This is a genomic window from Cupriavidus sp. CER-90 (genome assembly GCF_057652055.1).
On record NZ_JBYGYM010000001.1, the window covers coordinates 1,645,721 to 1,760,111 of the forward strand.

At 67.2% G+C, this 114,391-nt stretch carries 94 protein-coding genes and 1 pseudogene (2 of these 95 cut by a window edge); 63 read left to right on the forward strand and 32 right to left on the reverse strand.

Annotation, left to right across the window (positions count from 1 at the left end; translation table 11 throughout):
* The 11 genes from sctC to AC24R4_RS07450 form a co-directional block, all read left to right on the forward strand.
* Window positions 1–1,164, forward strand: partial view of a type III secretion system outer membrane ring subunit SctC gene (gene sctC, locus AC24R4_RS07400; protein WP_487522625.1) — the 3' portion only. The gene continues 555 nt to the left of window position 1, outside the view; only the last 1,164 of its 1,719 coding nucleotides appear in the window; its start codon lies beyond the left edge, outside the window; the stop codon is at window positions 1,162–1,164.
* On the forward strand, window positions 1,161–2,297 hold the full coding sequence (locus tag AC24R4_RS07405; RefSeq protein ID WP_487522626.1) for a type III secretion system protein SctD: 1,137 nt from the start codon (window positions 1,161–1,163) through the stop codon (window positions 2,295–2,297). Before sctC ends, AC24R4_RS07405 begins: the two co-directional genes overlap by 4 nt.
* Window positions 2,298–2,363: 66 nt before the next feature.
* On the forward strand, window positions 2,364–2,567 hold the full coding sequence (locus AC24R4_RS07410) for a hypothetical protein (RefSeq protein ID WP_092297932.1): 204 nt from the start codon (window positions 2,364–2,366) through the stop codon (window positions 2,565–2,567).
* A 53-nt stretch (window positions 2,568–2,620) separates the two neighbouring features.
* Window positions 2,621–3,127: a hypothetical protein gene (locus tag AC24R4_RS07415; protein ID WP_487522627.1), complete on the forward strand. Its 507-nt coding sequence runs from the start codon at window positions 2,621–2,623 to the stop codon at window positions 3,125–3,127.
* The gene (sctJ, locus tag AC24R4_RS07420; protein WP_487522628.1) at window positions 3,124–3,909 is read left to right on the forward strand and encodes a type III secretion system inner membrane ring lipoprotein SctJ; all 786 of its coding nucleotides are present in this window, start codon (window positions 3,124–3,126) and stop codon (window positions 3,907–3,909) included. Before AC24R4_RS07415 ends, sctJ begins: the two co-directional genes overlap by 4 nt.
* A complete protein-coding gene (locus AC24R4_RS07425; RefSeq protein WP_487522629.1) occupies window positions 3,906–4,685 on the forward strand; it encodes a type III secretion system protein SctK in 780 nt (259 codons plus the stop codon). The genes sctJ and AC24R4_RS07425 overlap by 4 nt, the downstream gene beginning before the upstream one ends.
* Window positions 4,667–5,275: a type III secretion system stator protein SctL gene (sctL, locus tag AC24R4_RS07430; RefSeq protein WP_487522630.1), complete on the forward strand. Its 609-nt coding sequence runs from the start codon at window positions 4,667–4,669 to the stop codon at window positions 5,273–5,275. The genes AC24R4_RS07425 and sctL overlap by 19 nt, the downstream gene beginning before the upstream one ends.
* A gap of 12 nt (window positions 5,276–5,287) precedes the next feature.
* Window positions 5,288–6,661, forward strand: a complete 1,374-nt coding sequence (locus AC24R4_RS07435; RefSeq protein ID WP_487522631.1) for a FliI/YscN family ATPase — start codon at window positions 5,288–5,290, stop codon at window positions 6,659–6,661.
* Window positions 6,658–7,146 (forward strand): type III secretion protein HrpD, encoded by a 489-nt coding sequence (locus AC24R4_RS07440; RefSeq protein ID WP_487522632.1) that lies wholly within the window; start codon window positions 6,658–6,660, stop codon window positions 7,144–7,146. Before AC24R4_RS07435 ends, AC24R4_RS07440 begins: the two co-directional genes overlap by 4 nt.
* Window positions 7,147–7,160: 14 nt before the next feature.
* Window positions 7,161–7,964, forward strand: a complete 804-nt coding sequence (gene sctT, locus AC24R4_RS07445) for a type III secretion system export apparatus subunit SctT (protein WP_487522633.1) — start codon at window positions 7,161–7,163, stop codon at window positions 7,962–7,964.
* Window positions 7,961–9,001, forward strand: coding sequence for an EscU/YscU/HrcU family type III secretion system export apparatus switch protein (locus AC24R4_RS07450; protein WP_487522634.1), 1,041 nt, complete (start codon window positions 7,961–7,963; stop codon window positions 8,999–9,001). Before sctT ends, AC24R4_RS07450 begins: the two co-directional genes overlap by 4 nt.
* Before the next feature lie 27 nt (window positions 9,002–9,028).
* Here AC24R4_RS07450 and AC24R4_RS07455 read toward each other — a convergent pair whose 3' ends face one another.
* Both AC24R4_RS07455 and AC24R4_RS07460 read right to left on the reverse strand, forming a co-directional pair.
* A complete protein-coding gene (locus AC24R4_RS07455; RefSeq protein WP_487522635.1) occupies window positions 9,029–9,991 on the reverse strand; it encodes a helix-turn-helix transcriptional regulator in 963 nt (320 codons plus the stop codon).
* A gap of 565 nt (window positions 9,992–10,556) precedes the next feature.
* Complete coding sequence (locus tag AC24R4_RS07460) at window positions 10,557–11,891, reverse strand: MFS transporter (RefSeq protein WP_487522636.1); 1,335 nt, start codon at window positions 11,889–11,891, stop codon at window positions 10,557–10,559.
* Between the two features lie 417 nt (window positions 11,892–12,308).
* On the opposite strand from AC24R4_RS07460, the gene AC24R4_RS07465 reads away from it, so the two are divergent.
* The 4 genes from AC24R4_RS07465 (at window position 12,309) to AC24R4_RS07480 (ending at window position 25,467) form a co-directional block, all read left to right on the forward strand.
* Window positions 12,309–12,842 carry an SRPBCC family protein gene (locus AC24R4_RS07465; RefSeq protein ID WP_487522637.1) on the forward strand — a complete coding sequence of 178 codons (534 nt, stop codon included), beginning with the start codon at window positions 12,309–12,311 and terminating at the stop codon, window positions 12,840–12,842.
* 63 nt (window positions 12,843–12,905) lie between these two features.
* Window positions 12,906–13,835 (forward strand): LysR family transcriptional regulator, encoded by a 930-nt coding sequence (locus AC24R4_RS07470; RefSeq protein ID WP_487522638.1) that lies wholly within the window; start codon window positions 12,906–12,908, stop codon window positions 13,833–13,835.
* Window positions 13,836–13,945: 110 nt separating this feature from the next.
* The gene (locus AC24R4_RS07475; protein WP_487522639.1) at window positions 13,946–14,749 is read left to right on the forward strand and encodes a putative hydro-lyase; all 804 of its coding nucleotides are present in this window, start codon (window positions 13,946–13,948) and stop codon (window positions 14,747–14,749) included.
* 134 nt (window positions 14,750–14,883) lie between these two features.
* Window positions 14,884–25,467: an LWXIA domain-containing protein gene (locus AC24R4_RS07480; protein WP_487522640.1), complete on the forward strand. Its 10,584-nt coding sequence runs from the start codon at window positions 14,884–14,886 to the stop codon at window positions 25,465–25,467.
* Between the two features lie 100 nt (window positions 25,468–25,567).
* Here AC24R4_RS07480 and AC24R4_RS07485 read toward each other — a convergent pair whose 3' ends face one another.
* Both AC24R4_RS07485 and AC24R4_RS07490 read right to left on the reverse strand, forming a co-directional pair.
* Entirely contained in the window at window positions 25,568–25,891 is a 324-nt protein-coding gene (locus tag AC24R4_RS07485; RefSeq protein ID WP_487522641.1) for a hypothetical protein, read from the reverse strand.
* A 128-nt stretch (window positions 25,892–26,019) separates the two neighbouring features.
* Window positions 26,020–26,241 (reverse strand): hypothetical protein, encoded by a 222-nt coding sequence (locus AC24R4_RS07490; protein WP_487522642.1) that lies wholly within the window; start codon window positions 26,239–26,241, stop codon window positions 26,020–26,022.
* Window positions 26,242–26,547: 306 nt separating this feature from the next.
* On the opposite strand from AC24R4_RS07490, the gene AC24R4_RS07495 reads away from it, so the two are divergent.
* The 7 genes from AC24R4_RS07495 (at window position 26,548) to AC24R4_RS07525 (ending at window position 35,845) form a co-directional block, all read left to right on the forward strand.
* Window positions 26,548–28,521 (forward strand): arylsulfatase, encoded by a 1,974-nt coding sequence (locus tag AC24R4_RS07495; RefSeq protein WP_487522643.1) that lies wholly within the window; start codon window positions 26,548–26,550, stop codon window positions 28,519–28,521.
* Window positions 28,522–28,528: 7 nt separating this feature from the next.
* Window positions 28,529–29,554 carry a formylglycine-generating enzyme family protein gene (locus AC24R4_RS07500; RefSeq protein WP_400396046.1) on the forward strand — a complete coding sequence of 342 codons (1,026 nt, stop codon included), beginning with the start codon at window positions 28,529–28,531 and terminating at the stop codon, window positions 29,552–29,554.
* The gene (locus AC24R4_RS07505) at window positions 29,547–30,338 is read left to right on the forward strand and encodes a MetQ/NlpA family ABC transporter substrate-binding protein (RefSeq protein WP_487522644.1); all 792 of its coding nucleotides are present in this window, start codon (window positions 29,547–29,549) and stop codon (window positions 30,336–30,338) included. The genes AC24R4_RS07500 and AC24R4_RS07505 overlap by 8 nt, the downstream gene beginning before the upstream one ends.
* A complete protein-coding gene (locus AC24R4_RS07510; protein WP_487522645.1) occupies window positions 30,332–31,246 on the forward strand; it encodes a YkgJ family cysteine cluster protein in 915 nt (304 codons plus the stop codon). Before AC24R4_RS07505 ends, AC24R4_RS07510 begins: the two co-directional genes overlap by 7 nt.
* 186 nt (window positions 31,247–31,432) lie before the next feature.
* Window positions 31,433–32,890, forward strand: coding sequence for a flagellar filament capping protein FliD (fliD, locus tag AC24R4_RS07515; protein ID WP_153946925.1), 1,458 nt, complete (start codon window positions 31,433–31,435; stop codon window positions 32,888–32,890).
* A 274-nt stretch (window positions 32,891–33,164) separates the two neighbouring features.
* Window positions 33,165–35,108, forward strand: coding sequence for a T6SS effector phospholipase Tle3 domain-containing protein (locus AC24R4_RS07520; protein WP_487522646.1), 1,944 nt, complete (start codon window positions 33,165–33,167; stop codon window positions 35,106–35,108).
* 14 nt (window positions 35,109–35,122) lie between these two features.
* A complete protein-coding gene (locus AC24R4_RS07525) occupies window positions 35,123–35,845 on the forward strand; it encodes a T6SS immunity protein Tli3 family protein (RefSeq protein ID WP_487522647.1) in 723 nt (240 codons plus the stop codon).
* A 113-nt stretch (window positions 35,846–35,958) separates the two neighbouring features.
* Here the strand turns inward: AC24R4_RS07525 and AC24R4_RS07530 are convergent, their stop codons facing one another.
* Window positions 35,959–37,518 carry a methyl-accepting chemotaxis protein gene (locus tag AC24R4_RS07530; protein WP_400397129.1) on the reverse strand — a complete coding sequence of 520 codons (1,560 nt, stop codon included), beginning with the start codon at window positions 37,516–37,518 and terminating at the stop codon, window positions 35,959–35,961.
* A 274-nt stretch (window positions 37,519–37,792) separates the two neighbouring features.
* Here AC24R4_RS07530 and AC24R4_RS07535 point away from each other — a divergent pair, with 274 nt between their 5' ends.
* On the forward strand, window positions 37,793–38,386 hold the full coding sequence (locus AC24R4_RS07535) for a PAS domain S-box protein (protein WP_487522648.1): 594 nt from the start codon (window positions 37,793–37,795) through the stop codon (window positions 38,384–38,386).
* A gap of 13 nt (window positions 38,387–38,399) precedes the next feature.
* Window positions 38,400–38,936 carry a dihydrofolate reductase family protein gene (locus AC24R4_RS07540; RefSeq protein ID WP_487522649.1) on the forward strand — a complete coding sequence of 179 codons (537 nt, stop codon included), beginning with the start codon at window positions 38,400–38,402 and terminating at the stop codon, window positions 38,934–38,936.
* A 19-nt stretch (window positions 38,937–38,955) separates the two neighbouring features.
* Here the strand turns inward: AC24R4_RS07540 and pdxR are convergent, their stop codons facing one another.
* Window positions 38,956–40,383, reverse strand: a complete 1,428-nt coding sequence (gene pdxR / locus AC24R4_RS07545; protein WP_487522650.1) for a MocR-like pyridoxine biosynthesis transcription factor PdxR — start codon at window positions 40,381–40,383, stop codon at window positions 38,956–38,958.
* A 90-nt stretch (window positions 40,384–40,473) separates the two neighbouring features.
* Between pdxR and AC24R4_RS07550 the strand changes: the two genes are divergently transcribed.
* Window positions 40,474–40,905, forward strand: coding sequence for a cupin domain-containing protein (locus tag AC24R4_RS07550; RefSeq protein ID WP_487522651.1), 432 nt, complete (start codon window positions 40,474–40,476; stop codon window positions 40,903–40,905).
* Window positions 40,906–40,933: 28 nt separating this feature from the next.
* Entirely contained in the window at window positions 40,934–41,389 is a 456-nt protein-coding gene (locus AC24R4_RS07555) for a carboxymuconolactone decarboxylase family protein (protein WP_487522652.1), read from the forward strand.
* Window positions 41,390–41,478: 89 nt separating this feature from the next.
* On the opposite strand, the gene AC24R4_RS07560 is transcribed toward AC24R4_RS07555, so the two are convergent.
* On the reverse strand, window positions 41,479–42,033 hold the full coding sequence (locus AC24R4_RS07560) for a host attachment protein (protein ID WP_487522653.1): 555 nt from the start codon (window positions 42,031–42,033) through the stop codon (window positions 41,479–41,481).
* A 388-nt stretch (window positions 42,034–42,421) separates the two neighbouring features.
* On the opposite strand from AC24R4_RS07560, the gene AC24R4_RS07565 reads away from it, so the two are divergent.
* The 6 genes from AC24R4_RS07565 to AC24R4_RS07590 all read left to right on the forward strand — a co-directional run bounded on the left by AC24R4_RS07565 (window position 42,422) and on the right by AC24R4_RS07590 (window position 49,680).
* Window positions 42,422–43,075 (forward strand): PepSY-associated TM helix domain-containing protein, encoded by a 654-nt coding sequence (locus AC24R4_RS07565; RefSeq protein WP_400396596.1) that lies wholly within the window; start codon window positions 42,422–42,424, stop codon window positions 43,073–43,075.
* Window positions 43,076–43,117: 42 nt separating this feature from the next.
* Entirely contained in the window at window positions 43,118–43,639 is a 522-nt protein-coding gene (locus AC24R4_RS07570) for a DUF2271 domain-containing protein (RefSeq protein WP_400396593.1), read from the forward strand.
* 23 nt (window positions 43,640–43,662) lie between these two features.
* Entirely contained in the window at window positions 43,663–44,523 is an 861-nt protein-coding gene (locus tag AC24R4_RS07575) for a DUF4198 domain-containing protein (RefSeq protein ID WP_400396590.1), read from the forward strand.
* Between the two features lie 19 nt (window positions 44,524–44,542).
* On the forward strand, window positions 44,543–45,556 hold the full coding sequence (locus tag AC24R4_RS07580; RefSeq protein WP_487522654.1) for an FAD:protein FMN transferase: 1,014 nt from the start codon (window positions 44,543–44,545) through the stop codon (window positions 45,554–45,556).
* The gene (locus AC24R4_RS07585; protein WP_400392336.1) at window positions 45,553–47,142 is read left to right on the forward strand and encodes a sulfite reductase subunit alpha; all 1,590 of its coding nucleotides are present in this window, start codon (window positions 45,553–45,555) and stop codon (window positions 47,140–47,142) included. Before AC24R4_RS07580 ends, AC24R4_RS07585 begins: the two co-directional genes overlap by 4 nt.
* A gap of 99 nt (window positions 47,143–47,241) precedes the next feature.
* Window positions 47,242–49,680 (forward strand): penicillin acylase family protein, encoded by a 2,439-nt coding sequence (locus AC24R4_RS07590; RefSeq protein ID WP_400392339.1) that lies wholly within the window; start codon window positions 47,242–47,244, stop codon window positions 49,678–49,680.
* Window positions 49,681–49,910: 230 nt separating this feature from the next.
* Here the strand turns inward: AC24R4_RS07590 and AC24R4_RS07595 are convergent, their stop codons facing one another.
* On the reverse strand, window positions 49,911–52,931 hold the full coding sequence (locus AC24R4_RS07595; protein WP_400392341.1) for an FAD-binding and (Fe-S)-binding domain-containing protein: 3,021 nt from the start codon (window positions 52,929–52,931) through the stop codon (window positions 49,911–49,913).
* 75 nt (window positions 52,932–53,006) lie between these two features.
* On the reverse strand, window positions 53,007–53,699 hold the full coding sequence (locus tag AC24R4_RS07600) for a GntR family transcriptional regulator (protein WP_400392343.1): 693 nt from the start codon (window positions 53,697–53,699) through the stop codon (window positions 53,007–53,009).
* A 250-nt stretch (window positions 53,700–53,949) separates the two neighbouring features.
* On the opposite strand from AC24R4_RS07600, the gene AC24R4_RS07605 reads away from it, so the two are divergent.
* The 6 genes from AC24R4_RS07605 to AC24R4_RS07630 all read left to right on the forward strand — a co-directional run bounded on the left by AC24R4_RS07605 (window position 53,950) and on the right by AC24R4_RS07630 (window position 60,442).
* A complete protein-coding gene (locus AC24R4_RS07605; RefSeq protein WP_400392345.1) occupies window positions 53,950–55,158 on the forward strand; it encodes a pyridoxal-phosphate-dependent aminotransferase family protein in 1,209 nt (402 codons plus the stop codon).
* A 114-nt stretch (window positions 55,159–55,272) separates the two neighbouring features.
* Window positions 55,273–56,277, forward strand: coding sequence for a Bug family tripartite tricarboxylate transporter substrate binding protein (locus AC24R4_RS07610; protein WP_400392348.1), 1,005 nt, complete (start codon window positions 55,273–55,275; stop codon window positions 56,275–56,277).
* A gap of 66 nt (window positions 56,278–56,343) precedes the next feature.
* Window positions 56,344–56,847, forward strand: a complete 504-nt coding sequence (locus tag AC24R4_RS07615; RefSeq protein WP_400392350.1) for a tripartite tricarboxylate transporter TctB family protein — start codon at window positions 56,344–56,346, stop codon at window positions 56,845–56,847.
* 11 nt (window positions 56,848–56,858) lie between these two features.
* Window positions 56,859–58,385, forward strand: coding sequence for a tripartite tricarboxylate transporter permease (locus AC24R4_RS07620; protein WP_400392353.1), 1,527 nt, complete (start codon window positions 56,859–56,861; stop codon window positions 58,383–58,385).
* Complete coding sequence (locus AC24R4_RS07625) at window positions 58,382–59,179, forward strand: enoyl-CoA hydratase/isomerase family protein (RefSeq protein ID WP_400392356.1); 798 nt, start codon at window positions 58,382–58,384, stop codon at window positions 59,177–59,179. The genes AC24R4_RS07620 and AC24R4_RS07625 overlap by 4 nt, the downstream gene beginning before the upstream one ends.
* 15 nt (window positions 59,180–59,194) lie before the next feature.
* The gene (locus tag AC24R4_RS07630) at window positions 59,195–60,442 is read left to right on the forward strand and encodes a CaiB/BaiF CoA transferase family protein (protein ID WP_400392359.1); all 1,248 of its coding nucleotides are present in this window, start codon (window positions 59,195–59,197) and stop codon (window positions 60,440–60,442) included.
* A gap of 12 nt (window positions 60,443–60,454) precedes the next feature.
* Here AC24R4_RS07630 and trhA read toward each other — a convergent pair whose 3' ends face one another.
* Window positions 60,455–61,072: a PAQR family membrane homeostasis protein TrhA gene (trhA, locus tag AC24R4_RS07635; protein WP_153946946.1), complete on the reverse strand. Its 618-nt coding sequence runs from the start codon at window positions 61,070–61,072 to the stop codon at window positions 60,455–60,457.
* Between the two features lie 336 nt (window positions 61,073–61,408).
* On the opposite strand from trhA, the gene AC24R4_RS07640 reads away from it, so the two are divergent.
* The 6 genes from AC24R4_RS07640 (at window position 61,409) to AC24R4_RS07665 (ending at window position 66,013) form a co-directional block, all read left to right on the forward strand.
* Window positions 61,409–61,618, forward strand: coding sequence for a hypothetical protein (locus tag AC24R4_RS07640; RefSeq protein WP_153946947.1), 210 nt, complete (start codon window positions 61,409–61,411; stop codon window positions 61,616–61,618).
* Between the two features lie 55 nt (window positions 61,619–61,673).
* Entirely contained in the window at window positions 61,674–63,869 is a 2,196-nt protein-coding gene (locus AC24R4_RS07645; RefSeq protein WP_400395733.1) for a phosphocholine-specific phospholipase C, read from the forward strand.
* Between the two features lie 150 nt (window positions 63,870–64,019).
* Window positions 64,020–64,418: an FKBP-type peptidyl-prolyl cis-trans isomerase gene (locus tag AC24R4_RS07650; protein ID WP_066740848.1), complete on the forward strand. Its 399-nt coding sequence runs from the start codon at window positions 64,020–64,022 to the stop codon at window positions 64,416–64,418.
* Between the two features lie 78 nt (window positions 64,419–64,496).
* A complete protein-coding gene (locus tag AC24R4_RS07655) occupies window positions 64,497–65,243 on the forward strand; it encodes a sulfite exporter TauE/SafE family protein (RefSeq protein ID WP_400395735.1) in 747 nt (248 codons plus the stop codon).
* Between the two features lie 132 nt (window positions 65,244–65,375).
* Complete coding sequence (locus AC24R4_RS07660; protein ID WP_194946484.1) at window positions 65,376–65,513, forward strand: hypothetical protein; 138 nt, start codon at window positions 65,376–65,378, stop codon at window positions 65,511–65,513.
* A gap of 182 nt (window positions 65,514–65,695) precedes the next feature.
* Window positions 65,696–66,013, forward strand: a complete 318-nt coding sequence (locus tag AC24R4_RS07665) for a hypothetical protein (RefSeq protein WP_400392236.1) — start codon at window positions 65,696–65,698, stop codon at window positions 66,011–66,013.
* A gap of 63 nt (window positions 66,014–66,076) precedes the next feature.
* Here the strand turns inward: AC24R4_RS07665 and AC24R4_RS07670 are convergent, their stop codons facing one another.
* The 4 genes from AC24R4_RS07670 to AC24R4_RS07685 form a co-directional block, all read right to left on the reverse strand.
* Window positions 66,077–67,756 (reverse strand): amidohydrolase, encoded by a 1,680-nt coding sequence (locus AC24R4_RS07670; protein ID WP_400392234.1) that lies wholly within the window; start codon window positions 67,754–67,756, stop codon window positions 66,077–66,079.
* Between the two features lie 77 nt (window positions 67,757–67,833).
* Window positions 67,834–69,363: an amino acid permease gene (locus AC24R4_RS07675; protein WP_400392230.1), complete on the reverse strand. Its 1,530-nt coding sequence runs from the start codon at window positions 69,361–69,363 to the stop codon at window positions 67,834–67,836.
* A 143-nt stretch (window positions 69,364–69,506) separates the two neighbouring features.
* Window positions 69,507–70,556: a phytoene/squalene synthase family protein gene (locus AC24R4_RS07680; protein WP_400392228.1), complete on the reverse strand. Its 1,050-nt coding sequence runs from the start codon at window positions 70,554–70,556 to the stop codon at window positions 69,507–69,509.
* An 84-nt stretch (window positions 70,557–70,640) separates the two neighbouring features.
* Window positions 70,641–71,342 (reverse strand): DUF899 family protein, encoded by a 702-nt coding sequence (locus tag AC24R4_RS07685; protein WP_400392225.1) that lies wholly within the window; start codon window positions 71,340–71,342, stop codon window positions 70,641–70,643.
* Window positions 71,343–71,550: 208 nt separating this feature from the next.
* Between AC24R4_RS07685 and AC24R4_RS07690 the strand changes: the two genes are divergently transcribed.
* The 3 genes from AC24R4_RS07690 (at window position 71,551) to AC24R4_RS07700 (ending at window position 75,049) form a co-directional block, all read left to right on the forward strand.
* The gene (locus tag AC24R4_RS07690; RefSeq protein ID WP_082926616.1) at window positions 71,551–71,784 is read left to right on the forward strand and encodes a CDP-diacylglycerol pyrophosphatase; all 234 of its coding nucleotides are present in this window, start codon (window positions 71,551–71,553) and stop codon (window positions 71,782–71,784) included.
* A 243-nt stretch (window positions 71,785–72,027) separates the two neighbouring features.
* On the forward strand, window positions 72,028–73,299 hold the full coding sequence (locus AC24R4_RS07695) for an MFS transporter (RefSeq protein WP_400392222.1): 1,272 nt from the start codon (window positions 72,028–72,030) through the stop codon (window positions 73,297–73,299).
* A 208-nt stretch (window positions 73,300–73,507) separates the two neighbouring features.
* The gene (locus AC24R4_RS07700) at window positions 73,508–75,049 is read left to right on the forward strand and encodes a methyl-accepting chemotaxis protein (protein ID WP_400392219.1); all 1,542 of its coding nucleotides are present in this window, start codon (window positions 73,508–73,510) and stop codon (window positions 75,047–75,049) included.
* A gap of 51 nt (window positions 75,050–75,100) precedes the next feature.
* Here AC24R4_RS07700 and cyoD read toward each other — a convergent pair whose 3' ends face one another.
* The 4 genes from cyoD to cyoA all read right to left on the reverse strand — a co-directional run bounded on the left by cyoD (window position 75,101) and on the right by cyoA (window position 79,327).
* Window positions 75,101–75,532: a cytochrome o ubiquinol oxidase subunit IV gene (cyoD, locus tag AC24R4_RS07705; RefSeq protein WP_153946957.1), complete on the reverse strand. Its 432-nt coding sequence runs from the start codon at window positions 75,530–75,532 to the stop codon at window positions 75,101–75,103.
* Complete coding sequence (gene cyoC, locus AC24R4_RS07710) at window positions 75,529–76,185, reverse strand: cytochrome o ubiquinol oxidase subunit III (RefSeq protein WP_153946958.1); 657 nt, start codon at window positions 76,183–76,185, stop codon at window positions 75,529–75,531. The genes cyoD and cyoC overlap by 4 nt, the downstream gene beginning before the upstream one ends.
* Window positions 76,178–78,181: a cytochrome o ubiquinol oxidase subunit I gene (gene cyoB / locus AC24R4_RS07715; protein ID WP_400392216.1), complete on the reverse strand. Its 2,004-nt coding sequence runs from the start codon at window positions 78,179–78,181 to the stop codon at window positions 76,178–76,180. Before cyoB ends, cyoC begins: the two co-directional genes overlap by 8 nt.
* Window positions 78,182–78,268: 87 nt before the next feature.
* The gene (gene cyoA, locus AC24R4_RS07720) at window positions 78,269–79,327 is read right to left on the reverse strand and encodes a ubiquinol oxidase subunit II (RefSeq protein ID WP_400392213.1); all 1,059 of its coding nucleotides are present in this window, start codon (window positions 79,325–79,327) and stop codon (window positions 78,269–78,271) included.
* Between the two features lie 147 nt (window positions 79,328–79,474).
* Between cyoA and AC24R4_RS07725 the strand changes: the two genes are divergently transcribed.
* Complete coding sequence (locus AC24R4_RS07725) at window positions 79,475–80,797, forward strand: MFS transporter (protein ID WP_400392210.1); 1,323 nt, start codon at window positions 79,475–79,477, stop codon at window positions 80,795–80,797.
* Here AC24R4_RS07725 and cynR read toward each other — a convergent pair.
* The gene (gene cynR / locus AC24R4_RS07730; RefSeq protein ID WP_153946962.1) at window positions 80,763–81,668 is read right to left on the reverse strand and encodes a transcriptional regulator CynR; all 906 of its coding nucleotides are present in this window, start codon (window positions 81,666–81,668) and stop codon (window positions 80,763–80,765) included. The genes AC24R4_RS07725 and cynR overlap by 35 nt on opposite strands.
* A gap of 104 nt (window positions 81,669–81,772) precedes the next feature.
* Here cynR and AC24R4_RS07735 point away from each other — a divergent pair, with 104 nt between their 5' ends.
* The 3 genes from AC24R4_RS07735 (at window position 81,773) to AC24R4_RS07745 (ending at window position 83,848) form a co-directional block, all read left to right on the forward strand.
* The gene (locus AC24R4_RS07735; RefSeq protein WP_400392207.1) at window positions 81,773–82,420 is read left to right on the forward strand and encodes a carbonic anhydrase; all 648 of its coding nucleotides are present in this window, start codon (window positions 81,773–81,775) and stop codon (window positions 82,418–82,420) included.
* Window positions 82,417–82,767, forward strand: coding sequence for a VOC family protein (locus AC24R4_RS07740; protein WP_400392204.1), 351 nt, complete (start codon window positions 82,417–82,419; stop codon window positions 82,765–82,767). The genes AC24R4_RS07735 and AC24R4_RS07740 overlap by 4 nt, the downstream gene beginning before the upstream one ends.
* A 109-nt stretch (window positions 82,768–82,876) precedes the next feature.
* Window positions 82,877–83,848: a GGDEF domain-containing protein gene (locus AC24R4_RS07745; protein WP_487522655.1), complete on the forward strand. Its 972-nt coding sequence runs from the start codon at window positions 82,877–82,879 to the stop codon at window positions 83,846–83,848.
* A gap of 24 nt (window positions 83,849–83,872) precedes the next feature.
* On the opposite strand, the gene AC24R4_RS07750 is transcribed toward AC24R4_RS07745, so the two are convergent.
* Together AC24R4_RS07750 and AC24R4_RS07755 are read right to left on the reverse strand one after the other, a co-directional pair.
* Complete coding sequence (locus tag AC24R4_RS07750) at window positions 83,873–85,321, reverse strand: HDOD domain-containing protein (protein WP_487522656.1); 1,449 nt, start codon at window positions 85,319–85,321, stop codon at window positions 83,873–83,875.
* Window positions 85,321–87,090, reverse strand: coding sequence for a putative bifunctional diguanylate cyclase/phosphodiesterase (locus tag AC24R4_RS07755; RefSeq protein WP_400393573.1), 1,770 nt, complete (start codon window positions 87,088–87,090; stop codon window positions 85,321–85,323). The genes AC24R4_RS07750 and AC24R4_RS07755 overlap by 1 nt, the downstream gene beginning before the upstream one ends.
* Before the next feature lie 468 nt (window positions 87,091–87,558).
* Between AC24R4_RS07755 and ilvA the strand changes: the two are divergent.
* Window positions 87,559–88,644, forward strand: a pseudogene (ilvA, locus tag AC24R4_RS07760) (threonine ammonia-lyase, biosynthetic); the annotation flags it as partial.
* A 65-nt stretch (window positions 88,645–88,709) separates the two neighbouring features.
* Here the strand turns inward: ilvA and AC24R4_RS07765 are convergent.
* Window positions 88,710–90,179, reverse strand: coding sequence for an MFS transporter (locus tag AC24R4_RS07765; protein WP_400393575.1), 1,470 nt, complete (start codon window positions 90,177–90,179; stop codon window positions 88,710–88,712).
* Between the two features lie 241 nt (window positions 90,180–90,420).
* Here AC24R4_RS07765 and AC24R4_RS07770 point away from each other — a divergent pair, with 241 nt between their 5' ends.
* Window positions 90,421–91,179, forward strand: a complete 759-nt coding sequence (locus tag AC24R4_RS07770) for an SDR family oxidoreductase (protein WP_400393577.1) — start codon at window positions 90,421–90,423, stop codon at window positions 91,177–91,179.
* A 15-nt stretch (window positions 91,180–91,194) separates the two neighbouring features.
* Here the strand turns inward: AC24R4_RS07770 and AC24R4_RS07775 are convergent, their stop codons facing one another.
* Both AC24R4_RS07775 and AC24R4_RS07780 read right to left on the reverse strand, forming a co-directional pair.
* Window positions 91,195–91,686: an ankyrin repeat domain-containing protein gene (locus AC24R4_RS07775; protein WP_400393579.1), complete on the reverse strand. Its 492-nt coding sequence runs from the start codon at window positions 91,684–91,686 to the stop codon at window positions 91,195–91,197.
* 120 nt (window positions 91,687–91,806) lie between these two features.
* On the reverse strand, window positions 91,807–93,252 hold the full coding sequence (locus AC24R4_RS07780) for a catalase (protein ID WP_400393581.1): 1,446 nt from the start codon (window positions 93,250–93,252) through the stop codon (window positions 91,807–91,809).
* 338 nt (window positions 93,253–93,590) lie between these two features.
* Between AC24R4_RS07780 and AC24R4_RS07785 the strand changes: the two genes are divergently transcribed.
* A complete protein-coding gene (locus AC24R4_RS07785) occupies window positions 93,591–93,764 on the forward strand; it encodes a hypothetical protein (protein ID WP_400393582.1) in 174 nt (57 codons plus the stop codon).
* Here the strand turns inward: AC24R4_RS07785 and AC24R4_RS07790 are convergent.
* Window positions 93,734–94,906: a diguanylate cyclase domain-containing protein gene (locus AC24R4_RS07790; protein ID WP_487522657.1), complete on the reverse strand. Its 1,173-nt coding sequence runs from the start codon at window positions 94,904–94,906 to the stop codon at window positions 93,734–93,736. The two genes, AC24R4_RS07785 and AC24R4_RS07790, sit on opposite strands and share 31 nt — an antisense overlap.
* Window positions 94,907–95,180: 274 nt before the next feature.
* Here AC24R4_RS07790 and AC24R4_RS07795 point away from each other — a divergent pair, with 274 nt between their 5' ends.
* Both AC24R4_RS07795 and AC24R4_RS07800 read left to right on the forward strand, forming a co-directional pair.
* Window positions 95,181–95,492, forward strand: coding sequence for a hypothetical protein (locus AC24R4_RS07795; protein WP_153946971.1), 312 nt, complete (start codon window positions 95,181–95,183; stop codon window positions 95,490–95,492).
* 135 nt (window positions 95,493–95,627) lie between these two features.
* Window positions 95,628–96,293 carry an alpha/beta hydrolase gene (locus AC24R4_RS07800; RefSeq protein ID WP_400396246.1) on the forward strand — a complete coding sequence of 222 codons (666 nt, stop codon included), beginning with the start codon at window positions 95,628–95,630 and terminating at the stop codon, window positions 96,291–96,293.
* 17 nt (window positions 96,294–96,310) lie between these two features.
* On the opposite strand, the gene AC24R4_RS07805 is transcribed toward AC24R4_RS07800, so the two are convergent.
* Together AC24R4_RS07805 and AC24R4_RS07810 are read right to left on the reverse strand one after the other, a co-directional pair.
* Complete coding sequence (locus AC24R4_RS07805) at window positions 96,311–97,171, reverse strand: MipA/OmpV family protein (protein WP_400396245.1); 861 nt, start codon at window positions 97,169–97,171, stop codon at window positions 96,311–96,313.
* Between the two features lie 264 nt (window positions 97,172–97,435).
* Window positions 97,436–97,897, reverse strand: coding sequence for an ion channel (locus AC24R4_RS07810; RefSeq protein WP_487522997.1), 462 nt, complete (start codon window positions 97,895–97,897; stop codon window positions 97,436–97,438).
* Between the two features lie 179 nt (window positions 97,898–98,076).
* Between AC24R4_RS07810 and AC24R4_RS07815 the strand changes: the two genes are divergently transcribed.
* Entirely contained in the window at window positions 98,077–102,393 is a 4,317-nt protein-coding gene (locus AC24R4_RS07815) for a response regulator (RefSeq protein ID WP_487522658.1), read from the forward strand.
* 190 nt (window positions 102,394–102,583) lie between these two features.
* Here AC24R4_RS07815 and AC24R4_RS07820 read toward each other — a convergent pair whose 3' ends face one another.
* A complete protein-coding gene (locus tag AC24R4_RS07820; protein ID WP_400396217.1) occupies window positions 102,584–103,003 on the reverse strand; it encodes a copper resistance protein CopQ in 420 nt (139 codons plus the stop codon).
* Between the two features lie 395 nt (window positions 103,004–103,398).
* Window positions 103,399–104,115 carry a CerR family C-terminal domain-containing protein gene (locus tag AC24R4_RS07825; RefSeq protein WP_487522659.1) on the reverse strand — a complete coding sequence of 239 codons (717 nt, stop codon included), beginning with the start codon at window positions 104,113–104,115 and terminating at the stop codon, window positions 103,399–103,401.
* Window positions 104,116–104,229: 114 nt separating this feature from the next.
* Between AC24R4_RS07825 and AC24R4_RS07830 the strand changes: the two genes are divergently transcribed.
* From AC24R4_RS07830 to AC24R4_RS07840, 3 genes are read left to right on the forward strand one after another with little or no spacing between them, the layout of a single operon-like run.
* On the forward strand, window positions 104,230–105,378 hold the full coding sequence (locus tag AC24R4_RS07830) for an HlyD family secretion protein (protein WP_400395343.1): 1,149 nt from the start codon (window positions 104,230–104,232) through the stop codon (window positions 105,376–105,378).
* Window positions 105,371–106,972: an MDR family MFS transporter gene (locus AC24R4_RS07835; RefSeq protein ID WP_400395345.1), complete on the forward strand. Its 1,602-nt coding sequence runs from the start codon at window positions 105,371–105,373 to the stop codon at window positions 106,970–106,972. The genes AC24R4_RS07830 and AC24R4_RS07835 overlap by 8 nt, the downstream gene beginning before the upstream one ends.
* 2 nt (window positions 106,973–106,974) lie before the next feature.
* Window positions 106,975–108,549, forward strand: a complete 1,575-nt coding sequence (locus AC24R4_RS07840; protein ID WP_487522660.1) for an efflux transporter outer membrane subunit — start codon at window positions 106,975–106,977, stop codon at window positions 108,547–108,549.
* A gap of 13 nt (window positions 108,550–108,562) precedes the next feature.
* Here the strand turns inward: AC24R4_RS07840 and AC24R4_RS07845 are convergent, their stop codons facing one another.
* Entirely contained in the window at window positions 108,563–109,987 is a 1,425-nt protein-coding gene (locus AC24R4_RS07845; RefSeq protein ID WP_487522661.1) for a DUF1254 domain-containing protein, read from the reverse strand.
* A gap of 298 nt (window positions 109,988–110,285) precedes the next feature.
* Here AC24R4_RS07845 and AC24R4_RS07850 point away from each other — a divergent pair, with 298 nt between their 5' ends.
* Window positions 110,286–111,152, forward strand: coding sequence for a mechanosensitive ion channel domain-containing protein (locus AC24R4_RS07850; protein ID WP_400397639.1), 867 nt, complete (start codon window positions 110,286–110,288; stop codon window positions 111,150–111,152).
* 73 nt (window positions 111,153–111,225) lie between these two features.
* The gene (locus AC24R4_RS07855; RefSeq protein WP_487522662.1) at window positions 111,226–112,872 is read left to right on the forward strand and encodes a phospholipase D family protein; all 1,647 of its coding nucleotides are present in this window, start codon (window positions 111,226–111,228) and stop codon (window positions 112,870–112,872) included.
* Window positions 112,873–112,902: 30 nt separating this feature from the next.
* Here the strand turns inward: AC24R4_RS07855 and AC24R4_RS07860 are convergent, their stop codons facing one another.
* On the reverse strand, window positions 112,903–113,298 hold the full coding sequence (locus AC24R4_RS07860; protein ID WP_400396708.1) for a hypothetical protein: 396 nt from the start codon (window positions 113,296–113,298) through the stop codon (window positions 112,903–112,905).
* 221 nt (window positions 113,299–113,519) lie between these two features.
* On the opposite strand from AC24R4_RS07860, the gene AC24R4_RS07865 reads away from it, so the two are divergent.
* Window positions 113,520–113,786 (forward strand): DUF2917 domain-containing protein, encoded by a 267-nt coding sequence (locus AC24R4_RS07865; RefSeq protein WP_153946981.1) that lies wholly within the window; start codon window positions 113,520–113,522, stop codon window positions 113,784–113,786.
* Here the strand turns inward: AC24R4_RS07865 and AC24R4_RS07870 are convergent.
* Window positions 113,743–114,391 carry the 3' portion of a LysR substrate-binding domain-containing protein gene (locus AC24R4_RS07870; RefSeq protein WP_487522663.1) on the reverse strand. It continues 293 nt past the right edge of the window, so only the last 649 of its 942 coding nucleotides appear in the window; its start codon lies beyond the right edge, outside the window — the gene reads right to left on this strand; it ends in the stop codon at window positions 113,743–113,745. The two genes, AC24R4_RS07865 and AC24R4_RS07870, sit on opposite strands and share 44 nt — an antisense overlap.

Below are 114,391 nucleotides of genomic sequence, written 5' to 3' on the forward strand. Positions count from 1 at the left end.
GCCGAAGTCCAGCTGTTCCCGCTCAAGTATTCGTGGGCCAATGACTTCCGCATCAATCGCTCCGGCAAGGAGATCACCGTGCCGGGCGTGGTCAGCGTGCTGCGCAGCCTGTATGGCCGCAATCGCCTGCCGCCGCTGGGTGCGCCGAACGCCGGTTCCAGCCGGGGCGCCACGCGCATGGCCAAGCTGCGCACCGGCGATGGCGGCGGCATGGGCATGCCCAGTGCCGATCCGGGGCAGGTGCTCGACAGCATGGGCGGCAACGGGGTGATCAACACCGACGTGCAGGCCAACCCATGGGGTAGCAACCAGTTGCCGCAATTCCAGGCCGACACGCGGCTCAACGCCGTGCTGGTGCGGGATACGCCGGATCGCATGGCGCAGTACCGACGCCTGATCGAATCGCTCGACATCAAGCCGCGGCTGGTGGAAATCGAGGTGACGATCATGGACATCAGCCAGGAGGACCTGGACAGCCTTGGCGTGGACTGGCGCCTGCATACGCGCCATGTCGACCTGCAGATCGGGGGCGGCAACAACAATCCCGCGCTGACGTTCGGCAATCTCACGTCCGAAGCCGGCACCACGGCCGCGGCTGCGTCCAGCGGCCTGCAGTTCACGGGTGCCATCGGCAATGACATCACCCGCTTCCTGCTGACGCGCGTGAAGGCACTGGCCGATCGCGGGCAGGCCAACTTCGTGGCGCGCCCCAAGGTGCTGACACTGGACAACACCGAGGCGGCGCTGGAGAACCTGCAGGAGTTCTACGTGCGCGTGGACGGCTTCCAGGACGCGGGCCTGTTCAACGTGACGGCCGGCACCGCCGTGCGGGTCACGCCGCTGGTGGTGGACGAAAAGCAGAGCCGCGCCGTGATGCTCAGCATCGATATCGCCGACGGCAACCTGTCCGGCGAGACGGTGGACCGCATTCCCGTGGTGCGCAGGCGTTCCATCACCACGCAAGCCATGGTGGAAGAGGGCAAGAGCCTGCTGATCGCCGGCTATACGACCGAGGAGCGCATCAACGCCACGTCGGGCGTGCCCCTGCTGCAGGACGTGCCGATCATCGGCAACCTGTTCAAGTACCAGGAAAAGCGACAGAACAACATGGAACGCTTTTACCTGCTGACGCCACGGCTGGTGGTACCGGGGATGAGCGGATGAGCGACCTCGCGCAGGAACGGACATCGACCTGGTCGCTGCGCTTTCTCGGCGGCGATGTCTACGGCCGGCAGGTCACGCTGCGGCGCGGCGAAAACGTGATCGGCGCGTCGGGCGACGTCGATATCAGCGTGCCCGGCACCGATGTGCTGCCGCGCCATCTTGTGCTGAACGTTGGCGAGGTGGCGGTCTCGGCCGAGCGCGTGGGCGATGGCGCCGTGGCCCTGAATGGCCGGCCCACCACGCAGCGCGTGTTTGCGCTGGCGGGCGGTGACATCCTGAGCATCGGCGCGCTGGACGTCGAACTGTTGCGCGCGCAGCCTGCCGCCACCGAAGCCACCGACACGTTGTTCGCATGGGCCGAGTCGGGACGCCGCGCCGAGCGCCACGCCGATGGCGAGGGAGAAGCCGCGCGGCGCCACGGCCGCGCGATGGTGGCGGCTGTCGGGCTGGCCGCCACGGTGCTGCTGGTGGGCGCAGGCTGGGCGGCAGCCACGCTGACACAGCGCGGTACGCCGCTGCGCAACGCCGAGATCGATCCAGCGGCCGTACGCAAGACCGTGGCGAACTATCCCGAACTGGAGGTGGTGACCCAGCCCAATGGCACGGTGGCCGTGCGCGGCTTTGTCAACTCGCGGGTGGACCGCCAGCGCGTGGCGCAGGCGCTGGCGCCCTATGGCCGCGGCGTGCAGCAGCAGCTGCGCTCGGCCGACGACCTGATCGAGCACATCCAGCGTTACCTGGACGAGCCGGGCGTCGGTATCGCCTACCAGGGCCAGGGCCGCGTGCTGCTGTCGGGCACCGCCGATCCGCAGGGCGGCCGGGACAAGGTGCGCAGGCTGACAGAAGACCTGCACCCCGGCGTGCTGGTGACGGATCGCATCGACTATCGGGAGACGGCCGACAACCGCCGCCGGCCCCTGCGCAACGGCAACCTCGACAACTGGCAGGGTGTGTTTCCGGCGCGTGTGGTCAGCATTACCGAGGACGCCGAAGGCAACCGTTCGGTCCAGCTGGCCAACGGCAGCCGGTACTTCGAGGGCGCCGTGCTCAAGAACGGCGCCGAAATCGAAAGGATCGAAGCGGACGGCGTGGTGCTGAAGGACACCCCCGTGCCGGCCCAGGCGCGCCGCTAGCGCGGCCCGGGCAGCAGGAATTTGCATCGTTCGATGCAGATATCGCCAACCTACCAAGGAGCTGACATGGCAAATGAAGTCGACCTCAACGCCAAGATGAACGAGATCCAGCAGAAGGCGCAGGAGTTCTCGGTGAACATCCTCAATCTGCAGGACACGCTGACGCGCCAGAACGCGGTGGTCAGCAGCGAGATGGCCCACAACACGCAGAAGGCGAACCTGATCCAGGGCGCCATGCAGGACGTGAAGCAGACATCCCGTACCAACTGAGCACGGGCGGGCGGGGCGCCGCCCCGCCTTCCGTGGCCGAACCAGGGAGCACCATGATGGATCCCAACACGATTGCCGCCGTGGCGCCGGTGGCCGGCACCGGCGCCGCTAGCACCGGCTCGCAAGCCGCCGTCCAGGCGGCCGACAGCGCCGCGCTGGCCGCGCACCAGGCGCCACCCGCGCGGCATGCCGCAACGGCCGATGCCGCCGATGCCCAGTCCTTCGCCAGCATGGTCCGCGGCGGACAGGCCGCCGATGGCTCGCGCCAGGCCAGTGCCGTGCAGGCCGCCAGCGATCCGTCGTCGACGACGCTGGGCAACGCCATTCGCCAGGGCTATGTATCGGCTGGCGAGGAATCGGCGCGCCAGGCCGCGCGGCTGGAATCGCTGCGCCAGGACATGTTTGCCGCCATCCACACCGGCAACACCAGTGACGTCGTGTACCAGGCCATGCTGCTGCAGACGCAGTCGCTGGAGCTGTTCTCGTCGATCAATGTCACGTCCAGCATCGGCAGCGCCGGCACCAATCTGTTCAACAGCCTGCTCAAGAACCAGCAATGATCGCCACCGCCAACCGTTGCCTGCGTGTCCTGCCTGTCCTGCTGCTGCTGGCGCTGTCGGGCTGCAAGGTCGATCTCTATGCGTCGCTCAACGAGCCCGAGGCCAATCAGATACTGGCCGCGCTGACGGCGGACGGCATCGACGCGGAAAAAGTGCGCGCGTCGGACGGCGATTCGGCCGGCAGCGGCAATGGCGGCTGGAGCGTGCGCGTGGAGGAATCGCAGCTGCCCCAGGCGCTGGAGATCCTGCGCAGCGAAGGCCTGCCCGGCGAGCGGTTCGCATCGCTGGGCCAGGTGTTCCAGAAGCAGGGGCTGGTGGCCACGCCGACCGAAGAGCGCATGCGCTACATCTACGCGCTGTCGCAGGAGCTGTCGGAGACGCTGCGCAATATAGATGGTGTGGTCACGGCGCGCGTGCATGTGGTGGTGCCGGCCACCGATCCGCTGTCGGACAAGATCCGGCCGTCGTCGGCGGCGGTATTCATCAAGCATCGCCCCGACGTGGATCTGCGCCTGCTGGTGCCGACGGTCAAGGACATGGTGGCGCACAGCATTGAGGGCGTGACGCATGACAGCGTGTCGCTGTCGCTGGTGGAAGCACGCCCGTACACCCCGGTGCCGGTGGCGACCCATCCCGGCGCAGCCGCGTTTCCGGTGGCGCGCTTTGCCGCCATCGCATTGATGGCGGTGCTTGCACTGGCGCTGATGGGTGCGGGCGTGCTGGCCTGGTGGCGCGGCAACCTCCGCTGGCCGCCGCGGCGCGGTGTGCGGAGTGCCTCATGAGCGTGCCGGCAGGCGTCCTGCCCGCCGCGCTGACGCCGGCTGCGCCGGTGTTGCCCGACGCGGCGCTGGCGCACGCCATCGCCGACCTGTTGCAACGCCCGCTCGTGCATTTGCATCCGAGCTGGCTGCCGGCGGACTGGCCGTTGCGCCTGCGCCGCGCCGACGGTTTCGGCGATGCCGCCGCCGGCTTGCTGGCGGCGCCGCTGAACCTGGCCGGCGACGCGGCGGCGCAGGAGCGCCTGCTGGCCCTGCTGACCGGCGCCGACCCCGTGCCACGCGTGGTGCTGATCGAACGCAGCGCGCTGCGCCTGCTGGCGATCTGGATGGGACTGGCGGTCCACAAGGCCGGCTTTGCCATCGAACGCCGCATGGTGCCGGCGCAACTGGCCGAGAGCATCGAGCCGCTGGCCAGCCGGCTGGTGGGTGCCACGCCACGTGCGATGCGCCGCGCCGCGCGCCGCATCGATCCCCAGGCCGTGGCCTTTCTGCTGAAGCGCGTGCCCGATCTGGCCGACGTGCCGATGAATCTCGCCCCAATGCGCGCGCGGCCCGCGTGCGCCGCGCGGCTGATGGCGGAGCGTGGCTATCGGTTGCTGGGCGGCCTGCTCGACGCCTATGGCGCGCCGCTGCGGCGCGTGTGGATGCAGAAATCACCGCGCCGGCTGGCCATGTTGCCGCCGGCCCCGCTTTCACGCAGCCAGGTGGCGCAGTTGCGCGAACTGATGCTGCTTAACCTGATTCCCGAACGGTTTTCCGCATGGCACTGGCTTTTCTGATCACGAGCGAGAACCTGCAGTTGCTGTCGGAACGCAAGGTACTCAAGGAAGCCGAGTATGCGGCGCTGATGGATGCCTCGGAGGTCATCGAGGCCGCCCGGCGCGAGGCGCTGCACATTGGCACCGAGGCGCAGCGCGAAGCCGAACTGCGCCGCCAGAACGGCTACCGCGATGGCTGGGCGCGTGCCCAGGCCGACCACGCCGCCGCGCAGGTCAGCGCCGCCGCCGAGGCCGAGCGTCAGTTGGCCGGCATGCGGCGCACCATGGCAGAGATCGTCATGAAAGCCGTGCAGCAGATTGCGGGCGAGCTCGATCCGGATCTGATTCTCGAAGTGGCGCTGCAGCGCATCGAGGCCCTGGTGCGCGCCGAGCCGTTCATCACCATCCAGATTCCGCTGGGCCGCGAGCAGGCCGTGCGGTCGCTGCTGGATCAACTGGCCGAGACGCTGGACTGGCCACGCCGCGCCAACGTGGTGGTGGAGCCGGCCCTCGACCCCGATGCGTGCCGCATCCTGACGCCATCGGGTTCGATCGACGTGGGGCTGCAGGCGCAGCTTGAAGCGTTTGCCCGGCGCCTGCGCGCGGGCTGAGGGAGACCTGCCATGGCCACCGAACTGCAACCCGCCGATATCGAATCCGCGCTGGCCCATGCGGCGGCCGACCTGGGCCGTGCATTCGAGCACTTCACCCCGGTGTCGATGCGCGGCCGCGTCAGCAAGGCGGTGGGCATGCTGATCCATGCCACCGGTGTGCAGGCGCATATCGGCGAGATCTGCCAGCTGGTCACCCCGGGCGAGGCGCCGCTGCTGGCCGAGGTGGTTGGCTTCATGCAGCAGACGGCGGTGTTGACGCCGCTGGGACGCACCACCGGCATTTCCACGCTGACCGAAGTGCTGCCCGCCTTGCACGGGCCGCAGTGCCCGGCTGGCGCGGCGCTGCTGGGGCGCGTGCTCGATGCGCTGGGCGAGCCCATCGACGGCAAGGGCGAACTGGTGGGCGTCACACGCGTGCCGGTCGACAACGAGCCGCCCGATCCGCTGACGCGCCGGCTGATCCGCGAACCGCTGGCCACCGGCGTGCGCGCCATCGACGGCCTGCTGACACTGGGCGATGGGCAGCGCGTGGGCATCTTCGCGCCGCCCGGCGTGGGCAAGAGCACGCTGCTGGGGATGCTGGCACGCGGCGCCAGCGCCGATGTGAACGTGGTGGCGCTGGTGGGCGAACGCGGGCGCGAGGTGCGCGAGTTCATCGAATACAACCTCGGCCCGGAGGGCATGGCGCGTACCGTGCTGGTGGTGTCGACGTCCGACCGCTCGCCCATGGAGCGTGTGCGCTGCGCCTACACGGCCACGGCAATTGCCGAACACTTTCGGGACCAGGGCCGGCGCGTGCTGCTGCTGGTGGATTCGCTGACGCGCCTGGCGCGCGCGCAACGCGAGATCGGGCTGGCCGGTGGCGAGCCGCCGACGCGTCGCAGCTATCCGCCGTCGGTGTTCTCGATGTTGCCGCAATTGCTGGAACGCGCGGGCACCAGCGCGCGGGGATCGATCACAGCGGCCTATACCGTGCTGACCGAAGGCGAGGACGACGGCGATCCCATTGCCGAGGAAGTGCGCTCGATCCTGGACGGCCATATCGTGCTGTCGCGCAAGCTGGCCAGCGCGGGTCAGTATCCGCCCATCGACGTGCTGAAGTCGGTCAGCCGGGTCATGCCGCAGGTCACAGGCGGTGCGCACCGGCACGATGCCGCGCGGCTGCGTCAGCTGCTGGCGAAGTTCCACGACATGGAGCTGTTGCTGCAGATCGGCGAGTACCGCCCGGGCGCCGACGCCGAAGCCGACGCGGCCGTGGCAGCGATTGGCGCCATCCGTGCGTATGTCTCGCAGCCGGCCGAACGGCTGGACACTTTCGCGGCTGCGCTGGACAAGCTCGCAGCCGCTGTGCAGCCGCCGAAAATCATGGGAGCCCAGGCATGAGCGATCACCGGCTGGACGATCTGGAAGCGGTGCGCGAGCGCCGTCACGACGATGCCATGCGCGCCATGCAGCAGCAGCGCGCCCATGTGATGCAGGGCCTGCAGGCCGCCGAGGCCGCGCAGCGGGTGGTCAATGGCGCGCTGGCAGACCGTGCCGCATTCCTGACGCGGCTGCGCGAAGGCGCGGCGCAGGGCGGCGTATCGGTCGCCGGCCTGCTCGATGCCCAGGGCTGGCAGGCGGCGTTCGATACGCGCATCGCCCGCGCCAACGCGCAACTGGGCGAGGCACTGGACGAAGTGGAGCGGCGTCGCGCGGCGTTCGACGACAGCCGCCGGGAACTGCTGCGCGCGCATGCGCGGCTGTCCGGCGTGCGCGAGCTGGTGTCGCGCCTGCGTGACGAGGCGCGTCACGCGGGGGACCGGCAGGAGGAAGACGCGGTCGAGGAAGCGGCCGTGCGGGGCTGGCATCGCCAGTCGGAGGGCTAGGCATGCAGGGCGCGATGATCGACCCGGCTTGGCTGTTCCACTGGGGACGCGAGGTCATCATGCCCATCGTCATGGTGATGCCGCGGCTGCTGACGGCGTTCACGGTGCTGCCGTTCCTGTCGCAGCAGGCCATTCCCGGCGTGGCGCGCAACGGCGTGGTACTGGCCATCGCGCTGTTCGTGTCGCCGGGCGCGCGTATCGACCTCGACCACATGGCGGGTGGGCTCTGGCTGGCGCTGATCTTCAAGGAGGCGTTCATCGGCCTGCTGCTGGGCATGGCGTTCGGGCTGTTCTTCGTGGCCCTGCAGATGGTGGGCGAACTGATCGACTTCCAGACCGGCTCGGGCAACGCGACGTTCTTCGACCCGGTGACGCAACAGGAGGACGGGCCGATGGAAAACCTGCTGTCGCACCTGGGGATTGCACTGTTCGCCGCGTTTGGCGGCTTCTTTGCGATGACGGGCGTGATCGTCGAGTCGTTCGCGTTCTGGCCGGTGATGTCGTTCGGGCCGGAGATGTCGCTGGCGTCGCTGGGCTACGCCACCGCCTATGCCGGCACGATGTTCTCGTGGGTGGTCAAGCTTGCCGCGCCGATCCTGCTGTTGCTGGTGATCGTGGAACTCGGCTTCGCGCTGATTGCGCGGTTCGTGCCGCAGTTCGACGTGTTCCAGTTCGCCCAGCCGGTGAAGATCACCGTCGCCCTGCTGATGCTGGCTCTGATGCTGGCCGTGATGGTCGACACGCTGCAGGGCTTTCTGCGGCCTGACAACGTGCTGATCGAACTGCTGCGGCGCGGCGCGGCCGGAGGCTCGCCATGAGCGACAGCAGCGAAAAGAACCTGGAAGCCACCCACCGCAAGCTGGAGGATGCCCGCAAGCGCGGCGAGGTGCCGCGCAGCAGCGACGTCACGTCGGCGGTGGTGTTCCTGGGCGTGCTGGCGGTGCTGTGGGTGCTGGGCCGCTATTTCGTGCGCCTGTTCCAGGCACTGTGGCACAACGCCATGGGCGCGGTGCCGCAGCATCTGCAGGACCAGCAGATGCTGGTGCTGGGCGAGGCCAGCGCGCGGCTGCTGCTGATGGGCGTGCTGCCCGTGGCGGGGGTGGCGCTGCTATGCGGCATCGTCGGCGCGTTCGTGCAGGTGGGGCCACTGGTGGCGTTCGAGCAGATCAAGCCGAACCTGAGCCGGCTCAATCCCGCCGAAGGTTTGAAACGGATGTTCGCGGTACGCAACCTGCTGAACCTGGCCAAGATTCTGCTGAAGATCGCCTTGCTGGCCGGGCTGGTCTACGTGCTGGCGCGCGGCGCGATCGAGGACGGCGTGCGCACCGGCCATGCCCGGCCTGCCGAGATCCTGGTGCTGATGGCCTGGATCCTGCTGCGCATGTGCTGCTGGGCGGCGCTGATCTTCCTGGTCATGGCGGTCATCGACTATGTGCACGAGCGCCACGAGTTCATGAAGCAGCAGCGCATGAGCGTGGAGGAGTACCGCCGCGAGCACCGCGAGACGCAAGGCGATCCGATCGTGGCCGGCCGACGGCGGGCCGCGTTCTTCGAGGCGGCGTTCTTCGGGGTGGGCGAACGCGTGCGCGTATCGACGGCGGTGGTCTATTCCACGCAGTACGCGGTGGCGCTGCGCTACGACGGGCCCGGCACATTGCCGCGCGTGCTGGCCAAGGGCGGCGCGCAGGTGGCGGCGCGCATCCGCCAGGCCGCCGCCGACTACCTGATTCCGTCGGCGTTCGATTCGGACCTGGCGATGCAGCTCTATCTGAAGGTGCCGCTGGACCGCCCGATCGACCGCGACCTGTTCGAACGGGTGGCCGAACTGATGCGCTGGGCGACGGGCGAGACGTGAGCCGGGCGGGCTGGCCAGACGGGCGGCTCAGACCTCCGCCAGCACTTCGCGCGGGCCGCCGATGCGTACGCCCGCGGGGCGCAGCAGCGTTGCCGCCGCCGCCAGCTGCACGCGGTTGCGAACGCCAAAGTGGCTGCGCAGGCGGCGCATGTGATAGTCGACGTTGAAGACCGACATCGCCATCTGGCGCGCGATCTGCTTGTCGGACAGCCCCTGCGCCAGGCAGGCCAGGATTTCGCGCTGCACATCCGACAAGCCCTCGCGCGGCTTTTCGGCCGTGGCAGGAATCTCGGCGTGGCAGGTCAGGAATTCATGCAGCCCCAGCCCCAGCGTCAGCGCCTGGCCCAGCACGGTGTCGCCAATCCAGCGCCGGCTCTCGATGCCGGACATGAAGCTGATGATGACGATATCGCTGGTGCTCGGCATCGGCAGGTTCAGGAACACCCCGCTGCGGATGCCGGCATCGCGCAGGTCGTCCAGAAAGCGCCGCAGTCGCAGCGGCGTGGCCTTGCCGTCGATGCCCTGTTCGAGATCGTCGGCATCCCACACCATCGGCAGGCCGAACATGCCGGGCTGCGGGTTGCGCGGATCGATCTCGAAATACCGCTCGCGGAAATAGCGGTCGCGCCAGCCGGGCGCCGTGTACGTGTCGAAGAACGTGCGCGGCTGGATCTGGCCCCCGACGTTGGCGGCGGTGCCATAGCCGAGATAGTCGAAGCCGATGGCGTGAATGGCGGCCTGCATCACGCCGCAGCGCCCCTCGTGGGTGCCTTCGGCGGCCAGAGCCGAAACCAGCCCGGGCGTGCCGCCCTGGCGCGGCCTGCCGCGCGTGGGAACGATATGCCGTTCGCCATAGAACCGCACACCATGATGCGTGACCGCCATCGATGGCGGCGTGTGTGCCGGCCGCGTGTTGCGCAGCGTGTTTGCGATATCCATGCCTGACGCCCCCGCGTCCTGGCCGGGCATGCCTGCCTCTACTCTGGTCATAAGGCCTCCGTGCGTATGCCTGCTGCGCGGTATGCCAGCCTTGTGAGCCTGCTGCCGCGCCTCCCGTTCGAGCTGCCGTCAGCGCGCCAGGATTCGCGCCACGGCGGCATGGTCGAATCGCTGCACCGGAACACTGGTACAGGTATCGCCACGCCTTGTCGAGGGGCGCCATCATGACGTCGAGCCGGCTGGCTCACATACTGCTGCTGACCCGGAATCCCGTCTGGATTGCCGATTGACCCGGCCAACCGTGGCCGTGCTGTCTTTTTTTGTGTTGACGCTGTTTTTCACCGCGACGCCGGCCGGTGTGCTGGCTGGCGTATTGCCCGACCGCAGGCGGGCTGGGCCTCTCGCGCGCCCCCGTCAGAGGGATAGGGCCGGGTGCCGCGCGGACGCTGCCGTGTCATTGTGTTTCTGGGCGGCAAGGTACCGGGCGACTGCGCGTCAGAAGCGTACGCCAGTCTGCGTCGTCGCCGCAAGCGCCGTGGCGCCGTTGCCACTTTCGGTTACTGGCCGGTTACACATGGCCATGTTGCATCGCTTCGTGATATGTCGCCGGGGACACCTACGCGTCCAGCGGCTTGCCGCGTGTTTCCGGCAGCGTCAGCGCGGCCAGGATCAGCACGCCGTAGGCTGCCGCCGCGAAGATGCCGATGGCATGGCCCAGCGACATCTGCTGGCTGACCTGGCCGATCAGGAACGGGAAGAACGCACCGATGGCCCGGCCCACGTTGTAGCAGAAGCCCTGGCCCGATCCGCGCACGCTGGTGGGGAACAGCTCGGTCAGCAGCGCCCCCATGCCCGAGAAAATGCCCGAGGCAAAGAAGCCCAGCGGAAAGCCCAGCAGCAGCATCAGCGTGTTGCTGACGGGAATGTGCGTGTACGCCAGCGCGATCGTCATCGACCCGATCGCGAACAGGATGAAGTTGCGCTTGCGGCCGATGCGGTCGGTCAGGTAGGCACTGATCACGTAGCCGATATAGGAGCCCACGATCACCATGGCCAGATACCCGCCCGTGCCCAGCACCGTCAGGTTGCGCTCGGTCTTCAGGAACGTCGGCAGCCAGGTGGTGATGGCGTAGTAGCCGCCCTGCGCGCCGGTGGTCAGCAGCGCGGCGCGCACCGTGATGGACAGCAGGCCCGGCGAGAAGATGGCGGCGAACGACTTGCGGTCGGCGGCGCCCTGGCCGGCCTTGGCCTTGTGCTCGACGTAGACCTCCGGCTCCTTGACCATCCGGCGCAGCAGGATCACGAACACCGCTGGCAGCAGCCCGATCAGGAACAGCGCACGCCAGGCGGTTTCGGCCGGCAGCAGCGAGAACACCAGCGCGTACAGCAGCGCGGACAGGCCCCACCCGATGGCCCAGCCGGCCTGCACCATGCCCACGGCCTTGCCGCGGTCCTTTGCGCGGATGGCTTCGCCGATCAGCACGGCGCCGGCTGTCCATTCGCCGCCAAAGCCGAAGCCCATCAGCGCACGCGCGATCAGTAACTGTTCGTAGTTCTGTGCGAGGCCGCACAGGAACGTGAAGAACGCGAACCAGAGGATGGTCAGCTGCAGGGTGCGCACGCGGCCGATGCGGTCCGACAGGATGCCGGCCACCCAGCCACCGGCCGCCGATGTCAGCAGCGTGGCAGTACCGATGAAGCCCGCGTCCGCGCGCGAGATGCCCCAGGTGGCGATCAGCGTCGGGATCACGAAGCTCAGGAACTGCGTGTCCATGGCGTCGAGCGCATACCCGACCTTGCAGCTCCAGAACGTGCGCCGCTCGTTGGGGGTGATGTCGCGATACCAGGAGAAGAAGCCGCGCTGCGGCTCGGCCTGCGCGTCGGGCTGTGCGCCGGCCGGGTGCGACGATGGCCTGTCCGGCCCCGGGATGCTGCCAATCTGCGTGTCCATGCAATCCTCTTCGTAGTGAGCGCGCTGGCTGGCCGTGGAACCCAGGCTGGCAGCGTCGTTGGTGCCTGCATTCTTGAAACCGGGACCGCTGCACGTCCAACTACTTTTTCGGGCAAGGTCCGATAAAAAAAATTGAATCCTGTGCTGCAAGCCAGTACGAAAGCGGGATGCCGGGTGATGCACCGGCGCGGGGCTTTCGGGTAATCCCTGAGCGTCGGGCCCGGGCCGTACCCGGGACAAGGCGGTAAGCATACGGCGCGCCAGCCGGCGCATTCGCTACGGAAATCCGTAGCGGGCGTGGCACTACGAGTGCTCGGTAATGGTCTTGCGCGCAGGTAGCCGCTACGCTTGTGCCCGTTCCCCATTCATGCCGCCAGCTGCCCCATCATGCGTCCATTGAAAGCGGTGTCCGCCGCCATGCTTCTTGCCCTTGCGTGTGCCGCCGCGCATGCGCAGATGACGCCGGTGGAGCGGTCGATCCTGGTGCAGGCATCACCCGATCGGGTGTGGCTGCTCGGCGGCGGCTATTGCGCCATCGCCCGATGGGATGCCGCACTGCGACGGTGCGATGTCGTGCTCGGCAACGGCGCGCCGGGAACGGTGCGGCGCATGGTCTATCGTGCGGGCGGGCTGCCGGCGGTGGATGTGCTGACCGATCGCGGCCCATGGTCGTACAGCTACCGCAAGCTGTCGGGCCACACGCGCGGCCGCTGGCAGGTGGCGGCCGGGCCGGATGCCGGCACCACGGTCGTCACGTGGCAAGTATGGCTGGACCCCTTCGCGCTGCCCAACGGCGCCGGATCGGAATACCCGCTGGCGCTCGGTGACGAGATGCTGGGCGCGATGGAACGGCTCCGGCAGCGCGCCGAGGCCGACGAGCGCGAGGCTGCCGCCGAGGCACGGGAAGCGGCGCTACGCACCACGCCGGCGTTTTCGATGGAGGGGAGTTGACAGCGGCGCGCGCGGGCCGCAAGGTCTGGTCTGCTTCGGCATCGTGCCGGTCCCTTCATCGCCATGAACCTGCGCTTTCTTGAAACCTTCGTCTGGGTGGCGCGGCTGCGCAGCTTCCGGCTGACAGCCGAAAAGCTGTTCAGCACGCAGGCCTCGATTTCCAGCCGCATTGCGGTGCTGGAAGAAGACCTCGGGGTCAGGCTGTTCCTGCGCGATTCGCGCGGCGTCACGCTCACGCCCGAGGGGCAGCGCGTGCTCGACTACGCCGAGAAGATGGTGCACACGATGCATCAGATGCGGCAGTCCCTGGACCGGTCGCGCATTATCGGCGGGCGGGTGCGCATCGGGGCGATGGATTCCGTCATCCATACCTGGCTGTCCACCGTGGTCAAGCGCGCCATGGCGACGTATCCCGAGCTGGAGATCGAACTGACCGCCGACGCGGCGATGAATCTCTGCGACCAGCTGCAGAAGGGGTATCTCGACGTGATCTTCCAGACCGACCTGATGCGGCTGGAGACGGTGCGCAATATCGAGCTGGCGCGCTACCCGATCCGCTGGATCGTGGCCACCGGCAGCGCCTTCGACCGCCCCTACGCGTCGCTGGAGGAACTGGGTGCCGAGCGCGTGATCACCTTCGTGAAGAATTCGCGGCCGCACCAGGACATCCTGAGCCTGTTCCATCTGAACGGCGTGGCGTCGCCGCGCATCAACTGCGTGAACTCCGTGGCCGCGATGACGCGACTGATCGGCGACGGCTTCGGCATCGGTGCCGTGCCGCCCGCCCTGGTGCGCAAGGAACTGGCCGAAGGCACGCTGTCGGTGGTGGAGATCGACAACCACCCGCCGCCGCTGGAAATCGTGGCGTCATGGCGCATCGGCGCGGGGCTGGAAGTGCACGAATCGGTGGTGGAGCTGGCCACCCAGGTGGTGGCGGACTTCTGCGCCGACGTGGGTGAGGAGATGGCCACACCGGCCCACGGACATTCGTAGTCATCGGAATTGTCTATCGCGCGAGGCGCGAAAGATTTGTTGGACGGCATGCGTGCGCGGCCACCAGAATCGGTGCCACAACCAGATTCCCGTGAGACACGCGCCGCACCATGAACCACCCGCTCCAGCACGCCGCATCGATCCTGCCCGACGACCCCGCCGCCCTGCGCCGCCTGATCCGCGAGGGCCGCTATCGCGGCCATACCAGCGGCCTGGCGCGCGGCCATGTGCAGGCCAATATCGTGATCCTCACGCGCGACTGGGCGTACGACTTCCTGCAGTTCTGCGCGCTGAACCGCAAGGCCTGCCCGCTGATCGACGTGACCGACCCCGGCGACCCGGTCTTCCGCAACCTGGGCGCCGATGTCGATATCCGCACCGATGTGCCGATGTATCGCGTCTACCGCCACGGCACCGAGTACCACGAGACCACCTCCATTGCCGAACTGTGGCGCGACGACTTCGTGGCGTTTGCCATCGGCTGCTCGTTCTCGTTCGAGCACGCGCTGCTGGCGGCCAATGTGCCGCTCAAGCACATCAACCTGGGTCGTAACGTGGCGATGTTCCGCACGGGCATCGAGACGCGGCCGGCCGGGCGCCTGTCGGGCAAGCTCGTGGTGTCGATGCGGCCCCTGTCGGCCGCCGATGCGATCCTGGCCACCGAGATCACGGCGCGCTATCCCGACGTGCATGGGGCGCCTGTGCATATCGGCGATCCGTCGCTGATCGGCATCGACGATATCGAGGCGCCCGACTATGGCGATGCCGTGCCGCTCGATGCGCACGAGATTCCGGTGTTCTGGGCCTGCGGTGTCACGCCGCAGGCGGTGATCCGCGAAGCCAGGCCGGAGATCTGCATCACGCACGCGCCGGGCTGCATGCTGGTCACCGACCTGGACAACAACCGGCTCTGACCGGGCGCGCAGCCGGCCGGGCCTACGAGTTTCCTTAGTGTCGCCACGCCCACCGGCGCGCGACAATCCGCCAGTCGGTCGGTAGCGGCCGGCCTGCCGGCAGCGACGCCGGCGTCCACGTGGAGACAAGCGACATGCTGGATTTCATGGATGCGATCCGCGCCGCCGCGGCTGCAGCGGCCCGCGCGGCGGCGGAGGCGGCCGAACGTGCCCGTCAGGCCGCCGAGGAGGCCCAGCGCCGCGCGCAGGAGCAGGCCCGCCAGGCCGCGCAGGCCCAGGCCCAGGCGCAGGCCAACAAGCCCAAGCCGCCCCCGCCGGAACCGCCCAAGGCTCCTCAGCAGGCCACGCCAGCGAAGACCGAACCCAGGGCGGATACCCCAACGGTCCAGAACGCGGTTTACACCGGCAACACCACGCTGGCGCTGCAGCAGACCCATGCCACGACCCAGGCCAGGCCGCACGAAGACGCGCCCCCGCCCGACCCCGAAAAAGCCCAGCAGGAAAAGGACGAGAAGGACGCGAAGGCCCTGACCGACAGCTGGCAGAAGGATGCGCAGGACGCGCTCGACAAGGCGGCGAAGCAGGCCGGCGGCCGAGAACTGACCGATGCCGAATGGAAGCCGCTCAGCCAGCAGTACGGCAACGTCATGGGTGGCGTGCAGAACGAACTGCGCGTGGCCGCCAACCATGCCGCGAAGACCGGCGGCGACGTGACGAAGGCCGTCAACGACAAGGCTTCGGAGATCAAGGGCCGTTACAAGGACGATCCGATCGTGCAGGGCAACCTGGACGAGACGAAAAAGGACTACCTGGCGAAGGAAACCACGCAGGACGCGCGCAATACCGAAGGCGCCCGCTTCAAGGTCATCGTCGCGCAGGAGAAGGCCGACAAGACCGCCGCGAAGCTTGCCCAGGAACAGGCGGACTACGTGAAGATCCCCGGCGGCATCCGCCGGGCCGAGCCCGGGCTCGATGACGACCTGCAGGCGGCACGTAGCGCCGACAACCAGGCGCAGGCCGAACTGGAACGTGCCGGCCAGGACTTCGGCAACGCGCTGCAGAAGGAAATCGACACGTTGGCGGTCAAGCAGTACAAGAGCGATGCCGATGCGTCGCTCGACAACGCCCGCAACGACACGACGCTGCATAACCGGTATCTGCGCGAGGAGAGCCTCGGCAGCGCGCGTCAGGCCGCGGCCGACGCGCAAACGCAGCTGAACGACCTGCAGGCCGGCAAGGGCGTGAAGGTGCCGGAGCGGTACCGGAGCGAGGCCGCCGACCAGGTCAAGCATCGGTACGACAACGACCCGCAGCTGGGCGCGCTGGTGGATCGCCTGAACCTGAAGGGCCGGTTGCAGGGCGAGCTCGACCACCTGGTGCCACGCACTGACTTCGAGAAGAAGCTTGCCGCCACAGATCCCACCACGCTGGCGATGGCGCGGACGCTGGACCTGACGCTCGATCCCGAGGCGAAGGACGATCCAAACTCGGCGGTGACGCGCGACATGCCGAATTCGGAACGGATGCTGATGAAGGAGCAGCCGGGCAGCTACGTGCTGTACAAGTACCTGCAGCAGGACCCGTCCGCGCAGGTGAAGGACGGCACGCAGGTTCACGACATGTCCGCGCTGCTGTCAACGCCGGTGCAGCAGTTGAGCACGAAGGCCGGGGGCGACCCCAAGGCGCCGGACACGCAGGTGGCCAGGCAGAGCCTGCAGCGCCTGTTCACATTCGCCGATGTGGCGACGCAGGTGCGCGTCGACAAGATGGGCACGATGATCGACCAGCAGCTTGGCCGCGGCGACGTGGCGGGTGCGCTGGCGACGCGCAAGGCCGGCGTGGATGCCGCGCTGACCGACGACGAACGCAGCCAGTACGTGGGCGTACGCGCGGACCGTTTCGATAGCGACCTGTTCAAGTCGCAGATCGACGCATCGATGCGCAAGGATCTGAAGAACAAGACCTACGACGACGACAACAAGTACATCCAGGGTCAGCAGACCATGTACGCCGACAAGGTCGGCAAGTACCTGCAGGATGTGGCGCCGAACCTGATACCCGAGGACGCCCAGACGCTGGCATCGACGGTGAAGGCCGAGTACCGCAACGACTGGACCGGCCGCAACGACGCCACCGGCGCGGGCTACAACGACTGGGACGCGTTCTACAGCGGGCTGTCGGCCGTGGTGGACAAGGCCGACCAGCCGTACTACCAGGCCAACCCCAAGGCTGCCCCCGGCAGCGGGCCCGCCGCGCAGGACACGGCGCGCTGGCTGGCCGACCGGGACAACGACGTGCACGTCCTGGTGATGCAGAACCAGGCGGGCGTGAAGCAGGGCACCGTGTACGGTGGCGCGCGCGACGCAGGCAGTCACGGCCATATCGGCCTGTCGGTGGCATTGGCGAAGGCACTCCGGAACAGCGCCGACGCCCCGCTGATGGCGGCGAGCGACCTGGAGCGCGCGTACAAGAAGGGCTTCAGCGAAGCGGCGCCCGACGACAAGGAAGTGGCGGAGCAGAACAAGCTGTTCGAGCTGGACAAGGACGAGATCCTGAACCAGGCCTTCGACGGGCTGGCCATGAAGAAGCAGGACCTGACCGCCGACGTCGGCGACGATGCCGCGCTGGACAAGGCGATCCGCACGGCGCTGCCGAATGCGGACCCCGCGGGCATCGATGCCATCAAGCAGGAGATCCGCGACAACGCGGGCGGCAAGAGCCAGGTGTCGGTGGTGCCGATCTACGTCACGCAGCCGGGCGGCGCGCCTTACCAGTCGGCCGTGTTCGAGTTCAAGGGCCGCGAAGGCAACACGATGTGGGTGGATGACGCGGGCGCGGTCTACGGCAAGGACGGCAAGGACCCCAAACGCGACTTCCAGGAGAACAACCAGCTGTCCGACAAGGGCACGATCTACATCGCCGACCGCAATCTCGACCGGAACCAGGACGGGCACGTCGGGTACGAGACGATGGACGCCCATATCACCACCGGCTGGGACCGGGCCATGGGCTGGGTCAACCTGGGCGCGGCCGCCTTGGGCGCGGCCGCCGGCGTGGTGCTGGCCGTGGGGTCCGGGGGCACACTGACGCCGCTGGTGGCGGTGGCCTGGGGCGGCATGATCACAAGCATGGGCTACGGCATCGGCACGTCGGCGTACGAACTGCACAACATGGCGGACCACGGCCGGTCGGTGAATCCGTTCAGCAGCCAGGAAGCCATGTCGCAATGGCTGAACGTGGCGGGGTCGGTGGCCGGCATGGGCGGCATGGGCCTGACCAAGTTCGCCACCATGGCGGCACGCGGTGGCGCACGGCTGGCCGCCAGCGGCAACACCGCGGCGGGCGAACTGATGATGCAGCAGGCTGCGCGGGCGGGCATGACCAGCAAGGTGATGAACGGTGTCGGGTTCGGCATCGGGGGCTACCAGTCCGGCCAGCAGGCCGTGGCGTTCGCGCGCTACGGCAAGGACATGAGCACCAGCGAGATCGTGCAGAACGCGGCATCGCTGCTGATGGGCGCGACGCAGATGATGCCGATGGCGATCCAGAAGCGCATCGGCGAATCGGTACGCGATACGTACCAGCGCACGCGCGGCCCCGGCGCCGATCCGCTGGGCCAGGCTGCCAATCGCGCCGGCGAAGGCCCGGACGCGGCACGGACGATGGCCGCCGGCGCGGACGCCGCCGCACAGGGTACGTCGCGCCAGCGCGTCGATGGTCCCGAACGCACCATGCGTCCGGGCGATGTGGAGAGTGGCCGGCGAGGTGGCGCACAGGATGGCGACGGGCAGGCCGGCACGGCGCGCTCCCGCGCGGGTGGCGAAGCCGATGGCGCGGCGCAGCCACGTACGCCGGCAACGGCCGCGGGACGCAGGGCGGGCGATACACCCCCCACCGCGCCTGCCGCCGCGCCGCGCGCCGCGACACGCACGCCGTCCACGGTGCGCGACGGCGCCGATGCGTCCGCCAGCCGTCCGTCGGCGGTCAAGCTGTCCACGTTCTTCAGCATGCGGGTGCGCGGCGCGATGGTGGAGAACCGTGTCATCGCCAACATGATGGATCGCGCGCTGGCCCGTGCGCAGGAGCGTTTTCTTGCGGGAGCCGCCGAGAGCCGCCGTTCGTCGCGCCAGTCGGCGGACGATCGCGCGGAATCGGCGGCCGCCCACCGGCGCCGCATCCATGCCGCGCCGGTGCATGCACGTCGCGGACGCGTGGACGCCGAGGGCACGCCATTGCAGCGCCGTACCATCGGCCACGACGCGCCGGTCAAGCAGGCCGAAGGCGCCGGAGCCGCCGGCGCGCGGCCCATGGCGCTGCGCCAGAACGCCCTGTCGCCGATCGACCAGGTGCTCTGGATCCCGGGCAGCATGGAAGTGATCGGCACGCCGTACGGCGCCGAAATGGCGGCGCACGCGCTGGCGGACCGCGATACCGTGATGATCGTGACGGGCGCGCTGACCGACCATGGCGGCGCCGAGACCAACGGCATTGTGGGCGCCGCCACGCTGGGCGCCTACCTGGCGTCGCTGGGCAAGGAAGTGATCTACGTCACCGATCCGGCCCACGCCAGGGTATTGCGCCGCATGCTGCGGCAGGACCTGCAGCAGGAGAACTTTCGCGTCGAAACGTTTGGCGCGCGCCATGCCGGGGATGCTGCCCGGCGGTCGGCGCAGTTGCTGGGCCAGCACCAGCCCGACGCCGTGATCTCGATCGAGGTCGGTGGGCGCAATGCCCACGGCGAATACCATCTGCAAAATGGGCAGCGCGTGCGCAACAACGTGCGGCTGGACCAGTTGCTGGTCGATGCCAACCACCGCGACGGCGTGCTGACCGTAGCGGTGGGCGATCACGGCAACGAGGCCGGCCTGCGCGCCATCCGCGACCGGGTGACCCCGCAGATGCCCGAGCGCGAGGCGATGTTCGAGATGTGGTCGGACGTCGGGGCCGACCGGGTGGTGACCGGCATGAACTCGAACCTGGCCGCGCAGGCCATTGGCTTTGCACTGCAACGCTACATGCGTGGCGCCGGCCACATGCCCGAGGCTGCGAAGGTGGGCGACATGCTCGAAACCCTGGCGCACGCGGGCGCGCGCGACGGCGTCACTCACGAAGTCGGCGCGAACACCGTGCATGGCATGAGCAAGACCGCCCAGAAGGGCGCGTACGAACTGCTGGCCGCCGCGGCCGAGCAGTTGCCCGAGGGGCTGACGCTGTCCAGCCTGTTCGAGGGCATTCAGCGGCGCAACCTGCCCGAGGGCGTCAGGGTGGGCGATGTCGGCATCCAGGTAGCCGACGATGTCATCGTCGTCACGGCATTCGATTCCAGCAACGGCGGCCTGCTGGCCGCGCAGAACATCGCACGCCATATCCACGCCATGACGGGCCGGGCGGTCCAGGTCATCGCGTTCACGGACCACGCGGCCGGCACCTACGGCGACCGCTCGCGGCCGGACCTGATCGCCAAGGTGCATGACGGCATGGTGGCGGTGCAAAAGGCCGATGGCACGGTGGACCTGATCGCGTGCAACACGGCCTGCACGGCGTTCCCCGAGGCGCTGGACGGCACGGTGGACGCCGCGCGGGTGGTCGACCTGATCCAGCAGACGGCGCCGTGGATCCTGAGCGAGGGCGGTGCCCATCCGGTGATCGTGGCCACGCCGCGCACGGTGGAGCTTCAGGCGTACGCCAAGGCCGTGTCGGCGCTGAGCGGCGGCAGCCGGACCGTGGGCGAGATCGCGGCGCCGAACTGGGCGCGTGGGGTCAACGAGTTGCGGCACCTGGCCGACGGCGAGCGGCTGGCCGAACTGAAACGCTGGATCGCCAACGACATCACGGCCGAGAGCATCCCGCCCGAGACCACGTCGCTGTGGTTCTGCTGCACACACTACCCGGCGCTGGCCGATCTGGTCCAGGCGCGGCTGGTGGAAATCGGCCGGCCCAACGTGAAGCTGGTGGACCCGATGCAGTACCAGGCCCGGAAAGGTGTGGAGGTGCTGGTGGAGAAGGGGTTGCTGCGGCCCGAAGATGTGCTGGCGAACCCGGTCGATATCGCACAGGTGTCCGACAGCCAGACGTTGCCGACCATGGTGTTCACATCGGGGCGGCCGGGGCGTGTGTCGCCGCTGGCGCATGCGATGGGCAACCGCACCGACATCCGCGTATTCCATACGCCGTTTGGCGACGCCGCCGACGTGTCGCCGGCCATGGCGCTGCTGCACGGCGGGCGCTACCTGAGCGCGGTGGACCGCGTGAGCTTCAACTATATCGGCCGTGGCCTGCGCGATTTCTACATGCCCGGCGGTGCCGGGCGTGCGGCGAACGTGCTGGAGTCCGGCAAGAACGTGATGCTGTTGACCGGGTTCTCCGTGGCGCCGGGCAAGCCCGAAACGGACGGCCCGCCGGGTACCGCCGAACTGGGCCGTGCGCTGCGGCTGCGGGGCAAGCAGGTGACGTACGTGGTGGATTCGGCCAACAAGCCCATCCTCGAAGCCGTGCTGCGCGAGATGGGCGAGCCGGTCGACAACATCGAGGTGTTCGATGCGCCGATGGGCGAGGCCACGGACGCCGCCAACGCGCTGCTGGACCGTGTGCGCCCCGACCGCGTGATGGCCATCGAGCTGCCGTCGCGCGCGCAGGACGGCTCGAAGAACAACATGCGCGGCATCGAGATCGACGGGTTCAATCCGGCCATCGACGAGATTCTGCTGCAGGCCAATGGCCGCGACGGCATGTTGACGCTGGGCATTGGCGACGGCGGCAACGAAGCCGGCATGGGCGGGCTGCGCGGGCTGATTCCGAAGGGCAAGGGCGAGGAAGATGGCACCGGCCGGGGCAAGGACATTGCCGCCGTGGTCACGGCGGATCATGTGGTCACGGCCAGCGTGTCCAACTGGGGCGCCTACGGGATCTCCGCGCTGCTGCTGCGCCACGCCGGCATGATCGACCGCTTCCAGACGCCTGCCGAACTGCGCCGCGTGCTGAAGGCGGCCGCCGAGGCCGGCGCGGTGGACGGCGTCTCGCGCGAATACCAGCCTACCGTGGATGGCATGTCCACCGATGTGCATGCTGCCGTCCTGGAGTTCTACCGTTATGCGGCGATGGGCGAGGGACCCTCGGGCCCGGGGGCGGCGCCGAAGTCCTGGCCGACCGGCCCCGATTCCGCGCGCAGCCTGATTGGCGCCGCCGCGCGGGCCGTGGTGCATGGCGACGCGATGCCGCAGGCGCGCACCCAGCGTGGCGCCGCCGGCGCGGCACACGCGCGCACGCCAGCGGTGCGTGAGGGCAGCTGGTCGCTGCTGGAAGCGACGCGGCATCCTGCCGCCGTGGCGGCAACGATCGATGCGGTCCATGCCAGCGGTGGCCGGCTCGATGGCGTGCGCTACGTGGTGACGCATGGCGGCGACGATACGCCGGTGACTTCGCACGATACGCTGGCGCAGGCCATGGCGTCGGCCGATGCCGCCGTGCAGGGCGGGCAGGACGTGACGGTGCAGGTGCTGACGCAGGGCTACCGGGGCCGCATCGACGATGGCAACCGCGTGGGCCACGTGCCGCTGACCTTGCACGGGCGGCGTGTGACCGCCGCGCCGTTTGTGTTGAATCGCGCGTATGGCGGCGACATCCGGGTGGCACTGCCCGAGGGCTTCCGGCCCGGTGTGGCCCTGACGCGCCGCGAAAACGGCCGGCGTATCGACCACCTGGATCAGCTCGCGCAGTTTCCGCGCGGTCCGGCGCACCTGGACCTTGCGCAGGAAGGCGGACAGCTCACGTTCGACGGCGAGGCGGTGGGGGTGACGGTGCCGCAGGTGCCGGGCTATTTCACGGTGCGGGCCACCGGGGTGGCCGATGGCATCGTGATGCACGGCGTCAAGCACGGCGCCGCCGCGCTGATCGCCCGTATCCAGGCCCACCCCGACTATGTGGAAGGCATGCCCGTGCTGCTCTACGACTGCTTCGGACAGGACGGCGTGGTGTCGCTGGCCCAGCAGGTGGCCGACGGGCTGAACGCCCCCGTCTATGGCGGCGATGGCCGGCTGGAAATCGATGCGATGCTGCCTGACGGCGCCGATATCGCGCACGGTGCCGGCCTGCGGGTGAACAGCGATGCAGACGCGATGGCGCGCTCGGGTGCCGATATCCACGTCACCAATGGCGGCCGCTTCTTCGGTTCGCGACCCGGGCTGCCCGTGGTCGGCGTGACCCACGGCGGCAGGCCGGCGGCCGGGCATGCCGTGCCGGCACAACGGACCAGCGCCGCACCGCGCCGTGCCGATCTGACGCTGGGTGACCGGCCGCACAGCGTGAACGCGCCGCGCGACCAGACGGTGGTCGTGGCATCGGTGCATCCGGACGGCGGCCTGCGCGGCCAGGACGGCGCGCCGGTCACGGCGCACGAACTGGCGTTGGCGCTGGCCGATTTCTGGGAGCCGGGCCAGCCGGTGGTGCTGGCGCTGGATGGCGCGCAGTCGCCGCAAGGCCGTGCGGCGGCCCAGCGGGTGGCCGACGTCATGCAGACCGAGGTGGTGGTGCCCGAATTCCCGTTGCAACGCGGCACGTTGCCGGATGGCCGGACCCCGGCGGTGGACCTGGCGCAGCCCGGCAACTGGCGGCGGCTGCAGCCCGCGCGGGACCCCTATGCATCGGCCCGCTTCGATATCGAAGCCGACGGCGGCGTCTACCTGCGGCTGCCGAACGGGGCGCGCGAGAAGGTGGAGCTGGCCGATTACCTCGGGCCGCGCCTGGGCAGCGGGGGCGCCAAGACGGTATTTGCGCTGGGCGCGGACAAGGCCATCGGCATCGCCAACGATGCCGAGATCAGCGGGATCATGGTGCGGAGCGAACGAGAGGCGCTGGACGCAGCCACGGCCGGCGGCGTGCCCACGATCCGCACGTTCGGCCCGGCGGACATGTCGCTATGGGGCATCCCGGCGATCGGGTATGAGCGTTATGCCGTCAGCAGCAAGGACCTGTTCGGCGCCCACGCCCGGGCTGACGAACCGAGGCTGGCGCTGCTCAACGGCAGGTCGGTGCGGGATCTGGACGCCCTGCAAGCCGTGTTGCGCGATACGGGCGCCTATCTTGGCGATGGCGAGTTCGCGGTATTTGCCGATGGATCGGTCAAGGTCGCCGACCTGACGCATGTGGAATGGCACAGCACCGAGTACCAGGGCGAGGCGTTCGCGCATACGCTGCAGCGGATGCGCAAGATCGCCGCGCGCAACGCCGGGGACGCCCCGGACGCCGGCCTGCAGCGCCGAACCATCGCGCACGATGCGCCGGCCGCGCCGACGCCGGCCGGCAGCAACGGCCCCCGGCCGTGGAAGATGGCCACGACGATGACGGTGGCGGCGGCCAGCAGCGCGGCGATGGCCGGTGCCACGTACGCCGTCACGTCGGGCACGGGCGTCAACCCGGTGCTGACCGGCGCGGCCTGCTTTATCTATCGGGGCAGCGTGGCGGCGGCGCGCACCATGCACACCGTGCGGCTGCAGGCGCGGCTGAAAGACCCGTCGCCCGCCGACGTGGCGTGGCTGACGACGCGGCTGAGCGGCAGGCGCGCCGATGCCTGGGGCATTCGTCCGACGGATCAGCAGCAAGCCCGGGATGCGCTGGCGAAACTCGACCACCACCTGCACGGCGAAGGCAGGGACGCGCCCGATGCGGGCCAGCAAGTCGCCGACGCGACGCAGACGCTGAAGGGCGTGATCGGCGCCATCCTGCACCCCGACACCGTGCCAGGCCGGATCAACGATGCGCTGCAGATCGGCACCCTGGCCGTCAACAACGGCAACAGCGTGCTCTGGTTTGCCCACAACGGGCTGGCCTTCGGCGATCCGCTGCTGTACAGCACGCTGGCGTTCGCGGCCGCCAACCCGGTGCTGAGTACGTTCAACGTGGCCAACCGGCTGGGGCATCACGTGGGCGGCAAGCCGTCGGCGGTGGTGGGCGCGCAGATGCGCAAGTTCGTGATGAACAGCTACGCGCTCGGATCGGTGCCGCTGGCCCTGGGCGATGTGATGCACCAGGGTGGCGTGGTGGGCGCGTTCGAGGCTGCCAGCCTGCTGGTGTTCGGCGCCGGCGCCCATCTGAACTCGCGCAATGACAAGAACGCGCTGCGCCTGGCACGCAACGAAGCGCCGGTGGACTACGCGGGCGCGGATAGCAAGTGGAAGTTCTACGGCAAGGCCATGCCGTACGGGCTGGTGCTGCTGGGCGGGGGCGTGATCGCGAACTTCGTCACAAAGATCGTGATGGAACTGACCAAAGACGAGAAGGACGGCACGGGCAGGCCCACGCCGACGTCCATGCCCGATCCGACATCGTCGCCGACGCCCGCACCATCGCCGTCGCCAACGCCGACGACGGCGCCCGGGTCCCCCTCGGCCACGCAGCCGCCGGAGATCGGGCCGAGGCCGACCGGGCCCGGACATCCGCCCACCTCCCGGCCAAAGCCGCGCCCACGGGACGAGACGGTCACGGTCAAGCCCTACTCGGCCGCCACCGTGAACGACGCCACGCTATGGGGCATTGCGCGCACGCATCTGGAAACGCTGCTGTCCGACGAACAGAAGCGCGCAGCAGACGCCGTTCCGATGAGGCCCGACGAGCAGGTCGGCAACTTCGCGCTGCGGGAACTGGTGAACCTGAACCCGCAGTACCGGCTGTCGGAAGACCCCGACCATCTCGAGCCGGGGTGGGTACTGGACGTGACGCGGTAGTGCGTTGCGGCGCCAGGGATGCGGCGCCGGGATGCGGCGCCGGGGACGGGGCGCCCGCGCTCAGGGAATCCGGCGTGGGCGCCCGACTGGCGCTGGAGCGTCAGTCGTCGTCACGCCAGCGCCGGTCGCGCCGCCATTCGTGTTCACGCCAGCGTTGCTCGCGGCGCCACTCGCGCTCGCGCCAGCGCTGTTCGCGCCAGCCGTCGTAGTAGCCAGGCGCCACCACCACAGGGCGGGGCGCGACCACCACGGGGCGCGGTGCCACGTACACGGGGGCGGGCTCGTAGTACACCGGCGCCGGCGGCGGCGCGGCGACGTAGGCCGGCACGCCGATGCCGATGTCGAAATTGACATGCGCCTCGGCGGCGGCAGAGACCATGAGGGCGGAAAGACCGATCAGACTGGCGATGAGGAACCTGGACATGGAGAGCACCTTTGCTCGGTTGCTGCGTGGATGCCGATACTAACGGCGCGCGGCGCGGTCCGTTGACCCTGTCCCAGGTGTCTTTGTAAGCTGTTGTATCGATTGTCTGCCCGCCCGGTGCGCCGCGTTTACTGGCTGGTCGCGTCCGCGTCGCCTTCGCCGGCGCGGCGCTCGTTCGCGGTCTTGCCCGGCGACGGGTGTTCCGGCCGCAGGGCATGACCCGACGTCTCGTCGTCCACGAGCCCATTGCCCTCGCCCGAGACCTTCACTTCGATCGTCTCGACGAAATGGTCGGGTTCGTCCTGCTCGGTCTGGTTGTTACGTATTGATGCATCTTCTCGGGCTGCCATGGTGCGCTCCTTTCTCGCGTCTTAATCGGAAATTAAGAGAGGGATAACGGAGAACGGTGCAAGGTCTGGGCCACGCCAGCATCGCCCGGGCTGCGCGCCCGGCCCGGCAACACGGGAGCGCAGCGCATGCGCCCGCTTGCAAAATCTACAAGCGCGGGGCATCGGCGGCGGCCGGCGCGGTCTGTCCTTCCCGGGGGTGCCCGCGCGGGGCACGAATATCGATAGGCAAAAACATTCGTTCGGCGCCACGTGCCGTGTTCTTAGCATGACCCCTTTCCAAAAACATCCGGTGCAGGAGAGAGGCGTATGACAAGAACGACAGCAGCGTCCCGTAGTCAGCGAAGCACCCCCGCCCGCCATGTGCTGGCGGGCCTGTGCGCCACGGCCGTGGCGTTGATGAGCGGCTGCGGCAGCGACGATGCGCCGACAACGTCATCCGGCAATTCCACCCCGACAACGGTGGCGACAAAGAAGCCCAACATCGTCTTCATCATGGCCGACGACCTCGGCTATTCGGACCTGGGCGCCTTCGGCAGCGAAATCCGCACGCCCAATCTGGATGCGCTGGTGAAGCAGGGCCGCATCCTGGCCAACCATCACACGGCGGCGGTCTGCGCGGTGACGCGCTCGATGATCATCTCCGGCACCGATCACCACCTGGTGGGCCAGGGCACCATGGCCACCACCGACGTGAACTACGTCGACGAGAACAATGCGCCGAAGCCCGGCTACGAGGGCTATCTGAACGACCGCGCGCTGTCGATCGCCCAACTGCTCAAGGATGGCGGCTACCACACGTACATGGCCGGCAAGTGGCACCTGGGCAGCGGGCTGCCCAATGCCACCAACCAGGGGGCGAATGTCGGCACGGCATCGCCGGGCCAGACGCCGGTGTCGTGGGGCTTCGAGAAGAGCTACGCCCTGCTGGGCGGCGGTGGCGATCATTTCGGCCGCAACGGCAGCACCGCGTATGTGGAAGACGACCACTACGTGACGCCGAACACGACGAATTTCTTCTCGTCGGACTTCTACACATCGACGATCCTCAAGTACATCGATTCGAGCACCGGCAAGAATGCGGACGGCAAGCCGTTCTTCGCCTACCTGACCTACCAGGCGCCGCACTCGCCGCTGCAGGCGCCGGCGGCGTACATCGATCGCTACAAGGGCGTCTACGATGCTGGCTACGCGCCCATCCGGGCGGCGCGGCTGGCGCGACAGAAGGCGCTGGGGCTGATTCCCGCCGATTTCACGCCGAACGCCGGACGCGACGAGACGCTGACGGTGACGCCGAAGTCCGCGAACTGGGGCACGGCGTCGGCCAACTACATCACGTCGACCCACAGCGCGGCGCAGGGCGGCGTCGATACCCGGGTGGCGAATGCCAACAAGAAGTGGGACAGCCTGACGGCCGACGAAAAGCGCGCACAGGCCCGCTACATGGAGATCTTCGCGGCGATGGTCGAGAACCTCGACGACAACGTCGGCCGTCTGGTGCAGCACCTGAAGGACATTGGCGAGTACGACAACACGCTGATCGTGTTCCAGAGCGACAACGGCCCGGAAGCCAGCTATTACGAGTTCAGCGGCAACTACGACCAGAGCTACGACGCGAAGAACGCGGACCCGGCCGTCTATCCGACGCTGGGCACCACGGCGTACAAGGGCTCCAGCAATCTGGACTACGGCCAACGCTGGGCCGAGGTCAGCGCCACGCCGTTCCGGCTCTGGAAGGCGTTCCCGGCGGAAGGCGGTCACTCGGTGCCGACCATCGTCAAGCTGCCCGGTGCGGCGCCCGCCGAGCAGGCCGCGCAACTGAACGCCTTCACGCATGTGGTGGACCTGGCGCCCACGTTCCTGGACATTGCCGGCGTGGCCGCACCCAGCACGCCGGCGGCGCCGCTCTATGACAGCAAGGGCGTCAACCGCAATGCCGGCAAGGTGGTCTACGACGGCCGCAACGTGTATCCGATCACCGGACTGTCGCTGCTGCCGACGCTGCAGGGCAAGGCCAGCGGCCCGGCACGCACCACGTTTGCGGAAGAGCTCTACGGCCGCACCTACGTCTACGCCGACAACTGGAAGGCCACGTGGATCGAGCCGCCGTTCGGGCCGGCCCATGGCGAATGGCAGCTGTTCGACATCCGGGCGGACCGTGGCGAGACCAACGACCTCGCGGTGCAGCGTCCGGACGTGGTGGCAGACCTCAAGGCGAAGTGGAACGACTATGCCAAGGCCGTCGGCGCGGTGCTGCCGAAGGTTCCCGGCATGATCTACTGAGGCGGCCGTGGCACTGCCTGGAATCCGCAAACTGGCGAAGATCGCCGGCGCCGCCTTTGGGGTGGGGCTGGCGGCAACGCTGGCGGTACGCGCCGTGCCGCTCCATGGCGCGGCGGCGCTCGGCACGCCGCGCCAGTGCGCTGCCTATACAGGCTTGCCCGATGACTGGCGCAAGCAGGGCAAGGCAGGCATGGCGCACGTGCGCGGCGGCGAATTCGTGCCGGGCACCACGCTCGGCTATCCCGATGAACGGCCTGCCGGCAAGACGCGCGTGGGCAGCTTCTGGATCGACCGTACCGAAGTCACCAATGCGCAATTTGCCGCCTTCGTGCAGGCCACCGGGTATCGCACCGACGCGGAGCGCGCCGGCGAGGCCGTGGTGTTCCACAAGCCGACCGGCGATGAACTGCAGCAACGGCCCTATGCCTGGTGGTCGATGGTGCGCGGCGCCGACTGGCGGCATCCGTCCGGCCCGGCGTCGACCATCGACGGCAAGGACAATCAGCCGGTCACGCTGGTGACGCAGGCCGACGCGCGCGCTTACGCGCAGTGGCTTGGCCACGACCTGCCGACCGAGGACGAATGGGAGTACGCGGCCAAGGCCGGCCAGCGTGGCGCGGCGCTGGAAACCGCGCCGGCCAACGCGGACGGCACGCCCACGGCCAACTACTGGCAAGGCGTGTTCCCGGTGCTGAACAGTGCCCGCGACGGCTTCGACGGCCTGGCGCCGGTGGGCTGCTTCACGGCGAATGCCTTCGGCCTGTACGACATGATCGCCAACGCGTGGGAATGGACCGCCGACCCGTACACCGGACCGCGCCAGTCGCACGCCAACGGCGATACCGCGTTCGTGGCGGCGCTGTCGGGCCGGTCCGGCCAGCCGCGTGACACACGCATGGCGGTCATCAAGGGCGGCTCGTTCCTGTGCGCGCCGGATTTCTGCGTGCGCTACCGGGCGTCGGCGCGCGAACCGGCCGAGCGCGACCTGCCGACGTCGCATATCGGCTTCCGGACGGTGCTTCGCGATGGTTAAGGCGCTGTTGCTGGGATTGGGCTGTGCCTGGGCACTGCAATCGCCGGTGTGGGGCGGGACGCAGGCTGACGTGCCCGTCAACGCGCGGCCTGTCGTGCGCATCGGGGTCGCCAGCCAGGCCGACCGCGAGCTTGTGGCGGCGGCCGCGAACGCGGGTGGCGCGGTGCCATTGCAGGCGGTGTCCTTCGCCGACGCCGCCGAAGTGCGCCGTGCGCTGCGCGCGCGCCGCATCGACGCCTCGATTGCGGAGGATGCCCAGGCACTGGCGGGCGATGCATCGGTCTGCACGGTGGCCCATACGGTGACCTATCCGATGGGTTTGTACGCGCAGAAGATCGCGGCGCTGCGGGAGGTGCCCGTGGGTGCCGTCATTGCCATCCCCGCGGACGGCGCCGGGCAGGGGCGCGCGCTGCTGCTGTTGCAGAACCACGGGCTGATCCGCATCGATGGCGAGGCCGGTCTGCGCCCTCAAATTGGCGACATCATCGACAATCCGCGCAAGCTGCGCTTCGAACGTCTGCCGTCGCAACGGCTGGCTGCCGCCTTGCGCCGCAACGCGCTGGTGGCGCTGCCTTACGCGGCCGCCGATGCCGCGGGACTGGCGCCGGCGCGCGACGCGCTCGGTATCGAGGATGCCCGTGTGCCGTGGGCGAATGCGCTGGCGGTACGGGCGGCGGACTGCCGGGCGGACTGGGTGGCGCAGACGGTCGGCGCGCTGCATTCCCCGGCGGTGAAGTCTTTCATCCTGACGCGCTTCAACGATTCGGTGCGTCGGCCATGGTAGACGGCGAGCGCGGCGGGGATCCGGTCGCCGTCGGCTTTCATTGCACGGCGTGCGGCAAGTGCTGCAATTCGCCGCCGCTGATGAGCATGGACGAGTTGTTCCGTCACGCCGACCGCTTTGTCGGCGCCCTGTCGTTGCGGCGCGTGCGGCCGCCACTGGCCGGCACGCGGCACAGGGTGGACGGGCACCTCGTGGAAGTGACTGCCGACGACGTGGCGGCGTTTGCCGCGCTGGCGCGGCGGCAGGGCCATCCGTTGCCGAATGGCGACGTGCTGATGATCGCCACGCAGGCCATCGACTATCCGTCGCGCGGACGCTGTCCCGCACTGGCCGACGACGGCCGCTGCACCATCCACGCGTCCCGCCCGTCCACCTGCGCGATGGTGCCGCTCGACGCCTGGGTGCCGGACCGGCTGCAGGCCGTGTCGCTGGCGGCCAAGCGACGCGGCGGCGAACACGATATCGGCGCCGACTGTGTATCCGTCCTGTCGTCGGGATCGTTGCCGGCGGATGTCATCCCGCTCGTGCGGGCGGGCGAGGTTGCGGAGCCCGGCTACGCCGCAGCACTGGCCCGGCGTCGCGACGACGAGGCACGGGACAAGGTCGCCTGGGGCGATGCCGTATGCCGCCTGCTGATGCCTGAACTGCTGGGCCCGGCGCGTGGCATCGCATCGATTCCGTTTGCCGGCTACCGCACGCTGCCGCTGGTGCCCGTACTGGCCGTGCTCGCCGATGGCGGCCCGGAAGCCCGGGCCCGCTGCCTCGATTACATCGCGGCCCAGCGCCGGCTGATCGCAGCATTGGTCGATGCCGCGCTGGCCCGGCGCCGCATCGATGACAAACCGATGACAGCCCAGCTGCGTCAATCCGATGCGGCCTTGTCCGCCCTGTGCCGACGTCTGACGTAATGCCTTGTTTGTGCAGCATAAGGCTCATGCACCAGGTTTAGCCCCGCTTCGTATCGTCTTTGTATCGTTTCTGTATCAAAAAGGCTAAAGATCCACTTTCGGTCGACGTAAACGTGGATGTCAGGACATTCAGGTGACGCAGAGCCTGAGTGACAAAGAAACGAACAAGAAGAAGGGCACACAACCATGGCATCGATTTCCTCCCTCGGGGTTGGGGCCAACCTCGAGCTGTCCACATTGCTGGACAAGCTGTCCACCGCCGAGCGCGCGCCGCTGACGGCCCTGGACAACCAGCACACGGCCTACCAGACCCGCCTGACCGCCTATGGCACGGTCAAGAGCATGCTGACCAGCTTCCAGGCCACGGCCAAGGCGCTGATGAACCGGGACACCTTCGGCGCGGTCAAGTCGGCGGTGGGCAATGCCGACATCATGACGGTGACGACCGCCGCCAACGCCGTACCCAGCGACCTCAGCGTCAATGTGACGCGGCTGGCGCAGGCCCAGTCGCTGGCCGGCACCGGGTACGCCAAGCAGGACGTGCAGATCGGTTCCGGCACGCTGACGTTCGAGTTCGGCACCACCACGGGCTGGGACGAAGCCAGCGGCACCTACGTGAACCCCGGGTTCACTCCCAATGCGGCCACCGCGGCCGTACCTAACCCCCGCACGGTCACGATCGACCCGGGCAAGGGGTCGCTGCAGGACATCCGCGATGCCATCAACAAGGCCGGCATCGGCGTCAAGGCCAGCATCATCAACGATGGCAGCGCCACGCCGTACCGCCTGATCCTGACGTCGGACAAGACCGGCGAGACGATGAGCATGCGCATCACGGGCTCGTCGCCCGAACTGCAGGGGGTGGCGGGCTACGACCCGACCACGCCGGGATCGAACGCGATGAAGGAAACGCTGCGCGCCACCAACGCGGCGCTGACGGTCAATGGCATTGCCATCACCAGCACCAGCAACACCGTGGTGGATGCCGCGCAGGGCGTGACCATGACGCTCAAGAAGACCGGCACGACGTCGCTGTCGCTGACGCAGGACACCGACAGCATCAAGAATTCCATCCAGGCGATGGTCACCGCCTACAACAACATCCAGTCTTCGATCAAGTCGCTGACCGCGTTCGACACCAAGGCGATGACCAAGGGCGCGCTGAACGGCGATACGTCGATCCGCGGCATCCAGACGACCATCCGCGCCGTGCTGAACACGCCCGAGGCAGGCATGCCGGACAAGGCCCCGACCATGCTGGCCGCCATCGGCGTGTCGATGCAGAAGGACGGCACGATGGCGATCGACAGCAAGAAGCTGGACGCCGCGCTGAAGGACAACCTGCCCACCGTGACGCAGCTGTTCGCGGGCGACGGCACCACGGGCGGCTTCGCCCGCCGGCTGTCCGATGCGGTGGACAAGATGACCGGCGAAAGCGGCCCGATCGGCGCGGTCACCACCGGCATCGAACGCAGCATGAAGGACCTCGAGAAGCGTTACGAGGACCTGAGCGTCCGCATCGACGCAAAGATCGAACGCTACCGCAAGCAGTTCACCGCGCTGGACCTGGCGGTGGCCCAGATGAACAACACCAAGAACTACCTGACGCAGCAGTTCCAGGCGTTGACGAACGCGAAGAAGTAAAACGCTTCAGGCGCGCGCTTGGGGTGGAAGGGCGATGGCTTCGGCTGTCGCCCTTTTTGTTTTGCCTGTGCGGAACGATGAAGGGGTGTTGCGTAAATCATCGTTCTCCGAATCTGCATAAGTAAAAGCACGTTGATTGTGATGCGTTAGGAAACGGCGAGACAGCGACTTCTTCCGCCTGAAAAGCCGCTAGTTTGCGAGCCGCAGCTTCCGTGGCGTCGGGCATCGGGCACGGTGACATGGAGGCCGGGATTCGCTAACCGCAATGGCTGAAATGACGCAAGCAACCAGGCCGGACGACGCCGGCCGGAACGATGAAACCCCCGGGGAGCCCAGGCCAAGTACCTCCACGCGCGTCGTGCCGATGCAACGCGACGCATTCGGCAGACCGTACTGGGAATCCTTTCTGACCCCTGCCAGCTACCAGGTGAGGGCCGAGGCCCGTGTGCCGCCGCATTTGCCTGGGATCATCATTTTCGTGCACGGGGTGAATTCGGAGGGGGAGTGGTATGACAAGGCCGAGCGGGCGTTGTGTGAGGGGTTGAACGACCGGCTAGGCCTGCACGACAGCGCCTACAAGTTGAAGCCAAATGAATATGTCGATACGGATGTCGGACTAGCCGGAAAAAAACATGCGCGCAGGATCAATGCCGACAACCCCGGCTACTCCCCCGTCATCCGCTTCTACTGGGGCTATCGAGAGCCCGACGAAAGCCCGGGCCGCTTCAAGATTCCACTACGCAATATCGCTGGCGCTGACTTCTGGAAACGAAAGAAAGCCGATCGCGGACCATGGTTCTGGGGCGGCGGTGCGTTTCAGAACGGTACGAACAGCCTCCAGCAAATGTGGAACGGTTTGGGTTTCAAACGCAACGTCATGGGCTTCGTCGATCTGGAGGCGATGAATTCGGAGCCCGAGCGGCAGTTGCAGGACGCACCGCCGCGCGACTATTACCCCCATGCCGCGCAGCGGCTGGCCAACCTGATCGACAAGATCCGTACAAAGCATCCGCACGACACGATTTCGGTGATGTCGCACAGTCAGGGCACGATGATTGCCCTGGCAGCCTCGGCGCTTTGCAAGACACGGGCGCCCGACGCGCTATTTCTGATGAACTCGCCCTACGCGCTCGACGACAAGTTCGCGGATGGCGCGACATGGAGCGATGCCCGCCCTTCCGAGGCAGCGCGCGTTCAGACGTTTCGTAATATCGCCAATCGGATCAAGGCGGAGCGGCGCTTGCTGGACGAGCGGCTGCTGGTACAGCAGCGGGTTGGCAGGGGCCGGAATGGCAAGCGTTGGCGCCCCTTCAGCGAGATCACGCCGGCGGTGAGCGAGCGCGACAACCACGGTCGGGTCTATGTCTACTTCAGCCCGCATGACCGCGTCATGGGCCTGACGACGCTGGAAAGCATCGGATGGCAGGGACTACCCGACGACCTGCTTGCCGAACTGGGCGATACGGTCAAGCAGCGCATGCTGGCTCGCCTGACGCCATGCGGCGACGCGCCCGGCATAAAGCGATTCGGCACCCTGCCGGACATGAAATACGGCAGCCACTGGGACCCCAAAAATACGAAGCCGTTCTGGGATGGAAATCGCGGGCCGCTCTTCAACGCCATGAAACTGTGGACGGTGCCCCATCCCGATCAAATGGTCACCGTCAATGCCGAGGCCGTGGCAAATCCGTTGAAGCCTGAAGAAACCGCCGGATTCGACGAATCGGTCACGGACGATAACGTGCGAGCCATGGGGGAAATCGATCCCGACACGGGGCGGTATTTCAAGCCCGAGTTTCCGTATTTCGAGTCGATTTATGAGCCCAAGCAGTACGTTGATCGTGGACCGGACATCTATAACGGGGACCGACGCGTCTTGACGAAGGAAACGGAAGACGAGGCAAAACGCCGTTTCAAAGAAACTAAGCCCGAACCACCCGACCACAGCACGCTGCCCGAGCACATGGAGTTCATGCGGCGGATCGTCGCTTACGACCTGCCCATTGGATTTTGCGAAGCCTTCGAAGACCGGGAGTTCTGGATCGGGCTCATGCATGACGCCGACTGGACGCACTTCACTGACCATTATTTCAATTCGGGCGTGTTGCTGAAACCGGAAATGCCAGCGGCCATCGACAGGGATACGGTCAAGGACGCGACGGCGCGTGCTGCGGCCGAGAATCAAACCAGAAAGCCGCATTGGAATTCGGGAAGCTGAAATCAGGAATCACCATGAAACAGGAAAATCGAGGATCGGTGTATTTGAGCATCTGTTTTGCTACAGCGGCGGTGCTCATGACGGGGTGCGTCAACAGGATCTCTCCCCCGGAGGCCTACCTGCCCGCGCCCATACCGCAATACGACGTCCCCCCACAAGCCATCTACTGGTTCGACGACCACCGCTATATCTCGCTGGAAAACTACAAGGACTGCCACCACGGCACGACGTATTACAACGATCCACGGCAGGGCATTCGCACCCGGCTTGGACGCTACGGCATTGAAAACTACCAAGGGCGCCTGATCAATGCGGACCCTACGGGACAGATAATCGTCATTCCTTCGTCGTACACGCCGGATGGCGTGTGTCCGGACAAGGGCTGCAATATCTCGTTCATTTATTCTACGGATGGTGGTCGTACTTTCGCTGGTGAATACTACATGCGGAACACACGGACACCGTATAAGGATTCCATGGAATATATCGTTGCGGCCACCTCGGATCGTATATATACCGCAAGAAAATGGACATGGGACGACTATTCGGTGACCCAATACCCGGTGGTCATTGGTATAGGAATTGCGATGGAATCGCCTTCGGGTCTTCGCTACGGGCATTTTTCCTCAACGAAACGCCCCGACTATCTAAAAGGCCTCCGCACACCTTCAGGCCAGGAATACATCGCCTGCGACGACTCGATCCGCCCCACCAACCTGCCGGCAACGTCGAAGTAACCCCCCGCCAGACACCAAACAAAACGGCCCGCATCGCTGCGGGCCGGCAAGTCCGGCTAAAACGCTATAACGCTATACAGCTTTCTCGCGTTTCTCTTTGGACTTCCTCCTTCCTACAACGCTCCCGCCAACCGGAACTGTCCTACTGCGCGGTGCAGGGCATCGGCCTGGTCTTCCAGCGAGGCGGCGGCCGCTGTGGCTTCTTCCACCAGTGCGGCGTTCTGCTGTGCCATCTGGTCCATCTGGGATACGGCCTGGTTGACCTGCTCGATGCCGCCGGTCTGTTCCTCGGTGGCCGCGCGCATTTCGCCCATCAGGTCGGTCACGCGCTTCACGGCGCCGACGATTTCCTCCATGGCCTTGCCGGCGCCTTCCACCAGCGTGGCGCCGTCTTCCACGCGCTGCGCGGAATTGTCGATCAGGCCCTTGATCTCCTTGGCGGCCGTGGCGGAGCGTTGCGCCAGACTGCGCACCTCGCCGGCCACCACTGCAAAGCCGCGCCCCTGCTCGCCGGCGCGGGCGGCTTCCACGGCTGCGTTCAGTGCCAGGATGTTGGTCTGGAAGGCGATGCCCTCGATCACGGCGATGATGTCCACCACCTTGCCCGACGCGGCCTTGATCTCGCCCATCGTTTCCACCACCTTGTGCACGATCTCGCCGCCCCGCACGGCGATGTCCGACGCGCCTTCGGCCAGGTGCGCGGCCTGGCGCGCGTTATCGGCGCTCTGGCGCACGGTGCTGGTCAGTTCCTCCATGCTCGCGGCGGTTTGTTCCAGCGAGGCGGCCTGTTCCTCGCTGCGGCGCGACAGGTCGACGTTGCCCGCTGCAATCTGGCGCGCGGCGCCGGCGATGGAATCGGCCGACCCACGGATCTGGCCGATGGCGCCGGTCAGGCGCGCCTGCATCTGCTGCATGTTGTACAGCACGCTGTCGCGGTCGTGCGGGGCGGTTTCCACGTGGGTGCCCAGGTCGCCGTCGGCAATGCGCGCGGCTATCCGCGACGTCAGGGCGGGCTCGCCGCCCAGTTGCCGCTGCAGGCTGATCGAGATGCGCACCATCACCACGCTCATCAACGCGCCCACGGCAATCAGCCAGCCCAGCGCCTTCCAGAGCGCGGTACGGAATTCGGCCTGGATGTCGTCCAGGTACAGGCCGGCAATGAAGTTCCAGTCCCACGGCCTGAAGTTCAGCGTGTAGCTGAGCTTGGGCTGCGGGGCGTCGGCGCCGGGCTTGGGCCACAGGTATTCGATGAATCCCTTGCCGGTGGTCTTGCCGATCTGCGCGATGTCGCGGAACAGGTAGACGCCGTTGGCGTCCTTCGTGTCGGCCATGTTCTTGCCGTTGAGTTCGGCCTTGATGGCATGCATCAGCACCACGGCGTCGGAGCGCATGATGGTGAAGTAGCCGTCGGCGCCAAAGCGCATGGCGCGCACGCGGTCGATGGCCTGCTTCTGGGCGTCCTCGGCGCTGAGCTTGCCGGCGCGGGCCATGGCCTCGTATTCGGCAACCACTGAATTGGCGGTGTCGGTCACCTGTTCCAGCGCGACCTTGCGATCCTGCAGCCGCTGCTCGCGCATCTGCCAGACGTTCCACAACGTAATGGCCAGCAGGCAGACCCAGCTCAGCACCAGCGGCAGCATGAGCTTCTTTCTCAGACTCAGTTCTTGCAACATCCCATCTCCTCCATTTCGCTTCGTTGATCGTCGGGGCGCTTTTCGAGACGTCCTCTCTATGAGCGGCGCTAACGGCCACCCAAAGCCGAAACTTGACTGAGGATTGATACCAATATGGGAATAGTGGAGCGGGCGCCGCTTTCTGATGCCTGTGCGGCCCGATGACTACCCGGGCGGTGTCGGGCTATGGCAGTATCTCCAGATTCGTCGAATCTGACGCAGGTACTACGGATCGGCACAACGCAGCGACAGCAAGCGGCGCACAGAGAGCGGCATGGAGCGATTGACCGAAGACGCTATCCTCGCCCTGGCGGATCACGCGCCGGACACCGTGTTTCTGGTGGACCGGGGCGGTATCGTCCGCTACGTCAATGCCCGGTGCGCGGACACGCTGGGCTTCGCCCGGTCCGATGTCATCGGACAACCCATCATCGAACTGGTGCTGCCTGGCGACCGGGACCGTACGCTGAAGGAAGCGGCGCAGGTGCTGGCGGGGCGGGATCGGGTGGGCTTCGAAAACCGCTATCAGCATCGCGATGGCCGGGCGATCTACCTGGCCTGGCAGGCTCGCTGGCTCGACGCGCACCAGCTGCGCATGGGCTTCGCGCGCGATGTCACGGCGTTGCGGCAACCGGCGTGCGAACACATGCTGGCGCCCGATCTGCTCGGCGTGCTGGAGCCCGTCGAGCGCGACGTGCTGGTGCTGCTGCTGACCGCCGCTTCCGAACGCCAGATCGCCAGCCGCCTGGGCCTTGGCGCGGCCAGAACCCAGGCGCTGGTACTCAGCGTGTTTCGCAAGCTGGGCGTGCCGGGCCGGCTGGGTTTGATGAGCCTGTGCCTGCGCGGGCTGGACGCACCCTTCGAATAACAACGGAACCGAGATGACGACTGGACACGTTTTCATTGCCACCAGCCTCGATGGCTATATCGCACGCCCCGACGGGGACATCGGCTGGCTGCTGGAGCGGGACGATCCCGCCGAAGACCATGGCTACACCGACTTCATTGCCGACAAGGACATGATCGTGATGGGGCGGGGCTGCTACGAGAAAGTACTGACGATGGGCGACTGGTTTTACGACCGGCCCGTGCTCGTCCTGTCCCGGCAACTGGCGGGCCAGCCGGTCCCTGCGCATCTGCACGGCAAGGTCCGGTTTTCGGATGCCACGCCCGCCCAGGCGTTTGCCGAGCTGGCGGCGCAGGGTGTGCGCCGCGTCTATGTCGATGGCGGCCAGCTGATCCAGTCGTGCCTGCGCGACGGACTGATCGCCGACATGGTGGTCACCACGGTGCCGGTGCTGATCGGGGCAGGCCGTCCGCTGTTCGGTGCCCTGCCGCGCGACATTGGGCTGGCGCTCGCATCGAGCCGGCACTTCCCGTCGGGGCTGGTGCAGTCAACCTGGCGCGTGCTGCGCTAAGGCCGGCGGGCGTCAGGCGTCAGGCGAATTTATCGATCAGCTGCCGCAGGCGATCGCAGGCATTGGGCACCTGATGCTCGATCGCGGTGGCCACGCCCAGCAGCAGCCCGGCGCGCTGCGTGTCTGGTGAGCAATAGCACCCCGACAGCGGTGCCGGGGCCATGCCATAGGCATAGGCCTCGCGGGCGATGCGACGGTCGTCGGCGCCATCGGGCAACTGCACGACCACGGCCAGGCCGGCCGGATAGGCACGAAATTGCCGCGCCGCCAGCGCGTCGAGCAGGGTCTGGCTCCGTGCCGCATAGATGCGCTTCATGCGCCGCAGGTGCCGCAGATAGTGCCCGTCGCGCATGAAGGCGGCGGTGGCCATCTGCACGGCGGGGCCCGGCGCGGACCCCAGGCAGGCCACGGCTTCCTCGAACTGCCCCACCAGACCGGGCGGCACGACGGCAAAGCCAAGCCGCAGGGTCGGGCTGATGGTCTTGCTGAATGAGCCGATATGGATCACGCGGCCCGCCCGATCGAGCGATGCCAGGGCCGGCGCGGCGCGGCGCCTGAGCTGGAGTTCGCCCAGATAGTCGTCCTCGATGATCCAGGCATTGGCGCGGCTGGCCCAGTCGAGCAGTTGCATCCGGCGCGCCAGTGACAGGGTAGGACCCAGCGGCGCCTGCTGGCCCGGCGTGACCATCGCCAGCGCGGCATCGGGCGCGTGGCGTTCGCCATGGCCGATGTCCATGCCGTCCGCGTCCACGGGCACCGGCACCGGTGTGAACCGGGCGATGGCGAGCGCGTTGCGGCTCAGCATGAAGCCGGGGTTTTCCACCCACGCCTGACGCCCCGGCGCCTGGATCACGCGCAAGGCCACGCCAAGCGCGCCGGTGAAGCCGGCCGCGATAAAGATCTGCGACGGCTGGCAGGCGATGCCGCGCGCCAGCGCCAGATGCGCGGCAATCTCGCGTCGCAGCGCCTGTTCGCCGCGCGGATCGGGATAGGACGCGGGCGCCTCGATCTCGTCACGCGCCGCACGGGCCCGCAGGCGTGCAAACAACGTGGCCGGAAAGCAGTCCGACGCCGGCACGCCCATCTGGAATACCGCGGGGCCCGGCAGGAAGTGCTGGTACAGCGCCGCTTGCAGATCGGTCTGGACCGGCCGTCCGGGATCTGCCGCGTTGCGCGTTTTCGGCGCCAGTTCGGCGACGCGTGTGCCCCCGGCGCGCGACGACACCAGCCACTGCGCATCCACCAGCCGTTCATAGGCGGCCTTGACCGTGCCGCGCGCGACGCCGAGCTGTGCCGCAAGATCCACCCAGGACGGCAGCCTGGCGCCCGGCACCAGCACCTGGCTTTCGATGGCGCTGGCGATGCCGAGCCGGATCTGCTCGGCCAGCGACGTCGGCGACTGGCGGTCGAGCTTCAGGTCAAGCTGTAGGGGGAGCGGGGGCAGCATCGGGTCTGGTACAGCGGAATTTGCGGTTTTTGGTTCTTTCGATTGCACTACCGGGCGTCCATGATTCTATCCATCAACCAGGAGAGACACATGCAACCCGGCAAGCTATTTGTACCGATCCTTGCTGCGGCGGGGCTCGCGTTCACCGGCGCGGCCATCGCCCACGGCACGACAGACCACGGCGCGGCCGAAAGCGTCAAGCCGAACTTTTCGCACGCGATTCCAAATATCCCGGGCAAGTCCGTGGTGGCTGTGGAAGTCGACTATGCCCCGGGCGGGGCGTCGAAGCCGCACGTGCATGCCAAATCGGCATTCATCTACGCTTATGTGGTGTCCGGCAGCATCGCCAGCAAGGTGAACGACGGGCCCGAGCGCGTCTACAAGGCCGGGGAATCGTTCTACGAGGCGCCCGGCGCGCGCCACCCGATCAGCCGCAACGCGAGCCAGACCCAGCCGGCCAGGCTGCTGGCCGTGTTTGTGGTCGACACCGACGACAAGAACCTGACCACCTACGAACAGTGATCCCGCACCAACGGACAAGGAGCCTGAAATGAGACTGGACTACACCAAGGCGGCGCCGAACGGCGTGAAGGCCTTCGGCGGCGTGTATGGCTACATCATGCAGTCGGGGCTGGAAGACGTGCTCGTCGACCTGGTCTACCTGCGCGTCAGCCAGATCAACAACTGCGCCTACTGCCTGGACATGCACACGCGCGACCTGATCAAGAAGGGCGTGTCGCCGCAGAAGCTGGCGCTGGTGCCGGCCTGGCACGAAGCGGGCGCGCTGTTCAGCGACCGCGAGAAGGCGGCTCTGCGCTGGGCCGAATCGGTGACGCGCGTGGCGGATACCCATGTGCCCGATGCCGATTTCGATGTGGCCGCAGCGGCCTTCAGCGAAAAGGAACTGGCTGACCTGACCATGGCCATCGGCCTGATGAACGCGTTCAACCGCCTGGCCATCAGCTTCCGGCGCGGGCCGGAGCCGGCACCGGCGGCAGCGGCCTGAGCGCTGAAGCCTTGCTGCCCCGAAGCAGGCTGCCCCGGGGCACATCGCCCGACACGCGCCCCGGAGTTCGTCAGGCAGTCAACAGGCGCCTACCGCATCGGCAGGTTGCCGATGGCATTGCCGCCGCCCTGGCCCGTGCCGATCCGCGGATCGCGGCGTGCCGGCATGATGCCGTCGTCGGCCATGCGCTGCTGCAGGTCCTGGTCGGGAAGCTGGCAATAATCCTTGCCCAGTTCCCGCGTCACTGCATCGCTGACCGACTGCGGCAAGGCCTTGCGCAGCAGCCCCAGAAAGCGGGGCGGCGCGATCACCACCAGTTCGTCGAATCGCTGCTTGCCGCGGGCGTCTTCCAGCATCTTCGCCACCCGGCGCGCAAACAACTGCGCTTCCTGGTGAATCTCGTCCTCGCCCGCCGATGACACCACCGTGGCCATGCGGCCGGCGTGGGCGCCGGGGTGGCCGGCGTCGCCCTGTACGGACGCCTGGGCCCGCCGGCCGTAGGCGTCGCGCCTCAGATCGGCATTGTCCGCGTGGGCGCCGGCATCGGTGATCTTCTCGACCTCTTCGAGCCGCGCATTGTCGCCGCGCGCGGCGACAATCCTCGCGACACCCTCGTCCGCAACAAGGATCCAGACTGTTTTCATGAGACGTCTCCGATTGCGGCCTAAGAATCAGGCCCGTGGAGGGAAGGCCTGCAAACGCCACGCCACCCGGCTGGCCCGCCAGCATCCGCGCGTACGCGCCCGCTATGCGGGCAAGGGCGCGGGCAAGGGCGCCACGGATTGCAGGTTCGACCGGCAGCGAAGCAAGATTTGCCAACAGGCCCGGCGCGGCGCCAGAGGGTTTGGCACCGGCGCAGCGTAATCAACCGTAACCAAAACACCCCCACCGCGCAGCCGGCCATGGTTGCCGCACCAAATGAGAACAATTATCATCCTTCCGGCTTGTGGCGACATTGTGATGTGATCGCCAGTTTTCCGCAGCGGATGACGCGCCGTCCGGCGCACCCCGCGCATCGTCTCCAGCATCCGAATGACCGACACCGCGCCAGTTTCCGGCCAGCAGCGCCGCGCGTTCTGGCTCAAGCATCTCCACCAGTGGCACTGGATCAGTTCCGCGATCTGCCTGATCGGGATGCTGATGTTCGCCATGACGGGATTCACGCTCAATCACGCCGGCCAGATCGAGGCCCGGCCCAAGGTTGTCACGCGTACCGAGACGGCGCCGCGCGATGTGGTCAGTGGGCTGCGCAGCGCCATGCCGGCCGGCGCCGACACGAAGACCCAGAAGGGGCCCGTGCCGCCGGTGCTGGCCGAATGGCTGGCCCGCACGCTCGATGTCGATGCGGCCGGGCGCGACGCCGAATGGTCGGCCGATGAAATCTACGTGGGCCTGCCGCGTCCCGGCGGCGATGCCTGGGTCAGCGTGGCGCTCGATTCCGGCGAGGTGCAGTTCGAATCCACCTCGCGCGGTGCCGTCTCGTACCTGAACGACCTGCACAAGGGCCGCAACACGGGCCGCGCGTGGAGCCTGTTCATCGACGTCTTTGCCGTCGCCTGCGTGGTGTTCAGCGTGACGGGCCTGTTCCTGCTGAAGCTGCACGCGTCGGGCCGCGTGGCCACGTGGCCGCTGGTGGGCGCGGGGCTGGTGATACCGCTGCTGCTGGCCATCCTGTACATCCACTGATCCGCTTCACTTCCCATTCCATCGAGAAAGGTAGTTTTGACAATGCGCCGACTCCTGACCGTCACCATGACCGGCCTTGCCGCCGCGCCGCTGGCGCCCGCCATGGCCGCCGACCTGAACGTCAAGGTGGAGATTCCCCGCCTGAACGTGGCCGAATACCACCGTCCGTACGTGGCGATGTGGATCGAGCGCGCCGACCAGAGCCCTGTGCAGACGCTGGCGGTCTGGTACGACGCCAAGAACAAGGAAGGCGAGGGCACGAAGTGGCTCAAGGACATGCGCCAGTGGTGGCGCAAGGCCGGCCGCGACATGCAGATGCCCGCCGACGGCGTGTCCGGCGCCACGCGCGCACCGGCCGAGCATGCGCTGACCTTCAAGGACGGCAAGGCGCCGCTGGGCAAGCTGCCGGCCGGCGACTACCAGCTGGTGGTCGAAGCCGCGCGCGAAGTGGGCGGCCGCGAACTGGTGCGCGTGCCGTTCTCGTGGCCGGCCAAGGCCGCGCAGACCGCCAGCGCCAAAGGCGAACACGAACTCGGCGGCGTGACCGTCGAAGTCAAACCTTGATGCGAACCGAACGGAGTCCGACCATGACCAAGCCTGCCCGCCTTCCTGCCCGCACTTCTGCCGGCTTCTCCAGCCGTCTTTCCACCCGCCTCGCCGTGCTTGCGCTGGCCGCGCTGGCCCCGCTGGCCGCGCACGCACACCGCCAGTGGCTGCTGCCGTCGGCCACCGTGCTGTCGGAGAAGGACGCCTGGGTGACCGTGGATGCCGCGGTGTCCAACGACCTGTTCTACTTCGAACACGTGCCGATGCGGCTGGACAACCTGGCCGTGACCGCGCCCGATGGCAAGACCGCCGTATCGGCGGAAAACGCATCGACCGGCAAGTACCGCAGCACGTTCGACCTGCACCTGACCCAGCCCGGCACCTATCGCGTGGCCGTGGTCAACCAGGGGGTGTTCGCGAGCTGGAAGGAAAACGGCCAGACCAAGCGCTGGCGCGGTGCCGCCGATACGTTCGCGACGAACGTGCCGGCCGGCGCGCAGGACCTGCAGGTCAACGAAATCGCCGGCCGCATCGAGACCTATGTCACGAATGGCCGTCCGACCAGGCAGGTGCTGAACACCACGGGCAAGGGCCTGGAACTGGCGCCGATCACCCATCCGAACGACCTGATTGCCGGTGAAACGGCCAGCTTCCGCCTGCTGCTCGACGGCAAGCCGGCCGCCAGCCAGAAGGTGTCGGTGGTGCCGGGCGGCATCCGCTACCGCGACCGCCTGAACGAGATCGAGGCCACGACCGACGCGGACGGCAAGTTCAGCGTCAAGTATCCGGCGCCGGGCATGTACTGGATGGAAGCCGAGACCCGCGACGACAAGACGTCGATCAAGGAAGCCAAGGCGCGCCGTGCCACGTACGCCGTGACCGTGGAAGTGCTGCCGCAATAAGAACGCCCCCGGACTGCCCATGCATCGCGTGCTGATCCCCGTCGCGCTGGCCGCGCCCCCGCCGTCGCCCGTTCGGGCGGGGCAGGTGCGGCAATGGGCGGGCGAGACCATGGGCACCACGTGGTCGGTCAGTGCCGTGCTGGCGCCGGGACAGGCCGGCGACCCGGGCGAGGCGGTCGAAGCCGGCATCCGCGCCGTGCTCGATGGCGTCATCGCGCAGATGAGCAACTGGTCGGATACGTCGGACCTGTCGCGCTTCAACCATGCCGCCGCCGGTCGCTGGGTCACGCTGCCCGACGATTGCTTCGGCGTGCTGCAGGCCGCGTTGCAGACGTCGCGCGACAGTGGCGGCGCCTATGACCCCACCGCTGGCCCGCTGGTGGACCTGTGGGGCTTCGGGCCGGCAGGGCGGCGTGCCGCCGCGCCGTCGGTGGACGACGTGCTGCGCGTGCGGGAACGTTGTGGCTGGCAGCGGCTGGACGTCGATGCCGAGCGGCGCCGTGTGCGCCAGCCCGGTGGGGTGTCGCTGGACTTCTGCGCCATCGCCAAGGGGTTTGCCGTCGATGCCGTGTCGCGCCATCTCGACGCACAAGGGTTGGCGCACCATCTGGTGGAAATCGGCGGCGAGCTGCGCGGCCAGGGGCTCAAGCCCGATGGCATGCCGTGGTGGGTCGAACTGGAATTGCCCCCGGCGGACGGCGCCGCGCCCACGCGTACGCTGGTTGCGCTGCTGGGTTTGTCGGTGGCCACGTCCGGTGACTATCGCCGCTACTTCGAGCAGGACGGGCAACGCATTGCCCATACGATCGATCCGCGCACCGGCTATCCGGCCGCGCACGCGCTGGCATCGGTCACCGTGATTCATCGCGATTGCATGCTGGCCGATGCGCTGTCCACCGCGCTGACCGTGCTCGGGCCCCAGGCTGGCATGGCATTCGCGCAGCGCCACGCGCTGGCGGCGCGGTTCCTGGTGCGCACGCCGGACGGCTTCGACGAACGCACCACGCCGGCCTTTGCGGCGATGCTGTCATGACGCGCTGGCTGTGGGGCATCGTTTTCGCGGCCGGTGTGGCGCTGGCCCTGCTGGCGCACGGCCGCACCTTGGTGGCGGCGGGCGTGGTCGTGGCTTATATCGCATTCTGCGCCGGCGTGATCGGCGCACACCGGCGGCGCCGCGCGGCACGCGCGATGCTGTCGGCACCCGACGATGGCCGGGGCAAGCCGACATTGGTGGCGTACGCCAGCCAGACCGGCTTTGCCGAACAACTGGCGACGCAAACCGCGCGGGCGCTCCAGGGCGCGGGCATGCCGGTGCAACTGCTGTCGTTTGCCGATCTCGATGGCAGGCATCTGGCCGCGTGCGGGCAGGCCCTGTTCCTGGTCAGCACCACGGGCGAGGGCGATGCGCCGGACATGGCGTCGGGCTTTGCGCGCAAGCTGCTGTCTGGCACCACGCCCGACGCGCTACGGCCACTGCGCTACGGCATTCTGGCGCTGGGCGACAGCAGCTATGCGCGCTTCTGCGCCTTCGGCCATACGCTGTCCGGCTGGCTGCAACGCCATCAGGCCGAGCCGCTGTTCGATATGGTCGAAGTCGACAACGGCGACCCCGGCGCGCTGCGGCACTGGCAGAACCACCTGTCCGCGCTGTGCGGAGGCGCCGAGATCGAAGATTGGGAGCGGCCGCGCTACGGGCGGTGGCAGCTTGTGGAGCGCCGCCTGCTGAACCCGGGCAGCCTCGGGCAGCCGGCCTGGCATCTGGCGCTGGTGCCGGAAGCCGCCGGCGATCTGGCGTGGCAGGCCGGCGATATCGCCGAGGTCGGCCCCTGCCAGCCGCCTGAGGCGGTGGCGCGGCTGCTGGACAAGCTGTCGCTCGATGGCGCGATCGAGGTTCGCTGCGACAGCCGTCCGATGACGCTGGCCGACGCACTGGCCACGCGCTTGCCGCTGCCCGATGCACATCTGGCGACAATGGCGGGCCTGGCGCCGCAGGCACTGGTCGATGCGCTGCCGGCGTTGCCGCATCGCGAGTATTCGATTGCGTCGCTGCCGGCCGATGGGCGGCTTGAACTGCTGGTGCGGCAGACCGTGCGTGCGGATGGCTCGCTCGGACTGGCTTCGGGCTGGCTGACCCGGTATGCCGCCGAGGGCGCCCATATCGCGCTGCGCGTGCGTAGCAATCGCGGCTTCCACGCGCCCGACGACGACCGGCCGCTGATCCTGATTGGCAACGGTACCGGGCTGGCCGGCCTGCGGGCGCTGATCAAGACCCGCGCCGCCCAGGGCTGGCATCGCAACTGGCTGCTGTTTGGCGAGCGCGCCGCCGCGCACGACGACTTCCACGGGGCAGAACTTGCGGCGTGGCGCGAACAGGGCGTGCTGCAGCGTATCGACCGCGCGTGGTCGCGCGACGGCGGTGTGCCGCACTACGTGCAGGACGCCGTGCGGGCGGCCGCGGCCGATATCGCGGCGTGGGTCGCACAAGGCGCATCCATCTACGTCTGCGGCAGCCTGCAGGGCATGGCCAGCGGCGTGCACGCGGTGCTGGCCGATATCCTGGGCGATGCGCGCCTGCAGCAGATGATCGACACCGGCCACTACCGGCGCGACGTCTACTAGCCGCGTCCGGCGCCAACAGGCGTTTTTTGCGGCGGCGCAGGATCGCCGTCGCGATCACATTCCGCTATCCTCGCTGTCAGTTTCCGTCGAGGAGTCCCGATGTCCCGTTCCATCCGCCCATGGCGCCGCGCAGCGGTTGCCGCCCTCTGGCTGGCCGCCGCCAGCTTGCCCGTCCAGGCTGCCGGCCCGGACAAGTTCGCAGTGCCCGGCCTGGAAAAGCCGGCCACGGTGCTGGTGGATCGCTGGGGCGTGCCCCATATCTACGCCAACACGCTCTATGACGCGTTCTACGTGCAGGGCTTCATGGCCGCGCGCGACCGGCTCTGGCAGATCGACCTCTGGCGCAAGCGCGGGCTCGGCGAAATGGCCCGGGACTTCGGCCCCGCCTATGTGGAAGGCGACCGCATGGCGCGTGCGGTGCTGTTCCGGGGCGACATGTATCGCGAATGGCTCGCCTACGGGTCCGATGCCAAGCGCGTGGCGGAGGCCTTCGTGGCCGGCGTGAACGCCTATGTGGCGCAGGTGGAGGCGCATCCGGAACTGCTGCCGCCCGAGTTCAAGATCCTCAACTACAAGCCTGCGCGCTGGCACGCCGAAGACATCGTGCGCATCCGCCACCATGGGCTGACGCTGAACTTCACGGGCGAGATCGACCGCGCGCAGATCTTCTGCTACGTGAAGCCCAACGCCGTACGCGCCGACTGGGTGCGCCGCGAGCTGGATCCCGCGGTCGAACCCAAGGTGCCCGAAGGGCTCGACACCTGCGCCGTGCCGGCCGCCGAGCTGCGGCGTGCCTACGACCTGGCAACCGCCGCGCCGCGCTTTCCGAAGGATTGGTGGTCGCAGGGCGCCAGCAAGGCCGAGAACATTCCGGTGGACCAGCTTTACGCCACCGTCGACGCCAACAGCGACACGGGCCGCAGCCTGGGCTCGAACAACTGGGTGATCGCCGGCAGCCGTACCACCACGGGCCGGCCCATCCTGGCCAACGACCCGCATCGGGCGCATGGCGCGCCGAGCCTGCGCTATATCAGCCATCTCAATGCGCCGGGATTGTCGGTCATCGGCGCGGGCGAGCCGTTCCTGCCCGGCATCTCGATTGGCCACAACGGCACCATTGCCTTCGGCCTGACCCGGTTCTACATGGACCAGGAAGACCTCTACGTCTACGAGACCAATCCGGCCCAGGCGCACGAATACCGCTACAAGGGCCGGTGGGAGCCGATGGAGACCGTCACCGAGCAGATCGCCGTGCGCGGCGAAGCCACGCCCCGCAAGGTGACGATCGACTACACCCGGCATGGCCCGGTGCTGTACGCCGATGCCAAGACCGGCCGCGCCTACGCGCTGCGGGCGGCGTGGCTGGATTACGGCATGGCGCCGTACTTCGGCTCGATGGACTATATGCGCGCCCAGAACTGGGACCAGTTCCGCGCGGCCATGAACCGCTGGGGCGCGCCGGGCGAGAACCAGGTCTATGCCGACCGGTCCGGCAACATTGGCTGGATTCCGGGCGGGCTGACCGTCAACCGTCCCAACTGGGATGGCCTGATGCCGGTGCCCGGCGATGGCCGTTACGAGTGGGCTGGCTATCGCAACATGGACGAGCTGCCGTGGGCGTTCAACCCGGCGCCCGGCTACGTGGTGACGGCCAACGAGAACAACATCCCGGCCAATCACCCGGCGGCGAAGATCGGCGTGGGCTACGAATGGAGCGACAGCGCGCGGGCCCGCCGGCTGAAGGCGCTGGTGGCGGCGAATCCGCGCAGCTCGCTGGAAGATTCGATGGCGTGGCAGAACGACACGGTATCGCTGCCGGCGCAGCGCGTGGTGGCGCTGGTCAAGCCGCTGAACAGCAGCGACGCCCAGGTGCAGCGCGGTCTGGACCTGCTGCGCGGCTGGGACGGCAACGAGCGGGCCGACAGCGCCGCCGCCGCGCTGTTCGAGGTCTGGTTCAGCAAGCACCTGCGCACGGCCGTGGTGCGGGCCGCGCTGTCGCCGGAAGGCGCGCGTCTGGTCGGCGCCGGCGATGCCAGCCGCGTGATCGCGGTGCTGGAGCGGCCCGACACCTGGATGACGGTGGACAAGCGCAACGAGATCATGACCAGCACGCTGAAGCTGGCGATGGCCGAGATCGAGAAGAAGCTCGGCAGCGACCCCCGCGCCTGGCAATGGGGCAAGCTGCACACGGCCGTGTTCAGCCACCCACTCGATCCGATCCTGGATGCGGCGCAGCGCCAGCAGTTCGATGTGAACGCCGGACCGATCGGCGGGTCGTCGTTCACGCCGATGAATACGAGCTACCGCAACAGCGACTTCCAGCTGACGGCCGGTGCTTCGTTCCGCATGGTGCTGGACGTGGGCAACTGGGACGCTTCGCGCGTGGTCAACACGCCCGGACAGTCGGGCAACCCGGCCAACCCGCACTATCGCGACCTGGCGCCGCTGTGGGCCAGGGGGGAATACTTCCCGCTCGTGTATTCGCGCAAGGCGGTGGAAAAGGAAAGCAAGGAGCGGGTGGAACTGGTGCCGCAGTGAGGGGGTGTTGTCCTGCCTTGGGTGGTGGGGGCGCCGGCCCTCTCCCCCGGCCCCTCTCCCGCATGGCGGGAGAGGGGAGCAAACCGGCAGGGCTTGTCATGCCGTGGGAGCAAACTGATAGAGCTTGAAATGCCGTGGGAGCAAACAGACGGTGCTCGAAATGCCGTGAGGGTTCTCCCCTCTCCCGCGCGCGGGAGAGGGGTTGGGGGAGAGGGCAGGCCTCACCAAAGCTACAGCGCCATCTCCAGCACCCGCGCCACGTGCAAGGCCTCGCGGCCGGCGCCGTCGTGTATCTGGTGGCGGCAGCTTGTGCCATCGGCCACGACCAGCGTATCGGCATCGGCCTTGCGCACCGCAGGCAGCAGCGACAGTTCTGCCATCCGCATCGACACCTCGTGGTGCTCGGCCTCGTAGCCGAAGCTGCCAGCCATGCCGCAGCATGACGATTCGATCAGCGCGGTCTTGAGTTCGGGAATCCAGCCCAGCACCTGCTCCACCGGCCGGACTGCGTCGAACGCCTTCTGGTGGCAATGGCCGTGCAGCAGCGCCTGCTGATGGCCGATCGGCTTCAGGGTCGGCGCGAAGCGGCCGGCCGCGTGTTCGCGCACCAGGAATTCCTCGAACAGGAACGCGTTGTCCGCCAGCGCACGGGCCGCGTCGCCGTAGCCGTACTGCAGGAATTCGTCGCGCATCGACAACAGGCACGACGGTTCGAGCCCCACCACCGCCACGCCGCGCGCGACAAACGGCAGCAGCATGTCGAGCGCGCGCTTCGCTTCGGCCTTGGCTTCCTCGACCAGACCCGCCGCCAGGAACGTGCGGCCGCAGCACAGCGGACGCTCGCCGGGCACGCCGGACAGGTGCACGGTGTAGCCGGCCGCTTCCAGTACCCGATGCGCCGCGCGTGCGTTGCCCGGTTCCATGTGATTGTTGAAGGTGTCGACGAACAGCACCACCTCCTTGCCGCCGGCGGGCCGTGCCCGGTAGTCGTCGCGCAGGAATGCCGGCTGCCAGCGTGGCAGCGAGCGTCCGGCCGACAGCCCCAGCAGCCGCTCGCCCAGTTGGGGCAGCCCCGGCACGCGGTCGCGCAGGTTGAACAGCCAGGGCAGCCTGCTGGCGGTGCCTGCATAGCGCGGCAGGAAAGCCACGAGCTTGTCGCGCAGGCGCAGGCGGCCGGCGCGGGCGTTGGCGGCGCGCACCTCGATCTTCATCTTGGCCATGTCGATGCCGGTGGGGCAATCGCGCTTGCAGCCCTTGCAGGACACGCACAGGTCCATGGTGTCCTTGACGGCGGGATCGAGCAGGCCCTCGCTGCCAAGCTGACCCGACAGCGCCAGCCGCAGCGTGTTGGCCCGCCCGCGCGTCAGGTGCTGCTCGTCGCGCGTGACGCGATAGCTGGGGCACATGGTGCCGGCGTCGAACTTGCGGCAGTGGCCGTTGTTGTTGCACATCTCCACGGCGGCCGCAAGGCCATTGGCGGGGTCGAGGCCGGTGCCCGGTGGGCTTTCCACCTCGGTGACAGGATCGCGCGTGACGTTCCAGGCCGACCAGTCCAGCGCCGGCTGCAGCGGCTTGACGGCATAGCCCGGCGGGAAGCGGAACAGCGACGTGTCGTCCATCTTCGGCGTGCGCACGATCTTGCCGGGGTTGCAGCGGTTGTCGGGATCGAACAGCGCCTTGATCTCGGCAAACGCATTCGCCAGCGACGGCCCGAACTGCCAGGCCACCCATTCGCCGCGGCACAGGCCGTCGCCATGCTCGCCCGAGTAAGCGCCCTTGTACTCGCGCACCATGGCCGCCGCTTCTTCGGCGATGGCGCGCATCCTGGCCGCGCCGTCGCGGCGCATGTCGAGGATGGGCCGCACATGCAGCGTGCCCACGCTGGCGTGCGCATACCAGGTGCCGCGCGTGCCGTGCTTGTGGAAGACCTCGGTCAGGCGCGATGTGTATTCGGCCAGGTGTTCAAGCGGCACCGCGCAGTCCTCGATGAACGACACCGGCTTGCCGTCGCCCTTCATGCTCATCATGATGTTCAGGCCGGCCTTGCGCACTTCCCACAGGGCCTTCTGCGGGCCGGCGTCGGGCATTTCCACGACCGAGCCGGGCAGGCCCAGGTCGGCCATCAGTTCCACCAGCTGGCGCAGGCCGCGCAGCGTGGCGTCGCGGTCTTCGCCGGCAAACTCCACCAGCAGGATGGCCTCGGGCTCCCCGATCAGCGCCTTGTCGATGACGGGGCGGAAGGCGGGGTTGCTGCGCGCCAGGTCGATCATGGTGCGGTCGACCAGTTCCACGGCCGCCGGCTTGAGCGCGACGATATGGCGCGTCAGGTCCATCGACTGGTAGAACGTCGGGAAATTGACCACGCCCAGCGTCTTGTGCGTGGGCAGCGGCGCAAGCTGCAGCGTGATCTGGCGGAAGTAGGCCAGCGTGCCCTCCGAGCCCACCAGCAGGTGCGCCAGGTTGACGCTGCCGTCGGCGGTGTAGGGCCGCTCGTTCCGGGGCTGGAAGATATCGAGGTTGTAGCCGCCCACGCGGCGCAGCACCGTCGGGTACATCTGCGCGATGGCCTCGCGTTCGCGCTCGGCGATGCGCCGCACGCCGTCGGCAATGGCGCGGTGCGGCGCATCCTCGGCCGGCCAGCGGGCATCGAAGCGGACATCGTCGCCGTTGGCCAGGATGGCCTGCACGCCCAGCACGTTGTGGACCATGTTGCCGTACTGGATCGAGCGCGAGCCGCACGAGTTGTTGCCGGTCATGCCGCCGATCGTGCATTGCGCGGCGGTGGAGACATCCACCGGGAACCACAGGCCATGGGGCTTGAGCCACGCGTTCAGGTGGTCGAGCACGATGCCGGGCTGCACGGTGACCGTGCGCGCCTGTGGGTCGAAGTCGATCACCTGGTTCAGGTACTTGCTGTTGTCGATGACCAGCGCCTCGCCCACGGTCTGGCCGCACTGGCTGGTGCCGCCACCGCGCGGCAGCAGCGGCGCCTTCAGGTCGCGGGCGATGTCCAGCGCGAGCCGCGCGTCGGCTTCATCGCGCGGCACCACCACGCCGAGCGGCATGATCTGGTAGATCGACGCGTCGGTGGCGTAGCGGCCGCGGCTGGCGGTATCGAACAGCACGTCGCCGCGCAGTTCGGCGGCCAGGCGCCGGTACAGCGGCGATTGCAGGGCCGGCGCGGCGGCCGCGCCGGGCATGAAGCGCAGCGGTTGCACGCCGGGTGGCGTGGGGGTGACAGGCAAGGCCATGAGCGGGGATGTCTCCGGTTGCGGACACTCGAAGACGCCGCCATGGCCGGGAGCGCCCGCTGCGGGCGCTTCGGTTCAGGCGGCGACGTTCTGTGCGCGTTCTAGTTCGGCGATCAGCGCGTTGTGCTTGTGTTCCAAGTGCGCGCGCAGGATGTCACGCAGGGCCGCGCCGTCGCGCCTGGCCAGGGCATCGAGCATGTCGCCGTGCTCGCGCACGGCCATGTCCCATTTGTCCTGGTCGAAGTTCGAGCGGAAACGCAGCGCCTGGATACGCAGGTTGATGCGTCGATAGGTCTCCTCAAGAATCGGATTGCGCGCCGCCGCGTTGATGGCGTCGTGGATGCGCCGGTTCAGCGCGTAGTAATTGGGCAGGTCGCGCCGGGCGTGGCACGCCAGCATCTCGAAGTGCAGCGCCCGGATCTCGTTGAGCTCGGCCTCGGTGATGCGCTGGCAGGCCAGTTCGCCGGACATGGCTTCGAGCGCGCCCATCATTTCAAAGAGGTGGTTGACGGTGTCGGTCGACAACACCACCACCTCGGCGCCGCGGTTCGGCAGCAGCGTCACCAGCCCGTCTGCGGCCAGCACCTTGAACGCCTCGCGCAACGGCGTGCGGGATACCTGCAGCAGGTCGCACAGCACGCGTTCATTGAGCCGCGTGCCTGGCGCGAGATCGCCCTCCATGATCATCGTGCGCAGGCGCTGGGCCACCGCCACATGCAGGATCTGGCGGTCGACGGCTTGCGGGGAAAGGGTGGGAGTCGTGCTCATCAGGGATCGTCTGGCTTGACAGTATTGTATTCAAAACCTACTCTGGGGCAAGCACGAATCACGTTCCGGTGCGATTTTCGGTGCCGGGAATCATGCAGCGACTGGCATAAAAGTCTTGTAGTCGTTGATTTACAAGGCTTTCAGGCGGAGCGGCAGGCGGATATGCCTGCCAACATTATCCCGCATGCTGGCGCGGCAGTGCATCCCCGTTTTTTGAATACAAAATTCAAACATAAGGACACGAGGCGACATGATCCGACTGAATTCCCATCCGAGCGGCCGGCACTTCCTGCAGATTCCGGGCCCCACCAACGTGCCGGATCGGGTGCTGCGCGCGATGGACTACCCGACCATCGACCACCGTGGCCCCGAATTCCAGCAACTCGGCAAGAAGGTGCTGGCCGATATCCGCAAAGTCTTCCAGACCGTACAGCCCGTGGTCATCTACCCGGCCTCGGGCACCGGCGCGTGGGAGGCGGCACTGGTCAACACGCTGTCGCCGGGCGACAAGGTGCTGATGTACGAGACCGGCCATTTCGCGTCGCTGTGGAAGAAGATGGCCGACAAGCTGGGCTTGAATCCGGAATTCATCGTGGGCGACTGGCGCCACGGCGTGGATGCGGCGGCCATTGGCGCGCGCCTGGCCGCCGACAGCAATCATGAGATCAAGGCGGTCTGCGTGGTGCACAACGAAACCTCGACTGGCGTCACGTCCGACGTGGCGGCCGTGCGTCGTGCCATCGACGCCGCCCATCACCCGGCCTTGCTGCTGGTGGACACGATCTCGTCGCTGGGCTCGGTCGACTATCGCCACGACGAGTGGGGCGTGGACGTCACCGTGTCGGGCTCGCAGAAGGGCCTGATGCTGCCGCCGGGCATCTCGTTCAACGCGGTCAGCCAGAAGGCGATTGCCGCGTCGGCCCAGGCGAAGCTGCCGAAGGCGTTCTGGGGCTGGGAAGAGATCCTCGAATCGAACAAGAACGGCTTCTGGCCATACACCCCGGCCACGAACCTGCTCTACGGGCTGTCCGAAGCGTGCGACATGCTGCTGGAGGAAGGCCTGCCGAACGTGTTCGCGCGTCACCAGCGCCATGCGGCCGCAACGCGTGCCTGCGTGACCGCCTGGGGCCTGGAAATCCTGTGCCAGAACCCGGCCGAATACAGCCCGGCGCTGACCGCCGTGGTCATGCCCGATGGCCACAGCGCCGATACGTTCCGCAAGGTCGTGCTGGAGAATTTCAACATGTCGCTGGGGCAGGGCCTGTCGAAGCTGTCGGGCAAGGTCTTCCGGATCGGCCACCTGGGCGATTTCAACGACCTGACGCTGATGGGCACCCTGGCCGGCGTGGAAATGGGGCTGGCGCTGGCGGGCGTGCCGCACCGTACCGGCGGCGTACTGGCCGCGATGGAAAGCCTGCGCAATGCCGCGGCGGCGCAGCCTGCGTTGCGCGCAGCCTGATCCCGATTCCGCCAACCCGACCGATGTAGCACAAAGAGGTGGCCCTTCAGAGGCCGCCACGACAAGGCCGATGCGCCGCCAGAGCGCACCGCCGCCACCCAAAGGAGACAGACCATGACGTTTCGTTATGCTGCGCGCGCGCTTGCGTGCGCCTCGCTGTTTGGTGTCGCGCTGGCCGCAGCGCCGGCTTTTGCATGGGAGCCCAGCAAGCCGGTGGAAGTGGTCGTGCCCTTCAGCGCCGGCGGCGCGTCGGACCAGATGGCGCGTTCGATCCAGGGCATCATCGCCAAGCACAAGCTGATGAACCAGCCGATGATCGTCGTGAACAAGGCCGGTGCCAGCGGCGCGGAAGGCCTGATGGATACCAAGGCCTCGAAGGGCGACGCGCACAAGCTGCTGGTCACCTCGTCGGCGCTCTACACCGTGCCGATGATCAGCCAGCTGCCGTTCAACTGGCGCGAGCTGACGCCGGTGGCGATGGTGGCCATGGACGAATTCGTGCTCTGGACCAACGCCGAGGCGCCGTACAAGACGCCATCCGAATACCTGGCCGAAGTGAAGAAGACGCCGGGGAAGTTCAAGATGGGCGGCACGAGCTCCAAGCGCGAAGACCAGATCATCACCGCGCAGACCGAACGCAAGGCCGGCGTGCGCTTCATCTACATTCCGTACAAGGGCGGCGGCGAGGCGGCCACGCAGCTGTCGGGCAAGCATATCGACTCCAACGTCAATAACCCGTCCGAATCGATCGGCCAGTGGCGTGCCGGCGAGCACCGCGCGCTGTGCGTCTACGCGCCCGAGCGCATGCAATACACCACCCGGATCACGGGCACGCAGAGCTGGCACGACATCCCCACCTGCAAGGAACAGGGCCTGGACGTGCAATACCAGATGCTGCGCGTCTTCATGCTGCCCGGCGGCGTCGCGCCGGACCAGCAGAAGTACTACGTGGACCTGATGCAGAAGGTGGTGGCCACGCCCGAGTGGAAGGAATACCTGGAGAAGAACGCGCTCAAGAACGACTTCATCGCCGGCCCGAAGCTCGTGGAGTTCCTGACGGCCGACGAGACACGCCACAAGGACATCATCAAGGAAGCGGGTTTCGTGGCGGCCAAATAAGGGCTGATTGTGTGCTCCCTTCTCCCGCACGCGGGAGAGCGGAGCGAAACACTCAAGGGGATACCAATGAGCGAACAACGACATGACGCCGCGCCGGCGGCGATCACGGTGCGCGCCGCCGAAATCGGCGTGGGCATCCTGATCGCCCTGGGCGCGGTGGTGGTGATGGTCAGCAACTACCGGATCGGTGCCGGCTGGGCGCCCGACGGCCCCGAGGCCGGCTATTTTCCGCTGCGCATCGGGGCGCTGATCTTCCTGGCCTGCCTGGTGGTGCTGTGGCAGGCGCTGCGCAAGCCCAACGACGCGGTGTTCGTGACGTGGCCCCAGCTCAGGCAGGTGGCGGTGATCCTGGTGCCGCTGACGGTGTACGTGGCGCTGATCGCCTTCCTGGGCATCTATGTGGCATCGGCCATCTTCATCGCCGGCTTCATGCTGACGATCGGCAAGTTCGCGTGGTGGCGCGCGGTGCTGACCGGCGTGGTCATCAACGCGGTGCTGTTCTGGATCTTTGAAATGCAGTTCCGCGTGCCGCTCCCCAAGGGGCCACTCGAAGCGGCCTTTGGATTCTGAAGGGGACGGGCATGGAAGAACTCAATGCACTGATGGGCGGCTTTGCGGTGGCGATGTCGTGGCACAACGTCGGGCTGATGCTGGTGGGCATCCTGCTCGGCATCGTGGTGGGCGTGCTGCCGGGCCTGGGCGGCCCGAATGGCGTGGCCATCCTGCTGCCGCTGACGTTCTCGATGGAACCCACGTCGGCCATCATCATGCTGTCGTGCATCTACTGGGGCGCGCTGTTTGGCGGGGCCATCACGTCGATCCTGTTCAACATCCCGGGCGAGGCCTGGTCGGTGGCCACCACGTTCGACGGCTATCCGCTGGCGCAGCAGGGCGAGGCGGGGCGCGCGCTGACATCGGCATTCACGGGGTCGTTCCTGGGCGCGCTGGCCGGCGTGCTGCTGATCACGTTCCTGGCGCCGATGGTGGCCAGGTTCGCGCTGCGCTTCGGGCCACCGGAATTCTTCGCGGTCTATTTCCTGACGTTCTGCAGCTTCATCGGCATGGGCAAGGAGGACAAGGCCAAGATCGTGATCGCGATGTGCATCGGCTTCGCGCTGGCTGCGGTGGGCATGGACACGGTGTCGGGCACGCTGCGCATGACCTTCGGCTCCACCGAACTGCTGCGCGGCTTCGACTTCCTGGTGGTGGTGATCGGCCTGTTCGGCATCAGCGAAATCCTGATGACGATGGAAGAGGGTGTCGCCTTCCGCGGCAAGCGCGCCAATATCGATCTCAAGGTGGTGCTGAAGACCTGGGCCGAACTGCCGCGCTACTGGATGACGCTGATCCGCTCGTCGATCATCGGCTGCTGGCTCGGCGTGACGCCGGGCGGCGCCACGGCCGCATCGTTCATGGGCTACGGCGTGGCCAAGCGGTTCTCGCGCAAGCGCGAGACGTTCGGCAAAGGCAATGTCGAAGGCGTGATCGCGCCCGAGTGCGCCGCCCATGCCGCGGGCACCAGCGCGCTGCTGCCGATGCTGGCGCTGGGCATTCCAGGGTCGGCCACCGCGGCGGTGCTGCTGGGCGGGCTGATGATCTGGGGCCTGCAGCCGGGGCCGCTGCTGTTCACCGAGCAGAAGACCTTTGTCTGGGGCCTGATCGCCAGCATGTACCTGGGGAACCTGGCCGGATTGATCGTGGTGCTGTCGACGGTGCCGCTGTTCGCCGCCATCCTGCGCATCCCGTTCGCGATCATCGCGCCGCTGATCCTGGTGGTCTGCGCGATCGGCGCGTTTACGGTGCACAACGCCATGTTCGATGTCTGGCTGATGCTGATCTTCGGCGTGGTCGGCTACGTGCTCAAGAAGCTCGACTACCCGCTGGCGCCGCTGGTGCTGGCGCTGGTGCTGGGTGACCGGGCCGAGGACGCGTTCCGGCAGACCATGCTGATGTCGCAGGGCGAGATGAACGTGTTCTGGTCCAACGGCCTGGTGGGCACGATCATGGCGCTGGCCGTGGTGATCCTGGTCTGGCCGGTGTTGGGTGGCCTGCTGGAAAAGACGAAGCGCCGCAAGATGATGTCGGCGCATGAAGGAGCCGCGGAATGAGCGAAGGACTGATCGAACAGGGCACGCTGCTGGTCACGCGCGACGACGCGGTGGCCACCATCGTGCTGAACCGGCCGGCCAAGCTGAATGCCTTCACGCTGGACATGTGGCGCCAGCTGGGCGAAGCGTTTCGGGCGCTGTCCGCCGACGATTCGGTGCGCTGCGTGATGGTGCGCGGCGCTGGCGAAAAGGCGTTCTCGCCGGGCAACGACATCGGCGAGTTCGAGACCACGCGATCCAACAAGCAGCAGGCCGTGGCCTATGGCGCGGTGATGCACGCCACGGCGCAGGCCATGCAGGACTGCCCGCATCCGGTGGTGGCGCAGATCCACGGCATCTGCGTGGGCGGCGGGCTCGAAGTGGCGGCGATGGCCGATATCCGCATCTGCGGGGTGAGCAGCCGCTTTGGCGCGCCGATCAAGAACCTGGGCCTGGTCATGGCGCACGCCGAGATGGCGCCGCTGATCCGGCTGATCGGCACCTCGCGCACGCTGGAGCTGCTGTTCGAGGGCCGCATCGTGGGCGCCGACGAGGCGCATGCGATGGGGCTGGTGTCGCGCGTGGTGCCTGATGACCAGGTGGCCGCCGAAGCGCGCGCCACGGCCGAGCGCATCGCGTCGGGCGCGCCGCTGGTGGCGCGCTGGCACAAGCGATTCGCGCGGCAGCTGGCGGACGGCAAGCCGTTGTCGGCGGCCGATCTGGATGCCGCTTTCGACTGTTTCGATACCGAGGATTTCCGCACCGGCTATCGCGCGTTCCTGGCCAAGCAGGCGCCGAAGTTCGCCGGCCGCTAGTTTCGGAGGAGACCGATGTCCGATTTCACTTCCATGCAGCCCGGCGCGCTGGCCGGCCTGCGTGTGCTGGAACTCGCCCAGATCATGGCCGGCCCCACCTGCGGCATGATGCTGGCCGACCTGGGCGCCGACGTGATCAAGATCGAGAAGATCGACGGCGGCGACGACGCGCGGGGCTACAAGGAGCCAGCCATCAATGGTGTGTCGGCGCCGTTCCTGATGCTGAACCGCAACAAGCGCGGCATTGCGCTGGACCTCAAGAAGCCTGAGGGCCGCGAGGTGTTCCTGCGCATGGTGCGCGACGCCGATGTCGTGATCGAGAACTTCCGCAAGGGCACGCTTGAAAAGCTGGGCCTGGGCTACGACACGCTGTCGCAGGAGAACTCGGGCTTGATCTATTGCGCGATCTCGGGCTATGGGCGCAGCGGCCCCTATGCCGACAAGGGCGGCTTCGACCTGATCGCCCAGGGCTTTACCGGGCTGATGAGCATCACCGGGGAAGAGGGTGGGCCGCCGCTGCGCACCGGCAATTCCATCGCCGATATCAATGCCGGGCTGCTGGCCGCGTTCGGCATCCTGGCCGCCTACCAGCACCGCCAGAAGACCGGGCGCGGGCAGGTGGTGGAGACTTCGCTGATCGAGGCCGGGCTGCAGCAGCTCTACTGGCATGCGGCCATCCACTTCGCCACCGGCGAGTCGCCGGGGCCCAGCGGTTCGGCACACGTGCTGGCCACGCCGTACCAGGCGTTTCCGACGCAGGACGGTCATATCATCGTCGGCGGTGCCAACGAGAAAAACTGGGCGCGCATTGCGCAGGTGCTGGGGCATCCCGAGTGGATCGACGATCCGCGCTTCCGGCTCAATGCGGACCGCATGCAGCACCGCGACACGCTGCTGCCCGAGATGGCCAATATCCTGATGACGCAACCGTCGGCGCACTGGCTCGATGCCTTCGATGCGGCCGGCGTGCCGGCCGGTCCCGTGCATTCGATCGCCGAGGCGCTGAACCATCCACAGACGCTGGCGCGCGGCATGGTGGTGCGCCAGCAGCATGCCGAAGCGGGCCCGATCCGTACGCTGGGCCTGCCGATCCAGCTATCGGAAACGCCTGCGCAGTATCACCGGCCCTCGCCCCGGCTGGGCGAGCATACGTGTGCGCTGCTGGCGGAATGTGGCTATGGCGAGGCGGAGATTGCCGCGCTGCTGCAGGCGGGGGTGGTGTCGGAAGCGACCGCGCCGGTGGCGGCCATCTCCGAGGTATAAGGCATCGATGCGTCAGTCGACGTAAAGCAGGATGCTGATGAACTGGCAGATGCTGCCGCCCAGCACGAACAGGTGCCAGATGCCGTGGAAGTGGCGCACGCGTTCGTCGAACAGGAAGAACCCGATGCCGGCGGTGTAGATCGCGCCGCCGGCCACCAGCCAGTACAGGCCTGCGGTGGGCAATGCCGCTGCAAGCGGCTGGAAGGCGATCAGCACCAGCCAGCCCATGATGACGTAGATCGACAGGGATATCACGCGGGTGCGATGGCCGATCCACAGTTCCTGGACGATGCCAATGGCGGCTAGGCCCCAGTTGATGCCGAACAGCGTCCATCCCCAGGGCCCGCGCAAGGTGACCAGCGCAAACGGCGTATAGCTGCCGGCGATCAGCAGGTAGATCGCGCAATAGTCGAGCCGGCGGAAGATGTCCTTGGCCGGCCCGCGCACGCTGTGATAGACGGTGGAAATGGTGTAGAGCAGCACCAGCGTGGTGCCGTAGACCACGGAGCTGACCACCTTCCAGGCGTCGTGATAGAGCGCCGACGAGGTGACCAGCACCGCCATGCCGGCGGCGGAAAGCACCGCCCCAGCCAGGTGACTGTAACCGTTGAACCGTTCCCCGCGATACATCCCGAAAGCTCCGTCTGCGTAGTTGGCCAGTCGGCATTGTGGCATGGATGACGCACGAAGCCGGTCGATGCCTGCCGAAGCCGCCGCCATTTCGTTGTTCGACGGTTTGACGTTCATTCGCAAAGCACGTTCGTTCAAACGCGCGATCGGTATCGCTTTGGTCACATCGTTGACATAACAAGCGTCCAGACTTCAATTCTCGCCCGCAGCCCCCCTCCTTTGGAGGGGTAGGCCTTGTACATCAAGACATTGGGAGACAAGGGCGGCCGGGATGGTGCGCGGGCATCCGGATATTTGACGCCCGAACCGTCACCTGAAATTCTCTGACCTCGAACCATGACAACCACAAACACTGTTCATTCGCGCATGCGCAGGCCGATGCTCGGCGCCGGTGTCCTGTGCCTGGCGCTGATGCTCGGCGCCTGCGGCGGCGACGACAACAATTCGACGCCGCCCGCCACGGGTGGCGGCAACGGGGGCAATGGCGGCAATGGCGGCACCACGCCGGCCGCCTGCACCACGGCGCACTGCGCGCCGGCCCCCTGATCCGCCCTGAGCAGAAATCCCGCGCCTACCCCCACACCACAGACACCGACCCGGCATGACATTCAACCCATCCAAGCGCAAGTTCCTGCGCAACACGCTCGGCACCGCTGCCGCCGCCGCCACGCTGGCCTCGTTCCCGCCCAGCATCCGCCGCGCGCTGGCCATTGAAGCGAACAACGTCACCGGCACGATCCAGGACGTGAAGCACGTCGTGCTGCTGATGCTCGAGAACCGCTCGTTCGACAGCTACTTCGGCACCTTCAAGGGCGTGCGCGGCTACGGCGACCGCTTTGCGATTCCGCTGGCGAACGGCCAGAACGCGTTCTTCCAGACCGATGCCACCAACGCCACGATTACCCCGTACCGGCTGGATGGCTCGCTGGGCAACGCGCAACGCGCGGGCAGCACGCCGCATACCTGGCCGGATGCGCAGAACGCCTGGGACCACGGCCGCATGAACCGCTGGCCCGTGGCCAAGAACCGGCTGTCGATGTCGTACTTCGACACCCCCGAGGTGCCGTTCCAGCGCGCGCTGGCCGATGCCTTCACGCTGTGCGACGCGTATCACTGCTCGATGCACACGGGCACGATCCCGAACCGCCTGTTCTACTGGACCGGCACGAACGGCCCGAGCGGCGCGAACGTGGCGGCCATGGTCAACGAGTTCAACGGCGGCAACGACGTGGGGCCGTCGACGCAGGGCTGGACGTGGAAGACGTATGCCGACCGCCTGGTCGATGCCGGCGTGAGCTGGAAGGTCTACCAGAGCCTGGCCGACAACTACGGCTGCAACGAGATGATGAGTTTCCAGCATTGGCGCGCGGCCATGGAGTCGATGCCCGCGGCGCGCCGTCCGGTGGCGCTGCCGGCGGTCTCGCCGGCCTACGATCCGGCCATCGACGATGCGCTGAGCCCGCTGGCCAAAGGCTTCGGCAATACCATGCCCGACGGGCTGCTGCAGTCGTTCCGCGATGACATCCAGAACGGCACGCTGCCGGAGATTTCGTGGATCATCCCGCCGTCGCTGTACAGCGAACACCCGGGGCCGTCGAGCCCGGCGCAGGGCGGCTGGTACGTGCAGCAGGTGCTGGACGCGCTGACCGCCAATCCCGAGGTCTTCAGCAAGACCGTGCTGCTGATCAACTACGACGAGAACGACGGCTTCTTCGACCACCTGCCGCCGCCCTCGGCCCCGTCGCGCAACCCCGATGCGTCGCTGGCCGGCGCCAGCACGCTCAGCGCGGCGGACATGGCTTTCGAGTATCACAACTACACGCCGGCCACGGCCAACCAGTCGGCCATCGATGGCAGGCCCTACGGCCCGGGGCCGCGCGTGCCGATGTGGATCGTGTCGCCGTGGAGCCGTGGCGGCTGGGTCAATTCGCAGGTGTTCGATCACACATCGACGCTGCTCTTCCTGGAAAAGCGTTTCGGCGTGAAGGAACCGCAGGTCGGCGCCTATCGCCGTGCCGTGTGTGGCGACCTGACGTCGGCCTTCAACTTCGTCAACCCGAACACCAACCCGCTGCCGACGCTGGCCGGCCGCAGCACCAAGGTGACGGTCGACAACCTGGCGCTGACGCAGAAGGCATCGGCCGCCATCCCGGTGCCGACCACCGCCGTGCTGCCGCCGCAGACCACCGGCACGCGGCCGTCGCGTGCGCTGCCCTACGAACTGCACACCACGTCGCACATCGACGCGGGCGCCAGGACGGTGACGCTGAGCTTTGTCAATGGCGGCACGGCCGGCGCGGCTTTCCACGTCTACGACAAGCTGCACCTCGATGCCATTCCGCGCCGATACGTGGTGGAAGCGGGCAAGCGCCTGGACGGCGTGTGGAGCGTGGCGGCCGACAACGGCAGGTACGACCTCTGGGTGCTGGGCCCGAACGGCTATCACCGGGAATTCGTTGGCGATGTGTCCGAGCAGGCCGCGGCCGGCGGCGTGGATATCCAGGTCTGCTACGTGCTGTGCGATCCGGCAACGCTGCAGGTCAAGCTGCACAACCGCGGCGACAAGGCCTGCACGTTCGTGGCAACGGCCCGGGCATATCGCACCGACGGTCCGTGGCGGCAGACCGTGGCGCCGGGGCAGGTGGGGGAATTGAGCTGGACGCTGGGCGACAGCGGCAACTGGTACGACTTCGAGATCGGTTGCGACGTGGCGCCGTCGCTGCGCCGCCGTATCGCGGGCCGCATCGAGACCGGCAAGGACTCGATCAGCGACCCGGCGATGGGCCAGGTGTCGTAGGCACGGGGCGTCCCGCTGCATCACGCGGGATAGGGGTGCCGGCCGGCATGGCGTGTACACTTGCCGGCTGGCACCTCGCCGACTTGCCGGGCCGGGTGCCGCTCCTGAAAACCGGACCCACGACACACGTCACCCGACACAGAATCTCTCATGAAGAAAATCTCCCTGCTCCTGGCCGCCGTTGCGCTGACCGCTTCGGGTCTGGCCGCCGCCGCCGAAACGCTGCCTTCGGGCGTGGTCGTCGATACCGTGACCAAGGGCACGGGCCCGTCGCCCAAGGCGTCGGACACCGTCAAGGTTCACTATCGCGGCACGCTGACCGACGGCACGGAATTCGACAGCTCGTACAAGCGTGGCCAGCCGATTTCGTTCCCGCTGAACCGCGTGATCCCGTGCTGGACCGAAGGCGTGCAGAAGATGCAGGTGGGCGGCAAGGTCAAGCTGACCTGCCCGGCCTCGACGGCCTACGGCGCACGCGGCGTGCCGGGCACGATCCCGCCCAACGCCACGCTGAACTTTGAAGTGGAGCTGCTGGGCATCGGCGGCTGATGGCTTTCGCCCCGCTCCCGCCTGGCGGGAGCGGGGAGTCTTACCCTGCATAACTAGAATAACTAGAAGAGGATCCGCATGGATTCCGTGTTGATCGTCGTCGCGCTTGGCGCCATCGTCGCCGGGTTTGTCCAGGGGCTTTCCGGATTTGCCTTCGGCATGGTGGCGATGTCGTTCTGGGCCTGGGGCGTGGAGCCGCGCATGGCCGCGGCGATGTCCGTATTCGGCGCACTCACCGGCCAGTTGCTGGCGGCGTTCACGGTGCGGCGCAAGTTTCATCTATCCACGGTGCTGCCGTTCCTGCTGGGCGGCATCGTCGGCATTCCCATCGGCGTGAGCCTGCTGCCGCGACTCGACGTCAACCTGTTCAAGCTGTGCCTGGGCTTGATCCTGGTGATCTGGTGCCCGATCATGCTGTTCTCGGCCCGCATTCCACCGATCCGCCATGGCGGCCGCGCGGCCGACGGCATCGTGGGGGTCATCGGCGGCATCATGGGTGGCATCGGCGGATTCACGGGCATTGCCCCCACGCTCTGGTGCACGCTGCGCGGCTTCGACAAGGACAGGCAGCGCGTGGTGATCCAGAACTTCAACCTCGGCGCGCTGATCGTGACGATGGCCGTCTACGTGGGCACGGGCATCATCACGCGCGACATGCTGCCGATGTTCGCCATCGTGGCGCCGGCCATGCTGATTCCGACCTTGATCGGCACGCGCGTCTATATCGGTATCAGCGACCTCGCCTTCCGGCGCATCGTCCTGACCCTGCTGACCGGCTCAGGCGTGGCGATGCTGGTGGCGGCGGTGCCCAAGGTGCTGGGCTGATCACGCTCCATGTGATGCATTGCTGGCGTGGCATCGCCCCGGCTACAGGGGGCCCGCGGTGGGGGTTATCAGGGTTTATACTCACGTCCACCTGACTGCGCCTGCTGCCGGTCATCCAGCATTCCCCGCATCATGAACAAGCGTTTCTACCTCTTCTGCGCCGCTACGTGGGCGGCCGCCGCAATCCTGATCGTCGGTGACGGCGCCATGTCGACCGACGTGCTGAGCGGCGTGGTGGCGCTGGCCGGCTTCGACCTGTTGCGTCCCTGACGCTGGCTGGCCGGTCCGTCGGTGCCAGAAAAGGCCTCCCTTTGCCGATTCGCACGGTGACGTGCGCGCCATACGCCGACGGTGATGGCGTTTTGGTTGCCTGACGTCTACGCTTGACTGTGGTCCGTGCGGATTTGCCGCGCGATATTCCTTTCTCAACAGTCTTGTGCAGGGAGATCCCGATGAAGGCGTTTACGATGGCATTGGCGGTGGCAATTTGCATTCCCGGTATGGCAATGGCGGCTGGCCCGGCCAACCCTGCCGATCGCTACGACTACAACATGCGCACCACGAACAAGGACGGCTACGTACCGGATCCGGCGCGCGTCACCAACAAGGAAGGCTACGTGCCGGACACGGCCCGTTCGGGCGACAAGTTCGACCCGTACACGCAGGGCGCGAACCAGAACACGGCATCGGCCCTGACCGACAGCAAGACCACCAAGAAGTCGTCGGGCAAATCGACGTCGCACAAGAAGGCGCCGGCGGCACAGCAGTAACATGGTTGCCACCAAGACAAAGGCCCCGCATCGCGGGGCCTTTGTCTTGGGGCGTGCAGCGGCTCAACGCTGCGCCGACTGCTCTCCCCTGGCATACACGCGTTCGCCGGCTACCCAGGTTTCCAGCACCTGGATCTTCCAGATGTCGCCGGCCGGCACCTTGAACAGGTCGCGGTCCACCACGATGAAGTCGGCCCACTTGCCGGCTTCGAGCGAGCCGAGCGTCTTTTCCTGGTGCTCGGCGTAGGCGGCGTCCAGCGTGAAGGCGCGGAATGCCTGGGGCAGCGTCATGGCTTCCTCCGGGTGCCAGCCCTTGATCGGGCGGCCTTCGTGGTCGGTACGCGTCACGGCGGCGTGCAGGCCATAGAACGGGTTGGCCGATTCCACCGGGAAGTCCGAGCCGCCGGCGATGACCGTGCCCTGCTTCAGGAAGGTCTGCCAGGCATAGGCACCCTTGATGCGGTCGTGGCCGATGCGGTCTTCGGCCATGTTCATGTCGCTGGTGGCGTGCGTGGGCTGCATCGACGCGATCAGGTCCAGCTTCTTGAAGCGCGGGATGTCCGGCATCGACACCACCTGCGCGTGCTCAATGCGGTTGCGCAGTTCGCGGCCGCCCACTTCCTTGTAGGCCACTTCCATGGCATCCAGCACCTGGCGGTTGGTCTTGTCGCCGATGGCGTGCACGTTGACCTGGTAGCCGGCCTTGATGGCCGTCTTCACGGCGGCCTGCATGGCGGCGTCGCTCATGAACAGCAGGCCGCTGTGGGCGTGGTCGTCGGTGTACGGCTCCATCAGCGCGGCACCGCGGCTGCCCAGGGCGCCGTCGCCGTAAAGCTTGACGGCGCGCAGGTAGTAGCGGTCGTTGCCGTAGCCGATCACGGGGCCCTTGGCGGACAGCGCCTTGAAGTCGTCGCCCGTGTCGCGAATCATCGCGTAGATGCGCGTGGTCAGCTTGCCCTGGTCGGCGAACTCGCGATAGATGCGGTCGTCGGTCACGGTCACGCCGGCGTCGCCGACCGCGGTCAGGCCCAGCGCGTTCATGTGGGCGAGGGCGGCGGCCAGTGCGGCGCGGCGGTCGTCGTCGGTGTATGGCGGGATGATGTCGTTGACCAGCGCCATGGCCTTGTCGACCAGCACGCCGGTCGGGTTGCCGTTGGCGTCGCGCTCGATGCGGCCGCCGGCCGGGTCCCTGGTGTCGCGCGTGATGCCGGCCGCCTGCAGCGCCTTGGTGTTCAGCCACGCGGCGTGGCCGTCCACGCGCACCAGGCGCGCGGGACGGTCGGAAACGGCGGCGTCGAGTTCGGCGGCGGTGGGGAAGCGGCCCAGCTTCCAGTTCACCTGGTTCCAGCCATAGCCCAGCAGCCACTTGCGCTGCGGGTTCTTCTGGCCGTAGGCACGGATGATGCCCTGCGCCTCATTCAGGTCCTTCGTGCCCGACAGCGAGATCTCGGTGGTCTTGAAGCCCAGGCGGAACACGTGGCCGTGGGCGTCGATCAGGCCCGGCAGCAGCGTCTTGCCCTGGCCGTCGATGCGCTTCGCATCGGGATACTTTGCGCGCAGCGCGGCGGCGTCGCCGGTGGCCAGCACCTTGCCCTGGTCGAACACCAGGCCGCTGAACTGGGTGACCTTGTCGTTCTGCAGCGTATAGCCCTGGACGGATTCGACCAGCGTGGGTGCGGCGTGTGCGTGCAGGGCCGCCGTGGCGGCCAGTGCCAGCAGGCTCGTGCGAATGGACTTCTTCAAGATGACTCCTGGTTGTTGTGCCGAGTTTTTCTTATCGTGTTGTCAATGACGCCCGGGTGGCGCCTGGGGTGTTGCCCTTATTCACCGGATGCCGGGGCCAGGCCGCGCGCGGCGGCGTCAGGGCGGGGCTCGGGCAGCGGTGGGAACTCCATCTCGGCATACCGCACGAAGCGCGACTTGCGCGCGATGCGATAGCCGAGCCAGATCAGCAGGAAGATCGGAATGCCCACGTAGGTGGCAGTCACCGCCGCCCAGTCGATCTTGCCGTCGGTAAAGGCCTGATAGTTCTGTCCCAGCGTCACGATCATGCACAGCGCGAACGCGAAGATCGGTCCGTACGGGAAGAACGGCGAGCGGTACGGCAGGCGGTTCAGGTCCAGGCCCTGCGCGACGAAACCCTTGCGGAAGCGGTAGTGGCTGACGGCGATGCCCAGCCACGCGATGAAGCCGGTCATGCCCGACAGGTTCAGCAGCCACAGGTAGACCGACTTGCTCTCGAACATCGACGTCAGGAAGCACAGCGCGCCCACGGCCGTGGTGGCCAGCAGCGCCATCAGCGGCACGCCGTTGCGGGTCAGCTGCGCGAACACGCGCGGCGCGCGGCCTTCGGTGGCCAGGTTGTAGAGCATCCGGGTGGACGCATACATGCCAGAGTTGCCGGCCGACAGCACGGCCGTCAGGATCACCGCGTTCATCACGCCGGCCGCGAAGGCCAGCCCGGCATGACGGAACACCAGCGTGAACGGGCTGACGCCCACGGTTTCCACGTCGGTCTTGAGCAGGCTGGGATCGGTGTACGGAATCAGCACGCCGATGATGAAGATGGCCAGCACGTAGAACAGCAGGATGCGCCAGAACACCTGCCGCACGGCGCGCGGGATGTTCCGGGCGGGATCGGCCGATTCGCCGGCCGCCACGCCGATCAGTTCGGTGCCCTGGAACGAGAAGCCGGCAATCATCGCCACGCCGACCAGCGCGGGCAGCCCGCCCACGAACGGGGCGTCGCCGGTGGTCAGGTTGGCAAAGCCGTTCCCATGCGCGAAATCACCGCGCATGATGCCGAAGATCATCAGCGTGCCGATCACGATAAAGGCGATCACGGTGACCACCTTGATCAGCGCGCACCAGTATTCGGCCTCGCCGAAGCCGCGCACCGAGATCGCGTTGAGCGCGAACATCAGGCCCAGGAACAGCGCGCTCCACAGCACGCCCGGCGTGTCGGGGAACCAGTACTGCATGACGAGCTGCGCGGCCGCCAGTTCCACGGCAATGGTCACGGCCCAGTTGTACCAGTAGTTCCAGCCCAGCGCGAAGCCGAAGCCTTCGTCCACGTACTTGGCGCCGTAGGTGGCGAACGATCCCGACACCGGCATGTAGGCGGCAAGCTCGCCCAGGCTGGTCATCAGGAAGTAGACCATGGCGCCGATCAGGATGTAGGCCGCCAGCGCCCCGCCGGGGCCGGCCTGCGCGATCGTGGCGCCCGATGCCACGAACAGGCCGGTGCCGATCGAGCCGCCAATGGCGATCATGGTCAGATGGCGTGCGCGCAGGGTGCGGCGCAGCCCGGGCGCGTGTGCGCCTTCTTTTGTATTCGATTGAGTGGACATATAAGACATGCGTCCGGGCCCTTGTGAGGCCTCGGGCGGAGTTCGCCGGCCAGCAGTCTCCTCTCCACGGGCCGGCATGGTGGGCGGCATCATAAGAGAAAACAGGGGCCGGGAAAAGGCGGGAAATGCCGGAGCCAGGGGCTTCAGCGCAAGCTTTTGTCGATGCGGGCGACGAGGGCGTTCATCCAGTTGCGCAGCGCCGCGTCGGACATGACCAGCGCCGTACTGCGCCACAGCACGCGATACACATTGTTGCGATTGACCTTGCTCACGCGGGCCGGATCGAGCCACGCATCGTTTTCCACCAGCAGCGCCAGCGTTTCCAGGCCGATCAGGATCGGCCACAGGCAGGCCAGCCGCAGCCGGATGGCCGTGCGCGGCAGGGCGAATGTATAGGCCATCGCCTCGCGCAAGTGGTCGAGCGCCATGCGCACCAGTTCTTGCAGCAGGGGCCGGGCGCGCCGCGAATGTGTCGGATCGAGCAGCATCGGCACGGTCAGGCCATGGCGGTCGAGCACTTCGGCGGGCAGGTAGCAGCGGCCAATGCGCAGGTCCTTGCCGACGTCGCGCAGCACGTTCACCATCTGCAGCCCCTTGCCGAAACGCACCCCGCGACGCCGCATCGTGTCGAGCGGATCCTTCATGGTGCCGGGCAGATGCGCGTCGGTCATGGTGGTCCAGAACTCGCCAACGCAGCCGGCCACCAGGTATGTATAGCGATCCAGATCGGCCAGCGCCGGCAGGGCCGCGACCTGGCCCGAGCGTTCGTCGGGGAAGGTCTGCAGGTCGAACTCCATGCCTTCGGTCAGCGTGGTGACGATGCCCTGCACGGCGGCGCGGTCCGATGGCGAAAGCTGCGCCAGCACGTCCAGCGCCGGAGAAATCGATTCGAGCAGCACCCGCTCGTCGGACAGGGTCTGCTGCCCGGCCACCTCCACGGCCAGCCGCCGCGCCAGCGCGCCGCCATCGTCGGCGCCGTTGATGCGCTGGCGCAGCGCCAGCAGCAGGTCGAGCCGCTGCGCGGGCGGGATCAGCGAGGTATCGGCGATGGTGTCCGCGGCGCGCGCCAGCAGATAGGCCAGCCCGACGGGGTCGCGCATGCCCGCGGGCAGCACGCGCAGCGTCAGGTAGAACGAACGGGAAACACCTTTCAGCAACGGGCCGAGCAGGAAGGCCCGGTTGGGGTTTGGCATGGCGGTTGGCAGACGATGGGACGGCGCATTGTACCCATTGCGCCTGCCAACGCCTGCGCCAATGCTCCCGCGAAGGGCCTGCCGTCAGTCGTACCGAAGCTTCGGATACCAGCTTGCGCCGCGCCCTTCGGGCGTGGTGTCCAGCAGCGTCCAGAGCGGATCGAGGTCGGGTGCGCCGCGCGGGTCCTGGCCCGGGTCGGCCATCGCGCCGCTCATCTCGCCGCTGTAGAAATGGCGAATCTTGCCGTCGCGTCGCGTAAAGACGGTGTAGCCCGGCATGTCGGCGTCGTCCGCGCTCACATAGTCACGCGTGAAAGCGCCATCGGTGTCGGCGTACACCTTCAACTGCGTCCAGCCGCGCGCGGCCTTGGCTGCCTTGAGCCGCTTGATCGGCGAGCGCGCCACCATGGCCAGCGCCACGCGCTGTTCGATGTCGGGCACCTTGCCTTCCCACGACGCCATCAGCGACGTACACATCGGGCAGGGCCTCTCGCGCTGCGGCCCGTACATGTAGCTGTAGACCACCAGCGTGTCCTTGTCGCCGAACAGGTCGGCGAGCGTGACCGGGCCGTTTTCGCCCGTGAATTGATAGGTTTGCTTCACTTCGCCGCCCGGGGGCAGCTGGCGGCGCATTTCCGCCACGCGTTCGATATGCCGACGCAGCTCGATTTCCTCGGCCAGCAGCGCATTGCGGGCCTGGCGGTATGCGGCGTCTTCGTTCGGGAAATGCGCGCGATTGCGTTCGGCCAGTGCCTTGGCCGGGGTCAATGTGGACGATTGCATCATCGTCTAGCCTCCTGAAATTCGAATCCGTGGCGTGCGCGCCACGCTGGGGAAGACCCGCGCCTGCCCGGAAAGCCCCGGGTGGCGCGGCCATTCGACCAGCATAGGCAAAGAACTGTCTACATACGCACCCCCACCCCTGCGCGGTCATTCCCATGTCATGCCGGGTTATGCATAATCTGTAGCATCTGGGGCTTCAAGATTTGATCTGATGCGCGTGACGATTCGAACCACGACGATTCCTGGATCCCACAGCCAGGGCCCACTGCATCGGGCGGCGGTCTACCTCAATACCGAGGAAGATGCTTCGCCGCTGATGGTCAGTGCATGGAGTCAGCGTGAACCCGATGCTTTTCTTGCCGCCCAACGCTGGGCGCGCAATCATCACTACATGGTTTCGAATCCCCGCAACGGCACGTATTACGGTGGTCGCACCGCGCGCTGAAGTGCAGCGTCGGCGCACCGCCTGAAGCATTGGCCGTTGCGTGGTCTGGCACTGGTTGTGGCGGGGCCGCCTGTGCCGACGTGGGCCTGCCCGAAGGTTTCACCAGGCGGAACCTTGCCGTGCGGCTGCGCGGTGATCGACCGCTTTTATGCGTTTTCCGTGCCGGCGGGCGGGTGACGCGGTTCCGGCCGCGTAGAATGGTCGCGAAAAACAGGCCGCGAGCCCCATCCACGACGCGCATCAATGAATCCCCCGGCAACAGAACCGGCAGCAGACCGGCGTCCCCAGACTTCCTCCGATATTGACAACAGCACCGCCGCGCGCGGCATTGCGTTGCTCACGTTCGCGTTCATCCTGAGCCAGTTCTATCGCAGTTGCCTGGCGGTCATCGCGCCGGAGCTGCAGCATGATTTCGGGCTGTCGCCGGCGGGCTTCGGCGCGCTGTCGTCGTGCTTCTTCCTGTCGTTCGCGGTGGCGCAGATTCCGGTTGGGATCGCCTTCGACCGCTATGGCGTGGGGCGTCCCACCGCGTGGCTGCTTGGCGTTGGCGCGGCATCCGCCGTGGGTTTCGTGCTGGCGCCCAGCGGTGCGCTGGCCATGCTGGCCCAGGCAGGCCTGGGCCTGGCCTGCGCGCCAGTCTTCATGGGGCTGCTGCACTATGCGTCGGAGCAGCTTTCCGAACGGGAATACATGCGCGTGGTCAGTCGCTCGAATGCCATGGGCATGATCGGCGCGCTGTGCGCCACGGCACCGCTGGGCTGGTTCTCGCAGCATTTCGGCTGGCGCCCCGCGCTGGCCATTTCGGCGCTGTGCATGGTGGGGGCCTGCTATGGCGTAGGGCGCTACGTGCGTGACAGCGGCCATGCGCAGGCGCGCCAGGCACCGATGGGCGCGATGCTGGCCGAAAGCGTGAAGCTGCTCGGCAATTGGCCGCTGTGGACGCTGATCCCGGTTTGCGTGGCCATGGCGGCCGGCACGGGTTTCCGCAACGCCTGGAGCGGGCCGTACCTGGCCGATGTGTTTGGCCTGCAGCCCGGCACGCGCGGCGTGGCGCTGACACTGCTGAGCCTGGCGGGTTTTGCCACGGCGTTCCTGCTGCCGGTGCTGGTGCGGCGTAGCACGCTCAAGCGCACCATCGGCGGCTGGGCGTGCCTGTCGATGGTGGGTGGCCTCGTGCTGACGATCTGGCCCGATACGGGCGTGGCGTCTGGCGTTGGGCTGATGGCGCTGCTGTCGACCATCGGCATGCTGCATCCGCTGGTGATGGCGCAGGGCCGCGCCCTGATTGCGCCGGCCAAGCGCGGGCGCGGGCTGGGCCTGCTCAACACGTTCGTGTTTCTGGGCTCGGCGCTGACATCGTGGGGCTTTGGGCTGATCGCCAATGTGGGCCATCTGCGCGACTGGCCCGTGGCCAATACGTACTCGGCCATCTTCTTCTCGGCCGTGGCCGTCGTGGCGCTGTCGCTGGTGCCATACTGGTTCAGCCCGACGTCGCCCATTTCGCACCAGAAATAGGCGCCAACATTACAGTTGGCTTTCAACGCGAATTTGCGGCCGCAATTCGCGTTTTCCCTGATTTTTCGCTCAAGTTTGACTACGCCAGACCGTTAGGACTTCCAATGTCTGTCCGTGCGTACATTCACGTGTACGGCTGACGCAGGAGGAGCGGCCGGGGGCAACACGCGACCCGGCCTGCCACTAACCAATGGATCAGGTACAAGCAATGAAAAATCTTGGTATTGGTGTACGCCTAGGCATCGGCTTTGGCGTGGTGTTGGTGTTGTCTACGCTCATGACCGTGCTCGGCGTCGTGCGCCTGCAGGAGGTTGCGGGCCGTACGCACGCGATGATGCAGGAGCCCTTGGCCAAGGAGCGTCTGGTCAGCGACTGGTATCGACTGATGTATGCAAGCGTGCGCCGTACCACGGCCGTGGCGCGCAGTAGCGATCCGTCGCTGGGTGCGTTCTTCGCGGCCGAGACCGCCTATTCGGTCAAGGCGATTGCCGAACTGCGCGACAAGATCGAGCCGCGCCTGTCCACGGAAGAGGAAAAGGCATCGTTCAAGAAGATCCAGGTGGTGCGCAACCCGTACAACGATTCGCGCGACAAGATCACCAAGCTCAAGGCCGAAGGCCTGACCGATGACGCGAACAAGGTGCTGGAGTCGGAGTTCGTGCCGGCCGGCGATGCCTATCTGGCCGAGATTCAGAAGCTGCTCGATATCCAGCGCGCGTCGATCGATGCCACGGCAGTGCAGATCAACAACATCTACGAGAGCGCCCGCAACGGCCTGATCACGCTGGGCGTGATCTCGCTGGCCATTGGCGTGGCGTTTGCCTGGTGGCTGACTATCGGCATCACGCGTCCGCTGCATCGCGCCGTGGGCTTCGCGCGCACCGTGGCATCGGGCGACCTGACCAGCCGCATCGAGGTGGACAGCACGGACGAGACCGGCCAGTTGCTGGACGCGCTGCGCGAGATGAACGACAACATCCTGGGCATCGTCAAGGAAGTGCGCGTCGGCACCGATGCCATCGCCACGGGCACCAGCCAGATTGCCGCGGGCAACACCGATCTGTCCCAGCGTACCGAGGAACAGGCGTCGTCGCTGCAGGAAACGGCGTCGAGCATGGAAGAGCTGACCAGCATCGTGCGTCAGAACGCCGACAGCGCCAAGCAGGCCAGCGCGCTGGCCGTGAATGCGTCCGAGGTGGCCACGCAGGGCGGCGATGTGGTGGGCCAGGTCGTGCACACGATGGACGAGATCAACGCGTCGTCGCGCAAGGTCGTGGACATCATTTCCGTGATCGAAGGCATCGCGTTCCAGACCAACATCCTGGCGCTGAATGCGGCCGTGGAAGCCGCCCGCGCCGGTGAGCAGGGTCGCGGCTTTGCCGTGGTGGCCGGCGAGGTGCGCAGCCTGGCGCAGCGCAGCGCCACGGCCGCCAAGGAAATCAAGTCGCTGATCGGGGATTCGGCCGATCGCGTCGAGCGCGGATCGGAGCTGGTTGCCCAGGCTGGTCAGACCATGGAGGAGATTGTCAGCGCCGTGAAGCGCGTGACCGACATCATGGGCGAAATCAGCGCGGCGTCGGCCGAGCAGAGCGCAGGCATCGAGCAGGTGAACCAGGCCGTCACGCAGATGGACACCGTGACGCAGCAGAACGCCGCGCTGGTGGAACAGGCCGCGGCGGCCGCCGGCTCGCTCGAAGAGCAGGCCCAGCGGCTCAAGGAAGCCGTGGCGACCTTCCGCCTGGCCGCCTGAAGCCGAAGGCCCGAAGCGTGGCTTCGCACCGCGCTTCAGGCCTGGCAACCGTTACTTCGTCCTGGGCGGCACGATCGTGCCGCCCGACTGCGCGGCCTCGCGGGCGTGCTCCATCTGCGGCATCATGTTGCTGTTCAGGTGGAACATGACCCACAGCGAGCCTGACAGCGTGATCACCACCAGCGTCAGCGTGAACATCAGCGACAGCATGTTCCAGCCGCCCTCCGACTTCGCGTTCATGTGCAGGAAGTAGATCATGTGGACGACGATCTGCACCGCGCCGATCAGCAGGATCACCACGGCCGTGGTGGACGACTTGTCGAACACCTTGCCCATCACGAGCCAGAACGGCACCGCCGTCAGGAACACCGACAGCACGAAACCCGTCAGGTAGCCGCCCAGCGTGGCGTGAGGCCCGATGTCTTCTTCGTGATGGCCGTGGCCGTGGTCGTGGCCGTTCATCGCGTGGTCTTGCGCGCTCATGGCAGCGTTCCCATCAGGTAGACAAAGGTAAAGACGCCGATCCAGACGACGTCCAGAAAGTGCCAGAACATCGACAGGCACATCAGCCGCCGCTTGTTGGCCGTGATCAGGCCATGGCGGCCCACCTGCAGCATCAGCACGATCAGCCACACCATGCCGAACGTCACGTGCAGCCCGTGCGTGCCGACCAGCGAGAAGAACGACGTCAGGAACGCGCTGCGCGTGGGGCCGGCGCCCTCGTGGATCAGGTGCGCGAACTCGTACAGTTCGACGAACAGGAACGCCGCGCCGAACACGCCCGTGATGGCCAGCCAGATCTGCGTCCCCGCCACACGGTTCTGCTGCATCTGCAGCATGGCAAAGCCATATGTGATCGACGACAGCAGCAGGAACGACGTGTTCAGCGCCACCAGCGGCAGCTCGAACAGCTCGGCGCCGGTGGGCCCGCCCGCGTACTCGCGGCCCAGCACGCCATAGGCGGCGAACAGGCAGGCGAAAATCAGGCAGTCGCTCATCAGATAGAGCCAGAACCCCAGCAGCGTGCCGTTTTGCGGGTGGTGCTCCTCGGTCAGATAGAACTGGTAGCCGCCCGGCGGTGCGTCATCCGCCGCCGAGGTGCTGTGCGCGTGCAGGGGAAGGGTCGTATCAGCCATGGCCAGTCATCAGTTGGGTGCGTGCCGCTTCGGTCCGGACCACGTCTTCGGTCGGGATGTAGTAGTCGCGCTTGTAGTTGAAGGTATGGATGATTGCCGCGATGATCGTGGCCGCGAACGACACGGCCGCCAGCCACCAGATGTGCCAGATCAGCGCAAAGCCCATCAGCGTGCACAGGGCGGCCAGCACGATCCCCGCCGCGGTGTTCTTGGGCATGTGGATCGGGATGAAGCCCTCCATCGGCCGCTTGTAGCCGTACTGCTTCATCTGCCACCAGGCATCGGTGTCATGCACCACCGGCGTGAACGCGAAGTTGTACTGCGGCGGCGGCGACGAGGTGGACCATTCCAGCGTGCGGCCGTCCCAGGGGTCGCCGGTGGTGTCGCGCAGTTCCTCGCGGCGCATGAAGCTGACCACCAGCTGAATGATGAAGCAGGCAATGCCGCAGGCGATCAGGAACGCGCCGAACGCGGCAATCAGGAACCAGATCTGCAGCGACGGATCCTCGAAATGGTTCACCCGGCGCGTCACACCGAGCAGGCCCAGCCAGTACAGCGGCATGAACGCGAAGTAGAAGCCGGTGAGCCAGAACCAGAACGATGCCTTGCCCCACGACGCCACCAGCCGGTAGCCGAACGCCTTCGGGAACCAGTAGTAGATGCCGGCCATCAGCCCGAACAGCACGCCGCCGATGATCACGTTGTGGAAGTGGGCGATCAGGAACAGGCTGTTGTGCAGCACGAAGTCGGCCGGCGGCACCGCCAGCAGCACGCCTGTCATGCCGCCGATCACGAACGTGACCATGAAGCCCACCGTCCACAGCATCGGCGCCTCGAACTTGATCTTGCCGTGGTACATCGTGAACAGCCAGTTGAAGATCTTCGCCCCGGTGGGAATCGAAATGATCATCGTCGTGATCCCGAAGAACGAGTTCACGCTGGCGCCCGACCCCATGGTGAAGAAGTGGTGCAGCCACACCAGGTACGACAGCACGGTAATCACCACGGTGGCGTACACCATCGACGCGTAGCCGAACAGGCGCTTGCGGCAGAACGTGGCCGTGACCTCCGAGTAGATGCCGAACACCGGCAGCACCAGGATGTAGACCTCGGGGTGGCCCCAGATCCAGATCAGGTTCACGTACAGCATGGCGCTGCCGCCCTGGTCCGCGGTGAAGAAGTTGGTGCCGACGTAGCGGTCCATCGACAGCAGCGCCAGGGCGGCGGTCAGCACCGGGAACGCGGCGATGATCAGCACGTTGGTGCACAGCGACGTCCAGGTGAAGATCGGCATGCGCATCAGCGTCATGCCCGGCGCGCGCATCTTGACGATGGTGACGAGCAGGTTGATCCCGGATAACAACGTCCCGACCCCCGCCACCTGCAACGCCCATATGTAGTAGTCGACGCCCACGTCCGGACTGTGCAGAATGCCGGACAGCGGCGGATACGCGAGCCAGCCCGTGCGCGCGAACTCGCCGACGAACAGCGACATCATCACCAGGATGGCGCCGCCGGTGGTCATCCAGAAGCTGAAGTTGTTCAGGAACGGAAAGGCCACGTCGCGCGCGCCGATCTGCAGCGGCACCACGAAGTTCATCAGCCCCGTGACCAGCGGCATGGCCACGAAGAAGATCATGATCACGCCGTGTGCCGTGAAGATCTGGTCATAGTGGTGCGGCGGCAGGTAGCCGAGGTTGTCGCCAAACGCCACGGCCTGCTGCAACCGCATCATCACCGCATCGGCAAAGCCGCGCAGCAGCATCACGATGCCCAGCACGATGTACATGATGCCGATTTTCTTGTGGTCGATGCTGGTGAACCATTCGTGCCAGAGGTAGCCCCACACGCGGTAGTAGGTCAGCAGTGCCACCAGGGCGATGCCGCCCAGGACGACGACGGCAAAGGTGCCGATGAGGATGGGCTCGTGCAGCGGGATGGATTCCCACGACAGGCGGCCAAAGATCATGTTGGCGAGTTCTGAACGCTCGGGCATGGTTGTCACCTGGGCCTGTATTGACCAATGCTGGCCAATGATGATTGGCGAAATCTGATGCGTGAAGGGGTGGAACCGGGTTGCGCCTCAGCGCAACACCTGCCTGCCGTCATTGAGCGCGGCATCTGGCGCGAACACCGGCGCCACGGCCGGTGTGTTGCTCGCGGTGCAGATTTCCGCGGTCGGATCGAACCTGGCACGGTTGCGGTTCTGGTTCTGTGCCATGGTGTCCGCCATGCATGTCCCGCCCTCCACGCAGCGGTTCAGGATCAGCTTGTAGAGGTTGGGGTCGACACTGGCATAGCGTTGCACCGGGTCGCTCTCGCTGGGCTTGGCCAGCTTCAGGTAGGTGTCCTTCGACAGCGGTGTGCCCGACGATTTGGCCTGCTGCACCCAGCGGTCGAAATCCTCGTTGGACATGCCGTGGAACTTGAAGCGCATGTGCGAGAAGCCCGCGCCGCTGTAGTTGGCCGACATGCCTTCGTAGACGCCGGCCTTGTTGATCACCGCGTGCAGCTGGGTCTGCATGCCCGGCATCGCGTAGACCATGCCGGCCAGCGATGGCACGAAGAACGTGTTCATGACCGACGTGGCGGTGATCCGGAACGCAATGGGCCGGTCAACCGGCGCGGCCAGTTCGTTGACCGTGGCAATGCCTTGCTCGGGATACAGGAACAGCCATTTCCAGTCCATCGCCACCACTTCCACGGTGAGCGGCTTGACGTCGGCGGCCACCGGGCGGCGATCGTCGATGCGGGTCAGGGGGCGGTAGGGATCGAGCTGGTGGGTGCTGACCCACGTGACCGCGCCCAGCGCGATGATGATCAGCAGCGGCGCGGCCCAGATGGCCAGTTCCAGCACGGTGGAATGATCCCACTCGGGGTTGTAGGGCGCATCCCTGGCGCTTTCGCGATAGCGCCACGCAAACAGCAAGGTCAGGCATATCACCGGCACGATGATCAGCAGCATCAGGCAGGTGGCGATGATGATCAGGTCACGCTGCCGCACCGCCATGTCGCCGGAGGGCGACAACAGCACGGCGTTGCTACATCCCGCAAGGCCCAGCAGCATGGCGATTGCGGCACTTCGCAAAAGCATCTTTCCCGTCACACGAAACGTCGGCACTGCAGCTTCGAAGCGTGGCATGGTGTTGGAAGTGGCGTTTGATTAACGTCGACGGCTGACAGACGCCGCAATCTTTCGATTTCCAATGGCAGTTTAGGCGCTATTCTTGTTACTGCGGGACTTTAAGTGCAGTACGACATTCCTTCCGCACTCGATGGAGACTCCACGATGGCCAGTCTGTCCCACCAGCACCGCGCGTCGCCGACTGCACCTCCGGCGCCCGGCCACCATGACGTGGCACCTGCCGAAATCGCCACAGGCGTGGTGATTGGCCGGGCTTCCGAGTACTTCGATTTCTTCACCTACGGCATCGCCTCGGTCCTGGTTTTTCCCACGGTCTACTTTCCGTTTGCCAGCGAACTGGCCGGGCTGCTCTACAGCTTTGCCATCTTCTCGTTCGCATTTGTCGGACGCCCGTTTGGAACGGCGCTGTTCATGCGCGTGCAGCGGCGCTGGGGGCGCGGCGTCAAGCTGACGGCGTCGCTGTTCCTGCTGGGCACGGCCACGGTGGGCATCGCCTTCCTGCCGGCGTACGCGTCGATTGGCAGTACGGCCATCTATCTGCTGGCGCTGTTCCGCTTCCTGCAGGGCATTGCATTCGGTGGTTCGTGGGACGGGCTGCCCTCGCTGCTGGCGCTCAACGCGCCCGAAAACAAGCGGGGCTGGTATGCGATGGTGGGGCAACTCGGCGCGCCGACCGGATTCCTGGTGGCGGGCGGGCTGTTCCTGTTCCTCTATGTCAGCCTGACCCCGCCCGAATTCATCGACTGGGGCTGGCGCTATCCGTTCTACGTGGCATTCGCCATCAACGTGGTGGCGCTGTTCGCGCGGCTGCGCCTGGTGGTCACGCACGAGTACACGCGGCTGCTGGAGGAAGACGAACTGGAGCCCATCAGCACGCTGCAGATGGTGAACGCGCAGGGCTTCAACATCTTTCTCGGTGCGTTTGCGTCGCTGGCCAGCTATGCACTGTTCCACCTGGTCACGGTGTTTCCGCTGTCCTGGGTCAGCCTGCACAAGACGCAGGCGATCAGCGACGTGCTGGCGATCCAGATCGTCGGCGCGGCCATTGCGTTCATTGGCACGCTGATTTCGGGCTGGCTGGCCGACCGCATCGGCCGGCGCACCACGCTGGCGACGATGGCGGTGCTGATCGGCATTTTCAGCCTGGCGGCGCCATGGCTGCTGGATGGCGGCGCATCGGGCCAGGACACCTTCATTCTGGTCGGATTCGGTCTGCTCGGGCTGTCGTATGGGCAGGCGGCCGGCGTGGTCACGTCCAACTTCGACACCAAGTTCCGCTATACCGGGGCCGCGCTGACCACGGACTTCGGCTGGCTGTTCGGGGCCGCGTTTGCACCACTGGTGGCACTGGGGCTGTCCTCGCTGTTCGGCCTGGTGGCCGTGACGCTCTATCTGCTGTCAGGGGTGGTGGCTACGCTGATCGCGCTGCGCATCAATCGCGCGCTGGGGACGCCCGACGACGCTTGAATTCGCTCAACGCAAAATCGACGAAGGCGCGTGCCGCGGCTGTGCGGTACGCGCCTTTTCTTTGCAGCAGCGCCGCGTGCCGTGGCGGCAGCGGGCGTTCCAGCTTCAGGATGCGCAGGTCCGCATGGCCGGCGGCGATGGCGGCCGGCAGCACCGTGGCGTGGCGGCCGCTGCGTACCGCATCCAGCACGGCGCTCACCGAGTTGGCTTCGAACGTGATGCGCGGCTCGATACCCAGGCCGCCAAAGTAGCGCGCGATATAGCCGCGCGTGGCAAATTCCCGCGTCAGCATGGCCATCGATTCGCCGGCCAGCGCCTCTGCATCCAGCGCGGCGCGGCGCCGTGCCAGCGGGTGCGACGCGCCCACCATGTAGGCGAGCGGTTCCTCGATCAGCGGCGTGGCTTCCAGATCCGGCAGGTGGATGTCGTCGAAGGCGATGCCGATGTCGATATCGTCATCGGCCAGCAGCGGTTCCACGCGTTCCTGCGGCATTTCGCGCAGGCTGAGCGTGATGTTTGGATACTTCCCATTGAACGCCACGATCAGCGGCACCACGAGGTAGGGCGTGAACGTCGGCGTCATGGCCAGGCGCAGGTTGCCCCGCGTGAGTTCGCCCACGTCGTGGATGGCGCGCTGCCCGGCTTCCAGGTCCTGCAGCGCCCGCCGCGCGTGCACGTAGTAGGCCTGCCCCGCGTCGGTCAGCCGTACGGCCCGGCCGCTGCGGTCGAACAGCGGCGCGCCCAGGGTGTCTTCGAGCTGGCGGATCTGTTGCGAGAGCGTGGGCTGCGAGACGTGCAGCGTCTCGGCGGCGCGCGTGAAGTTGCCGGCGTCGGCAACAGCCAGGAAGTAGCGAACGTGGCGCAGCAGCATGGAGAGGGTCAGCTATTGGTAATGCCAATGGTAGGCATAATAATCCCGTCTTTGACCAATGGCACGAGATTCGACATGCTAGCGGCTCAAATGGGGGGATTATCGTGAAAGACCTGATTCAAGGCATTCTCAAATTCCAGCGCGAAGAGTTTCCGAAGCGCTCCGCGCTGTTCCAGGAGCTGGCTACGCAGCAGAGTCCCAGTACGCTGTTCATCGCCTGTTCGGACAGCCGCGTGGAGCCGGCGCTGCTGACGCAGAGCGAGCCCGGCAAGCTGTTCGTGATCCGCAACGCGGGCAATATCGTGCCCGCCTATGCGGTGCAGCCCGGTGGCGTATCGGCCAGCGTGGAATACGCGGTGGCGGGTCTCAAGGTGCGCGATATCGTGATCTGCGGCCATTCGAACTGCGGCGCGATGACGGCGGTGGCCATGTGCCAATGCCTGGACCATATGCCGTCCGTGGCCGAATGGCTCGAACATGCCGCAGGGGCCAGAAAGATCAGCCTGGCACGGCCACATGCGTCGGACGCCGAGCGTGTGGCGGACATGGTGCGCCAGAACGTGATCGAGCAGCTGGCCCACCTGCGCACCCACCCGTGCGTGGCCCAGGCGCTGGCCGAGCGGCGCATTGCGCTGCACGGCTGGTACTACGACATTGGCACCGGCGCGATCGATGCGCTGGACGGCAAGTCCGGCCGGTTCCTACCGCTGGCCGAGCATCCGGACGTCAACGCGACGGAGATGGCCGCATGAAGGTGAAGCGCATCGTCGCCAATGTCGCGGCCGCCGACCCGGCCGCCGCGCGCCGCTTCTACCACGACATCTTCGGGCTGGACCTGCTGATGGACCATGGCTGGATCGCCACCTACGGGTCTGTCGCCACGCAGACCGTGCAGGTCAGCTTTCTGGCCGAGGGCGGCTCCGGTACGCCGGTGCCGGACCTGTCGATCGAAGTGGACGACCTCGACGCCGCGCTGGCCCGCGTACAGGCTGCCGGCCTGCCGATTGCCTACGGCCCGGCCGACGAACCCTGGGGCGTGCGGCGCTTCTTTGTGCGAGACCCGTTCGGCAGGCTGGTCAACGTGCTGGTGCATGCTTGACGCACACGGCGGCGCCTTGGAAAGTGAAACAATCCGTACACGGTATACCAATGCGAAGATTTGCCGTTAATGTTGTCATCCACGACGACAAGAAACGGCCGACAAGCTTATGCAGTTGCCCCCGATTCCCGCCAACGAAGCCGTCCGCCTGGCCACGCTGCGGTCGCTCAACGTTCTCGACACGCCGCCGGAGGAACGCTTCGACCGCCTGACGCGGCTGGCCAAACGCCTGTTTGGCGTGCCCATCGCCGTGGTCAGCCTGGTCGATGCCAATCGCCAGTGGTTCAAGGCCTGCGAGGGGCTCGACGATTCGGAGGCGTCGCGCGACACATCGTTCTGTGGCCACGCCATCTGTGGCGACGACATCCTGCTGATTCCCGATGCCACGCAGGACCTGCGCTTCCACGACAACCCGCTGGTCACTGGCGCGCCCCATATCCGCTTCTATGCCGGCCGCCCGCTGTCCGCGCCCAACGGCGCCAAGATCGGCACGCTCTGCCTGATCGACCGCAAGCCGCGCGCTTTCGACGCCGAAGACCGCGCGTTGCTGCACGATCTGGCGCAGATGGCCGAGCAGGAGCTGGCGGCCGTGCACATGGCCACCATGGACGAACTGACGCTGCTGTCGAACCGGCGCGGCTTCAGCGTGCTGGGTCAGCATGCGGTCGAACTGTGCCGGCGGCTGGACCGGCCCGCCACGCTGGTGTTCTTCGACATGGATGGCTTCAAGCCGATCAACGACCGCTTTGGCCATGCCGAGGGCGACCGCGCGCTGACCGCGTTTGGCGCGGAGCTGCGGGCCGCGTTTCGTGAATCGGATGTGGTGGGGCGGATTGGCGGCGACGAGTTCGCCGTGCTGCTGGCCAATACCGATGCCGCCGGCTGCCATGACGCCCTGGCGCGGCTTCAGGTGCAGCTCGATGCCTGGAATGCGCGCAACCCGCTGGGGTACGCGTTGCAGTTCAGCGCGGGGGCCATCGCCTTCGACCCGCTGCGCCACGGCAATGTCCACGACCTGCTGGCCGAAGCGGATGCGGCGATGTACGCCAACAAGGCCGCACGCAAGGCACAGCGCCACTGAAGGGGCGCCGCGCGGCCCAAGGGATCAGCGCGGGCGTGGCGGGGTGCGGTCGGGCGCGGCCCGCAAGACGCCGGCGGCGATCTCGCCGGTCAGCGCGTCGATCGCTTCGAGCTCGGCCTCGCCGATGACCACCGGCATGCGGGTGCTGCCCCAGTCGCCATAGATCATGGCGATGCAGCGGTTGCGGATCTTTACCGGCGCCAGCAGCACTGTGCGCGCATCGGGCAGCGCATCGCGATACCAGCGCGGCATGCGCTGCGCCATCTCCGCGTCGAACGTATCCTCGATCAGCAGCGGCCGGGGCGACAGCCCGGCAAAGTGGAACACATCGGGCACGAAGCCTTCCTCGTACGACAGCGCGGGCAGCGCCTCGCGCATGCCCTCGCCAAAGCCCAGGCGCGCATGGAAGCGGCGCGTGGTGGGGTTCAGCATCATCAGGAAGCAGCGCGAGAAATCGAGCGCCCGCATGCTGGTTTCCAGCACCATCGGTGCCAGTTGCGAAACGGTCAGGTTGGCGCCTTCGCGTTGCACTTCGGCCAGACCCGCCCGCAGGCGTTCGAGCACGTTCACCGGCTGTGGGCCGTGGGGGGCGCCGCCGTCGGCCGGCGCGGCGGCTTCCGATGCGGCGATCGACGTGCTGAGTGCCTCGGCCTGGCGCACGGCCACGCTGACATCGCCGGGATTGAGGCCCAGCATCTTGGCATGCGAGTTGAGCAGGGTCTCCACGGACGCCTCGTCGCCCTCGCGCACCATCGTGACGGCGGCTTCGGCAGACACGTGGGCGATGGCCGACAGCCAGTCCGAATGGGTTTCGAGCACGGTGTCGGCGGACAGCGTGCGTGGCTTCATGGCATGGGCGATCAGGCCCGGCAGCCGCCATTTGCGCGCGGCGGCCTCGGCGATGTCTTCCAGTGACACCCCCAGAACCTCCAGCGCGGCCTCGTTCTCGGTCATCGGATGCGCGGCGCACATGGCCTCCACGCGTTCCCATTCGTCCGGGTAGTAGAACACCAGCAGCAGGCGGCTCATGTGGTGCATCAGCGTGCAGACCACCGCTTCCTCGCCCTCGTTGATGCCGCGCGCCTGGGTCAGCGCGCGCGTGATCTCGCCGGCCACCAGCGCACGTTGCAGCGCCTTCAGCGCCTGGGGGCGCTTGGGCGCCACGCCGTGGAAGTAGTCGAGCAGCTGGATGCCGAGGGTCAGGTGGCTGATGGCCTCCACGCCCAGTACCAGGATGGCGCGCGACACCGTGGTGACTTCGCCGCCGAAAGACCGGTACATCGCCGAGTTGGCCAGCCGGATCACCTTCTGCGACAGGCTGAAGTCCGACAGCACGCTCGTGGCCATCTCGCCAACGGTCAGGTCGGCGTTGAGCGTCTTGAAGATGTTGTCGACACAGTACTGCAGCGTGGGGAAGTCTCCCTGCTGCGCCATGCGTGCCCACAGGGTCTCGAAGAACTCCGTCTTGGACATCAGGACACCACCCGCTGCGCGAACACTTCGCCAAGGCCCATGATGAGCTTGCCGTCCAGCACGGCGTTTTCGAAGTCGGACGGGCTCAGGGCGCGCGCATAGCGCCAGCCCTGCACCAGGTCGCAGCCCTGCGCGGCCAGCAGCGCGCCCTGCGCGTCGGTCTCGACGCCCTCGGCGATGGCCACCAGGCCCAGCTCGCGCGCCAGCGACAGCACGGCGGACACGATGGTGCGCGCGTGCGGGGAATCGATCATGTCGGCCACGAAGCTGCGATCCACCTTTAGCGCGGACAGCGGGAAGCGCCGCAGGTACGACAGGCTCGAATAGCCGGTGCCGAAGTCATCGACGGCAAAGCGGATGCCCAGCGCGCGCAGCGACAGCAGCAGCCGCTCCGCGGCCTGCGGGTCGGTCATCAGCGCGCTTTCGGTGATTTCCAGCACCAGGCGGTCGGCGCCGATGCCGGCGTCCTGGATCGCGCCGCGCACGCTGTCGTAGAAGTTCGGATGCAGGAACTGCACGGCCGACACGTTGACCGACATGTGGCCCACGCGGATGCCCTGCGCATCCCAGGCGGCCAGCTGCGCGCAGGCGCAGCGCAGCGCCCAGGCACCCAGATGCTTGATCAGGCCGTTCTTCTCGGCCACGGGGATGAACACGTCGGGACGCACGTACTCGCCGGCGTGCTCCCAGCGCATCAGCGCCTCCACCGCGCAGATCTCGCCGGAGCCCGGCCATACGATCGGCTGGTAGTGCAGCAGGAATTCGCCGCTCTGCACCGCTTCGAACATGCTCTGCTCGATCCGGAACTGCTCGTCGAGCCGGCGGTCGAGTTCGGGCGAATAGACGCAGTAGCGGTTCTTGCCCAGCGCCTTGGCCTCGTACATGGCCAGGTCGGCACGGCGCAGCCATTGCGATTCGCTCTGCGGGGCTTCGGTCGAAAAGGCCAGGCCGATGCTGGTGGTGATGCGCACATGGCAGCCGCCCAGCAGGAACGGCTGCCGGCACACGTGGATCACGCGCTCCAGGATGCGCACGGCCTCGGCCTCGGACTCCAGGCCGTCCATCATCAGCACGAACTCGTCGCCGCCCAGGCGGGCCACGCTGTGGTGCGCGCGCACGGTGTCCTGCAGCCGCGCGCCCACTTCCTTGAGCAGCGCATCGCCGTACTCGTGCCCCAGCGAATCGTTGATGTTCTTGAAGCCGTCCAGGTCCATCAGCGCCAGCGCGAACGACTGGCGCGACACCGGGCCGGACGTGTATTCCTCGATCCGCTTGCGGATGAAGGCGCGGTTGCCCACGCCCGTCAACGGATCCAGGAAGGCACGCTCGGTCAGCTGGCGCTCGGATTCCACCCAGTCCGTGACGTCGTGACCGAACAGCAGCAGGCTGGCCGTGCCGGCGGCGGCACGGTGATGGCTCACGCGCAGGTCGATCCACCCCGGGCGGCCACCGCCCACCACGCGCACGCGCTCGCGCCGGGCGGCGTGGTCCTGGGCGCAGCCCTGCAGCATGCGCGCCACACGCTCGCGCGATTCCAGCGCGATCAGGTCGAGTACGGAGGTGTGCAGCAGGTAATCCAGCGGATAGACCAGCAGGTCGGCCGTGGTTTCGGTGGCTTCCAGGATGCGGCCCTGGATGTCGACCCGCATGGCCAGCGCGCCGGAAGCTTCCAGCAACGCCCAGGCCTCGTCCCCGGCAGGGGTGGCAGCGGCCAGCCGGCGATCGGCAGGCTCGGGTGCCAGGGCGACATCGTATGCAAGCGCGGTCATGTATCTTATGCCCGAAGTCCCGTGGACGCAGGACAGATATCGGATGGATTCTTATGGAACTGAAGCGCCGGCTGCCCGTGGGACAAAACCAGTCCGGGGCGGATATCCAACCCGGAACATGACCTCTGGCTTCAACGGGGCCGGACGTGACGACAACGGCGATTCTAATACGAGCTTGCGTCCGCCTGAACCCCGCATGGGGAAACGGATTGCGGGAATCGGCGCGGCCGCAACAGGCGGCCGGGGGCGCCGCGCAGCCGAACATCGCCGGGATTGACACAATGTGCATAAATCCGTGACACTCGACGCCATGACCTGTTTCGGCCTGAACCTCATCGCGATGATTCGCACCATTCCTCGAATGGTGGGTTAGCGCGCGTCCGGAACAGACCACAACAACCCGCCCAACGAGGCGGGTTTTTTGTGGCCGCCTCCTGGGGACTCCCCCTATCCAGACAGGAGCGTTCCATGCCGCAATCCCCGGTTTCCGCCGTCCCCGCCACCACCCGGCACGCCGCCCCCGGCGCAGCTTGCGGGCTTGTGCACGCAGATGCCGATGCGTTCGATGCAGATGACTACCTGAGACGGATCCTGACCGCGCGCGTGTACGACGTGGCGCGCGAAACGCCGCTCGACCTGGCGCCGGCACTGTCGGCGCGCCTGGGCCACCAGGTCTGGCTCAAGCGCGAGGATCATCAGCCCGTGTTCTCGTTCAAGGTGCGTGGCGCCTACAACAAGATGGCCGGCCTGCCGGCCGAGGCGCTGGCGCGCGGCGTGATCACGGCGTCGGCCGGCAACCATGCCCAGGGCGTGGCGCTGTCGGCGGCGCGGCTCGGCGTGCGGGCGGTCATCGTGGTGCCGCAGACCGCGCCCCAGGTCAAGGTCGATGCCGTACGCGCCCATGGCGGCGAGATGGTCGAGGTGGTGCAGGCGGGCGAATCCTATTCCGATGCCTATGACCATGCGATGGCCCTGCAGCGTGAGCAGGCGCTGACTTTCATCCCGGCCTTTGACGATCCTGAGGTGATCGCCGGCCAGGGCACGGTGGGCATGGAGATCCTGCGCCAGCATCGCGGGGCGCTCGATGCCGTGTTCGTGCCGATTGGCGGGGGCAGCCTGGCGGCTGGCGTGGCGGCCTATGTCAAGGCGGTGCGCCCCGAGGTACAGGTCATCGGCGTGCAGACCGAGGATTCGTGCGCGATGGCCCGTTCGTTGGCGGCCGGCGAGCGCGTGACGCTGGATTCGGTGGGGCTGTTTTCCGATGGCACGGCGGTCAAGCGCGTGGGGGAGGAGACCTTCCGGCTATGCCGGCATCTGCTCGACGGCGTGCTCACGGTGGATACGGACGCGCTGTGCGCGGCCATCAAGGACATCTTCCAGGACACCCGGAGCCTGGTGGAACCGGCCGGTGCGCTGGCACTGGCGGGGCTGAAGCAGTATGCCGCGGGTCTGCCGCAGGATGCGCGGCAGGCACTGGTGGCCATCACGTCCGGGGCGAACATGAATTTCGACCGCCTGCGCATCGTGGCGGAGCGGGCCGAGGCCGTGGAGGCCGCTGCCCGCTAACGGTACACGCCAGCCGGCGGCCCGGGTTGCCCGGGAGCCGGCTGGCGACCCGCTCAGGACTGGAAGTCCTCGGCATCCACGTCGTAGTTGGCCGGTTCCCAGCGGATCGCCAGCAGGGCCAGCAGGCCGGCCAGCGGCGCCAGGGCGATGACCCAGAACACCTTGGTGGACAAGGCGGCGGCCAGCACCGGGAACAGGAACAGCGACGCGGTGGAGCTGGCGCGCATCAGCGTCTGGTTGAAGCCCACGCCCACGCCACGCAGCGACGTCGGGTAGCTCAGCGACGCATAGGTCATGGTATGCGCGCCCGGGCCAAAGCCCTGGCCCAGCAGGAATAGCGCCAGGAACGCAATGGCGATGACCACTTCCGCGCCCCCGGCGGGTTTGCCCACCAGTGCCAGGCCCACCAGTGCGGCCAGCTGGAACGCGTAGCCGGTGACGGTCAGCTTCCAGGCGCCGGTCCGCGGCACCAGATGCACACCGATCAGACCGCCGACGAAGGCAAACAGCAGGTTCAGCGCCAGCGACACCAGGATGGTGGTCAGCATGGTCTGCGCCAGGAAGCTGGCGATGATCACCGGCAGGCCGAAGGCGACCGCGTTATAGGCAAACGACGATGCAATCGACATGATCGTGGCCAGCACGGTGCGGCGTGCATAGACGCCCTTGAGCAGCAGGCCGTAGTTGCGCCACGACGCCGGACGCTTGGGCGGCTCCACCACGGCGTCGGGCGCCACCTCGGCGTCAATGCCGTACGATTTCCGCAGGATCCTGGCGGCGCCTTCCAGGTCGCCCTGGTTGGCGGCCCACACCGGCGATTCGCTCATGTAGCGGCTGCGCACGGCGATGATGATCAGCGCGGGCACGGCGCCGAAGCCAAGGATGATGCGCCACAGCAGGCCGCTGTGCGATGCCGGCAGGATCGCGTAGCAGCCCAGCACCAGCAGGTACGAGACGCAGATCGCCGCATACCAGGTGGGGCACCACATCGCCACCCGCGCGGCCTTGTTGCCGTGTCCCTTGAGCCTGGAGAATTCGGCCAGGAAAGCCATGGCCACGGGCAGGTCGATACCGACGCCAAGGCCCATCACGAAGCGGGCACCGGCCAGCACGTATTCGTTCGGTGCCAGCGCGCAGGCGATGGCGGCGATCACGAAGCAGAGCATGTCGGCCATGAACACCCGGTAGCGGCCGATACGGTCGGTGAGATAGCCGCCCAGGAACGCGCCGACAATCGCACCAAACGTGATGGCGGACGCCACCATGCCGGTGCCGGCTGGCGTCAGCCCGAATTCCCGGGTGACGTCCTTCAGGCCGAAGGCCAGGGCGCCCAGGTCATAGGCGTCCAGGAAGATGCCGCCCAGCGCGATGGCTACCACGATGCGGGCGTTGCTGACGGCGGCGCCGCCATCGTTGACGAGCCGTGCCACATCGGCGGCGGAACGGATAACGGCCCGGGACGGCGCGGCCGTCTGGGCGGAAGCCTGGGCGCCGGCGGGCGACAGGGCGAGATCGACTGACATTTGTAGGGGTACGAGGGCGCTGGAAAAGGAAGGCGAGCGCCTTCCGGCACCCGCCCAGTCAGCGCGAATCGTACGACAACCGCCGGGCCGGCCCAAATGCATTGTTGTTATATCTTTAGAACTTCGCCTGCCTTGGCCAGTGAAATCCTCGGCGGAACGCCCCGGTGCAGCAGCCTGTGTTGTACGATGACCGCCTCGTCAGGACTTGCACCCCCACCACTCAGAAACGGAGACTCCGGGTATGACACAGCAGGCAAAGGTCGCATTGGTCACGGGCGCCGCGCGCGGCATCGGCAAGGCGGTGGCGCAGGCCATGCTGGCCGACGGCTATCAGGTAGTGCTGGCGGGACGCACCGCCGAAACGCTGGAAGCCCTGGCCGAACAGGCCGCGGCGGCCGGGCAGACGGCGCTGGCCGTGCAGTGCGATGTCAGCAACCCGGCTTCGGTCGATGCGTTGTACAAGAAAGTGAGCGAACGCTTCGGTCGTCTGGATGTGCTGTTCAACAACGCGGGCGTCAATGCGCCGGCAATCAGCATCGACGAGCTGTCATTCGAACAGTGGAAGGCGGTGCTCGATACCAACCTGACCGGCGCCTTCCTGTGCGCGCGCGGCGCGTTCGCGCTGATGAAGGCGCAGGACCCGCGCGGCGGCCGGATCATCAACAACGGGTCGATCTCGGCCCACGCGCCGCGTCCGAACACGGTGCCCTATACCGCCACCAAGCACGCCATCACGGGCCTGACCAGGAGCCTGTCGCTCGATGGCCGTGCCTATGACATTGCCTGCGGCCAGATCGACATCGGCAACGCCGGCACCGACATGGCCAACCGTATGGCGCGCGGCGTGCCGCAGGCCAATGGCGAGATTCGTCCGGAACCGCTGATGGACGTGGCCCATATTGCCAGTTCGGTGCTGCACATGGCCAACCTGCCGCTCGACGCCAACGTGCAATTCATGACCGTGATGGCGACGAAGATGCCGTTCGTCGGGCGCGGCTGAGCGCGGATCGGCCGATCAGTGTGCCGGCCGGCCCGTGCGGCCGGCCATGAACGCGGCGGCGTCGGCCGCCGTCATGCCGCGCGCGTCGCGCGCTTCGGGATTGGCGCCGTGTTGCGTTAGCAGTTCGACGATTTCCGTACGCTGGAACATCGCCGCAACCATCAGCGCCGTGCGGCCGTCGGGCGACGCGCCTTCGACGTCCGCGCCGTGTTCCAGCAGGATGCCGATGATCTCCCGGTAGCCCTTGTACGCGGCACCGGCAATCGGCGTCTGCCCCATCGCATTGCGCGTATCCGGCGACGCGCCGGCGGCCAGCAGCGTGCGGAGTGCATCGGCATGACCGTGATAGGCGGCCAGCATCACCAGGCTGTCGCCCTTCTCGTTGCGCAGGTTCGGCGGCATGCCGCGTTCGATCAGCGCCGCCAGCGCGGCCGCCTCGCCATTGCGTGCCAGGTCGAACACCTGGCCCAGCGCAGCGATCATGCGGGCTTCTTCATCGGCGGTCATGGTGGGGGCTTGGGTCGGATCCATCTGTTGCCTCGTCTTGCTTTCGTCATGAGGGCGGGACGCGCCCGCCCTCTGCCCCGGGCCTCTCCCGCGGGCGGGAGAGGCAAACGCCCAGGGGGCTTACTTCGCTTCGATCTTCTCGATCGCCGCCGCGACACCGGCACCGTAGGCCGGATCGGCCTGCGTGCAGTGCAGGATATGGCGCTGCTGCACCGGCTTGGACACGCCCTGGATGGCGCGGGCGGTATTGTCGAACAGCGCCTGCTGCTGCGCCGGCGACATCAGGCGGAACAGGTCGCCCGCCTGCGAGAAGTAGTCGTCGTCCACGCGGTGATTCCAGTGGTCGGCGGCGCCTTCCACCGACAGCGGCGGCTCACGGAAGTCGGGCTGCTCGGTCCACTCGCCACGGGTGTTCGGCTCGTAGGCAATGGTGCCGCCCGCGTTGCCGTCGGTGCGGCCACGGCCGTCGCGGTGATAGCTGTTGACGTACCGCGCGGCCTTCGGCGCGTTCACCGGAATCAGGTGGTGGTTCACGCCCAGGCGGTAACGCTCGGCATCGCCGTACGAGAACAGGCGGCCATGCAGCATCTTGTCCGGCGAGAAGCCGATGCCCGGGACGATCGTCGACGGCGCGAACGCGGCCTGTTCCACCTCGGCGAAATGGTTCTCCGGATTGCGGTTCAGCTCCAGCACGCCCACTTCGATCAGCGGATAGTCCTTCTTGGACCAGATCTTGGTCAGGTCGAACGGGTTGTGGCGATACTTGCTGGCGTCGGCCTCGGGCATGATCTGCACGAACAGCTTCCAGCGCGGGAAGTCGCCGCGCTCGATGGCTTCGTACAGGTCGCGCTGATGGTATTCGCGGTCGCGGCCGGTGACCTCGGCGGCTTCGGCGTCGGTCAGGTTCTGGATGCCCTGCTGGGTCACGAAGTGGAACTTCACCCAGTGGCGCTGCATGTCGCGGCTGATGAAGCTGTACGTATGGCTGCCAAAGCCGTGCATATGGCGCCAGCTACGCGGAATGCCCCGGTCGCTCATGGTGATGGTGACCTGGTGGAACGACTCGGGCAGGCTGGTCCAGAAATCCCAGTTGTTCTCGGCGCTGCGCATGCCCGTGCGCGGATCGCGCTTCACGGCGTGGTTCAGGTCGGGGAACTTGAGCGGATCGCGCAGGAAGAAGACCGGCGTGTTGTTGCCCACCAGATCCCAGTTGCCTTCCTCGGTATAGAACTTGATGGCGAAGCCGCGAATGTCGCGCTCGGCATCGGCCGCGCCGCGCTCGCCGGCCACCGACGAGAAACGCATGAAGAGTTCGGTCTTCTTGCCGATCTCCGAAAACAGGTTGGCGCGCGTGTACTGGGTGATGTCGTGCGTGACGGTGAAGGTGCCGTAGGCGCCCGAGCCCTTGGCGTGCATGCGACGCTCGGGGATGACTTCACGGTCGAAGTGGGCGAGCTTTTCCAGGAACCAGACATCCTGGAGCAGGGCGGGGCCACGCGGGCCGGCAGTCTGGATGTTGTTGTTGTCGACGACGGGCGCGCCGAAAGCGGTCGTGAGCTTGTTCATGGGATTCCTTGATGCAGACGGCCGGGCCTCGTGGGCCTGGCCTGGACGTTTGTGGGTCTGACTAGCAGGCTGACACCGATGGCGCGAAGCACCGGCGGAAGTCGATTTAACTATCGCAGATGGGCTACGACAAGTCATATCGTATTGATCAATGACTGCGATAGGCCATCAGACTTTTGGGTTACTGAATTAAGAGTTTTGCTATGGACGGCATGCTTGTGTTCAAGCACGGCCCGCCCTTTTGACGCGAATTTGATATCGCCGAGTTGGATCTTTTCAGTAACTGGACAGCGAAATCCTTAGGCTGAAGGCGTTATCAGACAGCCAGGGAGCTTGCCATGACGATGTGGATGGCCTATCGGATCGGGATCGCGGTGATCGCGCTGGTGGCGTTGATCGCGCTGTTCGCATGCCAGTACCGGCTGTCGTCCCGCGTATCGCGCCGATGGCCCGCGCGCGGCAGCCGCGAGGACGATGCCCTTCAGTCGTCGGAGGTGGCGAACTGGAACTGACCCTTGCCCTGGGCCTTGGCCCGGTACAGCGCACGGTCGGCCAGATGCAGGATGTCGTCGGCGGTCAGCCCTTCGGGGCGAACGTGGGCAATGCCGATGCTGACGCCGAGCCGGGCCTGGTGGCCTGTGGAAAGCAGATAGGGCGCGCTCACTTCACGCAGCAGGTCCTGCGCCAGCGTCTGCACGCTCTGCGTGCTTTCGTTGCGTAGCACGATGACGAATTCGTCGCCGCCAATGCGGTAGACCAGGCCCCGGCCCGGCACCGCGCCACGCAGGCGCTCGCCGACACGGACCAGCAATTCGTCGCCGCTGCCGTGGCCGAACGAGTCATTGACCGGCTTGAAGCCGTCCAGATCCATATAGAGCAGCGTCAGATAGCGGCCCGCGGCCATGCGATGCGCGCTGGCCTCGCGGATTTCGGCAAGCAGGCTGGACCGGTTCAGCAGCCCGGTCAGGGAATCGTGGCGGGCCCGGTGGGCGTTTTCGCGCTCGGACCGCATGGTGGCCACCACCATCGCATTCATGCGAAACGATGCGCTGGTCATGCTGACGACATAGACGGGCAGTTGCAGCAGGGTCAGCAGGAACAGCGGTTCGCGGGCCACCAGCGCACCCGCGCAGATCGGGCCCAGGCTCAGCAGGATCATCAGGGCGGTCATGCGCGGCGTGCCGTAGTTGCGGAAGCAGATGCCGCCACACATCGCCGCCGCCGACAGGCACGCCATGGCCGCGCTGAGCCAGTCGCCGCTGACGACGCTCAGGTACGCGCCCAGGCCGACGCTGGCGGCCCAGGCCAGCGTCAGGCACATGTGCCAGTCCGTAGGGGTCGGGCGCCCTGCGCGCGAGGCGCGGCGCGCCAGCCACAGCACGGTCACGCGCGACAGGCAGATGGCGATTTCAAGCCCGAGCCAGACCAGAAATTCGGGGCGGCGCAGATGGAGCGTGATGACCGTGGCCACCATCAGCGTATTGAGGATGCCGCCGAAAAAGATCGACAGCGTGCCGAACAGGCTGCCGACCAGCGCGTCGCGGATTTCGGCTGGCACGTCCCGGCCCGGCTCCGCCAGCCAGCGCGTGAATCCCCAGCGCGGCGCGCTGTAGACCTGGCCCGACAGGAACATTGGGGAATAGCGTTGGGTCATTGCCCGTGCATTCTGCCAGACCGACGTTACGCCGCATGCACCGGGCAGGGGGTACTTGCGCGGGGTTGTGCGTCCGTGGGCGAGGCGATGACGGCCGCGGACCTGCCGCTGCCGGAGCGTGCGAAGTCCGATGTTGCATGGCAATGTGACGATGTGGCCGCGTAGGCGGAAAGTGTTTCATAAGGCTCTTATTGACCGCCCCTTGGCAGGTTTACCGTGCCTTTTCGGACCGCGCTTATATCCTTACAGGGAAAACAACGTGCAGGAGACAACGATGCAAGCGAGGTTTGCGCGCGGCATTGCGCAGACGCCACTGACCGTGGCGGCCCGGGAATATCCGCTGGCGGAGGAGGCCGCCATGCCCGAGGTCGGCGATCTGGTGACCGTCTTTAGCCAGGACCTGGAGACCGAGTTCAATGTCCGCCTGAACGCCGTGGCGGGGCCCGACCTCTGGTACGGCGTGATCTATGCCATCAATCGCGGCGCCGAAATGCTGGTGGTGGCCGAGGGGCTGGAACTGGACGATGTGGTCAGCGTGCGGCGCCAGGAAATCGCGTCGGTCATCCGGGCGGATCATCCGCATTGAGGCTGGCCACGGGGCTGGCCTGGGCAGCCCACCGGCGCCGGACGTTGCCGGCCAGGTCTGGCCGCGGGTATGCTGCGCCTGCACAAGCGTCCGCTTGCATCGCGGGCATGCCCACATCCAGCCTCATCGTCTTTCATGTCATCGTCATTCACGACCGCCGCCTCTTCCCGCCTGTTCATCGCCGGCCCTGCCGGGCAACTTGAAGTCCTGGCCGATACCCCCGACGGCGCGCCACGGGGGATTGCCGTGGTCGCGCATCCGCACCCCAGCCAGGGCGGAACCGCCGAGCACAAGATTCCGCAACTGCTGGCCCGCGTGCTGCAGGCGCATGGCTTCCTGACGCTGCGGCCGAACTACCGTGGGGTGGGGCAAAGCGAGGGCCAGTACGACGATGGCAATGGCGAAACCGACGATGTGCTGGCCGTGATCCGCCACTTGCGGGCCGAACATCGGGACCTGCCGCTCGCGCTGGCCGGTTTCTCGTTCGGCGGCTTTATCCAGGCCCGCGCCGCCGCGCAGCTGGCGGGGGACGGCGAGCCGGTTGCCCACCTGATCCTGACCGGCATGCCGGCGGGCGCGCTGTCTGAAACGCTGTCCTATGACACGCCCGCCGTGGCGGCCCACGCACTGATCGTGCACGGCGAGCGCGACGAGCGCGTGCCGCTGGCCAATGTCTTCAACTGGGCGCGGCCTCAGGAACTGCCGGTGGTGGTGCTGCCGGGGGCAGGCCATTTCTTTACCGGCAAGCTGCCGGGGCTGCGCCAGGTGGTGGACGAATACCTGAGCCGGCCGCAAGCCTGACGCTCACGGCCGGCGGGTCAGAACTGGTAATTGATCGAAATATCGCCAGTCCAGCTGGTGGAGCGCGACGTCACCGGGCTGTTGCGGGCATCGCCCACCAGCGCGGACACGCCCACGTCGGCCGTGGTGAACCAGTGCTTGTTGAAGAACCACATGGCCGAGATGCCCCCGCCGTAAGACTTGATGCCCGCGCCGGCGTGGTGCTGCGGCAGGCCCGATCGCGCCGACTGCTCGGCCGTGACGCCGTACCAGCGGCTCATGTAGGCGGAGTCGGCAAACGTCATGGTGGGGCCCGCGAACCAGAAGAAGTTCTCGTTGCTGCCCGGCAGCGGCATGTAGGCGCCGATGTCACCGATCACGCCGTTGGCGCCGCCGAACTGGCGCCGCACGTTGGCGCGGATCACCAGCGGGAATTCCTTCGACACCACGTATTCGGCAAACAGCTTCGTCTCCGCCGCCATGCCGATATTGCCCAGCCCGCCCAGATGGTCGTGGTCGTGCTTCTCGCGGCGCCCGAAATCGTAGGTCAAGGCGATGCCGGCGCGCAGATTGTTGGTGTGGATGATGTTCCAGCCCAGGCCTTCGCCGGTGGACAGGAAGGCCTGGTCGCGGTAGCGGATGTCAATGACCGGGCCGGCCAGCACGAAGTAGTTGGTGGTGCCCTCGTAATACGGCCGGATGCTGGCGGCGGCGCCTACGCGCACTTCCCATTTCTCGGGCTCGCCCTCGAACAGCTTTTCCAGCGGAACCCCCACGGAATACTGCCATTCGGCCAGCGGCGCCGGCGTCTGGGCCTGGGCGCGCGGCATCCACAGCAGGGCCAGGACGGCCAGCAGCGCCAGCATCGGCCAATGGCGCAGGGGGTGGCGGACAGCCATGGACGGCAGGGGGGGAAACGGGACGCGCCACGACGGCTGGCTATCCGGGATGATCGACACTTGATTCTCCGGTCTTCTTGTTACCCCGGGGCCGGGGCGGAATCGACATCTAACGGGACAACGGGCCATCTGGATGACGGCAACTTATCTTTTCACCGGACACTGCCGCCGGTAACTTCCCGCAATCCCACAACCGTGTAGGAAGGACGCCGATTTCGGCGTCAGCCGATGGCGCCTACCATGCAGCAGGGGCAATGCGCACGCCTAATCGTTGACGTCCAGCTCGTCGCCGCGCCAGTCGCGCCGCATGATCAGAAACGTGAACGAAGTCGACCATCCGATCAGGATCAGGCCCACCAGCGGCTGCACCGAAGCCAGAAGCCGCAAGGGCCCAACCGGGAAGATATCGCCAATACTCTGCGTCGTGAACGTTTCCAGCGAGAAATAGATATAGGCGATGGCACCATGTTGGCGCATGCCGGTCAATTTGCCGATGTTCAGCACGTCGGTGCCGAGCCAGTAGCCGGCGCTGAACACCATGGCTTCGATGCAATGCGTCACGATGATGAGCACGATCACCGCGCCGATATTGAGCTTGCCGCTGAGCCGTTTCGGATGGAATTCCGAGATCAGCCGCAGCGCCTCGTAGTGGATGCCCACGCTCAGCACGGTCAGGGCACCGGTGAGCGCGATGGCAATCAGGAACTGGAGTGGCGTGTCATCCATGGCTGACATGGCGCGTTTGAGAAGGCCAGACTATACGGCGGCTCGCCCCGTGTAAATGGATCGGCGGCGATGCCGGGCGCAGGCGAACGGATACAGGGCGGGTTTCCGGCTGCCAGAGGCGCCGGAGAAGTTCGGGTGGCTGGCGGGCACGGACCGGTGGGAACGGGGGAGAAACTGGAATGACCAAAGCGGACGGCAGCGTGCCGTCGACAAATGCCGATGGAGGCGGGCCTGGGTTCCTGGCCGGTGCCGGCGAGATGGCGGCGCTGATCCGCCAGTTCCACTGGAACACCACGCCGCTGGGGCCGCCCGCACAATGGCCGCAGAGCCTGAAGACCGCCATCCGCATCATGCTGACGTCGCGCCAGCCCATCTGGATTGGCTGGGGCGCGGATCTCCTCTTCTTCTACAACGACCCGTACAAGGCGATCATCGGCGGCAGGCACCCGGTGGCGCTGGGCCGGCCGACGGCCGAGGTCTGGCATGAGATCTGGCCGGAAATCGGCCCGCTACTGGCGACGGCCATGGCGGGCACGGAAGGCACCTTCGTCGAGCAGAAGCTGCTGATCATGGAGCGCAACGGGTATCCCGAGGAAACGTACTACACGTTCTCGTACAGCCCGGTGCCAGACGACCACGGCGGCACCGGGGGCATCATCTGCGCCAACAGCGAGGACACCGAGCGCGTGGTGGCCGAGCGGCAATTGAAACTGCTGCGCGAGCTGGCGGCGTCGGCCACCAACGCCCGCAGCGGCATCGACGCCAGCCGGCGGGCCGTCGCGGCGCTACACGTCAACCGCTGGGACATTCCGTTCGCGCTGCTGTACATGGGCGGGCGCGGGGAGCAGACGCTGGCGCTCGCGGCCAGCGCCGGCATCGCCGCGGATCATCCGGCCGCGCCGCAGACCCTGGACGCCGCCGATCCGCTGGCAGCCTGGCCTGCCGGCGAGGCGATAAGCGCCGGCGTGGCGGTACACGTTGACGACCTTGCCAGCCGCTTTGCCGCGCCCTTGCCCGGCGGCGCCTGGCACATGGCGCCGCGCGCGGCCGTGGTGCTGCCGGTGCAGCTGTCGGGCGAAAGCGTGCCCAGCGGCGTGCTGGTGGTCGGGCTTAACCCTTGCCGACTGTTCGGTGAGCGTTATCGGGCGTTCCTGGACCTGGTGGTCGGACAGATCAGCCAGGCCATCAGCTATGCGAATGCCTATGAGGAAGAACGGCAACGGGCCGAGGCGCTGGCCGAAATCGACCGCGCCAAGACCACGTTCTTTTCCAATATCAGCCACGAGTTCCGTACGCCGCTGACGCTGATGCTGGGGCCGCTGGAAGAAATGCTCCATCGCGACGACGTGGCCGATGGGGATCGCGCGCTGGCGGAGGTCGCCCATCGCAATGGCCAGCGGCTGCTGAAGCTGGTGAACGCGCTGCTGGATTTTTCCAGGATCGAGGCCGGGCGCGTGCAGATGTCTGCGCAGCCGACCGACCTGCCCGCCTTCACGGCCGACCTGGCATCGCTGTTCCGTTCGGCCGTGGAATCGGCCGGCATGCGGCTGGAGGTCGATTGCCCGCCGCTGCCCGCGGCCGTGGCGGTGGATCGCGAGATGTGGGAATCGGTGGTGCTCAACCTGCTGTCGAACGCGTTCAAGTACACCTACACGGGCGAGATCGCGGTGAAGCTGGGGCGGCTCGGTACCGGCGAGGTGGCGCTGTGCGTCAGCGACACCGGGATCGGCATTGCCGCCGAAGAGCTGCCGCGTCTGTTCGAGCGGTTCCACAGGGTGGCGGGCGCGGTCGGGCGGTCGATCGAAGGCAGCGGCATCGGCCTGGCCATGGTCCAGGAACTGGTGCGGCTGCACGGCGGACGGATCGATGTGCAGAGTACCCCTGGCAAGGGCTCGCGCTTCTGCGTGACGCTGCCGCGCGAGGCCGTGGTGGCGGAGCCGGCGCCCATTCCGGCGGCCACCAGCGCGCGGGCGCTGGCATACGTCGATGCCGCCCGGCGCTGGGTGCCGGGGGCCGACGATGTGCCGGCGCCGCTGGCGATCGAGGACATGTCCGGGCCGGGCCCGCAAGGCGCCGAGGTGCGCGGCCGGTTGCTGGTGGCCGACGACAATGCCGACCTGCGGCACTACATGCATCGCATCCTGCAGTCGGCGGGGCACCAGGTACATGTGGCGGCGGACGGCCAGGCGGCGCTGGACATGGCGCGGCGCATCGCGCCGGACCTGATCGTCTCCGACGTGATGATGCCCCGGCTCGATGGTTTCGGGCTGTTGCGCGGCGTGCGCGATGACGCGGCGCTGCGCCAGACGCCGGTACTGCTGCTGTCGGCCCGCGCGGGCGAGGAGGCGCGTGTCGGCGGCCTGGCGTCGGGCGCGGACGACTACCTGATCAAGCCGTTCAACGCGCGCGAACTGCTGGCGCGCGTGGCCAGCAACCTGCGGCTGTCGCAACTGCGCCGGCAGGCCCAGCGCGAATTGCAGGACATGAACGCGTCGCTCGAACGGCGCGTGGGCGAGACCGTGGCCGACCGCGATCGGCTCTGGGAGCTGAGCGAAGACCTGCTGATGGTGATTGGCGCCGACGGCATGCTGGAGCGCGTCAGTCCGTCATGGGAGCGGGTGCTGGGCCATGCGGCGAGCGTGGTGATCGGCCGTTCGTGCATGGTGCTGGTGCATCCCGAAGACCTGGTGCCGGTGACCGAACAGATGCTCGCCCTGCGGCGGGAAGGCGTGCCGGTGCGCTACGAATGCCGGATGCTCGGGGCCGATGGGGCCGAGCGGTGGATGGCCTGGAGGCTGTCGATCGATCCCGCGAACGGCCGCATCCATGGCGTGGGCCGCGACGTGACCGGCGACAAGGCGGCGGCGCAGGCGCTGCGGCATGCCGACGAGGCGCTGCGCATGGCGCAGAAGATGGAGGCCATCGGCAAGCTGACCGGCGGCGTGGCCCACGACTTCAACAACCTGCTGCAGGTGATCGGCGGCAACCTGCACCTGCTGTCGCGCGACGTGGCGGGCGATGATCGCTCGGAGGCGCGCGTACGCAATGCGCTGGCCGGCGTGGCGCGCGGCGCCAAGCTGGCGTCGCAACTGCTGGCATTCGGCCGCCGCCAGCCGCTGGCGCCGAAGGTGGTCAACCTGGGGCGCTTCGTGCGCGGCCTGGACGATATGCTGCGGCGGGCGCTGGGCGATGGCGTCGAGATCGAAACGGTGATCGGCGCGGGTTTGTGGAATACACTGATCGATCCGTTCCAGGTGGAAAACGCGCTGCTGAACCTGGCGATCAACGCGCGTGACGCCATGAATGGCCATGGCTGCCTGACGGTGGAAGCCGGCAATGCGTCGATCGATGACGCCTACGCCCGCCGCAATGCCGACGTGGCGCCGGGCCAGTACGTGATGCTGGCCGTGACCGATACCGGCGCGGGCATGCCGCCCGAGATCCAGGAGCAGGTGTTCGAGCCGTTTTTCACGACCAAGCCCGAAGGCCAGGGCACGGGCCTGGGCCTGAGCATGGTGTACGGCTTCGTGCGGCAGTCGGGCGGCCACGTGAAGATCTATAGCGAGGTGGGCGTGGGCACCACGGTACGGCTCTACCTGCCGCGCGCCGACGAGCCGGAGGACCTGGAAGTCGAGATCGACAGCGGGCCGGCCGGCGGGGGCACCGAAACCGTGCTGGTGGTGGAAGACGACGAGGATGTGCGGGCGACGGTGGTCGAGATGCTCTCAGGGCTCGGCTATCGGGTGCTGAAGGCGCGCGACGCGATGAGCGCGCTGGCCATCGTCGAAAGCGGCGTGCCGATCGACCTGCTGTTCAGCGACGTGGTCATGCCGGGGCCGCTGCGCAGCCCGGAGATGGCGCGCAAGGTGCGCGAGCGGCTGCCGGGCATCGCGGTACTGTTCACGTCCGGCTATACGGACAACGCCATCGTGCATACCGGCCGGCTCGATGCCGGCATCGAACTGCTGAGCAAGCCGTACACGCACGAAGCCTTGGCCCGCAAGGTGCGGCAGATGCTGGTGAGCGGCGGCGCGAAGCTGGCGCCAGTGGACGCGGCGCCAGCATTGCTGGTGGATGGCGCGCCGACGCAGGCGGCGGCCGTGCCGGACGGCGTGGGCATCGAAATGCCGCGCCCCCAGCGCGTGGTCTTTGTCGAGGATGACGATCTGCTGCGGGCCAGTACGGCCGAACTGATGCGCACGCTGGGCATCGACGTGATCGAGGCGCGCAACGACGCCGAGGCCATGGTCGCGCTGGGCGGCGACGATATCGATGTCCTGCTGACGGATGTGGGGCTGGGCGGCGTGTCGGGCGTGGACCTGGCGATCCATGCCTGCCGGCTGCTGCCGGCGCTGCGGGTGATCTTCGTGAGCGGCTACGAAGTGGTGTTGACGCCCGCGCAGCGCGACGCGTTGCCGAACGCGGTCATGCTGCGCAAGCCGTATGCGTTGACCGATTTCATCAACGTACTGCAAGCCCGCCCGGAGGGCGGGTAAGACTACCTGGGGCGGTTCAGAGGGCCGAGGCGACGAGTGCCGCCGCGGCACCGCTGGCGGCACTCAGTGCCAGCCATCCGCCCAGGATCAGGGCGCTGTTGCGGAAAGACATGATGGGCTCCGTGGAGAGTGTGCCGGAACCCATCGGGGCTCCGGCTACAGCTGGTGGACCGCCTGCATCGGGCGGGGATCAGGCGTTGGCGCCGTCGGTGTAGATGTCGCGGGCGCGGGCACCGTCATAGAACGGGTTGCGCGGCTGGTTCACGCTGCGGGCGCCGTCGTAGTACGGGTCAACCTTGCGGGCCGGGCTGGCCGACACGCCAACGCGGTCCAGACCTGCCACGATGCGCGCGCCGTCGGTGTACGGATCGGCCTTGCCAACCTTGGCACCGTCGGTGAACGGGTCAGCCTTGCCAACGCGTGCGCCTTCGGTGAACGGGTCGAACTTGCCCTGGCGGGCGCCGTCGGTGAATGCGCTGCGTTGATCCTGCACGCGGTAGGTGTAGCCGTAGACTTCGCCGGCCTTCTGGGCGGCGGGGGCGGCTTGCACGGCACCGGTCACGAAAGCGGCTGCGAGGGCGGCGGCGGTAACGATGGTCTTGGCATTCATGGTGGCTCTCCTTGCTGGGTGGCCGGGCGATCACGTCGTGGGTTCGCGCAGGCCGGATAACTGTGGCGATGTCGGCGGTGTCTTCTTTTTGCTATCTACTGGTAGGTAGATTTGATCGGCTAAAAAAAGAACCGTCTCCGGTACTGATTCACTGCCTGGTGTTGCTTGGAAGGTGCCTGGCTGTCTGCTGCTTGCTGTCAGGCGTCGTCCATGGCTTGAATATTATCTACTACTAGATAGATAAGCAAGGGGTTTTTGCAAAGCACAATCGTAGAAGCCCGAAATATGGAGCGCTGTACCGTGAGGGGCGGCGCGTGGTGGCGGACTAAGCCTTTGAATTTCAAGAGGAAAGATCGAACTCCATCGATCCTCTCTTCCTGATTAGAGTGTTTGCTCTATTTTCTCGAAGGGGTCTGATCCCGCAACGCGACCAGCCCCAGGAGCAGGATGCGGGTGTGTTCCTGCAACACATCGTGCACCTGGCGGGTTTCGGGCTCGCCAAAGCCGTCCCATTCCAGCGCACGCAGCACGTGACGCCGCATGATCTTGAAGGCGGCAATCTGGCTATCGATCGCGACGGTGCGGATGCGCGTGGTCTCGTCGGTGGCCGGCTGGCCGGTCAATCGGCCGATCAGCGCGGAGGTCAGGGCAAAGATCCGCCGGTTGATCCCGGCGTCGATGCGTTCGAAGGCCGTCGGCGGCCCCATCCCGGCTCGCTCACGGGCCATGAACTGGCGCCAGTGATCGGTCTCGGGGCATTCATACAGGAAGTTCGCAAAGCGCGACTGGAGCGCCAGGTAGGCGTCGATCAGATCGGCATCGGTCACGTCGGGGCGGGCAAGCAAGCCTTCGGCCGCTGCCACCACGTCCTGCAGCATGGCCCAGGCGCGCTCGACAAAATACTCGATGCAGGCCAGGTACACGCCTTCCTTGTTGTCGAAGTAGTACTGCAGGGCTGGCGCGTTGACGTTGGCCTCGCGCGCAATATCGCGCGTCGACGCGCCGTCGAAGCCGTGCGCGGCGAACAGCCGCATCGCCGCTTCAATGATCCGCGCCCGGGTTTCTTCCCCGCGCTGGTAGCCGCCTTCGGCCGCTGGCCTGTGTCGCGCCATGTGGACATGTCTCCCCGAGTGAACAGGCTGAAATATATCAGTTGACAGATTTATTCCGAGTGGAATAATTGCGCAGCATTCCCCACTCTTGCCGCCCCCGCCGCATTCCGCCCCATGTCAGTCCCCCCTCCCAATGCGCCGGCAATGCCGGTGGATGTTGCATCGCAGCATAACCCAGGCTCGCGCGCCAGCCGCCGTCGCACCGTGCTGATTGGCCTTGGCGCCGCGCTGGTGCTGATCGCCCTGGTCATCGGCGTACGCTGGTGGCTCTATGGCCGTTTCATTGAAAGTACCGACGACGCCTATATCGAGGCCGACAGCGTGACCGTGGCGCCCAAGGTCAGCGGCTACGTGGCCGAAGTCTATGTCCGTGACAACCAGCAGGTGGTGGCCGGGCAGGCGCTGGTGCGGCTCGACAACCGCCAGTACCAGGCGGCGTTCGACGAGGCGCAGGCCAACGTGGCGTCGCGCGAGGCCGATGTGGCGCGCGCCGATGCCGACCTGCAACAGCAGAAGGCCCGCATCGCCCAGGCCGCCGCCGAAGTGGATGGCGCCCGCGCCAACGCGCGTTACGCGGCATCGCAGGTCGAACGCTACGCGCCGCTGGTCAGGACCGGGGCCGAAACCGAGGAGCGCACCGCCGAACTGCGCAACGCGCAGACGCGCGCATCGACCACGCTGGCCGCCAATGAGGCCGCGCTGAAGGTGGAGCAGCGCCAGATCGTGACGCTGCAGACCCGCCTGCAGCAGGCGCGCGCCCAGCTGGAAGTGGCCGAGGCCAGTGCGCGCAAGTCGAAGCTCGATCTGGAAGACACCACGGTGCGCGCCACCACGGCCGGACGCGTGGCCGACAAGGGCGTGCGCGTGGGCCAGCTCGCCCAGCCCGGCACGCGGCTGCTGACCGTGGTGCCGGTGCAGGACCTCTATCTGACCGCCAACTTCAAGGAAACGCAGGTCGGCCGCATGCGCGCGGGCCAGCCCGTGTCGCTGCATGTCGATGCGTTGTCGGGCGAAGCCCTGCATGGCGTGATCGACAGCCTGTCGCCGGGCACCGGCTCGCAGTTCGCGCTGCTGCCGGCGCAGAACGCCACCGGCAACTTCACCAAGATCGTCCAGCGCGTGCCGGTGCGCATTCACGTGGACGTGCCAAACGCGGCGCGGCCGGTGCTGGTGCCGGGTCTGTCGGTGACGGTCGATGTCGATACCCGCGAGCTGAATCCCGCGCAGGTGCGGGCGCCGGCCGCGGGCGCCAGCCATGGCTGAGGCCGTGGCGCCGGGCCAGGCATCCCCGGCACCTGTGGCGGCGCCGCAGCCGAACGCCACGGCGGCCGACTGGGTCGCCGTGGCCGCCGGGTCGCTCGGCGCGCTGCTGGCCACGCTGGACATCTCGATCACCAACTCGGCGCTGCCGCAGATCCAGGGGCAGATCGGCGCGGCCGGCACCGAGGGCACGTGGGTGTCCACCGGCTATCTGATGGCCGAGATCGTGATCATCCCGCTGACGGCATGGCTCACGCGGGTATTCGGCCTGCGCCGCTTCCTGATGTGGAATGCGCTGCTGTTCACGGCGTTTTCGATGGTGTGCGGCATGTCGCACAGCCTGCCGCAGATGGTCATCGGCCGCATCGGGCAGGGCCTGGCCGGCGGCGCGATGATCCCGACCGCGCAGACCATCGTGCGCACCCGCCTGCCGCGCCACCAGATGCCCATCGGCATGTCGATGTTCGGCCTGATCGTGCTGCTCGGGCCGTTGCTGGGCCCGGTGGTGGGCGGCTGGCTGGCCGAGAACATCAACTGGCGCTGGTGCTTCTTCCTGAACGTGCCGATCACGGCCGTGCTGGTGCCGCTGCTGTATTTCGGCCTGAAGGCCGAGCGCGCCAACGTGGAGGCGTTCTTCAAGGCCGACTGGCTGGGCATCGTCGGCCTGACCATCGGGCTCAGTTCGCTGACCGTGGTGCTGGAAGAGGGCCAGCGCGAGCAGTGGTTCGAGTCGCAGTTCATCGTCTACCTGTCGATGCTGTCGGCCGTCGGGCTGACGATGATGCTGGTCAGCCAGTTCACGGCGAAGCAGCCCATCGTGCGGCTGCGGCTGCTGCTGAACAAGAACTACGCCAGCGTGATCCTGATCGTGACCACGGTGGGCGCGGGCCTGTACGGCGTGTCCTACCTGTTGCCGCAGTTCCTGTCGCTGATTGCCGGCTACAACGCCGAGCAGGCGGGCGGCATCATGCTGCTGTCGGGGCTGCCGGCGTTCCTGCTGATGCCGGTGCTGCCGCGCATCCTGGGCAAGTTCGACAGCCGCTGGCTGGTCATCGGCGGGCTGGTGTGCTTCTTTGCCAGCTGCATGCTCGATATCGGCCTGACCGTGGACAGCGTCGGCCACGACTTCACCATTTCGCAGATCCTGCGCGGCTTTGGCCAGATCCTGGCGATGATGCCGCTGAACCAGGCGTCGATGGCGGCGGTGGCCACCCACGAGGCCGGCGACGCCGCCGGGCTCTACAACATGGCGCGCAACCTGGGCGGGTCGATTGGCCTGGCCCTGCTGGGCACGCTGATCGACCGCCGCAATGCCTATCACGACGCGGTCATCCGCGAATCGGTCACGGCCAACAGCAGCATCGGCCAGGACCATATGACGTCGACCATCGCCGGGTTCGTGGCCCAGGGCGGCGACTTCGCCCATGCGCAACTCCAGGCCGTGGCCCAGCTGAGCGGCGAGATCGCGCGGCAGGCCGCCGTGATGACGTTCTCCGAAACCTTCTTTGCCCTTGGCATCGCGCTGCTGTGCTGCGTGCCGCTGGCCCTGCTGCTCAAGCCGCCCCGCCCGGGCGCGCCTGTTTCCTCCGGTCATTGATCATGTCTGTCTTTTCACCTGCCAGGCGGCCACGCCTGCTGACCCTTACCGCCGCCTCGCTCGCTGCCGGATGGCTGGTGGCTGGCTGCACGGTGGGCCCCGACTACCGCAGCGCGCCCGAAGTGGCCGGCAACGTCATCGACGCGGGACGCTTCCCGCACGCGCCGGCCCAGGCCCAGCCCGTAGCGCCGCGCGCCGCCGACTGGTGGCATGCCTTGGGTGATGCCCAGCTCGATACGCTGATCGAGACCGCGCTCGCGGATAGCCCCGATATCGACGTGGCGCGCGCCCGCGTGCGCCAAGCCCGGGCCGGGCTGGATAGCAACAAGGCCAATCTGCTGCCGAAGGTGGGTGTCGATGCGGCGATGCTGCGCACCCGCTCGCCCGACCTGTCGGCGCTGTCCGGCAATGGATCGTCGGGTGGCGGGCGCGGGCCGCTGTCGCTGTACATCGCCAGCTTCGATGCCAGCTGGGAGATCGATCTGTTCGGCGGCACGCGCCGGTCTATCGAGGCAGCTTCGGCCGAAGCCGATGCGGCCTCGGCGCAGTTGGCGGACGCGCATGTGCAGCTGGCCGCCGAGGTGGCGCAGGCCTATATCACGCTGCGCGAGCAGCAGGCCAGCCTGGCGCACCTGCAGGATTCCGAGAAGCTGGAGGCCGACATGCTCGACCTGACGCAGCAGCGGCGCGCACGCGGCGTGGCGTCGCAGCTCGAAGTGGAGCGCCTGCTGACGCAGCTCGACAACACGCGGGCGCAGATGTCGCCGGTGCAGGCCAGCATCGCCGAACAGTTCGACCAGCTGGCGCTGCTGACGGGCCGTGCCCCGGGGACGCTCGATGCGGCGCTGTCGGCCGCCCGGCCGTTGCCCCGCGTGCCCGAGACCGTGGCGGTGGGCGATCCGGCGGCGCTGCTGAAGGCCCGGCCCGATATCCGCGCGGCCGAACGCCGGCTGGCGTCGAGCACGGCGCAGATCGGCGTGCGCAAGGCCGACTGGTTCCCCAAGTTGTCGCTGCTGGGCTCGCTCGGGTTCAGCGCGATGGACCCCGGCCACCTGGCGCGCAAGGACAACGGCACGTGGCTGACGCTGCCGCGCCTGCAATGGAATATCCTCGATTTCGGCCGTGTGGCCGCCGGGGTGGACAGCGCGGAGGGCGGACGCGACGAGGCCGACGCCAACTATCGCAGCACGGTGCTGAAGGCCCTGCGCGATGCCGATGTGGCGCTCTCGCGCTACGGCCATCAGCGCGAACACGTGGTGGTGCTGCGCCGCGTCGAGGCGTCGTCCGAACGGGCATCGACGCTGCAGCAGCAGCGTTACCGTGCCGGCACGGCCAGCATGCTCGAATGGCTCGATGTGGAGCGCACGCGCGTGGTGGCGCAGCAGAACCGCATCTCGGGCGACGCGGACCTGCTCAAGGACTACGTGTCGCTGCAGAAGTCGCTGGGGCTGGGATGGCAGACGGCGGCCGGCGCCGAGGGTGCCGCCGCCGCGTCTGCGCCAACGGCCACACCGGGCACAGCGGCCACAGCGGCCACAGCGGCCACAGCGGCCGCAGCGGCCACACCGGCTTCCTGACCCGGAACGCGCGTTACTGGGCGACCTTGACCAGCGGCGGCTGCTTCCAGCTGCCGTTGGCCGCTTCGGGCCCGGGCATGTACATGCGCAGGATCACGAAGAACGGGCCGTCGGGCGCGGGCAGCCAGTTCTGGCGCGCGTCGCCGGCCGGCGCATCGTGCTGGATATGCAGCGTGACACCGCCATCGGCGTCGTGCCGCAGCGCGGGCAGCATGCGCGAGTTGACCAGGTAGCGGTGTATCGGGTTGTCGACCAGCAGCTTCGACTTGCCGTCGTACATCGTGATCGACCAGAACGCCTTGGCCGGCGGCAGGGCATCCTTGCCGAAGCGCAGCGTATAGCGCGCCCCGTCGGCGCCATTGAGCGGCCTGTTATCCGCATCGGTGAAATAGCCCGGGTACAGCGCCTCGGCCGCCGTGTTGCCGTAGATGCCCAGCGCCGCACCGGCGTAGCGGTACAGATAGTTGTTCTTCAGGAAGGTGCGCGAGCCGAACAGGTCGCCGCTGCTGACCTTGCGCGGACGCAGCTGCGTGGCCTGGAATTGCTGGAATTCCTGCTTGGCATCGGCAATCCCGGCCTCCATGGCCTGGCGGATGTCGGGTGCCAGCGTGGCTTCGTCAAAGGTCTTGCCTGGCCCCACGTCGATCGCGGCCAGCCGCTGCATCAGGCCGGTCTCGCTCGGATCGGTCGGTGCCAGTCCTAGTAAAAAGTCCAGATAGCGGAACAGCGCCAGTCCTTCGGTCATGCCCGGCTGGGGCCGGGGCCACGCGATGGCCGGTGCCGCGGGCGGTGCCGGCTGCTTCAAAAATCCCGACAGCGGTTGCACGCCGTAGCCTTGCTGGATCTTGCCGACGCGCGCCAGATCGGCGTCGTCGAACAGTTGCGTACGATACAGCGCGTAGGCGATGCGCGACTCGCTGCGCAGCACCCGGTCGATGCCTGGCGGCGGTGTGCCGTGCCAGTCGGGCCCGGCTACCAGAAACCTGCCGCCGCCGTTGCCGGTCTCGCGCGTCCCCAGGTAGCCGAAGATCTGGGTGTAGAGGTCCAGCAGTTGCACCGAATAATACCGGTCAGGCTCCACGGCGGGCAGGGTCAGCACCACCGGCTCGGCACGCAGGTCCAGCCAGGCGAACGAGTAGGGGGTGTCGGCATTGGGCGTGATGATGGCCGTGTCCTTCGGCGAGAACGTGCCGACGCTGTGGCCGATCTGGTTGAACGGCGCCTTGAAGTTGGGATCGTCGCGGTCCACCGCCTGCGCGTACAGCGTCTTGTACGACTCCACCACGGGATAGCCGTAAATCCAGGCTTCGCGGGCCAGCGCCCTTGCGGACTCGGGCGCGGCTGTGACGGCCGCATTTGCTGCGCCGCACGGCAACGCCAGCACGGCGGCCCCGGCGCCGGCCATCAGCCAGCGGCGGCTGGTCTTCCACATCATCATCGTTCTCCTAGGTCTTGTTCTGTCGGCTGGGCCGCATGGCGGGATGTCCCGGCGCGGCGGGCCGATTCTGCGCCGGCTTTGCAATTCGGTTTTGGCTTTCGCATGGAAAGTGCGGGTGCAGCAATTGCAAGAGAAACGCCGACAGCGGAACCGGACGACGCCGACTTTTGGACAAACAGCCAGCACCGCACACTGCCAAGTGGATAGAATCGCCGTGGGCATTCTCCCTGCGGCGCCGATTGCAACAATGTGTTACGGGCGGCGGAGGACGGGATGCAGAACAACAGACAAATCGCCCATGCACTTCAACGCCAACGACAGCATCCTGGTCAACATCGTCACCAGCGTGGTGGTGATTCTTGCCGGCACGCTGGTGGTCAAGCTGATCAACCGTTTCTTCTCGGCGCGGCTGCAGGCCGACAACCGGGGCAGCTATCGCGCCTGGACCGTGGCGTCGCGCAATCTGGTGGCGGCGGTGGTGTTCCTGCTGCTGCTGGGCATCTGGGTGTCCGAGCTGAAAAGCGTGGCGATCTCGCTGGCGGCGTTCGCGGCGGCCTTGCTGCTGGTCGGCAAGGAACTGGTGATGTGCTTCCTGGGTGCGTTCATGCGCATGATCACGCGCCCCTTCCAGCTGGGCGACCTGGTGGAGATCGGCCCGTTCGGCGGCGAAGTCATCGACATGGACGTGATGTCCACCACGCTGGTGGAAGTGGCCGCCGCGCGCCAGTACACGGGCTTTACCGTGCAGGTGCCCAACAGCATGCTGCTGACCACGGCCGTGCGCAACCATTCGCAGGCCGGCGCCTATACGCTGGACATGGTGCGGATTCCGCTGGCCGTGGGCGACGATCCCGAAGCGGTGGAGGCGCTGCTGGTGCAGGTGGCGCGCCGCGCGTGCGAAGGCTTCATGGAAGAAGCGGGCCGCACGCTGCGGCGCTATGGGGACATGCGCTTCGTGGACCTGTCGCAGTTCGAGCCACGGGTGATATTCGAACCGTTCGACGTGACCCGCTTCGACGCCGTGGTGCGCTTTCCGGTGCCGGTCAGCGCACGGCTGGCGGTGGCGCAGCAGATCGTGCGCGGCTATTACCGCGAACGGGCGCAAGGGCGGCCAGCCGATTCCGGAACGGCGCCCGCACCGGAAACGCCCGCGGCGCAACCGTAGCGCGGGGCGGGTCGGCCACCGGGTCCCTGGCATCCGGCAGGCCGCGGGCGGCAGGACCGTCGAGGAGAAGACCATGGCGCAGGCCCTGATTCGATGGCATGGAGATGGCGCGACGCCCGGCCCGGCGCCCGTGCCAGGGTGGCGGCATGTGCGGTCGCTGGCGTGGGTGGTCGCCATCTCGGTCTGGCTGGCGCTGGCAGGCGGCTGTGCGAGCCTGCCCGCCAATGCCGGGCGCACGCCCAGCTACGCCGCGACCGATACCGGCACGACGCTGCTGGCAAGGTCGCTGGCGCCACGGCTGGGGCAGAATCCCGGGCAGTCGATCTTCTATCCGCTGGGCGCGGGGCCCGATGCGCTGACGGCGCGCATGGCACTGGCGCGGGCCGCGCAGAAGACGCTCGACCTGCAGTACTACATCTACGACGTCGATACCACCGGCAGTGCGCTGCTGGGCGAGGTGATCGACGCCGCCGATCGCGGCGTGCGCGTGCGCGTGCTGCTGGACGACATCCATACCGGCAAGCAGGACAAGCTCTGGGCGGCGGTGGATTCGCATCCGAACATCGAGGTGCGCATCTTCAATCCGTTTGCCAACCGCAACGCCCGGTGGCTGGAGCTGCTGTTCGATTTCGGCCGCCTGAACCGCCGCATGCACAACAAGCAGATGACGGTGGACAACCTGGTGTCGATCATGGGCGGCCGCAATATCGGCGACGCGTACTTTTCGGCCAAGTCCGACATGGCGTTCAGCGACCTCGACGTGATGGTGGCCGGCCCAGTGGTGCCGGCCGCCAGCAAGGTGTTCGACGAATACTGGAACAGCGAGAACGCCTATCCCGTGGCCACCCTGACCCCGGAAGGCAAGGAGGCTCCCGACGAACTGCGCGCCTTCCGCAAGCAGATCGAGGCCAAGGGCGACACGGCCCGCGCCAGCCCGTTCGTGCAGGAACTGCTGGATTCGGGCCTGGCGCGCGGCATCGAGTCGGGCCGCCTGCCCGGCTACATGGGCGCGGCGCGCGTGATTGCCGACAAGGCCGACAAGATCGAGGAATCCGCCGACGACCCCTCCACCCACGCCATTCCGCAGCTGCGCGCGATGATGGAAAAGGCCCGGACCGAGCTGGTGCTGGTTTCCCCGTACTTCGTGCCCAACAAGAAGGGCGAGGCGTGGCTGGCCGCCATGGTCAAACGGGGCGTCAAGGTGCGTGTGCTGACCAATTCCTTCGCCGCCACCGACGTTGCGGCGGTGCATGCCGGGTACGCGCCCACGCGCAAGCGGCTGCTGGAGGCCGGCGTGGAACTCTACGAGCTGAAACCCACGGCCAATGCCGAACTGGTGCGCAGCCGGGCGGGCAAGTCGCGCATGTTCGCGTCGAGCCGCGCCAGCCTGCATGCCAAGGCCTATGTGGTGGATCGCCAGACGCTGTTCATCGGGTCGATGAATCTGGACCCGCGCTCGATCAAGCTCAATACCGAAATGGGGGTGGTGCTGGACAGTCCGGCGCTGGCCAGGCTGCTGGTGGAGGACATGGACCGCCGGCTGCTCGATATCGCCTACCGCGTGGGCCTGAAAACCAGCGACAGCGGTGCGCAATCGCTGTCGTGGACCACGCGCGACAACGGCAAGGAAACCACCTACGATCAGGAGCCGGACATGAGCATCTGGCAGCACATGGGCATCGACGTCCTGCAGATGCTGCCCGTGGAGGATCAACTGTAGTCAAGCCGCCACGTGGCGGGCCTGCGCCGGCTAGGGCGTGGCGGTCTCGCCGCCGTCCGGCTGCAGCAGTTGCAGCAGGTAGGCCTGCAGGCGCGACAGTTCGCCGGCGATGCCCCCCGGGAAACCCTGCCGGTCGCCGCGCTTGTCGATCAGCAGTTCGGCGACGAAGGCGGATACGGCGGCGGCATTGCCCAGCGCGGCCAGCTGGTTGCCAATGCGCGGATACGCGTAGAACAGCTCCAGCGGACGGACTTCGCGCGGCAACTGGGCCAGCCACCTGAGCGCCACTGGCGTCAGCGACAGGTTGATCGGGTCCGGCGCCTGGCGCAGTTCGCTCCAGTCGACGTGCACCGAGGCGGGCGGGTCGCCGTCCAGTACCTTCCTGGCTTCTTCGACCGTGACGAATTCGAATGACAGGGGATCCATGATGGGTGGCTCGATGTGGGCAGGGCGCGCGGGCATCCACCCGTTCGGGTCAGATTTCGTGCTGCCGCCCATGTTAACGGATCGGTGAAGCGTTTCGTTAGCGGCAAGGTACGACCCGGGCCCCGGCCCCGCGCGGGCGCGGATCTCATGGCAGGCTGCCCGATGTCTCATGGCAGGCAAACGCCCGTTTGCCACACTGCAGGCATGAACCGGAGCCTGCCATGACCTGGGATTTGCTGATCGAATCGGACTGCGTACCCGTGCCACTGCGCGCGGGCGCCCGTGTGACCTGCCGCGCCGGCCAGTTGTGGATTACCGTCGAGCACCGGCGCGCCCGGCCGTCGGCGGATATCGTGCTGTCGGCCGGCCAGCAATGCCGCGTGGAGGAAGACGGCGTCTATTTCCTGAGCGCACTGCGTGCGCTGGGCGCGGTGCAATGCCACATCACGCCGGCCGCCAGCCAGCAGCTGGCGCTGCGCCCGGCCTGACGCGCGCCGCTTCCTCGGCAATCCAGTCGGCCACGTGGCGCACGTCGTCGCGCGGGGTCTCGGTGGCATGGATCAGCCAGAACGCGTTGGGGCTGGGCATGATCGCGCCTGCCGTGGTGACCACGTTCAACTGGCCGCCTTCGATCAGCGACTGGATCAGTTCCAGGCGTCCGAGCGCCACGCCTTGTCCCGCCAGTGCCGCATGAATCACCTGGTCATACTGATTGAAGCGCAGGATGCCGCGCCGGGCGGCCTGCCGATAGCCTTGCGCGCCAAGCCAGTTGCGCCAGTGCAGCCATGGGCGCGGATCGTCGAATTCGAGCAATGGCAGTGCCGCCAGGGCTTCGGCCGAGGTCACGCGCGTGGCGCCCAGCGCCGGATTGGCCACGGGTGCGATGGTTTCGTCGAACAGCCGCACGGCGTGGGGCGGCGCGGCCGATGCCGGGCAATAGCGGATGGCCAGGTCGATGCCGTCGGCGCGCAGGTCGCTGATCTGGTTGCTGGCGGACAGCCGCACGTCGAGCTTCGGATACCGGCGCTGCAGGCTGCCCAGCCGTGGCAGCAGCCACAGGCCGGCCACGCCGATGCTGGCCGTGACCGTGACG

What these genes read in the sequence shown, in the direction of transcription:
- AC24R4_RS07405 (WP_487522626.1), top strand. Translation starts at nt 1,161, where the DNA reads ATGAGCGACCTCGCGCAGGAACGGACATCGACCTGGTCGCTGCGCTTT.
- AC24R4_RS07410 (WP_092297932.1), top strand. Translation starts at nt 2,364, where the DNA reads ATGGCAAATGAAGTCGACCTCAACGCCAAGATGAACGAGATCCAGCAG.
- AC24R4_RS07415 (WP_487522627.1), top strand. Translation starts at nt 2,621, where the DNA reads ATGATGGATCCCAACACGATTGCCGCCGTGGCGCCGGTGGCCGGCACC.
- sctJ (WP_487522628.1), top strand. Translation starts at nt 3,124, where the DNA reads ATGATCGCCACCGCCAACCGTTGCCTGCGTGTCCTGCCTGTCCTGCTG.
- AC24R4_RS07425 (WP_487522629.1), top strand. Translation starts at nt 3,906, where the DNA reads ATGAGCGTGCCGGCAGGCGTCCTGCCCGCCGCGCTGACGCCGGCTGCG.
- sctL (WP_487522630.1), top strand. Translation starts at nt 4,667, where the DNA reads ATGGCACTGGCTTTTCTGATCACGAGCGAGAACCTGCAGTTGCTGTCG.
- AC24R4_RS07435 (WP_487522631.1), top strand. Translation starts at nt 5,288, where the DNA reads ATGGCCACCGAACTGCAACCCGCCGATATCGAATCCGCGCTGGCCCAT.
- AC24R4_RS07440 (WP_487522632.1), top strand. Translation starts at nt 6,658, where the DNA reads ATGAGCGATCACCGGCTGGACGATCTGGAAGCGGTGCGCGAGCGCCGT.
- sctT (WP_487522633.1), top strand. Translation starts at nt 7,161, where the DNA reads ATGATCGACCCGGCTTGGCTGTTCCACTGGGGACGCGAGGTCATCATG.
- AC24R4_RS07450 (WP_487522634.1), top strand. Translation starts at nt 7,961, where the DNA reads ATGAGCGACAGCAGCGAAAAGAACCTGGAAGCCACCCACCGCAAGCTG.
- AC24R4_RS07455 (WP_487522635.1), bottom strand. Translation starts at nt 9,991, where the DNA reads ATGACCAGAGTAGAGGCAGGCATGCCCGGCCAGGACGCGGGGGCGTCA.
- AC24R4_RS07460 (WP_487522636.1), bottom strand. Translation starts at nt 11,891, where the DNA reads ATGGACACGCAGATTGGCAGCATCCCGGGGCCGGACAGGCCATCGTCG.
- AC24R4_RS07465 (WP_487522637.1), top strand. Translation starts at nt 12,309, where the DNA reads ATGCTTCTTGCCCTTGCGTGTGCCGCCGCGCATGCGCAGATGACGCCG.
- AC24R4_RS07470 (WP_487522638.1), top strand. Translation starts at nt 12,906, where the DNA reads ATGAACCTGCGCTTTCTTGAAACCTTCGTCTGGGTGGCGCGGCTGCGC.
- AC24R4_RS07475 (WP_487522639.1), top strand. Translation starts at nt 13,946, where the DNA reads ATGAACCACCCGCTCCAGCACGCCGCATCGATCCTGCCCGACGACCCC.
- AC24R4_RS07480 (WP_487522640.1), top strand. Translation starts at nt 14,884, where the DNA reads ATGCTGGATTTCATGGATGCGATCCGCGCCGCCGCGGCTGCAGCGGCC.
- AC24R4_RS07485 (WP_487522641.1), bottom strand. Translation starts at nt 25,891, where the DNA reads ATGTCCAGGTTCCTCATCGCCAGTCTGATCGGTCTTTCCGCCCTCATG.
- AC24R4_RS07490 (WP_487522642.1), bottom strand. Translation starts at nt 26,241, where the DNA reads ATGGCAGCCCGAGAAGATGCATCAATACGTAACAACCAGACCGAGCAG.
- AC24R4_RS07495 (WP_487522643.1), top strand. Translation starts at nt 26,548, where the DNA reads ATGACAAGAACGACAGCAGCGTCCCGTAGTCAGCGAAGCACCCCCGCC.
- AC24R4_RS07505 (WP_487522644.1), top strand. Translation starts at nt 29,547, where the DNA reads ATGGTTAAGGCGCTGTTGCTGGGATTGGGCTGTGCCTGGGCACTGCAA.
- AC24R4_RS07510 (WP_487522645.1), top strand. Translation starts at nt 30,332, where the DNA reads ATGGTAGACGGCGAGCGCGGCGGGGATCCGGTCGCCGTCGGCTTTCAT.
- fliD (WP_153946925.1), top strand. Translation starts at nt 31,433, where the DNA reads ATGGCATCGATTTCCTCCCTCGGGGTTGGGGCCAACCTCGAGCTGTCC.
- AC24R4_RS07520 (WP_487522646.1), top strand. Translation starts at nt 33,165, where the DNA reads ATGACGCAAGCAACCAGGCCGGACGACGCCGGCCGGAACGATGAAACC.
- AC24R4_RS07525 (WP_487522647.1), top strand. Translation starts at nt 35,123, where the DNA reads ATGAAACAGGAAAATCGAGGATCGGTGTATTTGAGCATCTGTTTTGCT.
- AC24R4_RS07530 (WP_400397129.1), bottom strand. Translation starts at nt 37,518, where the DNA reads ATGTTGCAAGAACTGAGTCTGAGAAAGAAGCTCATGCTGCCGCTGGTG.
- AC24R4_RS07535 (WP_487522648.1), top strand. Translation starts at nt 37,793, where the DNA reads ATGGAGCGATTGACCGAAGACGCTATCCTCGCCCTGGCGGATCACGCG.
- AC24R4_RS07540 (WP_487522649.1), top strand. Translation starts at nt 38,400, where the DNA reads ATGACGACTGGACACGTTTTCATTGCCACCAGCCTCGATGGCTATATC.
- pdxR (WP_487522650.1), bottom strand. Translation starts at nt 40,383, where the DNA reads ATGCTGCCCCCGCTCCCCCTACAGCTTGACCTGAAGCTCGACCGCCAG.
- AC24R4_RS07550 (WP_487522651.1), top strand. Translation starts at nt 40,474, where the DNA reads ATGCAACCCGGCAAGCTATTTGTACCGATCCTTGCTGCGGCGGGGCTC.
- AC24R4_RS07555 (WP_487522652.1), top strand. Translation starts at nt 40,934, where the DNA reads ATGAGACTGGACTACACCAAGGCGGCGCCGAACGGCGTGAAGGCCTTC.
- AC24R4_RS07560 (WP_487522653.1), bottom strand. Translation starts at nt 42,033, where the DNA reads ATGAAAACAGTCTGGATCCTTGTTGCGGACGAGGGTGTCGCGAGGATT.
- AC24R4_RS07565 (WP_400396596.1), top strand. Translation starts at nt 42,422, where the DNA reads ATGACCGACACCGCGCCAGTTTCCGGCCAGCAGCGCCGCGCGTTCTGG.
- AC24R4_RS07570 (WP_400396593.1), top strand. Translation starts at nt 43,118, where the DNA reads ATGCGCCGACTCCTGACCGTCACCATGACCGGCCTTGCCGCCGCGCCG.
- AC24R4_RS07575 (WP_400396590.1), top strand. Translation starts at nt 43,663, where the DNA reads ATGACCAAGCCTGCCCGCCTTCCTGCCCGCACTTCTGCCGGCTTCTCC.
- AC24R4_RS07580 (WP_487522654.1), top strand. Translation starts at nt 44,543, where the DNA reads ATGCATCGCGTGCTGATCCCCGTCGCGCTGGCCGCGCCCCCGCCGTCG.
- AC24R4_RS07585 (WP_400392336.1), top strand. Translation starts at nt 45,553, where the DNA reads ATGACGCGCTGGCTGTGGGGCATCGTTTTCGCGGCCGGTGTGGCGCTG.
- AC24R4_RS07590 (WP_400392339.1), top strand. Translation starts at nt 47,242, where the DNA reads ATGTCCCGTTCCATCCGCCCATGGCGCCGCGCAGCGGTTGCCGCCCTC.
- AC24R4_RS07595 (WP_400392341.1), bottom strand. Translation starts at nt 52,931, where the DNA reads ATGGCCTTGCCTGTCACCCCCACGCCACCCGGCGTGCAACCGCTGCGC.
- AC24R4_RS07600 (WP_400392343.1), bottom strand. Translation starts at nt 53,699, where the DNA reads ATGAGCACGACTCCCACCCTTTCCCCGCAAGCCGTCGACCGCCAGATC.
- AC24R4_RS07605 (WP_400392345.1), top strand. Translation starts at nt 53,950, where the DNA reads ATGATCCGACTGAATTCCCATCCGAGCGGCCGGCACTTCCTGCAGATT.
- AC24R4_RS07610 (WP_400392348.1), top strand. Translation starts at nt 55,273, where the DNA reads ATGACGTTTCGTTATGCTGCGCGCGCGCTTGCGTGCGCCTCGCTGTTT.
- AC24R4_RS07615 (WP_400392350.1), top strand. Translation starts at nt 56,344, where the DNA reads ATGAGCGAACAACGACATGACGCCGCGCCGGCGGCGATCACGGTGCGC.
- AC24R4_RS07620 (WP_400392353.1), top strand. Translation starts at nt 56,859, where the DNA reads ATGGAAGAACTCAATGCACTGATGGGCGGCTTTGCGGTGGCGATGTCG.
- AC24R4_RS07625 (WP_400392356.1), top strand. Translation starts at nt 58,382, where the DNA reads ATGAGCGAAGGACTGATCGAACAGGGCACGCTGCTGGTCACGCGCGAC.
- AC24R4_RS07630 (WP_400392359.1), top strand. Translation starts at nt 59,195, where the DNA reads ATGTCCGATTTCACTTCCATGCAGCCCGGCGCGCTGGCCGGCCTGCGT.
- trhA (WP_153946946.1), bottom strand. Translation starts at nt 61,072, where the DNA reads ATGTATCGCGGGGAACGGTTCAACGGTTACAGTCACCTGGCTGGGGCG.
- AC24R4_RS07640 (WP_153946947.1), top strand. Translation starts at nt 61,409, where the DNA reads ATGACAACCACAAACACTGTTCATTCGCGCATGCGCAGGCCGATGCTC.
- AC24R4_RS07645 (WP_400395733.1), top strand. Translation starts at nt 61,674, where the DNA reads ATGACATTCAACCCATCCAAGCGCAAGTTCCTGCGCAACACGCTCGGC.
- AC24R4_RS07650 (WP_066740848.1), top strand. Translation starts at nt 64,020, where the DNA reads ATGAAGAAAATCTCCCTGCTCCTGGCCGCCGTTGCGCTGACCGCTTCG.
- AC24R4_RS07655 (WP_400395735.1), top strand. Translation starts at nt 64,497, where the DNA reads ATGGATTCCGTGTTGATCGTCGTCGCGCTTGGCGCCATCGTCGCCGGG.
- AC24R4_RS07660 (WP_194946484.1), top strand. Translation starts at nt 65,376, where the DNA reads ATGAACAAGCGTTTCTACCTCTTCTGCGCCGCTACGTGGGCGGCCGCC.
- AC24R4_RS07665 (WP_400392236.1), top strand. Translation starts at nt 65,696, where the DNA reads ATGAAGGCGTTTACGATGGCATTGGCGGTGGCAATTTGCATTCCCGGT.
- AC24R4_RS07675 (WP_400392230.1), bottom strand. Translation starts at nt 69,363, where the DNA reads ATGTCCACTCAATCGAATACAAAAGAAGGCGCACACGCGCCCGGGCTG.
- AC24R4_RS07680 (WP_400392228.1), bottom strand. Translation starts at nt 70,556, where the DNA reads ATGCCAAACCCCAACCGGGCCTTCCTGCTCGGCCCGTTGCTGAAAGGT.
- AC24R4_RS07685 (WP_400392225.1), bottom strand. Translation starts at nt 71,342, where the DNA reads ATGATGCAATCGTCCACATTGACCCCGGCCAAGGCACTGGCCGAACGC.
- AC24R4_RS07690 (WP_082926616.1), top strand. Translation starts at nt 71,551, where the DNA reads ATGCGCGTGACGATTCGAACCACGACGATTCCTGGATCCCACAGCCAG.
- AC24R4_RS07695 (WP_400392222.1), top strand. Translation starts at nt 72,028, where the DNA reads ATGAATCCCCCGGCAACAGAACCGGCAGCAGACCGGCGTCCCCAGACT.
- AC24R4_RS07700 (WP_400392219.1), top strand. Translation starts at nt 73,508, where the DNA reads ATGAAAAATCTTGGTATTGGTGTACGCCTAGGCATCGGCTTTGGCGTG.
- cyoD (WP_153946957.1), bottom strand. Translation starts at nt 75,532, where the DNA reads ATGAGCGCGCAAGACCACGCGATGAACGGCCACGACCACGGCCACGGC.
- cyoC (WP_153946958.1), bottom strand. Translation starts at nt 76,185, where the DNA reads ATGGCTGATACGACCCTTCCCCTGCACGCGCACAGCACCTCGGCGGCG.
- cyoB (WP_400392216.1), bottom strand. Translation starts at nt 78,181, where the DNA reads ATGCCCGAGCGTTCAGAACTCGCCAACATGATCTTTGGCCGCCTGTCG.
- cyoA (WP_400392213.1), bottom strand. Translation starts at nt 79,327, where the DNA reads ATGCCACGCTTCGAAGCTGCAGTGCCGACGTTTCGTGTGACGGGAAAG.
- AC24R4_RS07725 (WP_400392210.1), top strand. Translation starts at nt 79,475, where the DNA reads ATGGCCAGTCTGTCCCACCAGCACCGCGCGTCGCCGACTGCACCTCCG.
- cynR (WP_153946962.1), bottom strand. Translation starts at nt 81,668, where the DNA reads ATGCTGCTGCGCCACGTTCGCTACTTCCTGGCTGTTGCCGACGCCGGC.
- AC24R4_RS07740 (WP_400392204.1), top strand. Translation starts at nt 82,417, where the DNA reads ATGAAGGTGAAGCGCATCGTCGCCAATGTCGCGGCCGCCGACCCGGCC.
- AC24R4_RS07745 (WP_487522655.1), top strand. Translation starts at nt 82,877, where the DNA reads ATGCAGTTGCCCCCGATTCCCGCCAACGAAGCCGTCCGCCTGGCCACG.
- AC24R4_RS07750 (WP_487522656.1), bottom strand. Translation starts at nt 85,321, where the DNA reads ATGTCCAAGACGGAGTTCTTCGAGACCCTGTGGGCACGCATGGCGCAG.
- AC24R4_RS07755 (WP_400393573.1), bottom strand. Translation starts at nt 87,090, where the DNA reads ATGACCGCGCTTGCATACGATGTCGCCCTGGCACCCGAGCCTGCCGAT.
- AC24R4_RS07765 (WP_400393575.1), bottom strand. Translation starts at nt 90,179, where the DNA reads ATGTCAGTCGATCTCGCCCTGTCGCCCGCCGGCGCCCAGGCTTCCGCC.
- AC24R4_RS07770 (WP_400393577.1), top strand. Translation starts at nt 90,421, where the DNA reads ATGACACAGCAGGCAAAGGTCGCATTGGTCACGGGCGCCGCGCGCGGC.
- AC24R4_RS07775 (WP_400393579.1), bottom strand. Translation starts at nt 91,686, where the DNA reads ATGACCGCCGATGAAGAAGCCCGCATGATCGCTGCGCTGGGCCAGGTG.
- AC24R4_RS07780 (WP_400393581.1), bottom strand. Translation starts at nt 93,252, where the DNA reads ATGAACAAGCTCACGACCGCTTTCGGCGCGCCCGTCGTCGACAACAAC.
- AC24R4_RS07785 (WP_400393582.1), top strand. Translation starts at nt 93,591, where the DNA reads ATGACGATGTGGATGGCCTATCGGATCGGGATCGCGGTGATCGCGCTG.
- AC24R4_RS07790 (WP_487522657.1), bottom strand. Translation starts at nt 94,906, where the DNA reads ATGACCCAACGCTATTCCCCAATGTTCCTGTCGGGCCAGGTCTACAGC.
- AC24R4_RS07795 (WP_153946971.1), top strand. Translation starts at nt 95,181, where the DNA reads ATGCAAGCGAGGTTTGCGCGCGGCATTGCGCAGACGCCACTGACCGTG.
- AC24R4_RS07800 (WP_400396246.1), top strand. Translation starts at nt 95,628, where the DNA reads ATGTCATCGTCATTCACGACCGCCGCCTCTTCCCGCCTGTTCATCGCC.
- AC24R4_RS07805 (WP_400396245.1), bottom strand. Translation starts at nt 97,171, where the DNA reads ATGGCTGTCCGCCACCCCCTGCGCCATTGGCCGATGCTGGCGCTGCTG.
- AC24R4_RS07810 (WP_487522997.1), bottom strand. Translation starts at nt 97,897, where the DNA reads ATGGATGACACGCCACTCCAGTTCCTGATTGCCATCGCGCTCACCGGT.
- AC24R4_RS07815 (WP_487522658.1), top strand. Translation starts at nt 98,077, where the DNA reads ATGACCAAAGCGGACGGCAGCGTGCCGTCGACAAATGCCGATGGAGGC.
- AC24R4_RS07820 (WP_400396217.1), bottom strand. Translation starts at nt 103,003, where the DNA reads ATGAATGCCAAGACCATCGTTACCGCCGCCGCCCTCGCAGCCGCTTTC.
- AC24R4_RS07825 (WP_487522659.1), bottom strand. Translation starts at nt 104,115, where the DNA reads ATGGCGCGACACAGGCCAGCGGCCGAAGGCGGCTACCAGCGCGGGGAA.
- AC24R4_RS07830 (WP_400395343.1), top strand. Translation starts at nt 104,230, where the DNA reads ATGTCAGTCCCCCCTCCCAATGCGCCGGCAATGCCGGTGGATGTTGCA.
- AC24R4_RS07835 (WP_400395345.1), top strand. Translation starts at nt 105,371, where the DNA reads ATGGCTGAGGCCGTGGCGCCGGGCCAGGCATCCCCGGCACCTGTGGCG.
- AC24R4_RS07840 (WP_487522660.1), top strand. Translation starts at nt 106,975, where the DNA reads ATGTCTGTCTTTTCACCTGCCAGGCGGCCACGCCTGCTGACCCTTACC.
- AC24R4_RS07845 (WP_487522661.1), bottom strand. Translation starts at nt 109,987, where the DNA reads ATGATGATGTGGAAGACCAGCCGCCGCTGGCTGATGGCCGGCGCCGGG.
- AC24R4_RS07850 (WP_400397639.1), top strand. Translation starts at nt 110,286, where the DNA reads ATGCACTTCAACGCCAACGACAGCATCCTGGTCAACATCGTCACCAGC.
- AC24R4_RS07855 (WP_487522662.1), top strand. Translation starts at nt 111,226, where the DNA reads ATGGCGCAGGCCCTGATTCGATGGCATGGAGATGGCGCGACGCCCGGC.
- AC24R4_RS07860 (WP_400396708.1), bottom strand. Translation starts at nt 113,298, where the DNA reads ATGGATCCCCTGTCATTCGAATTCGTCACGGTCGAAGAAGCCAGGAAG.
- AC24R4_RS07865 (WP_153946981.1), top strand. Translation starts at nt 113,520, where the DNA reads ATGACCTGGGATTTGCTGATCGAATCGGACTGCGTACCCGTGCCACTG.